The 115343-nt window shown below is 71.4% G+C and carries 97 protein-coding genes and 12 pseudogenes (2 of these 109 cut by a window edge); 68 read left to right on the top strand and 41 right to left on the bottom strand.

Annotated features, from left to right (window positions below):
- The 3 genes from glpK to LNW71_RS27405 all read right to left on the bottom strand — a co-directional run.
- Window positions 1-43: the 5' portion of a glycerol kinase GlpK gene (gene glpK, locus LNW71_RS27395; RefSeq protein WP_250970651.1), read on the bottom strand. It extends 1508 nt beyond the left edge of the window; 43 of the gene's 1551 nt are visible here — the first part of the coding sequence; its start codon is at window positions 41-43; the stop codon falls past the left edge of the window.
- 55 nt (window positions 44-98) lie between these two features.
- Window positions 99-890 (bottom strand): MIP/aquaporin family protein, encoded by a 792-nt coding sequence (locus LNW71_RS27400; protein ID WP_250970652.1) that lies wholly within the window; start codon window positions 888-890, stop codon window positions 99-101.
- A gap of 239 nt (window positions 891-1129) precedes the next feature.
- Window positions 1130-1894 (bottom strand): IclR family transcriptional regulator, encoded by a 765-nt coding sequence (locus LNW71_RS27405; protein WP_250970653.1) that lies wholly within the window; start codon window positions 1892-1894, stop codon window positions 1130-1132.
- A 239-nt stretch (window positions 1895-2133) separates the two neighbouring features.
- Here LNW71_RS27405 and metH point away from each other — a divergent pair, with 239 nt between their 5' ends.
- The 3 genes from metH (at window position 2134) to LNW71_RS27420 (ending at window position 8431) form a co-directional block, all read left to right on the top strand.
- Window positions 2134-5646 (top strand): methionine synthase, encoded by a 3513-nt coding sequence (metH, locus tag LNW71_RS27410; protein ID WP_250970654.1) that lies wholly within the window; start codon window positions 2134-2136, stop codon window positions 5644-5646.
- A 119-nt stretch (window positions 5647-5765) separates the two neighbouring features.
- On the top strand, window positions 5766-6467 hold the full coding sequence (locus tag LNW71_RS27415) for an HAD family phosphatase (protein ID WP_250970655.1): 702 nt from the start codon (window positions 5766-5768) through the stop codon (window positions 6465-6467).
- Between the two features lie 365 nt (window positions 6468-6832).
- Window positions 6833-8431, top strand: a complete 1599-nt coding sequence (locus LNW71_RS27420) for an ABC transporter substrate-binding protein (RefSeq protein WP_250970656.1) — start codon at window positions 6833-6835, stop codon at window positions 8429-8431.
- A gap of 38 nt (window positions 8432-8469) precedes the next feature.
- Here LNW71_RS27420 and LNW71_RS27425 read toward each other — a convergent pair whose 3' ends face one another.
- Together LNW71_RS27425 and LNW71_RS27430 are read right to left on the bottom strand one after the other, a co-directional pair.
- Window positions 8470-9141, bottom strand: coding sequence for a response regulator transcription factor (locus LNW71_RS27425; protein WP_250970657.1), 672 nt, complete (start codon window positions 9139-9141; stop codon window positions 8470-8472).
- A 9-nt stretch (window positions 9142-9150) separates the two neighbouring features.
- Window positions 9151-9995: pseudogene (locus LNW71_RS27430) on the bottom strand (RecB family exonuclease).
- A 171-nt stretch (window positions 9996-10166) separates the two neighbouring features.
- Between LNW71_RS27430 and LNW71_RS27435 the strand changes: the two are divergent.
- The 3 genes from LNW71_RS27435 (at window position 10167) to LNW71_RS27445 (ending at window position 13216) form a co-directional block, all read left to right on the top strand.
- Window positions 10167-11417, top strand: a complete 1251-nt coding sequence (locus LNW71_RS27435) for a site-2 protease family protein (protein ID WP_250972166.1) — start codon at window positions 10167-10169, stop codon at window positions 11415-11417.
- Window positions 11418-11478: 61 nt separating this feature from the next.
- Window positions 11479-12384, top strand: coding sequence for a tRNA (adenine-N1)-methyltransferase (locus LNW71_RS27440; RefSeq protein ID WP_250970658.1), 906 nt, complete (start codon window positions 11479-11481; stop codon window positions 12382-12384).
- Window positions 12385-12625: 241 nt separating this feature from the next.
- On the top strand, window positions 12626-13216 hold the full coding sequence (locus LNW71_RS27445) for a hypothetical protein (protein ID WP_250970659.1): 591 nt from the start codon (window positions 12626-12628) through the stop codon (window positions 13214-13216).
- A 51-nt stretch (window positions 13217-13267) separates the two neighbouring features.
- On the opposite strand, the gene LNW71_RS27450 is transcribed toward LNW71_RS27445, so the two are convergent.
- Window positions 13268-13579, bottom strand: coding sequence for a ferredoxin (locus LNW71_RS27450; RefSeq protein WP_250970660.1), 312 nt, complete (start codon window positions 13577-13579; stop codon window positions 13268-13270).
- Window positions 13580-13822: 243 nt separating this feature from the next.
- Between LNW71_RS27450 and arc the strand changes: the two genes are divergently transcribed.
- From arc to prcA, 6 genes and pseudogenes are all read left to right on the top strand, one after another.
- Window positions 13823-15589 (top strand): proteasome ATPase, encoded by a 1767-nt coding sequence (gene arc, locus LNW71_RS27455; RefSeq protein ID WP_250970661.1) that lies wholly within the window; start codon window positions 13823-13825, stop codon window positions 15587-15589.
- Window positions 15590-15827: 238 nt separating this feature from the next.
- The gene (gene dop, locus LNW71_RS27460; protein ID WP_250970662.1) at window positions 15828-17339 is read left to right on the top strand and encodes a depupylase/deamidase Dop; all 1512 of its coding nucleotides are present in this window, start codon (window positions 15828-15830) and stop codon (window positions 17337-17339) included.
- A gap of 120 nt (window positions 17340-17459) precedes the next feature.
- A complete protein-coding gene (locus LNW71_RS27465; RefSeq protein WP_250970663.1) occupies window positions 17460-17678 on the top strand; it encodes a ubiquitin-like protein Pup in 219 nt (72 codons plus the stop codon).
- A gap of 92 nt (window positions 17679-17770) precedes the next feature.
- A pseudogene (locus LNW71_RS27470) lies at window positions 17771-17963 on the top strand (endonuclease domain-containing protein); the annotation flags it as partial.
- The gene (prcB, locus tag LNW71_RS27475) at window positions 17915-18760 is read left to right on the top strand and encodes a proteasome subunit beta (protein ID WP_250970664.1); all 846 of its coding nucleotides are present in this window, start codon (window positions 17915-17917) and stop codon (window positions 18758-18760) included. The pseudogene LNW71_RS27470 and the gene prcB, both read left to right, overlap by 49 nt.
- A gap of 59 nt (window positions 18761-18819) precedes the next feature.
- Window positions 18820-19683, top strand: a complete 864-nt coding sequence (gene prcA / locus LNW71_RS27480; protein ID WP_250970665.1) for a proteasome subunit alpha — start codon at window positions 18820-18822, stop codon at window positions 19681-19683.
- A 53-nt stretch (window positions 19684-19736) separates the two neighbouring features.
- On the opposite strand, the gene LNW71_RS27485 is transcribed toward prcA, so the two are convergent.
- Window positions 19737-20774 (bottom strand): LacI family DNA-binding transcriptional regulator, encoded by a 1038-nt coding sequence (locus LNW71_RS27485; protein ID WP_250970666.1) that lies wholly within the window; start codon window positions 20772-20774, stop codon window positions 19737-19739.
- Window positions 20775-20907: 133 nt separating this feature from the next.
- Here LNW71_RS27485 and LNW71_RS27490 point away from each other — a divergent pair, with 133 nt between their 5' ends.
- The 12 genes and pseudogenes from LNW71_RS27490 to LNW71_RS27545 all read left to right on the top strand — a co-directional run bounded on the left by LNW71_RS27490 (window position 20908) and on the right by LNW71_RS27545 (window position 33069).
- Window positions 20908-22167, top strand: a complete 1260-nt coding sequence (locus tag LNW71_RS27490) for an MFS transporter (RefSeq protein WP_250970667.1) — start codon at window positions 20908-20910, stop codon at window positions 22165-22167.
- 9 nt (window positions 22168-22176) lie between these two features.
- Complete coding sequence (pafA, locus tag LNW71_RS27495) at window positions 22177-23538, top strand: Pup--protein ligase (RefSeq protein ID WP_123468669.1); 1362 nt, start codon at window positions 22177-22179, stop codon at window positions 23536-23538.
- A gap of 258 nt (window positions 23539-23796) precedes the next feature.
- Window positions 23797-24753 (top strand): FKBP-type peptidyl-prolyl cis-trans isomerase, encoded by a 957-nt coding sequence (locus LNW71_RS27500; protein ID WP_250970668.1) that lies wholly within the window; start codon window positions 23797-23799, stop codon window positions 24751-24753.
- A 43-nt stretch (window positions 24754-24796) separates the two neighbouring features.
- The gene (locus LNW71_RS27505) at window positions 24797-25171 is read left to right on the top strand and encodes an FKBP-type peptidyl-prolyl cis-trans isomerase (protein ID WP_250970669.1); all 375 of its coding nucleotides are present in this window, start codon (window positions 24797-24799) and stop codon (window positions 25169-25171) included.
- A 114-nt stretch (window positions 25172-25285) separates the two neighbouring features.
- Window positions 25286-26238, top strand: a pseudogene (locus tag LNW71_RS27510) (helix-turn-helix transcriptional regulator).
- Between the two features lie 13 nt (window positions 26239-26251).
- On the top strand, window positions 26252-27208 hold the full coding sequence (locus tag LNW71_RS27515; protein ID WP_250970670.1) for a WYL domain-containing protein: 957 nt from the start codon (window positions 26252-26254) through the stop codon (window positions 27206-27208).
- An 18-nt stretch (window positions 27209-27226) separates the two neighbouring features.
- Window positions 27227-27526, top strand: a complete 300-nt coding sequence (locus LNW71_RS27520) for a hypothetical protein (RefSeq protein WP_250970671.1) — start codon at window positions 27227-27229, stop codon at window positions 27524-27526.
- Window positions 27527-27545: 19 nt separating this feature from the next.
- Entirely contained in the window at window positions 27546-27743 is a 198-nt protein-coding gene (locus tag LNW71_RS27525; RefSeq protein WP_250970672.1) for a hypothetical protein, read from the top strand.
- A 226-nt stretch (window positions 27744-27969) separates the two neighbouring features.
- Window positions 27970-28251: a Sec-independent protein translocase subunit TatA gene (tatA, locus tag LNW71_RS27530; RefSeq protein ID WP_250972167.1), complete on the top strand. Its 282-nt coding sequence runs from the start codon at window positions 27970-27972 to the stop codon at window positions 28249-28251.
- Between the two features lie 49 nt (window positions 28252-28300).
- Window positions 28301-29266, top strand: coding sequence for a twin-arginine translocase subunit TatC (gene tatC / locus LNW71_RS27535; RefSeq protein ID WP_250970673.1), 966 nt, complete (start codon window positions 28301-28303; stop codon window positions 29264-29266).
- Between the two features lie 18 nt (window positions 29267-29284).
- A complete protein-coding gene (locus LNW71_RS27540) occupies window positions 29285-30190 on the top strand; it encodes a diacylglycerol kinase (RefSeq protein ID WP_250970674.1) in 906 nt (301 codons plus the stop codon).
- Window positions 30191-30234: 44 nt separating this feature from the next.
- A complete protein-coding gene (locus LNW71_RS27545; RefSeq protein WP_250972168.1) occupies window positions 30235-33069 on the top strand; it encodes an RNA helicase in 2835 nt (944 codons plus the stop codon).
- Window positions 33070-33217: 148 nt separating this feature from the next.
- Here LNW71_RS27545 and atzF read toward each other — a convergent pair whose 3' ends face one another.
- From atzF to LNW71_RS27565, 4 genes are read right to left on the bottom strand one after another with little or no spacing between them, the layout of a single operon-like run.
- Window positions 33218-34891, bottom strand: coding sequence for an allophanate hydrolase (gene atzF, locus LNW71_RS27550; protein ID WP_250970675.1), 1674 nt, complete (start codon window positions 34889-34891; stop codon window positions 33218-33220).
- Window positions 34888-38433 (bottom strand): 5-oxoprolinase/urea amidolyase family protein, encoded by a 3546-nt coding sequence (locus tag LNW71_RS27555; protein ID WP_250970676.1) that lies wholly within the window; start codon window positions 38431-38433, stop codon window positions 34888-34890. The genes atzF and LNW71_RS27555 overlap by 4 nt, the downstream gene beginning before the upstream one ends.
- Entirely contained in the window at window positions 38430-39053 is a 624-nt protein-coding gene (locus tag LNW71_RS27560) for an urea amidolyase associated protein UAAP2 (RefSeq protein ID WP_250970677.1), read from the bottom strand. Before LNW71_RS27560 ends, LNW71_RS27555 begins: the two co-directional genes overlap by 4 nt.
- Window positions 39050-39868, bottom strand: a complete 819-nt coding sequence (locus tag LNW71_RS27565) for an urea amidolyase associated protein UAAP1 (RefSeq protein ID WP_250970678.1) — start codon at window positions 39866-39868, stop codon at window positions 39050-39052. The genes LNW71_RS27560 and LNW71_RS27565 overlap by 4 nt, the downstream gene beginning before the upstream one ends.
- Before the next feature lie 156 nt (window positions 39869-40024).
- Here LNW71_RS27565 and LNW71_RS27570 point away from each other — a divergent pair, with 156 nt between their 5' ends.
- Window positions 40025-40684, top strand: coding sequence for a TetR/AcrR family transcriptional regulator (locus LNW71_RS27570; RefSeq protein ID WP_250970679.1), 660 nt, complete (start codon window positions 40025-40027; stop codon window positions 40682-40684).
- Between the two features lie 84 nt (window positions 40685-40768).
- Here the strand turns inward: LNW71_RS27570 and LNW71_RS27575 are convergent, their stop codons facing one another.
- From LNW71_RS27575 to LNW71_RS27610, 8 genes and pseudogenes are all read right to left on the bottom strand, one after another.
- On the bottom strand, window positions 40769-41908 hold the full coding sequence (locus LNW71_RS27575; protein WP_250970680.1) for a serine hydrolase domain-containing protein: 1140 nt from the start codon (window positions 41906-41908) through the stop codon (window positions 40769-40771).
- A 238-nt stretch (window positions 41909-42146) separates the two neighbouring features.
- Window positions 42147-43580 (bottom strand): FG-GAP-like repeat-containing protein, encoded by a 1434-nt coding sequence (locus LNW71_RS27580; RefSeq protein ID WP_250970681.1) that lies wholly within the window; start codon window positions 43578-43580, stop codon window positions 42147-42149.
- A gap of 210 nt (window positions 43581-43790) precedes the next feature.
- Window positions 43791-44234: an SPW repeat protein gene (locus LNW71_RS27585; protein WP_250970682.1), complete on the bottom strand. Its 444-nt coding sequence runs from the start codon at window positions 44232-44234 to the stop codon at window positions 43791-43793.
- 96 nt (window positions 44235-44330) lie between these two features.
- Window positions 44331-44681, bottom strand: a pseudogene (locus LNW71_RS27590) (ADP-ribosylglycohydrolase family protein); the annotation flags it as partial.
- 162 nt (window positions 44682-44843) lie between these two features.
- Window positions 44844-45491 (bottom strand): annotated as a pseudogene (locus LNW71_RS27595) (ADP-ribosylglycohydrolase family protein); the annotation flags it as partial.
- A 4-nt stretch (window positions 45492-45495) separates the two neighbouring features.
- On the bottom strand, window positions 45496-47031 hold the full coding sequence (locus LNW71_RS27600; protein ID WP_250970683.1) for an amino acid permease: 1536 nt from the start codon (window positions 47029-47031) through the stop codon (window positions 45496-45498).
- 148 nt (window positions 47032-47179) lie between these two features.
- Window positions 47180-47833, bottom strand: a complete 654-nt coding sequence (locus LNW71_RS27605; protein ID WP_250970684.1) for a fasciclin domain-containing protein — start codon at window positions 47831-47833, stop codon at window positions 47180-47182.
- A gap of 121 nt (window positions 47834-47954) precedes the next feature.
- Window positions 47955-49592 (bottom strand): sulfite oxidase, encoded by a 1638-nt coding sequence (locus tag LNW71_RS27610; protein WP_250970685.1) that lies wholly within the window; start codon window positions 49590-49592, stop codon window positions 47955-47957.
- Window positions 49593-49755: 163 nt separating this feature from the next.
- On the opposite strand from LNW71_RS27610, the gene LNW71_RS27615 reads away from it, so the two are divergent.
- The 5 genes and pseudogenes from LNW71_RS27615 to LNW71_RS27635 all read left to right on the top strand — a co-directional run bounded on the left by LNW71_RS27615 (window position 49756) and on the right by LNW71_RS27635 (window position 55186).
- The gene (locus tag LNW71_RS27615) at window positions 49756-51030 is read left to right on the top strand and encodes an FAD-dependent oxidoreductase (RefSeq protein ID WP_250970686.1); all 1275 of its coding nucleotides are present in this window, start codon (window positions 49756-49758) and stop codon (window positions 51028-51030) included.
- Window positions 51024-51748: pseudogene (locus LNW71_RS27620) on the top strand (DUF1365 domain-containing protein). Before LNW71_RS27615 ends, LNW71_RS27620 begins: the two are co-directional and overlap by 7 nt.
- 44 nt (window positions 51749-51792) lie before the next feature.
- Window positions 51793-53028: a class I SAM-dependent methyltransferase gene (locus tag LNW71_RS27625; protein ID WP_250972169.1), complete on the top strand. Its 1236-nt coding sequence runs from the start codon at window positions 51793-51795 to the stop codon at window positions 53026-53028.
- Entirely contained in the window at window positions 53028-54386 is a 1359-nt protein-coding gene (locus tag LNW71_RS27630) for a cyclopropane-fatty-acyl-phospholipid synthase family protein (protein ID WP_250970687.1), read from the top strand. Before LNW71_RS27625 ends, LNW71_RS27630 begins: the two co-directional genes overlap by 1 nt.
- Window positions 54383-55186, top strand: coding sequence for a DUF1295 domain-containing protein (locus LNW71_RS27635; protein WP_250970688.1), 804 nt, complete (start codon window positions 54383-54385; stop codon window positions 55184-55186). Before LNW71_RS27630 ends, LNW71_RS27635 begins: the two co-directional genes overlap by 4 nt.
- A 233-nt stretch (window positions 55187-55419) precedes the next feature.
- On the opposite strand, the gene LNW71_RS27640 is transcribed toward LNW71_RS27635, so the two are convergent.
- On the bottom strand, window positions 55420-56199 hold the full coding sequence (locus LNW71_RS27640) for an anti-sigma factor (RefSeq protein WP_250970689.1): 780 nt from the start codon (window positions 56197-56199) through the stop codon (window positions 55420-55422).
- Entirely contained in the window at window positions 56196-56780 is a 585-nt protein-coding gene (locus LNW71_RS27645) for a sigma-70 family RNA polymerase sigma factor (protein ID WP_250970690.1), read from the bottom strand. The genes LNW71_RS27640 and LNW71_RS27645 overlap by 4 nt, the downstream gene beginning before the upstream one ends.
- 191 nt (window positions 56781-56971) lie before the next feature.
- Between LNW71_RS27645 and LNW71_RS27650 the strand changes: the two genes are divergently transcribed.
- The 3 genes from LNW71_RS27650 (at window position 56972) to LNW71_RS27660 (ending at window position 59640) form a co-directional block, all read left to right on the top strand.
- On the top strand, window positions 56972-57634 hold the full coding sequence (locus LNW71_RS27650; protein WP_250972170.1) for a PadR family transcriptional regulator: 663 nt from the start codon (window positions 56972-56974) through the stop codon (window positions 57632-57634).
- Window positions 57635-57850: 216 nt separating this feature from the next.
- Window positions 57851-58864 (top strand): ATP-binding cassette domain-containing protein, encoded by a 1014-nt coding sequence (locus LNW71_RS27655; RefSeq protein WP_250970691.1) that lies wholly within the window; start codon window positions 57851-57853, stop codon window positions 58862-58864.
- Window positions 58861-59640, top strand: coding sequence for an ABC transporter permease (locus LNW71_RS27660; RefSeq protein WP_250970692.1), 780 nt, complete (start codon window positions 58861-58863; stop codon window positions 59638-59640). Before LNW71_RS27655 ends, LNW71_RS27660 begins: the two co-directional genes overlap by 4 nt.
- A 147-nt stretch (window positions 59641-59787) precedes the next feature.
- Here the strand turns inward: LNW71_RS27660 and LNW71_RS27665 are convergent.
- Together LNW71_RS27665 and LNW71_RS27670 are read right to left on the bottom strand one after the other, a co-directional pair.
- A pseudogene (locus tag LNW71_RS27665) lies at window positions 59788-60629 on the bottom strand (siderophore-interacting protein).
- A gap of 66 nt (window positions 60630-60695) precedes the next feature.
- Window positions 60696-61604 carry a 5'-3' exonuclease gene (locus LNW71_RS27670; protein ID WP_250972171.1) on the bottom strand — a complete coding sequence of 303 codons (909 nt, stop codon included), beginning with the start codon at window positions 61602-61604 and terminating at the stop codon, window positions 60696-60698.
- A 319-nt stretch (window positions 61605-61923) separates the two neighbouring features.
- Between LNW71_RS27670 and LNW71_RS27675 the strand changes: the two genes are divergently transcribed.
- From LNW71_RS27675 to LNW71_RS27690, 4 genes are all read left to right on the top strand, one after another.
- Complete coding sequence (locus tag LNW71_RS27675; RefSeq protein ID WP_250970693.1) at window positions 61924-62988, top strand: glycine betaine/L-proline ABC transporter ATP-binding protein; 1065 nt, start codon at window positions 61924-61926, stop codon at window positions 62986-62988.
- The gene (locus LNW71_RS27680) at window positions 62981-65614 is read left to right on the top strand and encodes an ABC transporter permease/substrate binding protein (protein WP_250970694.1); all 2634 of its coding nucleotides are present in this window, start codon (window positions 62981-62983) and stop codon (window positions 65612-65614) included. The genes LNW71_RS27675 and LNW71_RS27680 overlap by 8 nt, the downstream gene beginning before the upstream one ends.
- 170 nt (window positions 65615-65784) lie before the next feature.
- The gene (locus LNW71_RS27685; protein ID WP_250970695.1) at window positions 65785-66330 is read left to right on the top strand and encodes a helix-turn-helix transcriptional regulator; all 546 of its coding nucleotides are present in this window, start codon (window positions 65785-65787) and stop codon (window positions 66328-66330) included.
- A gap of 88 nt (window positions 66331-66418) precedes the next feature.
- Complete coding sequence (locus LNW71_RS27690) at window positions 66419-67126, top strand: helical backbone metal receptor (protein ID WP_250970696.1); 708 nt, start codon at window positions 66419-66421, stop codon at window positions 67124-67126.
- On the opposite strand, the gene LNW71_RS27695 is transcribed toward LNW71_RS27690, so the two are convergent.
- Window positions 67065-68213: a TDT family transporter gene (locus LNW71_RS27695; RefSeq protein ID WP_250970697.1), complete on the bottom strand. Its 1149-nt coding sequence runs from the start codon at window positions 68211-68213 to the stop codon at window positions 67065-67067. The genes LNW71_RS27690 and LNW71_RS27695 overlap by 62 nt on opposite strands.
- A 70-nt stretch (window positions 68214-68283) precedes the next feature.
- On the opposite strand from LNW71_RS27695, the pseudogene LNW71_RS27700 reads away from it, so the two are divergent.
- Both LNW71_RS27700 and LNW71_RS27705 read left to right on the top strand, forming a co-directional pair.
- Window positions 68284-69215 (top strand): annotated as a pseudogene (locus LNW71_RS27700) (LysR family transcriptional regulator).
- A 70-nt stretch (window positions 69216-69285) separates the two neighbouring features.
- Window positions 69286-70242 (top strand): aminoglycoside phosphotransferase family protein, encoded by a 957-nt coding sequence (locus tag LNW71_RS27705; RefSeq protein ID WP_250970698.1) that lies wholly within the window; start codon window positions 69286-69288, stop codon window positions 70240-70242.
- Here the strand turns inward: LNW71_RS27705 and LNW71_RS27710 are convergent.
- Window positions 70210-70929 (bottom strand): gamma-glutamyl-gamma-aminobutyrate hydrolase family protein, encoded by a 720-nt coding sequence (locus tag LNW71_RS27710; RefSeq protein WP_250970699.1) that lies wholly within the window; start codon window positions 70927-70929, stop codon window positions 70210-70212. The genes LNW71_RS27705 and LNW71_RS27710 overlap by 33 nt on opposite strands.
- Window positions 70930-71038: 109 nt before the next feature.
- Here LNW71_RS27710 and LNW71_RS27715 point away from each other — a divergent pair, with 109 nt between their 5' ends.
- The 4 genes and pseudogenes from LNW71_RS27715 to LNW71_RS27730 all read left to right on the top strand — a co-directional run bounded on the left by LNW71_RS27715 (window position 71039) and on the right by LNW71_RS27730 (window position 75552).
- Entirely contained in the window at window positions 71039-72406 is a 1368-nt protein-coding gene (locus LNW71_RS27715; protein WP_250970700.1) for a glutamine synthetase family protein, read from the top strand.
- A gap of 8 nt (window positions 72407-72414) precedes the next feature.
- Complete coding sequence (locus LNW71_RS27720; protein ID WP_250970701.1) at window positions 72415-73779, top strand: aldehyde dehydrogenase family protein; 1365 nt, start codon at window positions 72415-72417, stop codon at window positions 73777-73779.
- Between the two features lie 6 nt (window positions 73780-73785).
- Window positions 73786-74573, top strand: a pseudogene (locus LNW71_RS27725) (3-oxoacyl-ACP reductase).
- A 34-nt stretch (window positions 74574-74607) separates the two neighbouring features.
- Window positions 74608-75552 (top strand): DUF2510 domain-containing protein, encoded by a 945-nt coding sequence (locus LNW71_RS27730; protein ID WP_250970702.1) that lies wholly within the window; start codon window positions 74608-74610, stop codon window positions 75550-75552.
- Window positions 75553-75563: 11 nt separating this feature from the next.
- Here the strand turns inward: LNW71_RS27730 and LNW71_RS27735 are convergent.
- A pseudogene (locus LNW71_RS27735) lies at window positions 75564-76765 on the bottom strand (amino acid deaminase/aldolase).
- Window positions 76766-77325: 560 nt separating this feature from the next.
- Here LNW71_RS27735 and LNW71_RS27740 point away from each other — a divergent pair.
- The 3 genes from LNW71_RS27740 (at window position 77326) to LNW71_RS27750 (ending at window position 80238) form a co-directional block, all read left to right on the top strand.
- Window positions 77326-78210: a hypothetical protein gene (locus tag LNW71_RS27740; protein ID WP_250970703.1), complete on the top strand. Its 885-nt coding sequence runs from the start codon at window positions 77326-77328 to the stop codon at window positions 78208-78210.
- Entirely contained in the window at window positions 78207-79400 is a 1194-nt protein-coding gene (gene mycP, locus LNW71_RS27745) for a type VII secretion-associated serine protease mycosin (RefSeq protein ID WP_250970704.1), read from the top strand. Before LNW71_RS27740 ends, mycP begins: the two co-directional genes overlap by 4 nt.
- Window positions 79401-79509: 109 nt before the next feature.
- Complete coding sequence (locus LNW71_RS27750) at window positions 79510-80238, top strand: SseB family protein (protein ID WP_250970705.1); 729 nt, start codon at window positions 79510-79512, stop codon at window positions 80236-80238.
- Window positions 80239-80372: 134 nt separating this feature from the next.
- Here LNW71_RS27750 and LNW71_RS27755 read toward each other — a convergent pair whose 3' ends face one another.
- Complete coding sequence (locus LNW71_RS27755; protein WP_250970706.1) at window positions 80373-80735, bottom strand: DUF1844 domain-containing protein; 363 nt, start codon at window positions 80733-80735, stop codon at window positions 80373-80375.
- A gap of 341 nt (window positions 80736-81076) precedes the next feature.
- Between LNW71_RS27755 and infC the strand changes: the two genes are divergently transcribed.
- From infC to LNW71_RS27800, 9 genes are all read left to right on the top strand, one after another.
- Window positions 81077-81793, top strand: coding sequence for a translation initiation factor IF-3 (infC, locus tag LNW71_RS27760; RefSeq protein WP_250970707.1), 717 nt, complete (start codon window positions 81077-81079; stop codon window positions 81791-81793).
- Between the two features lie 121 nt (window positions 81794-81914).
- Complete coding sequence (gene rpmI / locus LNW71_RS27765) at window positions 81915-82109, top strand: 50S ribosomal protein L35 (protein WP_003970213.1); 195 nt, start codon at window positions 81915-81917, stop codon at window positions 82107-82109.
- A 107-nt stretch (window positions 82110-82216) separates the two neighbouring features.
- On the top strand, window positions 82217-82600 hold the full coding sequence (gene rplT / locus LNW71_RS27770; protein ID WP_024494113.1) for a 50S ribosomal protein L20: 384 nt from the start codon (window positions 82217-82219) through the stop codon (window positions 82598-82600).
- Window positions 82601-82739: 139 nt separating this feature from the next.
- Window positions 82740-83582, top strand: coding sequence for an RNA methyltransferase (locus LNW71_RS27775; protein WP_250970708.1), 843 nt, complete (start codon window positions 82740-82742; stop codon window positions 83580-83582).
- Between the two features lie 121 nt (window positions 83583-83703).
- Window positions 83704-84858 (top strand): ATP-binding protein, encoded by a 1155-nt coding sequence (locus LNW71_RS27780; RefSeq protein WP_250970709.1) that lies wholly within the window; start codon window positions 83704-83706, stop codon window positions 84856-84858.
- 147 nt (window positions 84859-85005) lie between these two features.
- Complete coding sequence (gene pheS / locus LNW71_RS27785; protein WP_250970710.1) at window positions 85006-86133, top strand: phenylalanine--tRNA ligase subunit alpha; 1128 nt, start codon at window positions 85006-85008, stop codon at window positions 86131-86133.
- Complete coding sequence (gene pheT / locus LNW71_RS27790; protein WP_250970711.1) at window positions 86133-88643, top strand: phenylalanine--tRNA ligase subunit beta; 2511 nt, start codon at window positions 86133-86135, stop codon at window positions 88641-88643. The genes pheS and pheT overlap by 1 nt, the downstream gene beginning before the upstream one ends.
- 425 nt (window positions 88644-89068) lie before the next feature.
- Window positions 89069-90409 carry a transcriptional regulator gene (locus tag LNW71_RS27795; protein ID WP_250970712.1) on the top strand — a complete coding sequence of 447 codons (1341 nt, stop codon included), beginning with the start codon at window positions 89069-89071 and terminating at the stop codon, window positions 90407-90409.
- 51 nt (window positions 90410-90460) lie between these two features.
- The gene (locus LNW71_RS27800) at window positions 90461-90991 is read left to right on the top strand and encodes an NUDIX hydrolase (protein WP_250970713.1); all 531 of its coding nucleotides are present in this window, start codon (window positions 90461-90463) and stop codon (window positions 90989-90991) included.
- 130 nt (window positions 90992-91121) lie between these two features.
- Here the strand turns inward: LNW71_RS27800 and LNW71_RS27805 are convergent, their stop codons facing one another.
- The gene (locus LNW71_RS27805; protein ID WP_250970714.1) at window positions 91122-91982 is read right to left on the bottom strand and encodes a 3-hydroxybutyryl-CoA dehydrogenase; all 861 of its coding nucleotides are present in this window, start codon (window positions 91980-91982) and stop codon (window positions 91122-91124) included.
- Between the two features lie 189 nt (window positions 91983-92171).
- On the opposite strand from LNW71_RS27805, the gene LNW71_RS27810 reads away from it, so the two are divergent.
- The gene (locus LNW71_RS27810; RefSeq protein ID WP_250970715.1) at window positions 92172-93452 is read left to right on the top strand and encodes a family 10 glycosylhydrolase; all 1281 of its coding nucleotides are present in this window, start codon (window positions 92172-92174) and stop codon (window positions 93450-93452) included.
- Between the two features lie 64 nt (window positions 93453-93516).
- Here LNW71_RS27810 and LNW71_RS27815 read toward each other — a convergent pair whose 3' ends face one another.
- A complete protein-coding gene (locus LNW71_RS27815; RefSeq protein ID WP_250970716.1) occupies window positions 93517-93726 on the bottom strand; it encodes a DUF1918 domain-containing protein in 210 nt (69 codons plus the stop codon).
- Window positions 93727-93832: 106 nt separating this feature from the next.
- A complete protein-coding gene (locus tag LNW71_RS27820; protein WP_250970717.1) occupies window positions 93833-94828 on the bottom strand; it encodes a DMT family transporter in 996 nt (331 codons plus the stop codon).
- On the opposite strand from LNW71_RS27820, the gene LNW71_RS27825 reads away from it, so the two are divergent.
- The 4 genes from LNW71_RS27825 to LNW71_RS27840 all read left to right on the top strand — a co-directional run bounded on the left by LNW71_RS27825 (window position 94827) and on the right by LNW71_RS27840 (window position 98635).
- Entirely contained in the window at window positions 94827-96296 is a 1470-nt protein-coding gene (locus LNW71_RS27825; protein ID WP_250970718.1) for a PLP-dependent aminotransferase family protein, read from the top strand. The genes LNW71_RS27820 and LNW71_RS27825 overlap by 2 nt on opposite strands.
- Window positions 96293-96724, top strand: coding sequence for a GNAT family N-acetyltransferase (locus tag LNW71_RS27830; protein ID WP_250970719.1), 432 nt, complete (start codon window positions 96293-96295; stop codon window positions 96722-96724). The genes LNW71_RS27825 and LNW71_RS27830 overlap by 4 nt, the downstream gene beginning before the upstream one ends.
- A gap of 61 nt (window positions 96725-96785) precedes the next feature.
- Window positions 96786-97361, top strand: a complete 576-nt coding sequence (locus LNW71_RS27835) for a histidine phosphatase family protein (protein WP_250970720.1) — start codon at window positions 96786-96788, stop codon at window positions 97359-97361.
- A 98-nt stretch (window positions 97362-97459) separates the two neighbouring features.
- On the top strand, window positions 97460-98635 hold the full coding sequence (locus tag LNW71_RS27840) for a serine hydrolase domain-containing protein (protein WP_250970721.1): 1176 nt from the start codon (window positions 97460-97462) through the stop codon (window positions 98633-98635).
- Between the two features lie 15 nt (window positions 98636-98650).
- Here the strand turns inward: LNW71_RS27840 and LNW71_RS27845 are convergent.
- The 6 genes and pseudogenes from LNW71_RS27845 to LNW71_RS27870 form a co-directional block, all read right to left on the bottom strand.
- Window positions 98651-100832: pseudogene (locus LNW71_RS27845) on the bottom strand (MMPL family transporter).
- A 196-nt stretch (window positions 100833-101028) separates the two neighbouring features.
- Window positions 101029-101814, bottom strand: coding sequence for a Clp protease N-terminal domain-containing protein (locus tag LNW71_RS27850; RefSeq protein ID WP_250970722.1), 786 nt, complete (start codon window positions 101812-101814; stop codon window positions 101029-101031).
- 55 nt (window positions 101815-101869) lie between these two features.
- Window positions 101870-102379 (bottom strand): hypothetical protein, encoded by a 510-nt coding sequence (locus tag LNW71_RS27855; protein WP_250970723.1) that lies wholly within the window; start codon window positions 102377-102379, stop codon window positions 101870-101872.
- 130 nt (window positions 102380-102509) lie between these two features.
- Window positions 102510-103007: a peptidylprolyl isomerase gene (locus tag LNW71_RS27860; protein WP_250970724.1), complete on the bottom strand. Its 498-nt coding sequence runs from the start codon at window positions 103005-103007 to the stop codon at window positions 102510-102512.
- A gap of 118 nt (window positions 103008-103125) precedes the next feature.
- Complete coding sequence (locus LNW71_RS27865; RefSeq protein ID WP_374119457.1) at window positions 103126-103284, bottom strand: DUF664 domain-containing protein; 159 nt, start codon at window positions 103282-103284, stop codon at window positions 103126-103128.
- 40 nt (window positions 103285-103324) lie between these two features.
- On the bottom strand, window positions 103325-104158 hold the full coding sequence (locus LNW71_RS27870) for a LysR family substrate-binding domain-containing protein (protein ID WP_250970725.1): 834 nt from the start codon (window positions 104156-104158) through the stop codon (window positions 103325-103327).
- Window positions 104159-104216: 58 nt separating this feature from the next.
- Here LNW71_RS27870 and LNW71_RS27875 point away from each other — a divergent pair, with 58 nt between their 5' ends.
- Together LNW71_RS27875 and LNW71_RS27880 are read left to right on the top strand one after the other, a co-directional pair.
- Window positions 104217-104621 (top strand): DUF5997 family protein, encoded by a 405-nt coding sequence (locus LNW71_RS27875; RefSeq protein WP_250970726.1) that lies wholly within the window; start codon window positions 104217-104219, stop codon window positions 104619-104621.
- A 108-nt stretch (window positions 104622-104729) separates the two neighbouring features.
- Window positions 104730-105152 (top strand): VOC family protein, encoded by a 423-nt coding sequence (locus LNW71_RS27880; RefSeq protein ID WP_250970727.1) that lies wholly within the window; start codon window positions 104730-104732, stop codon window positions 105150-105152.
- Between the two features lie 54 nt (window positions 105153-105206).
- Here LNW71_RS27880 and LNW71_RS27885 read toward each other — a convergent pair whose 3' ends face one another.
- Together LNW71_RS27885 and LNW71_RS27890 are read right to left on the bottom strand one after the other, a co-directional pair.
- The gene (locus LNW71_RS27885) at window positions 105207-105572 is read right to left on the bottom strand and encodes a DoxX family protein (RefSeq protein ID WP_250970728.1); all 366 of its coding nucleotides are present in this window, start codon (window positions 105570-105572) and stop codon (window positions 105207-105209) included.
- Complete coding sequence (locus LNW71_RS27890; RefSeq protein ID WP_250970729.1) at window positions 105569-106186, bottom strand: TetR/AcrR family transcriptional regulator; 618 nt, start codon at window positions 106184-106186, stop codon at window positions 105569-105571. The genes LNW71_RS27885 and LNW71_RS27890 overlap by 4 nt, the downstream gene beginning before the upstream one ends.
- A 369-nt stretch (window positions 106187-106555) precedes the next feature.
- Between LNW71_RS27890 and argC the strand changes: the two genes are divergently transcribed.
- From argC to LNW71_RS27915, 5 genes and pseudogenes are all read left to right on the top strand, one after another.
- On the top strand, window positions 106556-107584 hold the full coding sequence (argC, locus tag LNW71_RS27895) for an N-acetyl-gamma-glutamyl-phosphate reductase (RefSeq protein ID WP_250970730.1): 1029 nt from the start codon (window positions 106556-106558) through the stop codon (window positions 107582-107584).
- The gene (gene argJ / locus LNW71_RS27900) at window positions 107581-108735 is read left to right on the top strand and encodes a bifunctional glutamate N-acetyltransferase/amino-acid acetyltransferase ArgJ (protein ID WP_250970731.1); all 1155 of its coding nucleotides are present in this window, start codon (window positions 107581-107583) and stop codon (window positions 108733-108735) included. Before argC ends, argJ begins: the two co-directional genes overlap by 4 nt.
- Entirely contained in the window at window positions 108732-109634 is a 903-nt protein-coding gene (argB, locus tag LNW71_RS27905) for an acetylglutamate kinase (protein WP_250970732.1), read from the top strand. Before argJ ends, argB begins: the two co-directional genes overlap by 4 nt.
- Window positions 109631-110820 (top strand): annotated as a pseudogene (locus tag LNW71_RS27910) (acetylornithine transaminase). The gene argB and the pseudogene LNW71_RS27910 overlap by 4 nt, the downstream one beginning before the upstream one ends.
- A 25-nt stretch (window positions 110821-110845) precedes the next feature.
- On the top strand, window positions 110846-111382 hold the full coding sequence (locus LNW71_RS27915) for an arginine repressor (protein ID WP_250970733.1): 537 nt from the start codon (window positions 110846-110848) through the stop codon (window positions 111380-111382).
- Window positions 111383-111385: 3 nt separating this feature from the next.
- On the opposite strand, the gene LNW71_RS27920 is transcribed toward LNW71_RS27915, so the two are convergent.
- The 3 genes from LNW71_RS27920 to LNW71_RS27930 form a co-directional block, all read right to left on the bottom strand.
- The gene (locus LNW71_RS27920) at window positions 111386-112087 is read right to left on the bottom strand and encodes a L,D-transpeptidase family protein (protein WP_250970734.1); all 702 of its coding nucleotides are present in this window, start codon (window positions 112085-112087) and stop codon (window positions 111386-111388) included.
- Between the two features lie 64 nt (window positions 112088-112151).
- Window positions 112152-112745, bottom strand: coding sequence for a pyridoxamine 5'-phosphate oxidase family protein (locus LNW71_RS27925; protein WP_250970735.1), 594 nt, complete (start codon window positions 112743-112745; stop codon window positions 112152-112154).
- 43 nt (window positions 112746-112788) lie between these two features.
- Window positions 112789-114030: a hypothetical protein gene (locus LNW71_RS27930; protein ID WP_250970736.1), complete on the bottom strand. Its 1242-nt coding sequence runs from the start codon at window positions 114028-114030 to the stop codon at window positions 112789-112791.
- A 162-nt stretch (window positions 114031-114192) separates the two neighbouring features.
- On the opposite strand from LNW71_RS27930, the gene LNW71_RS27935 reads away from it, so the two are divergent.
- A protein-coding gene (locus LNW71_RS27935; RefSeq protein ID WP_250970737.1) for an argininosuccinate synthase crosses the window boundary here: on the top strand, window positions 114193-115343 show its 5' portion. Its footprint extends 43 nt past the window's final position; the window shows 1151 of its 1194 coding nt (coding positions 1-1151); its start codon is at window positions 114193-114195; its stop codon lies beyond the right edge, outside the window.

The raw sequence follows: 115343 nt of genomic DNA on the forward strand, positions 1-115343 counted from the left end.
ACGGCCCGGTGCCGTGGGTGCCGGTGGTGTGTGCTTCGGTCACGGTGTGCTCCCGGAGGTCTGTGTGGTCATGGGGTTACGGCTCGGGGCTCTGCGGCTCACGCGAAGGCGAGGTTGTAGAGCCCGCCCGCGATGGCGCCGCCGACGAGGGGGCCGACGACCGGGATCCACGCGTAGCCCCAGTCGGAACCGCCCTTGTTCGGCAGCGGAAGCAGCGCGTGCACGATACGCGGACCGAGGTCGCGAACCGGGTTGATCGCGTAGCCCGTCGGGCCGCCGAGCGAGAGACCGATGGAGACGACCACCAGTGCGGTGATCAGCGCGCCGAGCGTGCCGAGGCCGTTGCCGTCGGCGTTGAGGCCCTGGGTCAGGATCGCCAGGACCAGCACGACCGTGGCGATGATCTCGGTGACGACGTTCTGTACGGCGTTGCGGATCTCGGGGCCGGTGGAGAAGACACCGAGCACCGGCCCGGCCTCGGGGGCCGCGGCCTTGTCGACCATGCCCTCGTCACCCGTATGGGCCCGCAGGATCTCCGGATCCGTCAGATGGGCCCGGAACTGTCCGTAGTAGGTGAGCCAGACCAGCACCGCGCCGATCATCGCGCCCAGGAGCTGGGAGGCGAGGTAGAGCGGTACGTCGCTCCACTTGGTGCCGCCCTCGATCGCCAGACCGAGGGTGACGGCCGGGTTGAGCTGCGCGCCGGAAACGCCGCCGGCCAGATACGCGCCGGTCAGTACGGCGAAGCCCCACCCGAAGGTGACGGCGAGCCATCCGGCGTTCTGCGCCTTCGAGTGCTTGAGCGTGACGGCGGCACAGACACCGCCGCCGAGCAGGATGAGTACGGCGGTACCTATGGTCTCGCCGATGAAGATGTCGGAGCTGGACACCCGCGACTCCTTTGTCCTTCGTCCAGGAAGCCGAACCCCGGGTCCCTCCGGTGGTCCGCGCCCTCGTGTGAGGGCGTCACCGGCCCTTGGCACTGTCACACCCTAACGCTTATTTCCGTTAGGCGTTCGACAATGCCGACCGGTGCACGGCAGTGTTTCCCTCAGGTGAATGGGGCGTCAAGGGGTGTGTGGCCTATAACTCGATCGGGGCCGAAGTTGCCGGCGCTCCCGCACGGTGCTCAGAAGCGTCTGGCGCCGAGGTCCCGGGAGACCGCGCGGGCGCAGTCGCGCACCGCCGCGATCAGCTCGGGCCGCAGCTCGCCGTCCGCGCAGACCCGCTCCACGGCGCCGGTCACGGCCACGGCGCCGACCGGCATCCGGCGCCGGTCGTGGATCGGGGCGGCCACCGCGGCCACCCCCTCCCAGGTCTCCTCCACGTCGGCCGCCCAGCCGCGCGCCCGGATCAGGTCGAGCATCGACTCGAACTCCAGCGGATCGGTGACGGTGCGGGGCGTGAAGGACTGCCGCTCGGCCTCCATGGCCTCCGTGTGCGCCACCGGGTCGTAGGCCGCCAGCACCTTGCCCAGGGCGGTGGAGTGCAGCGGCTGCATCGCACCGACCTCCAGGACCTGCCGGCTGTCGTCGGGACGGAAGACGTGATGGACGATGAGGACGCCCTGCTGGTGCAGGACGCCCAGGTGGGTGCTCTCGCCGCTGGAGCGGGCCAGATCGTCCGTCCAGACCAGGGCGCGGGCCCGCAGCTCGTGGACGTCCAGGTAGCTGTTGCCCAGGCGGAGCAGCTCGGCGCCGAGCTGGTAGCGCCCGGACGCGTCGTCCTGCTCGACGAAGCCCTCGTGCTGGAGCGTGCGCAGGATGCCGTGCGCGGTGCCCTTGGCCAGGCCCAGCGAGGAGGCGATGTCGGACAGGCCCAGCCGCCGTTCGCCGCCCGCCAGCAGCCGCAGCATCGCGGCCGCCCGCTCAAGCGACTGGATGTTCTTGGCCATCGCGCCGTACTCCTCCACTGTGGTTCGACAATGCTGAACACTATCGGTCGATGCCGACCCGTGCTTGACCGCAGGAGAAGTCTGCGACACCGCGACGCTCCGGGCAGCCCTCTGAGCAGCACGCAGTCCGGTTCGTGGGACAGAGTGACGGCCAGGGACGCCGCCCGGCTACCCTGGCCGGGTGCGCCTTCCGCCGAAGACGCAAAGCCGACAGCCGTCGCATCCCAGGGAGTACATCCATGGCCTCGTCGCCGACCCCTTCCGCCGACAGCCGGACCCGAGCCGCAGCCCTCCGCGAGGCGCTCGCCACCCGTGTGGTGGTGGCCGATGGCGCCATGGGCACCATGCTCCAGGCACAGGACCCCACGCTCGAGGACTTCGAGAACCTCGAGGGCTGCAACGAGATCCTGAATCTCACGCGCCCCGACATCGTGCGGTCGGTGCACGAGGAGTACTTCGCGGTCGGTGTGGACTGCGTGGAGACGAACACCTTCGGCGCCAACACCGCCGCACTGGGCGAGTACGACATCGCGGAGCGTGTCTTCGAGCTGTCCGAGTCCGGTGCGCGCATCGCCCGCGAGGTCGCCGACGAGTTCACCGCCTCCACCGGACAGCAGCGCTGGGTGCTCGGCTCCATGGGGCCGGGGACGAAGCTGCCGACACTCGGCCACGCCCCCTACGTCACCCTGCGCGACGGGTTCCAGCAGAACGCCGAGGGCCTCATCGCAGGTGGCGCCGACGCGCTGATCGTCGAGACGACCCAGGACCTCCTGCAGACCAAGGCCGGCATCCTGGGCGCGCGGCGCGCCCTGGAGGCACTGGGCAGCGATCTGCCGCTGCTGGTCTCGCTGGCCTTCGAAACCACCGGGACCATGCTCCTCGGCTCCGAGATCGGCGCCGCGCTGACGGCCCTCGAGCCCCTCGGCGTCGACATGATCGGCCTGAACTGCTCGACCGGCCCGGCCGAGATGAGCGAGCACCTGCGCTACCTCACGCGCCACTCCCGCATCCCGCTGCTCTGCATGCCCAACGCCGGACTGCCCGTCCTCACGAAGGACGGCGCGCACTTCCCCCTCGACCCCGAGGGACTCGCCGACGCCCAGGAGACATTCGTCCAGGAGTACGGGCTGTCGCTGGTCGGCGGCTGCTGCGGTACGACTCCGGAGCACCTGCGCCAGCTCGTCGACCGGGTCCGCGGCAGCGACCTCACCACCCGCGACCCCAGCCCCGAGCCCGGTGCCGCCTCGCTGTACCAGACCGTCCCGTTCCGGCAGGACACCTCGTACCTGGCCATCGGGGAGCGGACCAACGCCAACGGCTCCAAGAAGTTCCGCGAGGCCATGCTGGAGGCCCGCTGGGACGACTGCGTGGAGATGGCCAGGGACCAGATCCGCGAAGGCGCGCACATGCTCGACCTCTGCGTCGACTATGTGGGCCGTGACGGGGTGGCGGACATGGAGGAGCTGGCCGGACGGTTCGCCACCGCCTCCACCCTCCCGCTCGTCCTCGACTCCACCGAACTGCCCGTGCTGCGGGCCGGCCTGGAGAAGATCGGCGGCCGCGCGGTCCTGAACTCGGTCAACTACGAGGACGGCGACGGCCCCGAGTCGCGCTTCGTCCAGGTCACGCGGCTGGCCGCCGAGCACGGTGCCGCACTGATCGCGCTGACCATCGACGAGGAGGGCCAGGCCCGCACCGTCGAGCACAAGGTCGCCATCGCGGAGCGGCTGATCGCGGACCTGACGGGCAACTGGGGCATCCACGAGTCCGACATCCTCATCGACACCCTGACCTTCACCATCTGCACCGGTCAGGAGGAGTCGCGCGGCGACGGCATCGCCACCATCGGCGCCATCCGGGAGCTGAAGAAGCGCCACCCCGAGGTGCAGACCACACTCGGCCTCTCGAACATCTCATTCGGTCTGAACCCGGCCGCCCGCGTCGTGCTCAACTCCGTCTTCCTCGACGAGTGCGTGAAGGCGGGGCTGGACTCGGCGATCGTGCACGCCTCGAAGATCCTGCCCATCGCGCGGCTGGAGGAGGAGCAGGTGAAGGTCGCCCTCGACCTCATCTACGACCGCCGCGCCGAGGGCTACGACCCTCTGCAGCGGCTCATGGAGCTGTTCGAGGGCGTCAACATGAAGTCGATGAAGCAGGGCAAGGCCGAGGAACTCCTCGCGCTGCCGCTCGACGAGCGCCTCAAGCGCCGCATCATCGACGGCGAGAAGAACGGCCTGGAGGCCGACCTCACCGAGGCCCTGGAGACCCGCCCGGCCCTGGACATCGTCAACGACACCCTGCTGGACGGCATGAAGGTCGTCGGCGAACTCTTCGGCTCCGGCCAGATGCAGCTGCCGTTCGTCCTCCAGTCCGCCGAGGTGATGAAGTCCGCGGTCGCCCACCTGGAACCGCACATGGAGAAGTCGGACGCCGAGGGCAAGGGCACCATCGTGCTGGCCACCGTCCGCGGTGACGTCCACGACATCGGCAAGAACCTCGTCGACATCATCCTGTCCAACAACGGGTTCAACGTCGTCAACATCGGCATCAAGCAGCCCGTCTCCGCGATCCTGGACGCGGCCGAGGAGCACAAGGCCGACGTCATCGGCATGTCCGGTCTCCTGGTGAAGTCCACCGTGATCATGAAGGAGAACCTCCAGGAGCTCAACCAGCGCAAGCTGGCCGCCGACTACCCCGTCATCCTGGGCGGCGCCGCCCTGACCCGCGCCTACGTCGAGCAGGACCTGCACGAGATCTACGAGGGCGAGGTCCGCTACGCCCGCGACGCCTTCGAGGGGCTGCGGCTGATGGACGCCCTGATCGCGGTCAAGCGCGGTGTTCCCGGCGCCACCCTCCCCGAGCTCAAGCAGCGCCGCGTGCCCAAGCGCGACGCGGCCGCGCTGGAGGTCGAGGAGCCGCAGGAGGGCGGCCGTTCCGACGTGTCGGTCACCAACCCGGTCCCGACCCCGCCGTTCTGGGGGACCAGGGTCGTCAAGGGCATCCAGCTCAAGGAGTACGCCTCCTGGCTCGACGAGGGCGCGCTCTTCAAGGGCCAGTGGGGCCTCAAGCAGGCCCGCGCCGGCGACGGACCCACCTACGAGGAGCTCGTCGAGACGGAGGGCCGCCCCCACCTGCGCGGCTGGCTCGACAAGCTGCACACCGAGAACCTCCTGGAGGCGGCCGTCGTCCACGGCTACTTCCCCTGCGTCTCCAAGGGCGACGACCTGATCCTGCTCCACGAGGACGGTTCCGAGCGGACCCGCTTCACCTTCCCGCGCCAGCGCCGCGGCCGCCGCCTGTGCCTCGCGGACTACTTCCGCCCCGAGGAGTCCGGCGAGACCGATGTCGTCGGCCTCCAGGTCGTCACCGTCGGCTCGAAGATCGGCGGCGAGACCGCCAAGCTCTTCGAGGCCAACGCCTACCGCGACTACCTGGAGCTGCACGGACTGTCCGTGCAGCTCGCCGAGGCCCTCGCCGAGTACTGGCACGCCCGCGTCCGCTCCGAGCTTGGCTACTCCGGCGAGGACCCCGACCAGGTCGAGGACATGTTCGCGCTGAAGTACCGCGGCGCCCGCTTCTCCCTCGGCTACGGGGCCTGCCCCGACCTGGAGGACCGCGCCAAGATCGCCGAGCTGCTCCAGCCCGAGCGCATCGGTGTCCACCTCTCCGAGGAGTTCCAGCTCCACCCCGAACAGTCCACCGACGCGATCGTCATCCACCACCCGGAGGCGAAGTACTTCAACGCGCGGTAAGACGCCGTTCGCGCGTGGTAGCGGGACGAGACGTACACTGGTCGGTCCAGTGCAGGCCGGTCGCCCTCCCTCCGGGGAAAGGTGGCCGGCCTTCTCGTCCCTCATGGAAGGTGTGCCGGATGACCAGTACGATCCCCGCGTCCCTGACCCGTACGGCCGAGGGCGCCGCCTTGCAAGCAGTCTTTCTCGACATGGACGGCACCCTGGTCGACACCGAGGGTTTCTGGTGGGACGTCGAGGTCGAGGTGTTCGCCGACCTCGGCCACCGGCTGGACGAGGCGTGGCGGGACGTGGTCGTCGGCGGTCCGATGACCCGCAGCGCCGGGTACCTGATCGACTCGACCGGTGCGGACATCACGCTCGCCGAGCTCACCGTGCTGCTCAACGACCGCTTCGAGAAGCGCATCGGCCTCGGTGTGCCACTGATGCCGGGTGCCGCCCGGCTGCTCGCCGAACTGGCTGCCCACGAGGTGCCGACCGCGCTCGTCTCCGCCTCGCACCGGCGGATCATCGACCGGGTGCTCGACTCCGTGGGCCACCACCACTTCGCGCTGACCGTGGCCGGCGACGAGGTCTCCCGCACGAAGCCGCATCCGGAGCCCTATCTCGCCGCCGCGGCCGGCTTCGGCGCCGACCCGCGCCTGTGCGCGGTCATCGAGGACACCGCGACCGGGGTGGCCGCGGCGGAGGCCGCCGGGTGCCTGGTGGTCGCCGTGCCGTCCGTGTCGCCGATCGCACCCGCTGCCCGCCGGGTCGTCGTGAACTCGCTCGAAGAAGTCGATCTCGCATTTCTCAGAGGCCTGGTCACAGGAATGCGTTGATACGCGCACCGAGAGTATTTCTGTGAACGAACGGAAAATGTCTCGGCGCCGGAACGTGCTTTTTCTGTTGTGTCGGCGTGCAAATAAGGCCGGTACATGTCAACGGGCTGAAAGTGGCCATGGAGTGACCTTCATCACCCTTTCAGCCGGCAATGCGGTCGCGAGATCTGCCCTGCTGCCCGTTTTCGTGCACCCAAGTGTCCTGATTCGTGGATCGGTGTACGAATAATTCCGGGATCCGGAAATCGGTACGCCATTCATTCCCGTCACCGTCCGATTACGCATCGGGAAGTGCCGGTCCGGCATTGCCCATGGCGCCTACTAATGTCGTTTTCTCCATGACCGCATGAGGGAGAACGTCCAAGATGAACCGCAAGACGCTGGTGCTGCCGGCCGTCCTCGGCCTGCTCACGCCCGTACTCGCCGCCTGTGGCGCGTCGGAGAGCGGGAGCGAGGGCAAGGGCGCCATCGTTGTCGGCACCACCGACCAGTTCGTCGCCACGAAGGACGTCCCCGCACCGCTGGACCCCGCCATCGGCTACGAGGCAGGCGTCTGGAACGTACTGCGGCAGACCGTGCAGACCCTGACGCACATTCCGCGCGGCGGCGGTGAGCCGGTGCCCGAGGCCGCCGAGAGCTGTGCGTTCACGGACACGGCGAACGAGAGCTACCGCTGCAAACTGCGCAGCGGCCTGAAATTCGCCGACGGCAGCCCGGTCACCGCCCAGGACGTGAAGTACTCCATCGACCGCGTCATCCGGATCAAGTCCACCAATGGACCGGTCTCGCTGCTCAACAACATCGACACCGTCGAGACCAAGGGCGACCGCGAGGTCGTGTTCCACCTCCGGGCCCCGGACGCGACGTTCCCGTACAAGCTCGCCACCCCGCCCGCCGGAATAGTCCAGCCGGACAAATATCCGGCGACCTCCGCGCGCAACGGATTCCAGGTGGACGGCTCCGGCCCTTACACCATGAAGCCGGAAGTGAAGAACGACCAGGTCGTGAAAGTCGTCTTCACCAGGAACCCCCACTACAAGGGGGATCTCAAGGTGCTGAACGACGAGGTCGAACTGGACCTCTTCCCCGACGCCGCGGCCATGGGCAAGGCGCTCGACGACAAGAAGATCGACATGATGACGCGCACCATGTCGCCGAAGCAGTCCCAGCAGATGCTGGAGAGCCCCAAGGACGGCATCAAGCTGACCGAGATGCCGGGGCTCGCCATCAGTTACCTCGGATTCGACACCGACGACCCCGCCGTCCGGAACAAGGCGGTCCGCCAGGCCATGGCGCAGGTCATCGACCGCGGGCAGATCGCGAGCGAGGTGTACGGCGCCACGGCCGAACCGCTGTACTCGCTGATCCCGTCCAGCATCGCCGGGCACACCAACTCGTTCTTCAACAAGTACGGCGAGCCCAGCAAGGCCAAGGCCGCCGCGATCCTGAAGGACGCCGGGATCGACACCCCGGTGAAGTTCACCCTGCACTACACGAGCGACCACTACGGCGACGCGACCGCCACCGAGTTCAAGACCCTGCAGAAGCAGCTGAACGCCACCGGGCTGTTCGACATCACCGTCGAGGGCGCCCCCTGGTCGAAGTACCGGCCCGCCGAACTGCGGGGCGAGTACGCCGCCTACGGCATGGGCTGGTTCCCCGACTTCCCGGACCCGGACAACTACACGGCGCCGTTCCTCGACAAGGACAACTTCCTCAACTCGCCCTACCGGTCGGCCGTCGCCCAGAAGACGCTCATCCCGCAGTCCCGCCGCGAGGCCGACCGCAGCGTCGCCGCCACGACCTTCAAGCGCATCCAGGACATCGTCGCCGAGGACGTCCCGGTCCTCCCGGTCTGGCAGGGCAAGCAGTACGTCGCCTCGCGCGACGGCCTCACCGGCGTCGAGTGGGCGGTCAACTCCTCCGCCGACCTCCAGCTCTGGGAGCTCGGCCGCTCCGACTGACCCCGGACGCCGCCCCGGCCCCGGACCCGCCAGGGTCACTACTGGGCGCCGGGGCGCACCAGTCCGCTCTCATAGGCGTAGACGGCAGCCTGTACGCGGTCGCGCAGGCTCAGCTTCGTCAGGACGTGGCCCACATGCGTCTTGACCGTCGTCTCGCTGACGAAGAGGTCCGCGGCGATCTCCGCGTTCGACAGGCCGCGCGCCACCAGCTTCAGAACCTCCACCTCACGGTCCGTCAGCGTGTTCAGGGTGTCCGGCACCGCCTCCTCGCCGGACGGCAGATGGTCGGCGTACTTGTCCAGCAGCCGGCGCGTGATGCTCGGGGCGAGCATCGCCTCGCCGCCCGCGACCACCCGGATCGCCTGCACCAGCTCGTTGGCCGGGGCGTCCTTGAGCAGGAAGCCGCTGGCGCCGGCCCGCAGTGCCTCGACGACGTACTCGTCGAGATCGAACGTGGTGAGCACCAGCACCTTCGCCGGGCCGTCCCGGCCGGGGCCGGTGATCTGACGCGTCGCCTCGACACCGTCCATCCGCGGCATCCGGATGTCCATCAGCACCACATCGGGCTGCAGCGCCCGAACCTGGTCGAGAGCCTGGAGACCGTCACCGGCCTCGCCCACCACCGCGAGATCGCCCTCCGCCTCCAGAATCATCCGGAAGCCGGTGCGCAGCAGCGGCTGGTCGTCGACCAGTAGGACGCGGATTGCCACGGAGTCTCCTTAAGGTCCTTCAAGGGCCGCAGGCCGGCCGGCCTCAGCACGGACCGGTTCCATTCTGCCCTGGACATCCTGCGCCGACTCCGCCGGGCGCACCGACAGCGGATAGACCGGGGGAGTCCCACCGAATTCGGGGCAGAGCGCCTGGTGGTCGCACCAGCCGCACAGCTTCGTGGGCCGCGGCCGCCACTCGCCGGTCTCCGTGGCCAGCGAGATCGCCTCCCACAGCGTCAGCAGCTTGCGCTCCACCCGCTCCAGGTCCGCCACCACCGGGTCGTACGTCATCACGTCCCCGCTGCCGAGGTAGACCAGCTGGAGCCGGCGCGGCACCACGTTCTTCAGCCGCCAGATGACCAGCGCGTAGAACTTCATCTGGAAAAGGGCGCCCTCCGCATACTCCGGACGCGGCGCCTTCCCCGTCTTGTAGTCGACGATCCGGACGTCGCCGGACGGCGTCACGTCGATCCGGTCGATCACCCCGCGCAGCCGCAGCCCCGACTCCAGCTCCGTCTCGACGAACATCTCCCGCTCGGCCGGCTCCAGCCGCGTCGGGTCCTCCAGCGAGAACCAGCGCTCCACCAGCCGCTCCGCCTCCGACAGCCAGCGCGACAGCCGCTCGCCCTGCGGATCCTCGGCGAACAGCTCCGACAGCTCGGGCTTCGACTCCAGCAGCCGGTCCCACTGCGCCGGGATCAGCGCGGTGGCCCGGACGGGCGTCCGCTCGGTCGCGGGGTTGTCGAAGAGCCGCTCCAGCACCGCATGGACCAGTGTCCCCGGGTAGCCGCCTCACTGGGCTTCTGCGGCAGTCTGTCGATGACCCGGAAGCGGTACAGCAGGGGGCACTGCATGAAGTCGCTCGCCCGCGACGGCGAAAGGGACGAGGGCGGCTGAGGCGGCCGCGGCACTGAGGTCATGACGAAGACCCTACGACCCGCCACTGACAACAACCGGCATACCATCGACCACAGACCCCGGAACACTGCATGATCGTGCCGGACGGCACCGACCGAAGGGACCTCGTGGACGAGAGCGGCGACAGCGGGCGGCCGCAGCCCGGCGCAGGGGGAAAGGACCCCGGTGCCGGCCCCGACAAGCCCACCAAGGGGCGCCGGGAAGAGCCGGGCGGCGGCATCCTGATGGGCCGCCCCTTCGGAGTGCCGGTCTACGTCGCACCGAGCTGGTTCCTCGTCGCAGCGCTGATCACCTGGGTCTTCGGTGGTCAGCTCGACCGGGTCCTGCCCGGCCTCGGCGCGGCCCGCTACCTCGTCGCACTCTTCTTCGCCATCGCCTTCTACGCCTCCGTGCTCGTCCACGAACTCGCCCACACGGTCGCCGCACTGCGCTACAAGCTCCCGGTACGCCGCATCCAGCTCCAGTTCTTCGGCGGTGTCTCCGAGATCGAGAAGGAATCCGAGACGCCCGGCCGCGAGTTCGTCCTCGCCTTCGTCGGCCCGCTGCTCTCCCTCGTCCTGGCCGGCGTCTTCTACATCCCGCTGAACTTCGTCGAGCGCGGCACCGTCCCCGGGGTGCTGCTCGGCGGGCTGATGATCTCCAACCTGATCGTCGCGGTCTTCAACCTCCTGCCCGGCCTCCCGCTCGACGGCGGCCGCATGCTCCGCGCCGTCGTCTGGAAGATCACCGGACGCCCGATGAGCGGCACCGTCGCCGCCGCCTGGGTCGGCCGCGCCCTTGCCGTCGTCACCCTCATCGGCCTTCCCCTCCTCACCCACACCGGGTCCCTCGGGAACGACACCGACGACCTCGGCGGCATGGACACCGTCATCGACGCCCTGCTCGCCGCCGTACTGGCCGCCATCATCTGGACCGGAGCGGGCAACAGCCTGCGCATGGCCCGGCTGCGCGAGCACCTCCCCGACCTGCGCGCCCGCACCCTCACCAGGCGCGCCGTACCGGTCGAGGCGGCCACCCCGCTCTCCGAGGCCCTGCGCAGGGCCAACGAGGCCGGAGCGCGCGCCCTCGTCGTCGTCGACGCGAACGGCGAGCCCAAGGCGCTCGTCCGCGAGGCCGCCATCGTCTCCGTCCCCGAACACCGCCGCCCCTGGGTCGCCGTAAGCGGCCTCGCCCAGGACCTCACCGACGGCATGAAGGTCTCCGCCGAGCTCGCCGGCGAAGCCCTCCTGGACCGCCTCAAGGCCAGCCCCGCCACCGAGTACCTCGTCGTCGAGGACACCGGCGAGATCTACGGGGTGCTGTCCACGGCCGACGTGGAACGGGCGTTCGTGGCGGCGATGGCCCGGCCCGCCGCCTGAGCCCCGCGCACTCGCCAGGACGCGCGGTCGGAGGCCCCGGAAACACCGGTACGCTGGTCACATGTCTGAACCGACCGGTGCCGCCCGCCGACGTGGGCCCTTCAAGGTCGGGGACCAGGTCCAGCTCACCGATCCCAAGGGACGCCACTACACCTTCACGCTCGAAGCCGGAAAGAGTTTCCACACCCACAAGGGCTCTTTCCAGCACGACGAGCTGATCGGTGCTCCCGAGGGCAGCGTTGTCCGTACCACGGGAAACGTCGTCTACCTGGCGCTGCGCCCCCTGCTCCCCGACTACGTCCTGTCCATGCCCCGCGGCGCCGCCGTGGTCTACCCCAAGGACGCGGGGCAGATCCTGGCCTTCGGCGACATCTTCCCCGGCGCCCGCGTCGTGGAGGCCGGCGTGGGATCCGGCGCCCTGTCCACCTTCCTGCTCCGCGCCATCGGCGAGCAGGGCATGCTGCACTCCTACGAGCGCCGCGAGGACTTCGCCGAGATCGCCCAGCAGAACGTCGAGCGCTACTTCGGGAACCCGCACCCCGCCTGGCAGCTCACTGTCGGCGACCTCCAGGACAACCTCACGGACACCGACGTCGACCGTGTCGTCCTGGACATGCTCGCGCCCTGGGAGTGCCTGGAGGCCGTCTCCAAGGCGCTCGTCCCGGGCGGCATCCTGTGCGCGTACGTGGCGACCACCACCCAGCTCTCCCGGACGGTCGAGTCCATCCGCGAGATCGGCTGCTTCGCGGAGCCCCAGCCCTGGGAGTCGATGATCCGCAACTGGCACGTCGAGGGTCTCGCCGTGCGCCCGGACCACCGCATGATCGGGCACACCGGCTTCCTGGTCACCGCCCGCCGGCTGGCCGACGGGGTGCAGGCACCCCCGCGCCGCCGCCGCCCCTCCAAGGGTGCCTACGGCGACGACTACGACGGGCCTGGCAGCAAGAGCGGCTCCGCCCGCGACTGATCCCGAGCAACGCACCGGCGCCGCCGCCGAGTTCCCGGACCGACCCGGGAACTCGGCGGCGGCGCCTTTTCGTTGCCGCGGCGACGGCGGACCGGGGGCCGCGATCCGCGGCGACCCCACCGTTCCGCTGCCGTGTGAGGTGTGGCACGATGCTGGCCACCCCCACCCCGCCGTCGACGTCCTGCCGACGGCACTGCCCCTCAGGCATTCCGCACCACAGGAACCACAGGAGACATCCCGCGTGCAGACCTCCGCGCTCCCGGACCTCGCGCACACCGACACCACGACGATGCACTGGCTCGCCACCGCGGCGGCCATGGCCGCCGTCGTCGCGGCAGCCGGCCTGCTCCAGCCCGACGCGACCGCCTCCGCCTCCACCACCGCCCACCGCACCACGGTGCAGCAGGGCACGGCATCCGCCGCCCCGCCGGATCCGGCGCGCGCGGTGTTTCCGCTGCAGTGCGGCGGCGTCGGCACCACCGTCGCCAAACAGGTCCCCGGCGACCTCGACGGCGACGGCCGTCCGGAAACCGTCGCGGTGGTCCACTGCGCGGCCGGATCCGGTACCCCGCCGAGCGGCGTCTACGTCCTCACACAGGCGGGCGGGGCCGCACCGAGGATCGTCGCGACCCTGGTGGACCCCACCCAGAAAATGAGCGTCGGCGACTTCACGGTGCGTGACCGCGTCGTCTCCGCCACGCTCCTCGGCTACTCCTCGGCCTCGGTCCCCAGCTGCTGCCCCGACCAGCAGGAAAAGGTCACCTGGCAGTGGCAGAACGGTGCCTTCGTACGGAGCAGCCAGTCCGACGGCGCCGCCGACGGCAGCGCCTGAGCGGTCCCCGCGCGCAGCCGCCGGCCCAGGGCCGCCGGTCGTGGCGGTGGCTCAGGCGGCCTCGGGACCGAAGACCTCGACCCTGTCCGAAACGCGTCGTACATGGATGCAGTCGCCCGGGCACTCCTTGGCCGAGTCGACGACGTCCTGGAAGAGCGGCAGCGGTACCGGGGTGGTCGCGCCCTTCTCCTGCAGGAGCTCGTCCTCGTCGCTCTTGACGTAGGCGAGCCCGTCGATGTCGAGCTCGAAGACCTCGGGCGCGTACTGCACGCAGATGCCGTCCCCCGTGCAGAGGTCCTGGTCGATCCAGACCTCCAGGTCCTGCGACTCGCTGCCGGTGGGAGCATCCTGCTGCACGGTCATTTCTCCTGCCGTTTCCTGCGTATCCGGACCGGAAAAAGCCAGCCCTGACGGGTGTTGAACACTTCGACGATACAACCGGCTGCTTTTCGATGTTGAAGGGTGGGTATTCCCCTGACACGAGGGAGAGGTCGCAAGGGTGAAGATCGGACACGCCCCACAGTCTTTGTGATCTAGGGGTTTCAATCATCACCCACCCAGGTAGGGTCAGGAAGCGTCCAGCTCCCCTTGGAGGAGGTGAGGACCGTGGCAGCCCACGACGACGACACCAACCGCGGCATCCGGCCCGGACGGGGGTCCGATGACCCAGCCGGCCAGGTCGCCTATCTTGAGCAGGAAATCGCCGTCCTGCGACGTAAGCTCGCCGACTCTCCGCGCCATACGAGGATTCTCGAAGAGCGGATCGTCGAGTTCCAGACCAACCTTGCGGGCGTGTCCGCTCAGAACGAGCGGCTCGCCAACACACTCCGCGAGGCCCGCGACCAGATCGTGGCCCTCAAGGAAGAGGTCGACCGGCTCGCACAGCCGCCGGCCGGCTTCGGTGTGTTCCTGCAGGCCAACGAGGACGGCACCTGCGACATCTTCACCGGGGGCCGCAAGCTCCGGGTGAACGTCAGCCCAAGCGTTGAGCTCGAAGACCTCCGGCGCGGCCAGGAAGTCATGCTCAACGAAGCGCTCAACGTGGTCGACGCCATGGAATTCGAGCGCGCCGGGGACATCGTCACCCTCAAGGAAATCCTTGAGGACGGCGAACGAGCCCTGGTGGTCGGGCACACCGACGAGGAACGGGTGGTGCGGCTCGCCGAGCCGTTGCTGGACATCACCATCCGCCCCGGCGACGCCCTGCTGCTCGAACCCAGGTCCGGCTACGTCTACGAAGTCGTCCCCAAGAGCGAGGTCGAAGAGCTCGTCCTCGAAGAAGTCCCGGACATCGACTACGACAAGATCGGCGGACTGGGCGACCAGATCGAGCTGATCCGCGACGCGGTCGAGCTCCCCTACCTTCACCCAGACCTCTTCAAGGAGCACGAGCTGCGGCCACCGAAGGGCATCCTGCTCTACGGCCCGCCCGGCTGCGGCAAGACACTCATTGCCAAAGCGGTCGCCAACTCCCTTGCGAAGAAGGTCGCCGAGGTAACCGGCCAGCCCACCGGCAAGAGCTACTTCCTCAACATCAAGGGCCCCGAGCTCCTCAACAAGTACGTCGGCGAGACCGAGCGGCATATCCGCCTGGTCTTCCAGCGTGCTCGCGAGAAGGCGAGTGAGGGCACCCCCGTCATCGTCTTCTTCGACGAGATGGAGTCCCTCTTCCGCACCCGGGGATCCGGCGTCAGCTCGGACGTGGAGAACACCATCGTCCCGCAGCTGCTCGCCGAGATCGACGGCGTGGAGGGCCTGGAGAACGTCATCGTCATCGGCGCCTCCAACCGCGAGGACATGATCGACCCCGCGATCCTGCGACCGGGCCGCCTCGATGTGAAGATCAAGATCGAGCGTCCCGACGCGGAGGCCGCGAAGGACATCTTCGCGAAGTACCTCACGCCTTCGCTGCCGCTGCACGCGGACGACCTCGCCGAGCACACCGGCTCCAGGGAAGCCGCTGCGCACGCCATGATCCAGTCGGTCGTCGAGCGGATGTACACCGAGTCCGAGGAGAACCGCTTCCTCGAGGTCACGTACGCCAACGGCGACAAGGAAGTCCTGTACTTCAAGGACTTCAACTCCGGCGCGATGATCCAGAACATCGTCGACCGGGCCAAGAAGATGGCCATCAAGGCCTTCCTCGATCAGGGCCAGAAGGGCCTTCGCGTCTCCCATCTCCTCCAGGCATGCGTGGACGAGTTCAAGGAGAACGAGGACCTGCCGAACACCACCAACCCGGACGACTGGGCCAGGATCTCCGGCAAGAAGGGTGAGCGGATCGTCTTCATCCGCACACTCGTCACCGGAAAGCAGGGCGCGGACTCCGGTCGCTCCATCGACACGGTGGCAAACACCGGGCAGTACCTGTAGAACGCAGACCGGCTGCGGATGCCCGGCCGGGCATCCGCAGCCGGTTGCTTTCCGGACAGCTCCGACGACACCGGAGTAATGACGTAATTGATCTCCCCAGCGGCACTGAGGCGCTCTAGGCTCCTGCGTACCGCCCGGTCGCGCAGTGCGGGTACGGGCAGACCGCGCACGCACCGGACAAGCAGCGGTACTTGAGCGCCGCTCCCGGAAGGGAGCGCCGCCGGGCAAGGAGGGCCGCATGACCGTACGGCGAGTAATGGGCATCGAGACGGAGTACGGGATCTCCGTGCCCGGCCACCCCAACGCCAATGCCATGCTCACCTCGTCCCAGATCGTCAACGCCTACGCGGCGGCGATGCACCGGGCGCGCCGCGCCCGCTGGGACTTCGAGGAGGAGAACCCGCTGCGAGACGCGCGAGGCTTCGACCTCGCCCGCGAGACCGCCGACTCCAGCCAGCTCACGGACGAGGACATCGGCCTGGCCAATGTCATCCTCACCAACGGGGCACGGCTCTACGTCGACCACGCACACCCCGAGTACAGCTCCCCGGAGATCACGAACCCCAGGGACGCGGTCCTCTGGGACAAGGCCGGCGAACGCATCATGGCCGAAGCCGCCGAACGGGCGGCCCAGCTGCCCGGTGCCCAGCCGATCCACCTGTACAAGAACAACACCGACAACAAGGGCGCCTCGTACGGGACGCACGAGAACTACCTGATGAAGCGGGAGACCCCGTTCTCCGACATCGTGCGCCACCTGACCCCGTTCTTCGTCTCGCGCCAGGTCGTCACGGGCGCGGGCCGGGTCGGGATCGGACAGGACGGCAACGAGCACGGCTTCCAGATCAGCCAGCGCGCCGACTACTTCGAGGTCGAGGTCGGCCTGGAGACCACGCTCAAGCGCCCGATCATCAACACCCGCGACGAGCCGCACTCGGACGCCGAGAAGTACCGCCGGCTCCATGTGATCATCGGCGACGCGAACCTCTCGGAGATCTCCACCTACCTGAAGCTGGGCACCACCTCCCTGGTCCTCTCCATGATCGAGGACGGCTTCATCAACGTCGACCTGGCCGTCGACCAGCCGGTGCGCACGCTGCACCAGGTCTCCCACGACCCGGACCTCCAGCAGCTGATCACTCTGCGCAGCGGGCGGACACTCACCGCGGTGCAGCTCCAGATGGAGTACTTCGAGCTCGGCCGCAAGTACGTCGAGGAGCGGTACGGCGCGGACGCCGACGAACAGACCAAGGACATCCTGATCCGCTGGGAGGACACGCTCAACCGGCTGGAGAACGATCCGATGAGCCTGTCCGGGGAGCTGGACTGGATCGCCAAGCGGGAGCTCATGGAGGGCTACCGCCGCCGCGACGACCTCGACTGGGACGCGGCCCGGCTGCACCTGGTGGACCTCCAGTACGCCGACGTGCGGCCCGACAAGGGCCTCTACAACCGTCTGGCGGCCCGCGGCCGGATGAAGCGCCTGCTGGACGAGAGCGAGGTCGAGCAGGCCCGTACGGCGCCTCCTGAGGACACCAGGGCGTATTTCCGCGGCCGCTGCCTGGAGCAGTACGCCGACGACGTCGCCGCGGCCTCCTGGGATTCGGTCATCTTCGATCTTCCGGGTCACGACTCGTTGCAGCGGGTACCCACCATGGAGCCGCTCCGGGGCACCCGTGAGCACGTCAAGGACCTACTGGACCGGTGTCGTACCGCGGAAGAGCTGGTCCGGGTGCTGTCGGGCGGCTGAAAGGGTCCCCGGCTGGGAATCATTCCCATGACCTCCGGACGTTGAGACAAGTACCGGGCCAATGTCGGACCCCGTAGGTAGGGTCTGATCAAGTGCTTCGAACCGAGCGGGGTGAGCTATATGGCGACCAAGGACACCGGCGGCGGACAGCAGAAGGCGACGCGCTCCACCGAGGAGGTCGAGGAGCAGGCGCAGGACGCGCAGGGCTCCGAGGACCTCAAGGAGCGACAGGAGAAGCTGAGCGACGACGTCGACGACGTTCTGGACGAGATCGACGACGTCTTGGAAGAGAATGCCGAGGATTTCGTTCGAAGCTTCGTGCAAAAAGGCGGCGAGTAACGGGCTCGGCGCCGGATCGGTGCCCCGGTGTGCGGTGCGGGCGGACGCCCGCACCGCACACCGCAGGCGCGGACCGTGCGATCGGTCCGAATGCCTCCGCCACACATGTGGATCACTGCCGCCGGACGGGTAGGGTCCGTGGCACACGGTGCTTCAACTGCAATCCGGCCGTAGGCAAGTTGGGGAGATGATCCTGACACCTTGCGCAGGGCCATCGCTTACCTGGAGGGAAACGCGTGGAAGCCAACACTCGTAGCACCGGGCGTCTACCAGCTGCCTTCCTGACGCCGGGGTCCTCTTCCTTCATGGACTTCCTGTCCGACCAGTCGCCGGGGATGCTTCCGGGCAACCGGCAGCTGCCGCCCCTGAAGGGGGCCATCGAGGCTCCGCACGGCACCACCATCGTCGCGGCGTCGTTCCCCGGCGGTGTGGTGCTGGCCGGTGACCGGCGGGCGACCATGGGCAACATGATCGCGCAGCGCGACATCGAGAAGGTCTTCCCGGCCGACGAGTACTCGGCGGTCGGTATTGCCGGCACGGCCGGACTGGCCGTGGAGATGGTCAAGCTCTTCCAGCTGGAGCTGGAGCACTTCGAGAAGGTCGAGGGCGCCCAGCTCTCCCTGGAGGGCAAGGCGAACCGGCTCTCCACGATGATCCGGAGCAATCTGGCGATGGCCATGCAGGGGCTCGCCGTGGTGCCGCTCTTCGCCGGGTACGACGTCGACCGCGAGCGCGGCCGGATCTTCTCCTACGACGTCACCGGCGGCCGTTCGGAGGAGACGGGATACGCGTCCACCGGCTCGGGGTCGATCTTCGCCCGCAGCGCCATGAAGAAGCTCTACCGCGAGGACCTGACGGAGGAGCAGACGCTCACTCTGGTCGTGCAGGCGCTGTACGACGCGGCGGACGACGACTCGGCGACCGGCGGACCGGACGTGGCCCGGCGCATCTATCCGATTGTCACCGTCATCACCGACGAGGGCTTCCGGAGGCTGACCGAGGCGGAATCCGCCGAGATCGCCCGCTCGATTCTGGAACGCCGGCTGGTGCAGCCCGACGGCCCGCGCGCCGAGCTGCTCTGACCGTTCGTTCCCAGGCTTCTTCGATGCTCTTGTCACTGACAGAAAGGGACGGATAGCCGGTGTCGACGCCGTTCTATGTCTCACCTCAGCAGGCCATGGCCGACCGGGCGGAATACGCCCGGAAGGGCATCGCCCGTGGTCGCAGCCTGGTTGTGCTGCAGTACACCGACGGCATTGTGTTCGTCGGCGAGAACCCGTCCCGTGCGCTGCACAAGTTCAGCGAGATCTATGACCGGATCGGTTTCGCCGCCGCCGGCAAGTACAACGAGTACGAGAATCTCCGCATCGGCGGCGTGCGCTATGCCGATCTGCGTGGATACACCTATGACCGCGACGATGTGACGGCCCGTGGACTGGCGAATGTCTACGCGCAGACACTCGGCACCATTTTCTCCAGTGCGGCCGAGAAGCCGTACGAGGTGGAGCTGGTGGTCGCGGAGGTCGGCGCCGCGGCGGACGGTGACCAGATCTACCGGCTGCCGCACGACGGTTCGATCGTGGACGAGCACGGCTCGGTCGCGGTCGGCGGCAACGCGGAGCAGATCAGCACCTTCCTGGACCAGCGGCACCGTGACGGGATGTCACTCGCCGAGGCCCTGAAGCTGGCGGTGCAGGCGCTGTCCCGCGATCCCAACGGCAGCGAGCGGGAGATCCCCGCGGAGCGGCTGGAGGTCGCGGTCCTGGACCGCACGAGGCCCCAGCAGCGCAAGTTCAAGCGGATCGTCGGCCGGCAGCTGGCGCGGCTGCTGGAGGCGGACGGCGCCGGTTCGACACCGACGGACGCCCCCTCCGACACGGAGGAAGGCGAGGGCGCCGGCACCACCGCGGCCGCGACGGACACCGGCAAGCCGAGCCGGAAGCCCGCCGCCACCGACTCCCCGAAGTCCACTGATTCCACGGATTCCGGTGGGGACGTGGAGTAGTACTCCCGCAGTGTCCGAGCCCCGGTCCGCCTCCTCGGCGGGCCGGGGCTCCGTCATGGGTCCCGGCGGGTGGGCGGGGGAGCGGACGAGCCGCGGACGACCAGGTGCACCGGCAGGCTGCCGGTCTCGGCCTGGCGGCCCTCCAGGACGGCCAGCAGGGCGCTCATGCCGCGCTCACCGACCTGCTCGGCCGGAAGCCGCACCGTGGTGAGTTCCGGTTCGACGGCCGTGGCCAGGGCCAGGTCGTCGAAGCCGGTGACGGAGAGATCGTCCGGTACCCGCAGCCCGAGCCTGCGGGCAGCCTTGCAGGCCCCCGCGGCCAGGATGTCGTCGTCACAGATGACGGCGGTGGGGCGGTGCCCCGGCAGTGCCAGCGCCCGCTCCATGGCCTCGCGGCCGGCCGTGACGTCCAGGGCCGCCGGGACAGTGCGCACGTCGGTGCCGGGCACACCGCGCAGGGCGTCGTGGACGGCGTCGGCGCGGACCGCGAACGTCCAGGTGTCGACGGCCGAGGCGAGATGGACGAAGCGGCGGTGGCCGAGGCCGAGCAGGTGTTCCGTCACCTGGCGCATCCCGTCCGCGACATCGAGGTTGACCCGGGCCGCCGGACCCGGGGCCGAGGGGTCGCTGTCGAGCATGACCAGCGGGAGACCGGCGCCGTGCAGGGCGCCGAGCGCGTCGGCGGCCATCGAGGAGGCGATCACCCCGTCCAGCGCGGCGCGGGCCGAGGCGAAGGGGTCCCTGGCCGGTCCGGTGCCGTCGGGCGAGGGGTAGAGGACGACACCGAAGCCGTGTTCGGCGGCGACCGCGGCGGCGCCGGTGTACACCCGGGCGAAGAACTCGTTGGTGAGCGCCGGGACGACGAGCAGGGCGGTCCTGGTGCTGCCGAGGCGCAGGTTCCGGGCGGCCAGGTTGGGCCGGTAGCCGAGGGCCTCGGCCGCGTCCCGCACGCGCTCCGTGGTGGCCCCGGAGACCCGGCCGCGCCACTTGTCGCCGAGGACCAGCGAGACGGTGGCCTGGGAGACGCCTGCGGCCCGAGCGACGTCACGGCTGGTCGGCCGGGGCGGGCCGGGCTGTGCTGGGCTGGTCACGCGGGCCTCCGGGCCGGTCGGGGCAGGCGCCGTGAGGTGGACCTGCGGACTGGGCTCATGGTACGTATGAAGCAGCAAGTTATACGTAAAACCTCGGGTGGCCGGAAGGGTGCCCCACGGAGAGGGGCGGGACATGGCCGCGGGATATCTGGACATCCTCCGGGCGCGGCATGCCGCCCGGCTGCTGACGGGAACCCTCGTGGGGCGGCTGCCGAACGCCACCGCTCCCATCGCGATCGTGCTGTTCACCCGCGCGGAGGGCGGCAGCTACGCCCTCGCGGGCGCGCTCGCCGCGGTGTACGGGCTGGGCACGGCGGTCGGACAGCCGCTGCTGGGCCGCGCGGTGGACCTGTACGGCCAGCCGCGCGTCCAGCTGCCCGCCGCCGTGCTGTCCGCCCTCGGGATGACCCTGCTCGCCGTGGCCGGGTTCGGGTCGCTGCCCCTGGCCTACGCGGCCGTGGCCGTCGCCGGGCTGGCCACCCCGCCCCTGGAGGGCGGCCTGCGGGCCCTGTGGCCGAGCGTCCTCGGCAGGGAGGACCGGGTGCACCGGGCGTACGCCATGGACGCGGTGGCGCAGGAGGTCATGTTCACGGTGGGCCCGCTGCTGGTGACCGTGCTGGTCTCCCTGCGGTCGCCCGCCGCCGCGCTCGTCGTCATCAACGCGCTCGGTGTCCTCGGGGCGCTCTCCGTCGTCCTGTCCGAGCCTTCCAGGACCTGGCGTTCGGCCCCGCGCGAGGCGCACTGGCTGGGCGCGCTGCGCTCGCCCGGCCTGCTGGCGCTGCTCGGCTCCTTCTTCTTCGTCGGCCTGGCGCTGGGCTCCATCACAGTGGCGGGGGTGGCGTACGCCGACGACCAGGGCCAGGAGTCCGTCTACGGCTGGCTGATGGCCGCCCTGGGGCTCGGCGCGCTGATCGGCGGCGTGTTCTACGGGGCGCGGCAGTGGGCGGGGCCGCCGGAGCGCCGGCTGCGGGTGATCGTGGCGCTCCTCGCGCTCGGCTACCTGCCGCTGGTGCTGACCCCGGGCGTGGTGGCGATGACCCTGCTGGCCGCCGTCGCAGGGGTGTTCCTGGCCCCCGCGATCGCCTGCTCGTTCCTCGTCGTCGACCGGCACGCCCCGCGGGGCACCGTGACGGAGGCGTTCTCCTGGCTCGTGACGACGTTCGGGGTGGGCGCGGCGGCGGGCACGGCGGTGGCGGGTCCGGCTGTGGAACTGGGCGGCACGGCGTGGAGTTTCGCCGTCGCGGGGGCCGGTGGAGTGGCCGCGCTGCTCGTTCTGCTGGCCACCGGAAAGGTCCTCGCAGCTCCCGGGCGTAGTGCTGTCGCGGTGCGAGGATCGGAAAATGATCGAAACGGTGCCGTCGAACCCGGTTTCAGCTCGGGCCATCAGGCGTAATGTTCAGTCATGGACCGCCGCATTTTCGGGCTGGAGAACGAGTACGGCGTCACGTGCACGTTCAGGGGACAGCGCCGACTGTCTCCTGATGAAGTGGCGCGCTACCTCTTCCGCCGTGTTGTGTCATGGGGCCGCAGCAGCAATGTCTTTCTGCGGAACGGCGCCCGCCTCTACCTCGACGTGGGATCGCATCCGGAATATGCAACCCCCGAATGCGACAACCTGACCGAGCTGGTCACCCACGACAAGGCCGGCGAGCGCATTCTCGAAGGCCTGCTTGTCGACGCCGAACGCCGCCTGCACGAGGAGGGAATCGCGGGCGACGTCTATCTCTTCAAGAACAACACCGACTCGGCAGGAAACTCCTACGGATGTCACGAGAACTACCTCGTGGCCCGGCACGGAGAATTCTCCCGGCTCGCGGACATCCTCATTCCCTTCCTCGTCACGAGGCAGCTGATCTGCGGTGCCGGCAAGGTGCTGCAGACCCCGCGGGGCGCCGTGTACTGCGTCAGCCAGCGTGCCGAGCACATCTGGGAGGGCGTCAGTTCCGCGACGACGCGCTCCCGTCCGATCATCAACACCCGGGACGAACCGCACGCGGACGCGGAGCGGTACCGCCGCCTCCACGTCATCGTGGGTGACTCCAACATGTCCGAGACGACCATGCTGCTCAAGGTCGGCGCGACCGACCTGGTGCTCCGCATGATCGAGGCGGGCACGGTGATGCGGGATCTGACGCTGGAGAACCCCATCCGGGCCATCCGCGAGGTCAGCCACGACATCACGGGTCAGCGCAAGGTCCGCCTCGCCAGCGGCCGCGAGGCGTCCGCCATCGAGGTGCAGCGCGAGTACTACGAGAAGGCCGTGGACTTCGTGGACCGCCGCGGCATCCGCACGGGCAACGTCGAGAAGGTCCTCGAACTGTGGGGCCGCACACTCGACGCGATCGAGGCCGAGGACCTCGACCGGATCGGTACCGAGATCGACTGGGTCATGAAGTACAAGCTCATCGAGCGGTACCGGGCCAAGCACAACATGACCATGTCGAATCCGCGGGTCGCCCAGATAGACCTCGCCTACCACGACATCCACCGCCGGCGCGGTCTGTACTACTTGCTGGAACGCAAGGGGCAGGCCGCTCGTATCTGCAACGACCTGAAGATCTTCGAGGGTAAATCGGTGCCCCCGCAGACCACCAGGGCGCGGCTGCGTGGCGACTTCATCCGGCGGGCCCAGGAGCAGCGGCGGGACTTCACCGTCGACTGGGTCCATCTCAAGCTCAACGACCAGGCGCAGCGCACGGTGTTGTGCAAGGACCCGTTCCGTTCCGTGGACGACCGGGTGGAGAAGCTGATCGCGGGCATGTGAGCCGACGCAGGAGGATGCCTCGGCTCCTGGGGCCTGTCGCAGGCCCTGGCGCGACTCGGGCCCCGTACGTTCCTCGTACGGGGCCCTGCCCACGCCCTAGAGTGTCGGGGACCCCCCTGGGCCGTGTGCGCGAAGTCTCGTCCGGCCTGCGATGTCCGGCACGCACGTGCGCAAGGCGCCGCAGGCCCCGCCCTCCGGGCGGACGACGACTTCGCGGACACGCCCCACCACATGTGCCGTCTGAGATCTGAGGAACCAGTGCGCCGACTTGCCGGCCTTCTAGTCGTCCCCCTGCTGCTGCTGTCAGCGGGCTGCGGTGGCGACGACAAGGGCTCCGACTCCGCTTCCGCCTCCGCGTCCGCCTCCTCCAAGGACGGATTCCCCGCGATCACCGCGGGCGCGAAGTTCGGCGAGAAGCCCACCCTGGCCAAGGGCACGGGAACGCCGCCCAAGGAGCTCAAGACCAACGTTGTCAGTGAGGGTGACGGCGCGAAGCTCAAGAACGGCGACGCGATCCAGGTCAACTACCTCGGACAGGCGTGGGACTCCACCAAGCCGTTCGACAACAGCTTCGACCGCAAGCAGCCGTTCGATCTGACGCTCGGCGCGGGCATGGTCATCCAGGGCTGGGACAAGGGCCTCGTCGGCCAGAAGGTCGGCAGCCGCGTCGAGCTGGTCATCCCGCCGGAGCTCGGTTACGGCACGCAGGGCCAGGGTGACATCAAGCCGAACGCCACCCTCGTCTTCGTCGTCGACATCCTGAAGGCGAAGCAGATCCCGGCGTCCGCCAAGGGCACCGTGGTCGCCCAGGACAACGTCGACCTGCCGAAGGTGGGCACGAAGACCGACGGCAAGGCGCCGTCGCTCACGGTCCCCAGCAAGTCCGCCCCGCCCAAGAAGCTGGTCTCCAACTACGTCCTGGAGTCCAAGGGCGAGGTCATCAAGGAGACCGACAGCGTCGTCGTGAACTACGTGGCCAAGCTGTGGAAGGACGGCAAGACGTTCGACAGCACCTACGCGACGGGCAAGACGCAGACCTTCCCGTTGGCCCAGGTCACCCTCAAGGGTCTGAAGAACGGCCTGATCGGGAAGAAGATCGGCAGCCGTGTGCTGCTCGTCGTCCCGCCGGACCAGGCCTTCGGCAACAAGGCGCAGCAGTCGATCCCCAAGAACTCGACTCTCGTCTTCGCCGTGGACATCCTGGCGAAGATGTAAGACTGTCCGGGTTGCCCAGTTCATCATTTAGAGGAGCAAGTCAGTGAGCATCGAGAAGCCCGAGATCGACTTCCCGGGTGGCGAGCCGCCGGCCGACCTGGAGATCAAGGAGATCTGGGAAGGCGACGGCCCGGTGGCCCAGGCCGGCCAGACGGTCTCCGTCCACTACGTGGGCGTGGCCTTCTCCACCGGTGAGGAGTTCGACGCCTCCTGGAACCGCGGCACCCCGCTCCAGTTCCAGCTCGGTGGCGGTCAGGTCATCAAGGGCTGGGACCAGGGCGTGCAGGGCATGAAGGTCGGCGGCCGTCGCCAGCTGACCATCCCCGCGCACCTCGCCTACGGTGACCGCGGCGCCGGCGGCGGCGCCATCGCCCCGGGTGAGACGCTGATCTTCGTCTGCGACCTGGTCGCTGTCTGATCCCGCGCCTGTGCGCTCCGAGGGCCCGTGCCGCAAGGCACGGGCCCTCGCTTTTGTCCGGACACCCCGGAGCGGTACGGTCGAGGGTCGTAGAGCAAAACAGAGAGGGCGTCGATGGCGATTGCCAAGGCCGAGCGGCTGATGAACCTGGCACTGTGTCTGCTGGGGACCCGGCGCCCGCTCAGCAAGCGCGAACTGCGCGGATCCATCGAGGCCTATCTGGAGGCGGGGTCCGACGACGCCTTCAACCGGATGTTCGAGCGCGACAAGGACGATCTGCGCGAGCTCGGTCTGGTCATCGAGACCGTGGAGAACCTGGACGGCGACACCGGCTATCTCGCCCGTCGCGACAGCAACCGGCTGCCCCCGATCACGCTGGACGCCGAGGAGGCCGCCGCGCTCGGACTGGCCGCCAAGGTGTGGCAGCAGGCCCGGCTGGCCGGCGCGGCCAGCGGCGCCCTGCAGAAGCTGCGGGCCGCGGGCATGCCGGAGGCCGAGGACGCCTACGAGGTGCACAGCGCACTCGAACCCCGCATCCCCGTCCATGAGGCCGCCTTCGAACCGCTGATGCTCGCCTGCCGTGACCGCCGGCCGGTGACCTTCGACTACCGCAAGGGCAACTCCGCCCGCCCCGAGCAGCGCCAGGTCGAGCCTTGGACGCTGGAGTGCTGGCGCGGCCACTGGTACCTGGCCGGCTGGGACCGGGGCGGGGCGCGGAGCGGGTGTTCCGGCTCTCCCGGATCGCCGGCAAGGTGCGCTCCAGGGCCGGCGCGTTCACCGCCGAGGTGCCCGACGTCGTCACTGTCCGCGAGACCGTCGAGAGCTGGGCCGGCGAGACGGCCACCCGCACCGCCCTGATCAGGCTGCGGGCCGACTCCGGCTACCCGCTGCGAGCCCGGGCGATATCGGTCCGGGAACTCGGCGACGGGTGGGAGGAGTTGGAGATTCCGTACGGACACGGCCTGGACGCCTGGCTCGTCGAGTTCGGCCCGGACGTCGTCGTGCAGGAACCTGCGGATCTGCGGGCCGACGTGGTGGACCGGCTGCGCGCCGTGGCCAAGGACTGAGGGGACCGTATTCATGGCCACGAACGCCATCGACCAGACCCGCCGGATGCTCTCGCTGGTGACGTACCTGCGCGAGCGCCCCGGCGCGCACGTCCAGGACGTCGCACGGGCCTTCGGGATCACCGAGGACGAGCTCATCTCGGACCTCGACGTCCTGCCCATGTGCGGGACCAGCTTCCGCGGCGGCGACCTGCTGGACATCGACACCGACGGCGACCGGATCTGGTGGCACAACCCGGACGACGTCGCCGAGCCGCTCCGGCTCGCCGCCGACGAGGCGACGGCCCTGCTGGTCGCCGCCCGCGCCGTCGCGACGCTGCCCGGACTGCGCGAGAGCGACCGGCAGGCCCTGCTGCGGGCCACCGCCAAGCTGGAGGCCGCCGCCGGTGAGGTCGGGGCGGCGAGCTCCCGGCTCTCGGTCACCTTCGAGTCCGAGGGCGGTGTCTTCGCCGACGTGGACCGGGCGATCTCCGAGCGGCGCCGGCTCTGGCTGCGCTACTACTCGCCCGCGCGCGACGAGCTCACCGAACGCGAGGTGGACCCCATCCGGCTCTTCGCCGTGGGACACACCTACATGGAGGCCTGGTGCCGGTCCTCCGAGGACCGACGTACGTTCCGCCTCGACCGGGTCGCCGAGATCCGGCTGCTCGACGAGCCGGCCGCGCCGCCGGAGCTGGAGCTGCGGGACCTGTCCGAGGGGCTCGTCCAGCCCGCCGCCGAGGACCCCGAGGTCGTGGTCGAGGTCGGTCCCGGCGGGCGCTGGGTCGCCGAGTACTACCCGCACGACAGCGCCCACGAGCTGCCCGACGGCGGTCTGCGGATCACACTGCGCACCCCCGACCCCGCCTCGCTGCGCAGGCTCGCGCTCCGGCTCGGCGGGGAGGGGCGCATCGTCTCGCCGCCGGAGCTGGCCCAGAGCGCCCAGCGGGCGGCCCGTGCGGCGCTCGCCGCCTACGACGGCCTGGTCTGAGGGGACACCTGAGGAGATATGAACCATATGTCTGTGGTCTCGGGTATTTCTTCCGTCCCGACCGTGGTCGTTCCCGATTCGGTGCGTTTCCGGGCCGCCTGCCCGGACTGCCGTGCGCGGTTCGAGCTGGCGGCTGGCGCCATCCGGCTCGCGATCGGCGGCTCCAGCAGGACGACGTTCTACTCCTTCACCTGCCCGGAGTGCGACGCCGCCGTCCGCAGGCCCGCGGGCGAGCGGATAGTCGAACTGCTCACCAGTGGCGGCGTGCGGACGCTGCGCCTGCACACCCGCCTTCAGGCGTCGGACACCGGACACTAGAAAAATCGAGGCTCTGCGCATGTTCTGGCCCATGCTCGCCATCGCCCTGGGGTTCCTCGGGATCGCCGTCCTCGGCGTGCTGGCCATCAAGGTCTTCATCGAGGCCCAGCGCCTCGGTCACCAGGTGACACGCACCACGGAGCGCATCAACCGCGCCGCCGAGGACCTGGAGACCGCGGCCGCGAACCTGGCGGCCACGGGCGAATCCCTGCGGTAGCGTGCCCGCCCGATCAGGGCGGGTGCGGCCTCCTGTTTCTCAGTTTCGAGGGGTACGCTGCTGGTGACGGCCCAGGCAGGGAGGTGCGGGCCGCTATCGAATGTATGCACGGGCATTGCCTCGCGTTTACTCCCGCGGGTTACGATCGCTGCCGGCGAATCGTCGGATGTGTGTCCGGCCCAGGGCAGCGAGCCCACCTCCAGCCGCCTCAGCGAGAAGGAAGCACATCATGGGCAATCTGAAGCCTCTCGAGATCGTTCTGATCATCGCTGTCATTCTGCTGTTGTTCGGTGCCAAGAAGCTTCCCGACATGGCCCGTTCGCTCGGCAAGTCGGCCCGCATCCTCAAGAGCGAGGCCAAGGCGATGCGTAAGGACGACGAGCCCGCGGCCACGACGGACGCGCCCGCCGACCAGCCGCCCGCCGCCGCGCGCACGATTCAGGCCGCCCCCGGCGATGTCACGAGCTCCCGCCCGGTGAACGAAGCAAAGCCCACCACCCAGAGCTGACAGCTGACGGGTTCCTCCGACAGCTGCCGCACGAGACGAGGGAAGTGGGTTGCTCAAGTCTGCCCGCAAGCAGGAGAAGGACGGCGAGGGGCGGATGCCTCTCGCTGATCACCTGCGTGAGTTGCGTAACCGACTGCTGATCGCGGTCCTGGCGGTCGTCGTCATCACGTCGATCACGGCCTTCTTCTACAAGGACCTGATCGACTTCCTGATCCGTCCGATCCTCGGGTCGGTCGGCTGCAGCGGTGGCGAGCACAAGCAGGTGAACGGCCGCCCCTGCGCCGAGATGACGGTGAACGGTCTGGTCGGTCCGTTCTCCATCGCGCTCAAGGTCTCCCTCATGGCCGGAGTGGTGTTCTCCACCCCGGTCTGGCTCTACCAGCTCTGGGCGTTCCTGGCCCCGGGTCTGCACAAGCACGAGAAGCGGTACGCGCTCAGCTTCGTCGGCGCGGGTGTGCCGCTCTTCCTCGTGGGTGCGGCTCTCGCGTACAAGCTGATGCCGCAGACCGCGGCGGTGCTGCTCGACTTCACACCGGACAACACGACGAACCTGCTGCCCGTCGACGACTACCTCGACATCGTCACGCGCATGGTGATCGTCTTCGGTCTCGCCTTCGAGCTGCCGCTCCTGCTCGTCCTGCTGAACTTCACCGGGGTGCTCACGGCCAAACGGCTCGCGTCCTGGTGGCGGGCCATGATCATGGGCATCACGGTCTTCGCCGCGGTGGCCACCCCGACGGGTGACCCGCTGACGATGATGACGCTGGCCGCGCCGATCGTGGTGCTCTACTTCCTCGCGCTCGGCATCTGCATCGTCAACGACCGGCGCAGGCGTCACAACAACCCCGACGCCGAGCTGGACGACGACGAGGCCTCGGATCTCGACCTCACCCCCGAGGACATCGGCGACATGGAGAACGTGTCGGCGTCGCGGACCTCGCTGCCCGAACAGGCCGACGGGGAACAGGACGGCGGACGATCCCCCCGGCCGAACGGTTACGACGACATCACCTGACCTTGTAAGGTCCCCCGGGTGACCAGCGAGATCACTCTTTTCGTCAATCCCACCGCAGGACGCGGCCGGGGCGCGCGCGCCGCGCAGCCGGCCGCTTCCGCGTTGCGGGACGCCGGATTCTCCGTCCGTACGGTCCTCGGCGAGGACGCCGACGACGCGTTGCGGCGGGCGCGCGAGGCCGTGGCCGAGGGGACCGGTGCGCTGATAGCCGTGGGCGGGGACGGAATGATGTCCCTCGCCCTGCAGGCTGTCGCCGGGACGCTGACGCCGCTGGGCGTCGTGGCCGTCGGCACCGGGAACGACTTCGCCCGCGCACTCGGGATGCCCGTACGGGACCCGGCCGCCGCCGGCCGGCTGGCCGCCGCGGCGCTCAAGTCGGGCGCGGTCCGTGACATCGACCTCGGCCGGGCCGGTGACCGGTGGTTCGGGTCGGTGCTCGCCTCCGGCTTCGACTCCCGGGTCAACGACCGGGGCAACCGGATGCGGTGGGGCGGCCGGTTCAAGTACGACCTGGCGATGCTCGCCGAACTCGCCGCGTTCCGGCCCGTCGCGTACCGCATGAGCCTCGACGGCGGCCCGGTCAGGGAGATCGAGGCCACGCTCGTCGCCGTCGGCAACGGATCGACCTACGGCGGCGGCATGCGGATCTGCGCGGACGCCGTCATGGATGACGGGCTCTTCGACGTGACGGTGGTCGGCGACTGCACCCGCACCACGCTGCTCAAGGTGTTCCCCAAGGTCTACCGGGGAACCCACCTGGGCCACCCGGTCGTCAGCGTGCACCGGGTCTCCTCGATCAGCCTCGAAGCCGTCGGTGTCACCGCGTACGCGGACGGTGAACCCCTCGGCGCGCTGCCGCTGACCGCCACCTGTGTACCGGGCGCGGTCAGGGTGCTCGGGACGGGTCCTGCCACCGGGAAATAAAGATCGCTTCACTGTCCGAGGCGGCGGGTAGGCTCGTGGACAAGATGACAGAGGACCTCTCACCAGCTGAGCGATACCAGGCTTCCCGGATCCGAGCCGCCGAGCAGGCGACCGCCCTCGGGCCGTTCCGCGAGATGTACGAGTTCGATCTGGATCCGTACCAGATCGAGGCCTGCGGGGCGCTGGAGGCAGGCAAGGGCGTGCTCGTCGCGGCCCCTACCGGCTCGGGCAAGACGATCGTCGGCGAGTTCGCCGTGCACCTGGCCCTGGAGCAGGGCCGCAAGTGCTTCTACACCACGCCGATCAAGGCCCTGTCCAACCAGAAGTTCGCCGACCTGGTCAAGCGCTACGGCGCGGACAAGGTGGGCCTGCTGACCGGGGACAACAGTGTCAACGCGGATGCCCCGGTGGTCGTCATGACCACCGAGGTGCTGCGGAACATGCTGTATGCGGGCTCCCAGGCGCTGACCGGACTCGGCTACGTGGTGATGGACGAGGTGCACTACCTCTCCGACCGCTTCCGGGGCGCGGTCTGGGAAGAGGTGATCATCCACCTGCCCGAGTCCGTGACCCTCGTATCGCTGTCGGCGACCGTGTCCAACGCCGAGGAGTTCGGCGACTGGCTGGACACCGTCCGCGGCGACACCGCCGTGATCGTCTCCGAGCACCGGCCGGTACCGCTCTGGCAGCACGTGCTGGCCGGCCGCCGGATGTACGACCTCTTCGAGGAGGAGAGCGACCACGGCGGCCGCGGCGTCGCACGCCGCGAGGTCAACCCCGACCTCGTCCGGCTCGCCCGCATGGAGAACCAGCGCGGATACAACCCGCGTGAGCGCCGGCGCGGAAAGATGGTCCGCGAGGCGGACCGCGAACGCGAGCGGCGGCAGCGCAGCCGGATCTGGACGCCGTCGAGGCCCGAGGTCATCGACCGGCTGGACGCCGAGGGACTGCTGCCCGCCATCACGTTCATCTTCAGCAGGGCAGGCTGCGAGGCCTCCGTGCAGCAGTGCCTGGCCGCCGGGCTGCGGCTCAACGACGAGGACAAGCGCCGGCTGGTGCGGGAGATCGTCGAGGCGCGTACGGCGTCGATCCCCGGCGAGGACCTCCATGTCCTCGGCTACTACGAATGGCTCGAAGGGCTGGAGCGGGGCATCGCCGCGCACCACGCCGGCATGCTGCCGACCTTCAAGGAGGTCGTCGAGGAGCTCTTCGTGCGCGGCCTCGTCAAGGCGGTCTTCGCGACGGAGACGCTGGCCCTCGGCATCAACATGCCCGCGCGTTCCGTGGTCCTGGAGAAGCTCGTCAAGTGGAACGGCGAGCAGCACGCGGACATCACCCCCGGCGAGTACACCCAGCTCACCGGCCGGGCCGGGCGCCGCGGCATCGACGTCGAGGGTCACGCGGTGGTGCTCTGGCAGCGGGGCATGGACCCGGGAGCGCTGGCCGGGCTCGCGGGCACGCGTACGTATCCGCTCCGCTCCAGTTTCCGGCCCTCGTACAACATGGCCGTGAATCTGGTGCAGCAGTTCGGACGGCACCGCTCGCGCGAGCTGCTGGAGACCTCGTTCGCACAGTTCCAGGCGGACCGGTCGGTGGTCGGGATCTCCCGGCAGGTCCAGAAGAACGAGGAGGGGCTGGAGGGATACCGCGAGGGAATGACCTGCCACCTCGGTGACTTCGAGGAGTACGCGCAGCTGCGCCGCGATCTCAAGGACCGCGAGACGGAGCTCGCCAAGCAGGGTGCCACGCAGCGGCGGGCCGCGGCGGCGGCGTCCCTGGAGAAGCTCAAGCCCGGTGACGTCATCCATGTGCCGACCGGGAAGTTCGCCGGACTGGCGCTCGTCCTCGACCCGGGCCTGCCCGCGGGGCGGACCAACGGGCACGGGCACCGCGGCCTCGAATACCACGACGGGCCGCGGCCGTTGGTGCTGACGTCCGAGCGTCAGGTCAAGCGACTGGCCTCGATCGACTTCCCGGTGCCGGTGGAGGCGCTGGAGCGGATGCGCGTGCCGAAGTCGTTCAACCCGCGTTCGCCGCAGTCGCGGCGCGATCTGGCGTCCGCGCTGCGGACCAAGGCCGGGCACATCGTGCCGGACCGGCACCGCCGGGAGCGGTCCGGCGCAGCCGACGACCGGGAGATCGCGCGCTACCGGGCCGAGTTGCGCGCCCACCCCTGCCACGGGTGCGACGAGCGCGAGGACCATGCGCGCTGGGCGGAGCGGTACCACCGGCTGCAGCGCGACACCCAGCAGCTGGAGCGCCGCATCGAGGGGCGCACCAACACGATCGCCCGCACCTTCGACCGGATCGTGGCGCTGCTCACCGAGCTCGACTATCTGCGGGGCAGCGAGGTCACCGAGCACGGACGGCGGCTGGCCCGGCTGTACGGCGAGCTCGACCTGCTGGCGAGCGAGTGCCTGCGGGCGGGTGTGTGGGAGGGGCTGAACCCTGCCGAACTCGCCGCGTGCGTGTCGGCGTTGGTGTACGAGGCGCGGCAGTCCGACGACGCGGTGGCGCCCAAGCTGCCGTCCGGACCGGCGAAGACCGCGATGGGCGAGATGGTCCGGATCTGGGGGCGGCTCGATGCCCTGGAGGAGGACTTCAAGATCAACCAGGCGGAGGGTGTCGGGCAGCGCGAACCCGACCTCGGATTCGCCTGGGCGGTCTACATGTGGGCCTCCGGCCGGACGCTGGACGAGGTGCTGCGCGAGGCGGAGATGCCGGCGGGGGACTTCGTGCGGTGGTGCAAGCAGGTGATCGACGTGCTGGGGCAGGTGGCGGCCGCCGCGCCGCGCGAGGGTAGTTCGGTGGGGCGGAATGCGCGCAAGGCGGTTGACGAGGTGTTGCGCGGGGTGGTGGCGTACAGCTCGGTGGGGTGAGGTGGGCGGGGCGGTGATTGGTGGGGTGCGGTGGGCGGTGCGGGTGGGGCGCTTGCGGCGGCCTGTTCCCCTACCCGCCCTTCCCGTGACCGGGGCTCCGCCCCGGGCCCCGCTCCTCAATCGCCGGAGGGGCTGAAAACGTGGCTCCTCACGGGCTGAGGCGGCGGGTGGAGCCGTGCCGGTACGTGCGCCAGCTGCCGTGTTCCGTGATGTCCTTCGATCCCTGCACGGCATACGGCTCGCACAGGAAGCCGGGGGCTGTGGTGCCGTCGGACAGGTCCAGCCGGCCCAGCGTCATCGGGTACGGCAGTGATGCCGCCAGGGCGCCGAGGCCCTCTGCGGGGAGTTCCCAGAGCTCCGTCTCGATGGCGGCGCCCCCCTCGTCCGTCCGTACCAGGCCCGGCTTGGGCGGGGTCGTGGCCAGGGCGTAGAGGCGGTAGACGGGTGCCGTGGTCGTCGTACGGATCAGCCGGGCGCCCAGGGACAGGAGTTGCGGGTTGAGCGGTTCGCCGGTCAGGTGGGCGCCGGCCACCGCGAGGCGGACGGGCGGGGTCAGCAGCGCGGCGATCCGGGCCAGGCGTTCGTCGGTGTGGGCCGGGCCGACCAGCATCACGCCGAACGGCAGGCCCGCCACCTCGCCCGCGGGGGCGGCCACCGCGCACAGGCCGAACAGGTTGGTGGAGTTGGTGAACCGGCCGAGGCGGGCGTTCGTCCCCAGCGGGTCGGCTGCCACCTCGGCGAGGGTGGGATGGCCGGCGGCCGTGGGGAGCAGCAGCGCGTCCGCGTCGCCGAGTGCCTCCATGGCCGTGGTACGAAGCCGGGCCAGCCGGTCCTGGTCCGCGAAGACGCGGTGTGCGGGAATGTCCCGGGCCGCGGTGACGATGCCCGCCACCGTGGGGTCCAGGTCCGGCGGACCGCTGTCGACGAACGGGCCCACCGCGGTGTAGCGCTCGGCGACGAACGCCCCCTCGTACAGCATCGCCGCCGCTTCAGTGAAGGGGGTGAGGTCCAGGGGACGCAGCTCGGCGCCGGCTGCGCGGAGGCGGGCGGCCGCTGCCTCGTAGGCCTGCGCCCAGCCCGGGTCGAGCTCGCCGAGCTGCCCGGTGGGCGGCACCGCGATCCGCCAAGGGCCCGGAGTACGGGCGGGCACGGGGTGCGGTGCGGCGACGGGGGACGCCATCAGGGCGAGCGCCTCCTGGGCCTCGGGGAGCGTACGGGCGAAGACGGTGACGCAGTCCAGGCTGGCGCAGGCAGGGACCACGCCCTCCGTCGGGACGAGGCCGCGCGTCGGCTTCAGGCCCACGATGCCGTTGAACGCCGCCGGGACCCGGCCGGAGCCCGCCGTGTCCGTGCCGAGCGCGAGGTCCGCGATGCCGAGCGCGACGGCGACCGCCGAACCGGAGCTGGAACCGCCGCTGACGCGGTCCGGCGCATGGGCGTTGCGCACCGCGCCGTACGGGGAGCGGGTGCCGACCAGTCCGGTGGCGAACTGGTCCAGGTTGGTGGTGCCGATCACCAGCGCGCCCGCCGCTCGCAGCCGGGCCACGACGGGGGCGTCCGCGGCGGGGTCGTACGCGTAGGAGGGGCACCCCGCCGTGGTGGGCAGGCCGCCCACGTCGATGTTGCCCTTGACCGCCAGCAGCCGGCCCGCCAGGGGGAGGAACTCGCCTGCTGCCAGGCGGGTTCCGAGGCCCCGGGCCTCGTCCTCCAGGTCGGACTGCGGGCGCAGGCCGATCCAGATCTCCGGGCGGTCCACCGCCTCGATACGGGCGTAGGCGGCGCGGACGCGGGCGAGAACGGGAGCAGGCGTCAGGGGGCTCATCGGTGGGCTCCTTCGCTCGTGCCGGAGAGGGGGGCCAGGGTCAGCAGGGCCGTGCCGGGTTCCACCTGGGCGCCGGGCCGGGTGAGGATCGCGGCGACCACGCCGTCCGCCGGGGCATGCACCCGGGACTCCATCTTCATCGCCTCCAGCGCGAGCAGCGGCTGACCCGCCGTCACCGTGTCACCCTCGGCCACATTCAGCTGCCAGACCGATGCGGCGAACTCGGCCTCCACCAGCCGCCCGCCCGGAGGCACCGTCACCTCGGCTGCCGGGGACGGCGGCGCGGACGCCGCGTCCGCCCGGTCGAACTCGCCGGCCGCCTCCCACGCGTCCCGCTCCGCCGAAAAGGCCGCGCCCTGCCGGGTGCGGAACGCGGCGATCGAGTCCGCGTTCGCCGCCAGGAACTCCTCGTACCGGGCCAGCGAGAACTCGCCCTCCTCGATCCGCGGTACGAAGCGGCCGGACGTGATGTCGGCGCGGAGCTCCAGGAGTTCGTCGGCCTCCACCGGATACCACTTGATGCGGTCGAAGAAGCGCAGCAGCCACGGTGCACCCTGCTCGAAGGCGCCGCGCTGCTGCCAGCCCGACCAGACCTGCGTGGTGCGGCCGACGAACTGGTAGCCGCCCGGCCCCTCCATGCCGTAGACGCAGAGGTAGGCGCCGCCGATGCCGACGGAGTTCTCCGCCGTCCAGGTGCGGGCCGGGTTGTACTTGGTGGTGACCAGGCGGTGGCGCGGGTCCAGCGGGGTGGCGACCGGCGCGCCGAGGTAGACGTCGCCGAGGCCCATCACCAGGTACTCGGCGTCGAACACCGTGCGGTACACGTCGTCCACCGTGTCCATGCCGTTGACCCGGCGGATGAACTCGATGTTCCACGGGCACCAGGGTGCGTCGTCCCGGACGCCCGCCATGTAGCGGGCGATGGCCTCGCGGGTCGCCGGATCGTCCCAGGAGAGCGGCAGGTGCACCGTGCGGGAGGGGACGGTCAGGGCGTCGGTGGGCGGCAGGGCGGCCTCGGTGCGGTGGAGCAGCTCCAGCAGCTCGCTCTGGGCGAGGACCGTGGGGTCGGTCTGGATCTGGAGCGAGCGGATGCCCGGGGTCAGGCCGGTGATCCCGGGGACGGCAGCGGCCGTCAACGCCTCCATGAGGGCGTGGACGCGCATGCGCAGCGCCAGGTCCAGTTGCATCGGCCCGTACTCGACCAGGACGTTGTCGTCGCCGCTGCGGCGGTAGGTGAGGACGTCGTCGCGGTACAGGATGCCGCCGTCGACGATCTCCGGGCGGGGCTCGCCGGTCACCGTCACGGGCCTGAAGCGGACCGTGTCGCCGGGCCGCAGCTGGCCCAGTTTCCAGCGTTCGCCCGTCACCACCGTCGCCGGGCAGACGAAGCCGCCGAGCGAGGGGCCGTCCGGGCCCAGCAGCACCGGCATGTCGCCGGTGTAGTCGACCGCGCCCACGGAGTACGGCGTGTCATGGATGTTGGACGGGTGCAGTCCCGCCTCGCCGCCGTCGGTGCGGGCCCAGCGCGGTTTCGGGCCGATCAGCCGGACGCCGGTACGGGCCGAGTTGAAGTGGACCTTCCAGTCGGCCGCGTAGAACTCGTGGATGTCCTCCTCGGTGAAGAACTCCGGCGCCGCGTGCGGGCCTTCGGCCGCGGCGATGTGCCAGCTGCCCGTGAGCCGCGGCCGGTCGGGAACCGGGACGGGGAGGGCCGCCGGTACGCGGCTGCCGCCGTGCAGGACGTCCCCGGTGCGCAGCGCCCGGCCACCGTGCCCGCCGAAGCCGCCGAGCGTGAAGGTGGCCGCGCTGCCGAGGAACTCCGGCACGTCCAGGCCACCGCCGCCGAACAGGACGTACGTGCGCAGGCCGGGCCCGTCCGGTGCGCCGACCGCGAGCGTCGCGCCCGCCGGGACGGTCAGCGGCTCCCACTGGGGGACCGGTGCGCCGTCGAGCGTCAGCGGGGCCGGTGCACCCGTGACGCAGACGGTCGTGGGGTGGGTGAAGCGCAGGGCCGGGCCCTGCAGGGTGCACTCCAGGCCGGGCGCGCCAGGAGTGTTGCCGAGCGCGGTGTTCCCGAGACGGAACGACAGGTCGTCCATCGGGCCCGACGGCGGCACACCGACCTGCCAGTAGCCGGTGCGGCCGGGGTGGTCCTGGACGGTGGTGAGGGTGCCGCCGGAGACCACCTCGATGCGGGGTGTCGGGTCGGCGATCGTGGCCAGCGTGGCGGTGGAGTGCGTCGCGGTACGGACCCGGTCGTCGGCCAGGGCGGCCCGGACCAGGCCCAGGTTGGTCTCGATGCCGTCGATGCGGGTGGCGGCGAGCGCCGCGTCCAGCCGGGCCAGGGCGTCGGCGCGGTCGGTGCCGTGCGCGATGACCTTGGCCAGCATCGGGTCGTACGAGGTCGTCACCTCCGTGCCCGTCTCGATCCACCCGTCCACCCGCAGCCCCTCGCCCCGGGGGAAGTCGACCCGGGTCAGCAGACCGGCGCCGGGGCGGTGGTCGCGGCTCGGGTCCTCGGCGTAGAGCCGGGCCTCCACCGCGTGGCCGAGGGGCGCGTCCGGTTGCCGCACGACCGCGGTGTCGCCCTGGGCCAGGCGCAGCATCCACTCGACCAGGTCGACGCCGTGGATCTCCTCGGTTACCGGGTGCTCGACCTGGAGCCGGGTGTTGACCTCCAGGAAGTACGCCTCGGCGCGGGCGGCGTCGTAGACGAACTCCACGGTCCCGGCGGAGCGGTAGCCGACCGAGGCGCACAGTTCCCGCGCGGAGTCGGTCAGTTGGGTGCGGATGTGCGCGGGGAGGTCAGGGGCCGGGGCCTCTTCGAGGACCTTCTGGTTGCGGCGCTGCAGCGAGCAGTCGCGGTCGCCGAACGTCACCACGCGGCCGTACCCGTCGCCGAAGACCTGCACCTCCACATGGCGGGCGTTCTCGACCAGGCGCTCCAGGAAGACCCCCGCCGAGGAGAAGGAGGCGGCGGCCACCCGCTGCACGCGCTCCCAGGCACCGGCGAGTTCCTCGGCCGACCGGCAGGCCGACATGCCGATACCGCCGCCGCCACCGGTCGCCTTGAGCATCACGGGATAGCCGATGACCTCCGCCGCGGCCAGGGCGGAGGTCAGACCGGGGAGGAGTCCGGTGCCGGGGGCGAGCGGTACACCCGCCGCCTCGGCCGCGGCCCGCGCGGTGTGCTTGGCGCCGAAGAGGTCCAGCTGGCCGGCGGTCGGGCCGACGAAGACGATGCCGGCGTCCTCGCACCGCCGGGCGAACTCCGCGTCCTCGGAGAGGAACCCGTACCCCGGATGGATCGCCCCGGCCCCGGTGTCCTTCGCGGCCTTCAGCACCAGGTCGGCGTCCAGGTAGGACTCCTTGGCGGGCGCCGGGCCCAGCCGGACGGCCTCGTCGGCGAGGCGGACGTGCGGGGCCGACCGGTCGGGGTCGGAGAAGACGGCGACCGTACGCAGGCCGAGGCGGCGGGCCGTGCGGATGATGCGCACCGCGATCTCGCCGCGGTTGGCGATGAGCAGGGTGTCGAAGGTCATCGGCTCGTCCCGGTGATGGTGGCTTCGACCGCGGTCGGGTCGAAACCGTTGCAGGGGTTGTTGATCTGGGGGCAGTTGGAGATCAGCACGAGTACGTCCGTCTCGGCGCGCAGCGTGAGAGCGAGGCCGGGGGCGGAGAGACCGTCGACGATGCCGAGCGTGCCGTCCTGCTCCACCGGCACGTTCATGTACCAGTTGATGTTGGACACCAGATCGCGTTTGCCGAGCCCGTGCCGGGCGCCCTCGGCCAGGAAGTTGTCCACACAGGCGTGCTGCGACCAGGTGTGATGGCCGTAGCGAAGGGTGTTGGACTCCTTGGAGCAGGCGCCGCCGACGGTGTCGTGGCGGCCGCAGGTGTCCGCGGTGACCGTCATCAGCGGGGTGTGCTCGTTGGACATCAGCACACTGCCGGTGCTGAGGAAGATCCCGCCCCCGGCCTGGATCGTGTCGGGCGCGCTGTAGCGGACGGCCGTGTCCCTGGCCTCGTACACCAGGAAGTCCACCGCCTGGTTGCCGTGCAGATCCGTGAGGGTGAGTTCCTCGCCCGCCCGGACGGTCGCGGACCAGGCCGCGCGGGCCGGGATGACGCTCCTCAGGAGGACCGTGCCGGTCGTGGTCATGCGAGCCCCCGTGCGGTGAGGAAGTCGAGTGTGTTGAGGAAGGCGCGGCGGCCCTCCGGCGTGGCGTCCCAGAGGGGATCTCCGGGGGCGGCCGGCCGGTCGCGCCAGGCCAGCACCTCCAGCGCGGTGCTGGTGTAGCGGGGGCGCGGGTCCAGCGGATGCGGGACGTTCGCGATCAGTACGGTCAGGTCCTGCTCCGCGCGCAGGGTCACCGCCGCGCCCGCGCCGGCCGAGCCGGTGAACTCCGCGGCGCCGTCCTCCCGGATCGCCACCCCCTGGAAGAAGGAGAGCGAGGGCGGCAGGTCGCGCGGGCCGAGGCCGTTCTTCGCGGCGGCCAGCTTGAGCAGTTCCAGTCCGGCCGGCGAGGGCGACTGCGGGGTGCCGTCGCCGTACCGTTCGGTGTTCCGGCGCAGGGTGGAGGTGCCGCACAGGGCGTCGTGGCGGCCCGAGGAGTCCGCCGTCACCGACGCCAGCACCCGTCCCTGGTCGGAGAGGAGCAGCCGGCCGGCGCCCAGATAGGCGTTCCACTGGACCTTCACCGTGTCCGCGGTGTTGAGCCGCTCCCACGGCCGCCCGTCGGCGTACAGCAGCAGATGGGCGCAGGCGTCGCCCGCGAGGTCCGTGAGCCGCAGCGCGGTGCCGCGCGCCAGCACGCGGTGCGTGTAGTTGCCGCCCGCGACCGTCTCGGCCCAGACCGGGGGGCCGGGGGTGACGTCCGGCCAGTCGCTCGCGGGTACCACGGGCATGGTCCCGGTGCGGGTGCCGTCCTGGGCCCGGGCGTGATCCCGGGCTCCGTGTGTCGTCGCTGTCGCCATGGCTGACCCTCCGGCTCGACGTGTCGCCGGCCTTGCTCTCCGCCGGTCTTGGTTTCTGTCGCGTGACAGAAATTAGGAGAGCGGGGATTCGGGGCCATTGCCCGTCCGTTGCGGGCGAGTTACCGAGTCCTCACCAAGATCGTGGCGAGTGGGGATGTGCGACGATCGGCCCATGTCCAGCCCCCAGGAACCGGCGGCGCGCGACGGGTCGGCCGGCCGCGCGCCACCCAGCGGCCCGATACCGGGCTGTCCGCGCGTGACGAACTGCTGGCAGCGGCGGCCGAGTTGTTCACCACGCGTGGATACGCGGCGACCACCACCCGGGCCGTCGCGGAGCGCGCGGGCATGCGTCAGGCGACGATGTACCACTACGTGGCGGGCAAGGAGGATCTCCTCGCGGCGCTGCTGGAGTCGACCGTCACCCCGTCGCTCGCGCTGGCCGAGGAACTGCTCGCGGACGGCACGCGGTCCGCCGAGGAGCGGCTGCGCGAGCTGTGCCGCGCGGACGTGGCACTGCTGTGCGGCGGACCGTACAACCTGGGTGCGCTGTACGTGCTGCCGGAGGTGCGGGCCGAGCGGTTCGCGGACTTCCACCGGGTGCGGGCGGAACTGCGCGGCGCCTACGGGCGGTTGCTGGTCGCCACCGAGGCGGGCGCGGCGCTCGCGAAGGACGAGGCGGAGCTCCGTACCGACCTGGTCTTCGGGCTCATCGAGGGCGTGATCCTGGTGCACCTCGCGGGCCCCGAGCGCGCGGCGGGCGCCTTCGCCGAGGCCACGGCGGACGCGGCACTGCGGATCGTCGGCGTCCAGGCCTGAGAGCGGGCCGCCCGGCCCCGGCAGGCGCGCCGGGGCCCCTGCCCTCCCGTCGTGCGCGGGAGAGGAGGGGCGTCCTTCCGGTGCCTAACGGCCGCAGAACTCCGCTTCGATCACGGCGTCGCTGTCCCCCGACCAGTCGCCGTTGAAGTTGAAGGAGAGGGCGTGGCGCCCGTCGGCCGTGGTGACCGACTCGGAGCTGGAGCCGTGGATGCCGCCGCTGTGGCCCCAGACGTGCACACCGCAGCTCAGCTTGCGGTCGGCGAGCCCCAACCCGTAGCGGGCGTGGGGGATCCCGACCGCCTTCACGGTTGTCTTCATCTCCTTGAGCTGCTCGGGCGGCAGGAGCTTCCCCTTGAGGAGGGCCCGGTAGAAGCGGTTGAGGTCCGAGGAGTCGGAGATCATCGCGCCGGACCCGCCGGCGAGGGAGGGGTTCAGCTCCGTGACGTCGTAGGTCGGACCGGTCGACGTCGTGGCGAGCTTCCCGTAGGCGCGGCTGCTCGGCTGCGGCACCTCGGGGGACGTGTCCGGCACGAGCGTGGAGCGCAGGTCCAGGCGCTTGACGATGCGGCGGTCGATCTCGGCCGCGTACGAGTGCCCCGTGACCTTCTGGATCACCATGGACGCCAGGACGTAGTTGGTGTTCGAGTAGTGCCAGGAGGCGCCCGGGGTGAAGTCCGGTTCGTGGGCCATGGCGATCGCGACCAGCTGCTCCGGGGCCGCCGTGTCGTAGCGGTGCTCCAGGAAGCCGTCCTTCAGGAAGTAGTCACGCTGGAAGTCCTCGTCCGCCAGGTAGTCGAAGATGCCGCTGGTGTGGTTCAGGAGCCGGCGGAGCGTGATGGCGCTCCCGTCGTTGCCGTGGCCCGCCACCACGCCGGGGAGCCACTTCGACACCTTGTCGTCCAGCGACAGCCGCCCTTCCGCCTCCAGTTGCAGCACCACGGTGGAGACGAACGTCTTGGTGAGGCTGGCGATCCGGTAGTGGTCGTCGGTGCTGCGGGGCCGGTTGGTCCTGAGGTCGCCCACGCCCGACGTCGCCGACCACGTGCCGTGTCCGTCCGTGGCCGTCGCGGTCACGCCGGGTACGCCGTCCTTCACCGCCGCGTCCATGGCCGTGCGGGTCGCGCCGTGGCTCTCCCGGTGGGGGACCGTCGCCGTCGCGGGCCCCGCCAGGGCCGCCACCAGCCCCACCGCGGTCGCCGCCACCAGTGCCTTGCGTACTGACATGTGCTTTCCCCGTTCGTCGATGTGCCCGGTCCCGGGGAGTGACCCGGCGGGCGGACGCGGGGTTGCGCGGACCCTGGCCGGTTGAGCCCGATCCGGCCATTGCCGGGCCCGGCCGGCGGGGGTGCGGCGCGGGCGTCGTCGGGCGCACCGGGCCCGGACACGACGCGGCCGCCCCGCCTGCCCGGTGAATGCCGGGCAGGCGGCGCGGCCGGGTCGGACACGGGTGCGCAGGGTGTCGTCAGGGGGTGGTGGCCCCGACGGCCGCGCCGAAGCGGGCCCTTGCCGCCGGGTGGTCCACGGAATCCGGGGTGAAGAGGAGCGATCCCAGCCCGGTCGGACCGGTGGCCGAACCCGGGATGACGCTCACCCCGCCCGTCTGCAGGTACTTGCCGGGCGCCCCGACCGCCAGGTCCGCACGGCCGTCCGCGTCGAAGTCGCCGGCGGCCACTGCCGTCCCGAACAGGTCGTTGCCCTCCATGACCCCCATCACGCCCGGCGAGTCCAGCGTCAGTTCCCGGGCGCGGGAGGCGTTCAGACCCGTCGGCGAGCCCGGGACGATGTTCAGCTTGCCCGCGTTCTGGATGCCGTCGGAGTCCTGCGCACCGGTGACCGAGGTGACCAGGTCGGCGTGCCCGTCACCGTCGGTGTCGGCGAGCACCCCCGCACTGCCCGGTTCCACCGCACCGCCGTAGGGGACACCCGCGCCCAGCCCGGCGGCGGTGCCCGGGAACATGCGCAGCAGGAACTCGTCGGGACCGTCGGAGGCGTTGGTGTCCACGACCACGTCGTCCCGGCCGTCACCCGTGATGTCACCCGTCACGACGCTGTAGCCGGAGAAGGGCAGCCCCGTCCGGCCGATCGGCTGCGCCCTCAGGCCCTGGGCCGAGCCGGGCAGCACGCCGAGGGTCCCCTCGTCGGCCCCGTCGTCGGAGTAGGCCTCGGTGACCAGGTCCGTGAACCCGTCGCCGTTGATGTCGCCCGAGGCGATCCGTCCCATGCCGGCGCCGCCGCCGGGTGGGGCGAACGAGGTCATGGCCGGTTCGTCGATGTCACGCAGATTGCTCGCACCGCGAACGACGTTCACCTTCGTGCCGGTGGAGACGGCGATGTCGTCCCGTCCGTCATGGTTGAAGTCGCCCACCGTCAGATTGTTGCCGAACCCCTCGCGCGCGGCCGGCTTCGGGTTGTGGAAGGCGATGGCCTCGGACCCGAGGCCGCCCTTGGCCCCGAAGACGATCGTCACCGCGCCCGCGCCCGCCACGGTCCCGATGGCCTCGCCGCCCGAGCCGATCACCAGGTCGGTGTACCCGTCGCCGTCCACGTCGCCCGTCGTCACCGACGACCCGAACCGGTCACCGGCCTCCGCCACGCCCGGTATGCCGGCCGTGTCCTGCGTGATCCCCTTGTGCCGGGTGACCCGCACGCCCTGGGCCGAGCCGTACACGAGCGAGACGTACCCGGCCTTCGCGTAGCCCTGGACGGCGTCCTCGGGTGCTCCCACGGCGAGGTCGCCGAAACCGTCGCCGTCCACGTCACCGGGCGCGGCCGCGGCCTTGCGCACCTGCTGCGCCCCGGGCGTCGTCCCGTGGTCCGATGCGGCGGCAGGTGCCACCAGGACCCCCGCGGTCACCGTTGCCACCAGAGCCGTACACGCCATCAAGTGCCGCGCCATGTGCCCACTCTCCCCGTCTGCGTTGCCTGAGTGCCGCAGCCGGCTGCCCAGGGGCGCCGGCCGCCGCCGTCAACCCACAAGACCCGTGAGCGGGATGAACAGTTGCGGTCGCCGTGCCCACCTCCTGAGGAATCCGCATGCGGACCGGCCGGCTCCGCGGGCACGCGGACGCCCGCACCGCGACCGGGTCACGGCGCGGGCCCTCGCGTTCTAGGACCGGGGCCGAGCGCTTCTCATCGACGCGCCTGCGCAGACCAGTCCCAGCAGGAGGGTCAGTGCGCCGATGATGACGTTGTTGAGCACGACGCCGATGTCCGGGCTGCTGCCCACCACCCAGGGCGAGATGATCATCCAGGCGCCCATGGCGCAGATGGCCCAGCTCAGGCCGTACATCCGTTGCGGCATCATGGTGAACCCGAGACCCAGCACCGCGATGGCGATGCCCATGATCAGGTTGTGGTTCACCAGGGCGGGCTGCCCGGCCGTGAAGTGCAGCACCCACGGCGAGACGGCGCAGTACAGACCGACCAGGAACACCGGTCCGTCCACGAGGGCCACATCGCGGCCACCCATCATCCGGTCGTGACGGTCACGCATTTCGGAGACGTCGGGGTGTCCGGCCATGTCCTGGCCGGCATGCGAGACGTTTGACATGGTTCGTCTCCTTCGTTCCAGCAGGCCTGACCTCTGACGTGCGCGATAAGCGGCCTGTCATGCCATTCTGCTCTTATTTGTCGCTTATGTGTAGGTTCAAGGCGCCTGAAAATCGGCAGGAGTCACATCGGCAGGAGCCGCATCGACCCGGTCCAGCCGCCCGGCCAGGTCGCACAGGTCCGGGGTACGCAGCACCCGCTCCCCGTACCCCGGCAGCGGGACGTGCAGCGGTCCGGTCCACCGCGGCGGGATGGCGCCGAAGCCGTACACCGCGCCGGCCAGCGCCCCGGTCACCGCCGCCACGGTGTCGGTGTCCCCGCCCACGTCGATCGCCGAGGCGAGGGCGTGCGGGTACGAGGACGTCGTGCGCAGCGCCCACAGCGCGGTGCCCAGGCAGGGCCACACCGCACCGTTGAACTCCGTCGCCTCGTCCGGATGCCAGCTAGGGCCTCTCGTTTGGATCATGCCGGGCTCGCGTGCCCTGGTGCCGCACCTCGCGGCGTTGTCGTCAGTCGCCGACGCTCCGCGTGGGCTCCTTCCTCCGCCTTGCGAGGCACAGCACCAGACCCCGCTCCCTTATCCGGCCTGATCCAAACGAAAGACCCTAGGCGCCAGGACAACCGCCCAGCGCGCCCGGTGGTCCGCGTGCACGGCGGCAAGCGCGTCCGGGACGGCGGTGAGCGGATCGGCGCCGTCCAGGGCGACGCGGATCAGCTCGTGCAGCACGGCGGTCCCCTCCCAGGCCGCCCGGTCGCCGTGGGTCAGGGCCGCGATCCGGCGGGCCGCGGCCATCGTGGCCGCCCGCGCCCCGTCCGCCGCCGGGCCGGTCCGGGCGAAGTACACGGCCGAGGTGGCGGCGCGCATGAGCGAACCGTTGCCCGCCGCACGGCCGTTGACCTGGAAGTGCAGCGCCGCCGCGGTGTCCCACGGGTCACCGCTCGTCAGTACGTCCTCCGTCTGCAGGCCGATGTCCTTCGGCCCGCCCGCCGCCCACCGGCGAAACCGGCCGAACAGGTCGGGCAGGTCGAGACCGCCGCGTTCCAGCAGCGACTCCCCGACCAGCACGGCCATCTGTGTGTCGTCCGTGGCCTCGCCCGGATCCCAGCCACCGCCGCCGCACATCGTCCCGGTGCCGTCGGGGAAGCGGGCCGAATACACCCCCGCCGGGCCGAACTCGAAGGGTGCCCCCAGTGCGTCACCCACCGCCGACCCGACCACCGCACCCGCCACCCGGTCCTGCCTGCTCAGGGAGTCCATCCGGTCAGCGTACGAAGGACGACCGGCGCGCGTACACGCGATATGCCGCGCCGAGCAGCACGGTGGCGGCCAGGAAGAGCACCGTGAACCACTGGAAGTACCAGTGCCCGCCCGCCGGGTCGTACACCGCGGCCCGGGGCCAGGCCAGGTTGACGGTCATGGCGGTCCCGTACACGAAGGCGAGCGCATTGACCGGCAGGCCCCAACGGCCCAGCGAGAAGAAGGGCTTGCCCGTCTCGTCGCACTGCGGTCCGGTGGCGGGGGAGAGGGGCAGGCCACGCAGTCTGCGCAGCAGCATCGGACCCGTGACCATGGAGTACGCCAGGTAGAGCATCGCGATGCAGGTGGTCCCGATGGCCAGGAAAGCCTCGGGGGAAGCCAGGTTGAGCAGTCCGAGCGCCGCCGCGGCCGCCCCGACGAACAGGGCGGGCGCTGCGGGCATTCCGGTGCGCGGGGAGACCTTGGCGAGGCGGGACGAGCGGGGCAGCACCCCGTCGCGTGCCATCGAGAACAGCATCCGGGAACCCGCCGTCTGGATGGCCAGCGTGGCCACGGCGACGGCGACCGCCACGTCGGCGAGCAGGACCCGGCCCACACCGTCCCCGAGGCTGCTGGTCAGTACGTACGACAGCCCTTCCGTGGCGAGCCGCCCGTCGGTCAGGCCGGGCGCGGCCAGAACCCCGGCCAGCACCAGCAGCCCGCCGAGCACCCCGGCCGAGGTCAGCGCGAGCAGGATGGTGCGGGGAGCGGTGCGACGCGGCGAGCGGGTCTCCTCGCTCATCTCGCCCGCGCTGTCGAAACCGATCAGGACGTAGGCCGCCGTGAACGAGCCGACCAGCAGCGCTCCGAGTGAGCCGCCCTGCCCTCCGGTGTGCAGGGTGACGCCCGGCCCCCGTTCGGTGTGGGTGAACAGCAGGACGAGGATCAGTACGGCACCGATGATCTCGGCCGTCACGCCGACCCGGTTGACGGCCGACATGATCCGGTTGTCGAGCAGATTCACGGTCGTGGTGAGCGCGAGGAGCACCACGGCGAGCAGTGCGGCGTTCGCCGCGCCGGTAGGAGTGGTGGGCGCGGGGTCGCCGCCCGCCAGCTGGAAGCCGGACCAGACGGCGGGCAGCACCACCTGGAGGGCGAGCGCCGCCGCGGCGACCACGACGACCTGGCCGACCACCATGATCCAGCCGGCGAACCAGCCGAAGGCGGGAGTGCTCAGCCGGGTCGCCCACTGGTAGATCGCCCCGGACAGCGGGTAGCGGGCGGCGAGTTCGGCGAAGCAGGCGGCGACCAGGAGCTGGCCGACGAGCACGGCGGGCCAGGTCCAGACGAAGGCGGCGCCGCCGAAGGAGAACCCGAAGGCGAAGAACTGGAAGACGGTCGTGAGGACCGAGATGAAGGAGAAGCCGGCGGCGAACGAGGCGTACCGCCCCATCGTCCGGTGCAGCTCCTGGCGATAGCCGAAACCGGCCAGGGAGGCGTGGTCGCCCTGGCCGGTTCCGGCGGGATCCTGTCGTACGTCCGCTGGTGCGGTGGCGGTCATGTCAGCCCCTGTCGCCGATTTCCTGTCGGGCGACAGAAATTAGGGACGAGCTGTTTCCGGGGCATGACACGACCGTGTCCGCGCGGGGCCGAAGTCCTCACGTCCTGCGGCGGGTTGCCGAAGGGTGCATATTGCCCCGCAATGACACCTACTTAGGGGGCATCAGGACCGTGTCGACGATGTAGACCGTCGCGTTGGCGGTCGGGACATTGCCGCAGACGACCTTGGAGGAGTCGTTCACGGTGTAGGACATGTCCGAACCGGACGTCGTGAGCTTGCCCTTCTCCAGTGTGGTGAAGGAGCCGTTCTCCAGCTGCTTCGGCGTCGCCTTCTCGCCCACCACGTGGTAGGTCAGCACCTTGGTCAGCGCGGCCTTGTCGGCGAGCAGCTTGTCCAGGTCGGCCTTCGGGATCTTGGCGAAGGCGTCGTTGGTCGGGGCGAACACCGTGATGTTCTGGGCGTTGTTGAGGGTGTCGACCAGACCGGCCTTCTTCACCGCGGTGACGAGGGTGGAGAGCGCCGGGTTGTGCGAGGCGGCCGTCGCGACCGGGTCCTTCGCCATGCCGTCGAAGGAGCCGGCACCGCTCTTCGGCACGGTCGCACAGCCCGGACCGAACGGCTTGTCCATGCTCATCGAGTCGTCCGCGGAGGCCGAGGCCGCCGGGTCGGACGCCTTGGCCGAACTCGCGGTCGGGCCGGACGCGCTGTCCTTGGAGTCGCTCGAGCATGCCGTCAGGGCCAGCGGCAGTACCACTGCCGCGGACAGGGCGAGGGCGGCGCGGCGGACGTGAAGGACCTTCATGTTGTTCTCCTGGTTCGTTTATGTGATGAATCAGTTGCAGTCAGTGACGAATGAGGGGTGGCGGCCGGCCCGGTACCGCGCGCCGTGCGGAACAGGGGGCGAGGAGCGGGCCGGTGTCCGGTCAGGACACGTCGACCACCACCGAGTGCCAGCCGGTCGCGCCATTGGGTACGGTGCCGACCCGCTTGTCGGTCTGAGTGACGCCCGTGCGGTCCGTCGCGCGGACCTCGAGGGTGTGGTTGCCGGAGGTGGCCGGCCACTCCCACACCCACTGGCGCCAGGTGTCCCGGCCGTCCTCGGCAGCCAGCTTCGCGGGATGCCACGGGCCGCCGTCCACCCGGACCTCGACCCGCGAGATGCCGCGGTGCTGGGCCCAGGCCACCCCGGCGACCGGGATCGTGCCGGGTTTCGGGGAGGCGAACGGGCGGGGGGTGTCGATGCGGGACTCGGTCTTGATGGGGGCCTGCTGGGACCAGGACCGCTTGACCCAGTACGCGTCGTAGTCGTCGAACGTGGTCAGTTCGATGTCCTTGATCCACTTACAGGCCGACACGTATCCGTACAGGCCGGGGACGACCATCCGGACCGGGAAGCCGTGCGCGAAGGGCAGCGGCTCACCGTTCATGCCGAGGGCGAGCATGGCGTCCCGTCCGTCCATGACCGCCTCGACCGGGGTACCGATCGTCATGCCGTCCACCGAACGCGCCACGATCTGGTCGGCGGGTCCACCGCGGGACGGCGGCTTCACCCCGGCCTCGCGCAGCAGCTCGGCCAGCCGCACGCCGATCCACCGGGCATTGCCGACATACGGTCCGCCCACCTCGTTGGACACACAGGTCAGAGTGATGTCGCGCTCGATGATCTCGCGGCGCAGCAGGTCCTGGAAGCTGAGGGTCACCGGGCGCCGTACGCCCTTGCCGTGAATCCTCAGCCGCCACTCGTCCGCGTCGATGCGCGGTACGACCAGCGCCGTGTCCACCCGGTAGAAGCTCTTGTTCGGGGTGACGAACGAGCCGAGACCGCGGATCTTCAGGTCGGCCCCCGCCGGTACGGCCGGGGCAGCCGAGTCGGGTACGGGCAGCACCAGGTCCTGCCGTGAGGCGGCGGCCCCGGCCTGCACGGCGGACGTGAGCCGCCGCCCCAGCAGGCCGGCGCCGGCCGAGGCCGCCGCCGCGACGGTTGCCGCGATGACGAAACCCCGCCGGTCGAAGGTGCCGTACGCCGGCTCCCCGCCCCTCTCCCCAGCCGCGGGAGAGGGACCGGAAGCCGGCGCCAGCCGTCCGACCAGGAAATAGAGCACTCCTGCGGCCACCACGGCACCCACCACGGACGGCAGCGCGTCGGAGGGCACGCCCTCCGGCCGGCCCACCGCCGCGACTGCCCCGACCAGACCGAAGACCAGCACGGCAGCCGAGCCGATCAGCCGGTGCCGCAGCGCCAGCACCCCGACCACCATGGCGAAGCCCGCCAGGAGGGCCAGGATGCCCAGCTGCAGGACCAGCTTGTCGTTGGTACCGAAATTCCGGACGGCGAAGTCCTTGAGCGCCGGGGGAGTGCGGTCGATGACCGCACCGCCCACCGCCGCCACCGGACCCGCCTCGGGGCGGACCACCGCCGCCACCAGCTCGGCGACGGCCAGGGCACTGAAACCGGCGATCAGACCGCTGAGCGCGGCCAAAGCGGCACGCGCCCAGCGGGACCGCCGGGACCCGGGGGCCGCGTTCTCCGCATCGTTCTGATCTTCGCTCACAACCGGCATTCGTCGCCGGACGCCCAGCGGATTGGTCTGTCACCCGAACGGATGAGAGCGGCTTGCGGCCAATCCTCGGCGCGACCTGTAACGAATCAACCGCGAGAGGCATCCGCCGCACCTCCGGAAGGAGAAGGAGGGGTGACCGGTGCCGGTGCTCGGAAGGAGCGGTATGACAGGGAAGCGGCGACGGACAGCCGTGGTCGGGAGCGGGGTGGCGGGACTCACCGCCGCCCACATCCTGCGGACGGCCCACGACGTGACGCTGTTCGAGGCGGACGACCGGGTGGGCGGACACGCGCACACCCACGAGCTCCCCGCCTCGGACGGCCGTGTCCACCGCGTGGACTCGGGGTTCATCGTGCACAACAGGCGTACCTACCCGCACCTGCTGCGGCTCTTCGCGGAGCTCGGCGTCCCGACGCAGGAGTCGGAGATGAGCATGTCCGTGCGGTGCGAGGGCTGCGGACTGGAGTACGCGGGCGCCCGCGGCCCGGCGGGCCTCCTCGCCCAGCCCGCGGCGGTCCGCAACCCCGCCTATCTGCGGATGCTGGCCGCGGTGCCCCGCTTCCACCGGGCGGCCAGGCGCCTGCTCGCGGACGGCGGTCCGGACGCGGACACGATGACGCTCGGCGAATTCGCCGCCCGCGGCCGCTTCTCCCCGTACTTCACCGCCCATTTCCTGACCCCGGTGGTCTCCGCGGTCTGGTCCTGCGACCCGGTGACCGCGATGCGCTACCCCGCCCGCTACCTCTTCCGCTTCCTCGACCACCACGGGATGCTCTCGGTCGGCGACTCCCCGGTGTGGCGGACGGTCACCGGCGGATCGGGCGCCTACGTCGAACGGGTCACCAAGCAGCTCGGCGCCGTCCGCACCGCGACCCCGGTCCGTGCCGTGCGCCGCCACCCGGACGGCGTGGAGATCGTGACCGCCGACGACACCACCGAGCAGTTCGACTCCGTCGTCATCGCCACCCACCCCGACCAGGCGCTGCGCCTTCTCACCGACCCCACGGGCGAGGAACGCCGCACCCTCGGCGCGTTCCGCTACTCCCGCAACCCCACACTGCTGCACACCGACACCCGGCTGCTGCCGCTGGCCCGCGGCGCCCGCGCGTCCTGGAACTACCTGATGCCGTCCTGCGCCGCGACCGCCGACCACGTCACCGTCAGCTACGACATGAGCCGGCTCCAGCGGCTGGACGCTCCCGAGACGTTCGTCGTCACGCTGAACGGCGCCGACCGCGTCGCCCCCGGTCTGGTCCGCGCCCGCATGGTGTACGAACACCCCGTCTACACCCCCGAGTCGGTCGCCGCGCAGGCCCGGCTGCCCGCCCTGTCCGGCCCGCTCACCGCATACGCCGGGGCGTACCACGGCTGGGGATTCCACGAGGACGGCTGCCGTTCGGGGGCGGACGCGGCCAGGGCCCTGGGGGTGGACTGGTGAACGCCCTCTACCCCTGCACGATCGCCCACGTACGGACCGCGCCCAGCAAGTACGCCTTCCGGCACCGCACCTACCTGTGGCTGATCGACCCGGACGGGCCGCCGCCGCTGCCCGCCGCCCTGCGCTTCCTCGCCGGCTTCGACCCGCGCGACCACTTCGGCGGCACGGCCCCCACCATCCGGGCCGGACTGAGCCGGTTCCTGTCCGCCAACGGCATCGACCTCGCCGACGGAACCGTACAGATGCTGACCCAGGCACGGGTGCTCGGGCACGTCTTCAACCCGCTCACCGTCTACTGGTGCCGCCGCGCCGACGGCACCCCGCTCTGCACGGTCGCCGAGGTGCACAACACCTACGGCGAACGCCACTGCTACCTGCTGCACCCGGACGCCTCGGGCCGGGCGTCCACCGGCAAGGAGTTCTACGTGTCGCCGTTCTTCGGCGTCGACGGCGACTACCGGATGCGGCTGCCCGAGCCAGGCCCCCGGCTCGACCTGGCGGTACATCTGGAACGGTCCGGCCTGCGCCCCTTCACCGCAACCGTCCGCGGCGTGCGACGCCCGGTGACCCCCGCGTGCTGCTCCGGCTGGCCCTGCTCCACCCCTGGTCCACCGCTGTCGTCTCGGCCGCCATCCGGCTGCACGGGGTCCGCCTGCTGCTGCGCGGACTGCCCGTACAGCCCCGTCCCCGCCACACCACTCAGGAAGGAATGCAGTGAGCGTGTCCACGTCCCACTCCCCGTCCCCCGCCACCTCGCCCCCCGTGCACGCCCCCGGCACCGGAGCTGAGCGCTGGCCGGACATCGTCCGGCCGCCGCGCGCGTCCCGGCTGCGGACCGCCGTCGCCGAACGGATCGTCCGCGGCGCACTGGCCGGGCTGCCGATCCGCGCCCGCCTGGCCGGACGGGAGGACACCGGCCTGGGCGGCCCCCTGATGGACATCCGGGACCCCGACACCTTCTTCCGCAGAATCGGTGTGAACGGTCTGATCGGGTTCGGCGAGTCGTACATGGCGGGCGAGTGGGACTCACCCGACCCGGTGGGCGTCCTGACCGTCCTCGCCGACCACGTCGCCACCCTGATCCCGCGGCCCCTCCAGCGGCTGCGCGGGCTCTGGGCGGGCCGCCACCCCGTGGAGCACCTCGGCACCCCCGAGGGCGCCCTCGACAACATCAGCCACCACTACGACCTGTCCAACGAACTCTTCGCGCTCTTCCTCGACGAGACCCTCAGCTACTCCTCGGCCGTCTTCCGGAGCTTCCCCGCCGAACCCGCGGCGCTGCCCGCCGCCCAGCACCGCAAGATCGACCGGCTGCTCGACCTGGCCGGCGTCGGCGTCGGCACCGAACTCCTGGAGATCGGCACCGGCTGGGGCGAACTGGCGATCCGCGCCGCCGCCCGCGGCGCGCGCGTCGTCTCCGTGACCCTCTCCCGCGAACAGCGGCACCTGGCACGCGCCAGGATCAGGGAGGCCGGCTACGAGGACCGCGTCGACGTCCGGCTCTGCGACTACCGGCAGGTCGACGGGGAGTTCGACGCGGTGGTCAGCGTCGAGATGATCGAGGCGGTCGGCGCGGAGTTCTGGCCGGTCTACTTCCGCACCCTGGAACAGCGGCTGGCCCCCGGCGGCCGTATCGCGCTCCAGGCCATCACCATGCCGGACGACCGGATGCGTGCCTCCCGCGCCACCTTCACCTGGATCCACAAGTACATCTTCCCCGGCGGACTCCTGCCGTCCGTCGAAGCCATCGAGCAGGTCACGACCGCCCACACCGCCCTGCGCGTCGACCGTTGCGACGACTTCGGCACGCACTACGCCGAGACGCTGCGGCTGTGGCGGGAACGGTTCGCCGAGCGGACCGCCGAGGTCGACGCACTCGGCTTTGACGAGACCTTCCGCCGCATGTGGACCTTCTACCTGGCCTACTCCGAGGCGGGATTCCGCTCCGGCTACCTCCACGTGCAGCAACTGCTGCTGACCCGACAGGAATCGGCGTGATGACACCCACCGTCAAACAGGCCACGACCGGCGCGGCACAGCGGCTGGAACCCCTGGTCGAGCAACTGCTCGGCGGCGCGCTCCCGGTCAGGGTACGGATGTGGGACGGCAGCGAGACCGGCGCCGCCGACGGCCCCCTGATCCACGTGCGCTCCCGCCGGGCGCTGCGCCGACTGCTCTGGGCCCCGGGCGAACTCGGCCTCGCCGAGGCGTACATCACCGGTGACGTCGACGTCGAGGGGGACCTGGCCGAGGGGCTGCGGGCCATGCGTCACGCGGTACGCGAGCGCGGTCTTCGCCCGCCGAGCCCTGGGATCGGCGACCGGCTGCGCGCCGTCGGCACGGCACTGCGCCTGGGCGCCGTGGGCACCCGGCCGCCGGTCCCCGCCGCCCGTGCCGGGCTGCACGGGGTGCTGCACAGCAAGGCCCGCGACCGGGCCGCGATCAGCCACCACTACGACCTCTCCAACGCCTTCTACGCCCTGCTCCTCGACGAGACGATGGCCTACTCCTGCGGCTACTGGACCAGCGACGATCCCGGTTACGGCCCCGTCGACTCCCAGCGCGACAAGCTGGAACTGATCTGCCGCAAACTGGATCTGCGCCCCGGGGCGCGGCTGCTCGACATCGGCTGCGGCTGGGGATCGCTGACCCTGTACGCGGCGCAGCGGCACGGGGTCCGCGTCACCGCCGTCACCCTCGCCCGGGAACAGGCCGCGCACGTACGGCGCCAGGTGGCCGAGCGGGACCTGGGCGATCTCGTCGAGGTCCGCTGCTGCGACTACCGGGACATCGAGAACACCCCGGGGCATGAGGGCGGTTACGACGCGGTGTCCACGGTCGAGATGGGCGAGCACGTCGGCGACGAGGAGTACCCGGCCTTCACCGCGACGCTGCACGCCATGGTGCGGCCGCGCGGCCGGGTGCTGGTCCAGCAGATGTCGCGGGGCCGCGACGCCCCGGGTGGCGGCGCGTTCATCGAGTCGTACATCGCGCCCGACATGCACATGCGCCCGCTCGGCGAGACGGTCGGCCTGTTGGAGGGCGCCGGACTCGAAGTACGCGACGTCGAGGGGCTGCGCGAGCACTACGTCCTGACCGTCGACGCCTGGCGCCGCACCCTGGAACAGCACCAGCAGGCGTTCGTGGACCTCGTGGGCGAGGAGACCGTGCGGGTGTGGCGGCTCTACCTGGCCGGTGGCGCCCTCGCCTTCGAGGAGCGGCGGATGGGCGTGGACCAGATCCTCTCCGTACGGCCGGAGGCGACCGGGGCGGCGGGGATGCCGGCCACCCGGCACGGCTGGTACCCGGATCAGGTGGCCCCCCGCCACGGCGCGACCGCCGGTGCCACCGGATGAGCGGCTTCGGATGGGCGGCGTTCGCACAGGGCCTCGCGCCCTGTGCGGGCGCCGCCCTCGCCGTCATGCTCGGCACGTTCGCGGTCGGGCTGTACAAGGGCGTGCACCGCGTCGTGGACACCGCGTGGGGCCTGGGGTTCGCGGTCGTGGCCCTTGTCTCGTACGCGATCTCGGCCGGCGGGGGAGACGGCACCCGGCGGCTCCTGGTCACCGTGCTGACAGTGGTGTGGGGGCTGCGTCTGGCCTGGCACATCGCCCGCCGGGGCAAGGGGCACGGCGAGGACCCGCGCTACGCGGCGATGCTCGCCAAGGCGCCGGGCAGCCCGGCCCTGTACGCCCTGCGGAAGGTGTACCTGCTCCAGGGGGCCCTGGTCTGGCTGATCTCGCTACCGGTGCAGGCGGCCGGCTACCTGACGGGACCGGTCGGCGCCCTGGCCTGGGCCGGTGCCGCGCTCTGGGCGGTCGGACTCTGCTTCGAGGCGGTCGGCGACCGGCAGCTCGCCCGGTTCAAGGCGGATCCGGCCAACCACGGGCGGATCATGGACCAGGGGCTGTGGTCCTGGACCCGGCATCCCAACTACTTCGGCGACTTCTGCGTGTGGTGGGGACTGTTCCTGATCGTCTGCGAGGCGCCGGCGGCGGCCGCGGCCACGGTCGTGGCGCCCGTGCTGATGAGTTTCCTGCTGATCGGCGGCAGCGGAAAGGCGCTGCTGGAACGGCACATGGCCGAGCGTCCAGGGTTCGCCGCGTACACCGCCAGGACCAGCGGCTTCTTCCCCCGGCCGCCGCGGCGGGGCTGACCCCGGCCGCCGACGGGGTCAGTGGGCCCCGTACTTCTGTTGCCTCCCCACGGCCGAGGTACGGGGCCGGCACCGCGAAGTGGCCGCGGCCCGCCGGGACGACGCGGCCCGCCGGGACGACGCGGCCCGCCGGGACGACCCGGCCCGGGACGAGCCCGGCGGCCACTGCGTCGTGGGCACGTGCACGGCGTGTGCCCGTCCGGGCGGCCCCCATGCGGCCCGGGGCGCTCGCCTCAGGCAGACGGCAGGTTCATCAGCGCGAGCGGGGCGGACGTCGGCTGCTCGGAGCCGCCCGCGGGCTCGACGGTGATGCCCATGCCCGTCGCACCGTCCACCGGCCCGTCGAGCAGGCTCGCGTAGGTCGTCGACGCGGGGCCGGACGCCTTCATCAGGCCCGCGGACCGCATCGTGCCGTCGTCGTCGAACCACAGCTGGTAGACCTTGCCGGACGGTGCCTCCTCCAGTCCGGAGGCGAGGAACACGGCCCGGTCCTGGCTCTTGGAGACCACCACGGTGCCCTTCACGCCGTCGCTCAGCGTGCTCGACCTGGACTTGGCGTCGGGTGCCGAGATGACCTGGGCCACCTGCTCGCTCTGGTGCTGGGTGGCGCGGGCGTCCTCCTTGGCGTCCTGCGCCTCCTGGTTCTGCCAGACCGCGATGCCGCCGAAGCCGGCCGCGGCGGCCAGGCTCGCGGCCAGCGCGAACTTCGGCCAACGGCCCGCCCGGCCGAGGGTGGCGCGGGTGGCCGTGCCGCCGGAGCGGCTGTGGCGGCTGCTGGACGGCAGCTCCTGGCGTACGGTGACGATCTCGGCCAGCACCCGTTCGCGCAGTTCACGCGGCGGGGCGGCGGACACCGCGAGCCCGAGCCTGGTCGCCGTCTCGGACAGCTCCCGCACCTCGACGGAGCAGGCGTCGCAGTCGCCCAGGTGGCGTTCGAACTCCCGGCGTTCGGTCTCCGGCAGTGCGTGCAGGGCGTATGCCCCGGTCAGTGTGTGCAGTCCGGCGTTACTCATGCGCTCACCCCGAGGCAGTCGCGCAGCCGGATCAGTCCGTCGCGCAGTCGAGTCTTGATCGTTCCGAGGGGTACGGAGAGCAGCTCCCCGACCTCGCGGTAGGTCAGTCCGCGGTAGTACGCCAAGGTGACGGACTCCCGTTGCAGCTCGGAGAGGGTCCGCATGCAGCGGCGGACCTGCTCCCGTTCCAGCCGGCTCTCCACCTGCTCGGTGACGTCGTCGAACGCGGGCGTCCGGTCGAGCAGCGCGGCCTTGTGCTCGCGGGCCGTCGTCGCCTCGACCGAGCGCACCCGGTCCACGGCCCGGTGATGGGCCAGCGTCAGCACCCAGTTCATGGCGCTGCCACGGGCGGCCTGGAAGCGCGGCGCCGTGCGCCACACCTCCACCAGCACCTCCTGCGTGACCTCCTCCGACTGGGCGGGGTCGCGCAGAACGCTGCGGACCAGGCCCAGCACCGGCCCGCACACTGCCTCGTAGACCTGGGCGAAGGCTTCCTGATCGCCCCGGGCGACCATCCCCAGGAGTTCCTGGAGATCAGGGCCGGCGGAGGGGACTCCGCTGATCTGCACAGCTTCTTTCACGCGGGCTTCCTCCCAGGACGCTCATCGGTCTCCAGAGTTGATTCGGAGCCGAGGGCAGCGCGGATTGGTACAGGGGCAAAATCCTTCCACGCCTTGCGATTTTCGCGATACATCGTGGTTGACGTGTCGCGGCGACTCGCGATATGTTCGGTCACGAGTATTCGACGACGAAGTGAAGGGTGGCGGAGGCGGTGGCCAAGCGGCGCAAGCTCGGCAATCCACTGGCGCTCACGGTGATGGTGCTCCTCTCGGAGCGGTCCATGCACCCGTACGAGATCGCCCAGACCCTCCGCCGGCGCGGCAAGCAGCACAGCGTCAAGATCAATTTCGGCTCGCTCTACACCGTGGTCCAGAACCTGGAGAAGCACGGCTACGTGGAGGTCGCCGGGGTGCAACGGCAGGGCAACCGCCCGGAGCGCACGCTCTACGGCGTCACCGAAGCCGGCCGCGCCGAGATGCTGGACTGGCTGTCCGACCTGATCGCTGTTCCGGCTGCCGAGTTCCCCGCCTTCGACACGGCCCTGTCGCTGATTCCGGTGCTGCCGCCGGACGAGGTGGCCGAGCTCCTGGAGGACCGGGAGCAGGCGCAGGCCGTACAGGCCGCGGCGCTGCGCGGGGTGCTCGGTCAGCTGGGTGACTCGCTGCCGCGGGTCTTCGTCGTGGAGACCGAGTACCAGGTCCACATGATCGAGGCGCAGTTGGAGTGGATCAGGAAATTCCGCAAGGAGCTCACCGACGCCACCATCAGCGGCATCGAGGAGTGGAAGTCCTTCCACGAGACCGGCGAGGTACCGCAGGACTGGCAGGACCTGGACAAGCAGGAGATCGTTCTCGACCCCGAACCGAAGAGGTGACGGGGAGAGCGGCAGCGTAGGAACAAGGACCCCGGCAGGAGCTGTTGGAGCAGCCCCCGCCAGGGTCTCGAACCCCGGACCGGACATGCCGTGAAGGCGGGCCAGGCGATCGAGGTGCGGCACACCCAGGATAGCCCGGCACTCTTCACGCGGAACGGCCCGGCATGCCGGCGCTCGGAGCCCCGAGCGCCCAGCCGACCACAGGAGAGCTCTGCCATGAGCACCCGCGCGCCCGCAGTACAGGCGCGACAACTGATCAAGACCTACCCCGGTGGTGTCACCGCGCTCAGCGGCATGGACCTCACCGTCTCGCCCGGCACGGTCTTCGGGCTCCTGGGGCCCAACGGCGCGGGGAAGTCCACCACCGTCAAGATCCTCACCACGCTCGCCCGCCCCGACTCCGGCACCGCGGCGGTCGCCGGTCACGACGTCCTGCGCCACCCCGACCGGGTCCGCCGGGCCATCGGCGTGGTCGCCCAGAAGTCCGGCGCCGACCCGGTCGCCACCGGCCGGGAGAACCTGGTGCTCCAGGGCCGGCTGTACGGGATGCGGGGTGCCGCCGTCCAGCACCGCGCCGATGAGCTGCTGGACCGCTTCGGCCTCGCGGACGCCGCGAAGCGCCAGGTCAAGGGGTACTCCGGCGGAATGCAGCGCCGCCTCGACGTGGCACTCGGCCTGGTCCACCGCCCCGAGGTGCTCTTCCTGGACGAGCCGACCACCGGACTCGACCCCGAGGCCCGCACGGCGATGTGGGAGGAGATCTCCCGGCTGGCCGGCGAGGAGGGCCTGACCATCGTGCTCACCACGCACTACCTGGAGGAGGCCGACCGGCTCGCCGAGCGCATCGCCATCGTCGACCGCGGCCGGGTCGTCGTCGAGGGCAGCCCCGACGAGCTGAAGGGCGAACTGCGCGGCGACGCGGTCCACCTGGAGCTGCGCGCCGACGGGGACCGCCCGGCCGTCACCGCCGCGCTCGCCGGACTGCCCGGTGTGTTCGAGGTGCTCGTGGAGGGCCGCCGGGTCAGTGTCCGCGCCGAGGACGGCGCCGCCGCCGTCCCGGTGCTGCTCGGCGCCCTGGAGCGGGCCGGGTGTGCCGTCGCCGCGGCCACCGTCGCCCGCCCCTCCCTCGACGACGTCTATCTCCGCTACGCGGGCCGCCGGTTCGCCGAGGCGGAGTCGGCGAGTTCGCACAGCGCTCCCGCACCGGTCGCCGCAGGAGGCCCCCGATGAGCAGTCAGACCCTGTCCCAGACCTGGTACATGACACAGCGCCAGCTGACGGCGATCCTCCGCCAGCCGGTCTTCCTGGCGATCTCCCTGGTCCAGCCGGTGATCTGGCTGTTCCTGTTCGGGAACCTCTTCAAGAAGGTCGTCGAACTGGGCGGTTTCGGCACCACGTCCTACCTCGACTACCTGATCCCAGGCATCGTGGTGATGAGCGCGCTGGGATCGAGCATGTGGGCCGGAATGGGCACCCTGGAGGAGATCGAGCGCGGCACGCTCAACCGCTTCCTGACGACGCCCGTCAGCCGCAGCGCCCTGATGAACGCCAACGTGGTGCAGAACGGCATCAGTACGGCCGTGCAGTCCGTGATCATCGTCCTGCTCGGCTGGGCCGCGGGCGCCACCTACCCGGGCGGAGCCGGCGGACTGCTGATCCTGGTCGTCGCCTCGATCCTGCTCGGCTCCGTCTTCGGCGCGTTCTCCAACGCCCTGGGCATGCTGGTCCGCCAGCGGGAGTCGATCATCGGTATCAACACCTTCCTGCTGCTGCCGCTGACCTTCCTGTCCTCGTCCTTCATGGCCCCGAGCCAGATGCCGTCGTGGATGCGCCACATCGCCGACTTCAACCCGGTCAACTGGGCGATGGTGGCCGGCCGTTCCGCGCTGACCGCCGATCCCGACTGGGGACTGGTGCTCAGCCGCGGGGGAGCGCTGCTGGTGCTCGCCGTGGCCGCCGTATGGCTGTCGACCCGGACCTTCCGCTCGTACCAGAAGTCCGTCTGACCGGCACCGTCCCACCGGCCCGGCACCGCGTCCTCGACCGGTGCGGACCGGTCGGGGCGACGAGGAAGCCGGCGGGGGCGTCCGCACTTGAGGACGCACATGCCTGTGCCCCGGTCCGCGGACCGGGGCACAGGCGGGTCGGGGGAGTTACGCGGCGCTCTCCTGCTCGCGCTCCACCTGCTCGTTCCACTCGCGCTTGACCGAGCGCCAGGCGTCGTCGTTCTGGCCCAGGCGCCAGTAGCCGGAGATCGACAGCTGCGGCAGCGGGACCCCGCGGTCCAGCCGCAGATGGCGGCGGATGTCCTTGACGAAGCCGGCCTCGCCGTGGACGAACGCCTGCACCTCGCCCGCCGGGAAGTCCAGCTCCTTGACCGCGGCGGTGAGTGCCTCGCCGACCGGACGCCCGCCCCGGTGCAGCCAGTTCACCTCGACGCCGTCCGGCGTGGTGATCTTCTGCTCCTCCGTGGCGTCCGAGACCTCGACGAACGCGTGTACCACCGCGCCCGCCGGCATCTGCTCCATCGTCGCGGCGATGGCGGGCAGCGCGCTCTCGTCGCCCACCAGCAGGTGCCAGTCGGCCGACGCGTCGGGGCCGTAGCCGCCGCCGGGCCCAGGAACGTCACCTGGTCACCGGGTACGGCGCGGGCCGCCCACGGGCCTGCGAGGCCCTCGTCGCCGTGCACCACGAAGTCGATGGCCAGCTCCCCGGCGGCCGGGTCCCAGGAACGCACCGTGTACGTGCGGGTGGTGGGCCACAGTTCGCGCGGGAACTCCTCGCGGATGCGGGCCATGTCGAAGGGGTGCGTGTACGTGGCCCCTTCGGGGGCGAAGCACAGCTTGACGTAGTGATCGGTGTGACCCGAGAGGGCGAAATCGGCGAGGCCGTCACCGCCGAGCACCACCCGGATCATGTGCGGGGTGAGCTGCTCGGTGCGCAGAACCTGCGCGCCCTGCGCCTTGGGTGCCTGCCGCGCCGGTCGTTCTGCCACGAGGTTCTCTCCCTGCTCCGCGTATCCGGACCATCCGTCGGTCTTAGGGTTACCTAACCTAACACCTCAGCTCCGGAGTGTGGAGAGCAGCCGCTGCAGGGCGCCGCCCAGTCCCCACTGGACCGCGAGCGCTTCGAGGGCCGCCGGGTCGCGCGGCTCCACAGGCAGTACGGGGTCGAACTCGGGCAGGGGCACGTCACCGGCGACCCGGACCACCGTGGGTGCGACGGCCACGTAGTCGCGGGCCTCGTCGAGCCGCTTGCGCTGCGAGGGCGTCAGCTTCGCGGCCGGATCGTCCACCGCGGCCATGATTCCGGCGATATCGCCGAAGGCGTCCAGCAGCTTGGCCGCCGTCTTCTCGCCGATGCCGGGGACGCCGGGCAGTCCGTCGCTCGGATCGCCGCGCAGCAGCGCCAGGTCGACGTAGCCGGGGCCGTCCACCCCGTACTTCTCGCGCAGCCAGGCCTCGTCGGTGAGCTGGAGCGAACCGACCCCCTTCAGCGGGTAGAGCACCCGCACCCCTCGGGCGTCGTCCACCAGCTGGTAGAGGTCCCGGTCGCCGGTGACGATGTCCACAGGGCCGGTCGCCCGGCCGGCCAGGGTGCCGATCACGTCGTCGGCCTCGTAGCCGTCGGCGCCGACCCGGGCGATGCCGAGCGCGGCCAGCACGTCCTCGATGACCGGCACCTGCGGCGAGAGGGTGTCGGGGGTGTCCTCCTCGTCGGGCAGCCCCTCGCCGGTCTCCACGGCCACGCGGTGCGCCTTGTACGTCGGGATCAGGTCGACGCGCCACTGCGGACGCCAGTCGTTGTCCCAGCAGGCGACCAGATCGTCCGGCCGGTGGTCCTGCACGAGCCGGCCGATGAAGTCGAGCAGGCCGCGCACGGCGTTGACCGGCGTCCCGTCCGGTGCGCGCACCGAATCGGGGACCCCGAAGTAGGCGCGGTAGTAGAGGGAGGCGGTGTCGAGGAGCATCAGGCGTCGCGTCACACCCCTGATGATGCCGCACCCCACCGACAGTGGCCGCAGAGGACGCGGTTCCCGAACCCTGGCCCGGATTCTGTGAGCTGGATCACTGTTGCGTTTGGTCCGTGTAAGCGGGGGCAGGCGCGGCACCGGAGCGGATCACGTCGCATTTTCAACCAGTGCACGTGCCATGCGGACCGAATCCGCGCGCTCCACGGTCTGCCGGAGGGGGTGGCAGACCGTTTTCGGTTCAACGCGTGAGGTGTATGTGTCAAGGCTGCAGGCCGAACACTTGTACAAAGTCTTCGGCAGACGACCCGATCAAGCCGTGCAGAAACTCGAGAGCGGTTCCGACCGCGACGAGCTGCGCGCCGAGGGAACGACCGCAGCGGTGATCGACGCATCGTTCACCGTGGAGCCGGGCCAGATCTTCGTCGTCATGGGTCTGTCCGGGTCCGGCAAGTCGACCTTGCTGCGGATGCTCAACGGACTGCTGGAGCCCACCGCCGGGCAGGTGCTGTTCGACGGCCAGGACCTGACTGCCCTGAGCCCCGCCGAACTCCGTCACGTCCGCTCCACGAAGATCAGCATGGTGTTCCAGCACTTCGCCCTCTTCCCGCACCGGAGCGTGCTGGAGAACGCCGGCTACGGCCTGGAGGTGCAGGGCGTGCCGCGCGACGAGCGCAACCGCCGTGCCGCCGAGGCACTGGAGATGACCGGTCTGGCCGGCTGGGAGAACTCCTGGCCCGACGAGCTCTCCGGCGGCATGCAGCAGCGCGTCGGCCTGGCCCGCGCGCTGGCCACCGACGCCGACCTGCTCCTGATGGACGAGTCCTTCAGCGCACTCGACCCGCTGATCCGCCGCGACATGCAGGACCAGCTCCTCGAACTGCAGAAGCGGCTGAAGAAGACCATCGTCTTCATCACCCACGACCTCAACGAGGCCATGCGCCTCGGCGACCGCATCGCTGTGATGCGCGACGGGCAGATAGTCCAGCTCGGCACCGCCGAGGACATCCTCGTCACCCCGGCCAACGACTACGTGGCCTCCTTCACCCAGGACGTGGACCGTTCCAGGGTGCTGACGGCGGGCGCCATCATGGCCGAGCCGCACACCGTCATGGGCACGATGACCGACGACGGCAGGGAACTGCGTACCCCCGCGGACGTCCTGCGGGAGGCGCCGGCCACCGTCGGCGAGTCCACGCCGATCATCGAGCTGTTCACGCCCTGCTCGCAGAGCGGGGTCGCGGTCGCCGTGACCGACGACAAGGGAAAGCTCGTCGGCGTCGTGCCGCGGGCCCGGCTGCTCGCCGTGCTCGGTGAGCCGATGACCCCCACCGAGGCTCCTGAGGACGCCGCGGCCTCGCTGAAGAAGGTGGCCAGTGTTTAGGCTCCCTCTCGGCGACTGGGTCGACTCCGCCGTCGACTGGCTCCAGACCCATCTGGCCTGGCTCTTCGACGCCATCAGCTCCGTGGTCACCGGCATGTTCGACGGCATCGCCGCCGTGCTGTCGGCCCCCGCACCCCTGCTCTTCGCGGGCATCGTCGCCGTCATCGCCTGGTGGCTGCGCGGCCTGCTCGCCGGTGTGCTCGCGTTCGTCGGCTTCGCCCTCATCGACTCCGTCGAGCTGTGGGACGAAGCGATGGACACCCTCACCCTGGTGCTCGTCGCGACCATCGTGACGCTCGTACTGGCCGTGCCGCTCGGTATCTGGGCGTCCCGTTCCAAGACCGTCAGCGCGGTGACCCGGCCGGTCCTCGACTTCATGCAGACCATGCCCGCCATGGTCTACCTGATCCCGGGCGTCATCTTCTTCGGCGTCGGCGTCGTCCCCGGCATCATCGCCACCATCATCTTCGCGCTGCCCCCGGGCGTCCGGATGACCGAGCTCGGCATCCGCCAGGTCGACGGTGAACTCGTCGAGGCGGCCGAGGCCTTCGGTACCACCTCGCGCAACACCCTGCTGCGGGTCCAGCTGCCGCTGGCGCTGCCCACGATCATGGCGGGCATCAACCAGGTGATCATGCTGGGCCTGTCCATGGTGGTCATCGCCGGCATGGTCGGCGGCGGCGGCCTCGGTGGCTCCGTCTACCGCGCCATCGGCAACGTCGACGTCGGCCTCGGCTTCGAGGCGGGCATCTCCATCGTCATCCTGGCCATGTACCTGGACCGGATGACCAGCGCCCTGGGCCGCGAGGTCTCCCCGCTCGCCCGCCGCGCGCTCGCCAAGGCGCAGGCGCTGACCGGCGGACTCAAGGTGTGGAACCACCGCCCGCAGCCCCTGGTCGCCGTGGTCGGCATCGTCGTCCTCGCGCTCGTCGCCGGCGGCATGGGCATGTTCGGCTCCTCGAAGTCGGACACCGCCGCCGCCGACGACCCGAAGAACGTCGGACACGGCAAGACGGTCAGCATGGGCTACATCCCGTGGGACGAGGGCATCGCCTCCACCTTCCTGTGGAAGGAACTGCTGGAGCAGCGCGGCTTCAAGGTCGACGTCAAGCAGTACGAGGCCGGCGCGCTCTACACCGGTATGGCCAACGGCCAGATCGACTTCGAGACCGACTCCTGGCTGCCGGTCACCCACGCCGCGTACTGGAAGAAGTACAAGGACCGCCTGGAGGACATGGGCTCCTGGTACGGACCCACCTCCCTGGAGCTGGCCGTCCCCTCGTACGTGAAGGGCGTCGACTCGCTCGACGACCTCAAGGGCAAGGCGTCCGACTTCAAGGGCCGCGTCGTCGGCATCGAGCCGAGCGCCGGTGAGACGGGCCTGCTCAAGGACAAGATCCTGCCGGGCTACGGCCTGGACAAGGAGTACAAGGTCGTCGACGGCTCCACGCCGTCGATGCTGGCCGAGCTGAAGCGGGCCTACGCCAAGAAGGACCCGATCGTCGTTCCGCTCTGGTCGCCGCACTGGGCCTACAACCAGTACAAGCTCACCAAGCTCAAGGACCCCAAGAACCTCTGGGGCAAGGGCGACGGCATCCACACGCTGACCCGCAAGGGCTTCTCCAGCGAGAACCCCCAGGTCGGCAAGTGGCTGAAGAACTTCAAGATGAGCGAGGACCAGCTCACCAGTCTTGAGGCGCAGATCCAGAAGAGCGGAGCCGGCAAGGAGCAGGACGCCGTCCGCACCTGGCTCAAGGCCAACCCGGGTGTCGCCGACAAGGCGGCCCCGGTCGCCAAGCCCACCACCTCCAAGGGCGCCGACGGCAAGGACGAGCGCGACCGCGCCGTCGAGATGGCCTGGTTCCCGTGGGAGGAGGACATCGCCGCCACGTACCTGTGGAAGGCCGTCCTGGAGGACCGCGGTTACAAGATCAACCTCAAGCAGTTCGAGGTCGGGCCGATGTACACCGCGATGTCCCGCGGTCAGATCGACGTCCAGTTCGACGGCTGGCTGCCGTTCACCCAGAAGAACTACTGGGACAAGTACGGCTCGAAGCTGACGGACATCGGCTCCTGGTACGGCCCCACCTCGATCGAGGTCGCGGTGCCCAGTTACGTCAAGGACGTCAAGTCCCTGGCCGACCTCAAGGGCAAGTCCTCGGAGTTCAAGGGCCGGGTCGTCGGCATCGAGCCGGGCACCGCCACGATGGAGAACCTCAAGAAGAACGTGCTGCCGAAGTACGGCCTCGACAAGGAGTACAAGGTCGTCGACTCCTCGACGCCCGGCATGCTCGCCGAGCTGAAGCGCGCGTACGCCAAGAAGGAGCCCATCGCCGTACTCCTGTGGACCCCGCACTGGGCCTACAACGAGTACAAGATGACCAAGCTCCAGGACCCCAAGAAGGCCTTCGGGAACGGCGACCGGCTGCACACCATCGGTTCCAAGGACTTCCCGAAGAACTACCCGCAGCTGACCAAGTGGTTCAAGAACTTCAAGCTGAGCGAGGACCAGCTCGCCGGCCTGGAGAACCAGATCCAGAAGTCCGGCACGGGGCATGAGGAAGAGGCCGTGAAGGCCTGGATGGACAAGAACCCGGGCATCGCGGACAAGATGGCTCCGCAGTAGCCCCGCCCGCGGCCCCACCAGGGGCGCGGCACGGAAAGGGGTGGGCACCGCCGATGGCGGTGCCCACCCCTTTCGGGCTGTCCGGACCCCCGTTTACCGGCCGTCCTCGCGTAACCGTGTGCGTAAGGTGCTGGCAGCCGGAAGGATGGCGAGTCGGGAGGGAGCCGGACATGGACGACAAGGAAACACTTCGGGTGGGCGCCGCGGTCCGCCGACAGCGCAGATCCCTGGGACTCACGCTGGCCGCGGTCGCGACACGCAGCGGCCTGTCCGTACCGTTCCTCAGCCAGATCGAGAACGAACGGGCCAGACCCAGCGCCCGTTCCCTGGACCGGGTCGCCGACGCCCTGGAGACCACCACCGCACGCCTGCGGGCCGCCGCCGACTCGGCGCGTGCGGTCGAGGTCGTGCGCGGCGGGCAGGAGGACGGGGTCCGCCGGGTGGTGCGCGGACGCCACCAGCTCAGCGCCCTGGAATTCACCGGCGAGCTCGACCTCGGGCGCGAGTTCCAGCACCGCAACGACGAGGTGATGTACGTGGCGGAGGGCGCCGCCGAGGTGGAGGCCGAGGGGCAGGCGTACCGGCTGGAGCGCGGGGACACGCTGTTCCTCTCGGGCGGGGTCCGGCACCGCTGGCGGGCCACGGTCCCCGGCACCCGGCTGCTGGTCGTCGCGGTCGCGGAACACGTCGACGCCACGTTCGACCCGCGACGCTGAGAATCCGGCCGCGGCACCCGTGCCGCGGCGACGGACTGCGGCCATCCGTGCGCACCCGTGCCACGGCACCGATCAGGAGGTGTTTCCCGTGCGCGTCGTCTCCCTCGTCCCCTCGCTCACCGAGGCGGTCGCCGAGACCGCTCCGGAGCTCCTCGTCGGCGTGACCGACTGGTGCACGCACCCGGCGGGGCTGCGTGCCGCCCGGATCGGCGGCACGAAGAACCCCGACGTGGCCGCCGTTCTCGCGCTGCGCCCCGACCTCGTCGTGGCCAACGAGGAGGAGAACCGGGAACCCGACCTCGCCGCACTGCGGGACGCCGGGACGGAGGTCCTGCTCACCCATGTCCGCACCCTCGACGACGCCTTCGCGGAGCTGGACCGGCTGCTGACCGGTGCCTGCGGCCTGCGCAGGCCCCGCTGGCTCGACGAGGCCGAGGCCGCCTGGGCGGCCCTCCCGCCGCCGCGCGCCCCGCGCCGCGCGATCGTTCCCGTCTGGCGCAAACCCTGGATGGTCCTGGGCCGCGACACCTTCGCCGGCGACCTGCTGGCCCGGCTCGGCGTGCGCAACGTCTACGCGGACCACGCCGAGCGCTACCCGCGCATTCCGCTCGACGAACTGAACGCGGCCGGCGCCGAACTGGTCGTGCTGCCCGACGAGCCGTACCGCTTCACCGCCGCCGACGGGCCCGAGGCCTTCGCGGCGCTGCCCGCCGCGCTCGTCGACGGGCGCTGCCTCACGTGGTACGGGCCGTCACTGGTGCGGGCCCCTGCGGCGCTGCGAGCAGCGCTCCGCTGAGCAGCCCGCGCACGGTGCGGACCCCGGCCACCGCCCAGGCCGCCACCAGCAGCACGTACAGCGCGACGGCCAGCCAGGTGAACGCCGCCAGACCGGTGTGCCGGGCCAGGCCCGCGGCGCCCGTGACGCACGTGCCGACGGGGAAGGTGAAGCCCCACCACGTCATGGCGAACGGCATCCCGCCCCGCACCGCCCGCACCACCAGGGCGACGGACAGGGCCAGCCACAGCAGCGCGAACCCCATCACCGGCACGCCGTACAGCACCGCGAACACGCCGAGCGCGGAGGCATAGGGCGCCTGGATCGCACCGGGCGCCACATCGGCGAGCGCGTTGACCGCGGTCGTCGACTGGCCCAGCGGGCCGAGGACCAGGAAGAGCGTGGGCGTCAGCACGAGCGGCAGCGGGCCCCGGTGGACCAGCCGCCCGAAGATCAGCGGCAGCATCACCAGCGTCGCCAGCAGACTCAGCCCGAACATCGCGTAGCAGGCCAGCAGCAGCGCCTCCCGCCACTGGCCCGCCGGCAGCTCCGGCACCAGCAGCGGACCGAGGGCCGCGGAGACCATGGGAGCCACCACCGGCAGCAGCCACACCGGGGACGCGCTGCCGGGCTCCGGGCGGTGGCGCACGACCATCAGGTACGGGATCGCCACCGCGGCGGCCAGCCCGGTCAGGGTGCCCGCCGTGTACAGCAGCACGTCCAGCGCGAGGGCCGCCTGATGCCCGATCACGTCCTTGCCCACCACCATCCCGGAACCGCCGACGGCCAGCAGCGCCATCGAGACGCAGCCGTAGAACGGGGCGACGGCCGGGTCGAGGAGATGGGCGCGGGCCTGGTCGCGGTGCGAGGCCCAGTGCCCTGCGCGGGCCGCGAGCACGGCGGCCAGCAGCAGCGCGGAGAGCACCCACACCAGCGTGCAGGCAGCCCACAGCCCGGGGATGTGGACCGGCAGCGCGGCGCCCGCACTCGCGACGATCGCGGTTCCCATGACGGTCGCGTACCAGTTGGGGCCGAAGTGCCGCAGTGCCGGTCTCCGGACGATGCCGGAGTAGGGAATGACGGTGCGGGTCTGCGGAAAGATGGCCATGCCACGATTCTCGGGTTCGGGGGCGTCCCCCACCAGGGAGTCCCTTCCTATGAGGTCATAAGGTGGATTTATGACCAGCGATGCACCTGCACTTCTCTCCCACCGGGTTCCCGACCTGGGCGCGCTGGAGCTGCTCCTCGCCGTCGCCCGGCACGGCAGCCTCGGACGGGCCGCCCGCGACGTCGGCATCTCCCAGCCCGCCGCCAGCAGCCGCATCCGGTCGATGGAGCGGCAGCTCGGCCTCGCCCTCCTCGACCGCTCGCCCCGCGGCTCCCGGCTCACCGACGCGGGCGCGCTGGTCACCGACTGGGCGCGCCGGGTCGTCGAGGCCGCCGAGGCGTTCGACGTGGGCGCGCAGGCGCTGCGGGACCGCCGGGACTCCCGGCTGCGCGTCGCCGCCTCCATGACCATCGCCGAATACCTGCTCCCGGGCTGGCTGATCGCCCTGCGCGCCGAGCGGCCGGACACCGCCGTCTCGCTGCTCGCCGGCAACTCCGCGGCGGTCGCCGAGCGGCTGCTGACCGGCGAGGCGGACCTGGGGTTCGTCGAGGGCCTGTCCGTGCCGGAGGGGCTCGACGGCACGGTCATCGCCCACGACCGCCTGGTCGTCGTGGTCGCCCCCTCGCACGCCTGGGCCCGCCGCCGCACCCCGCTGACCCCGGCGGAACTCGCCGGCACCCCGCTGATCCTGCGCGAGCACGGCTCCGGCACCCGCCAGGTCCTGGACGCCGCCCTCGCCGTCCACGGCGGACTGGCCCAGCCGCTCCTGGAACTCTCCTCGACGACCGCGCTGAAGGGGCGGCCGAGAGCGGTGCCGGACCGTGCGTGCTGAGCGAACTGGCCCTCGGCGAGGAGCTGTCCTCCCGGCGCCTGGTCAAGGTCCCCATCGCCGGGGTCCGGCTGCGGCGTCAGCTGCGCGCGGTCTGGCCGTCGGGCCACCGGCCCACGGGCCCGGCCCGCGACCTGCTCTCCCTGACACGGTCCGGCCCGTCCGGCGAGTGAGGCCGGCCCGCGGCACCCGCCCGCACAAAACCGCTGGCCCGCACCCCCGCCGAGCGCCAAGGATGGGCGCATGCGAATCACCGCACCACCCGCCGCCGGTGTCCGCCACCGCTGGGCCGACCTGCCCGCCACCGTGCGCACCGCCGTCGAGGACATCCTCGGCGCACCCGTGGTCGAGGCCCGCAGCCAGAGCGGCGGATTCTCGCCCGGCGTCGCCGCGCGGGTCCGGCTCGCGAACGGCGGCCGCGCCTTCGTCAAGGCCGTGAGCGCCGAGGTGAACCCCGGCAGCCCCGACCTGCACCGTGCCGAGGCCCGCCACACCGCCGCCCTTCCGCCGCACGCCCCCGTGCCCCGGCTGCTCGGCTCGTACGACGACGGCACCCTGGTCGCGCTCGTGCTGGAGGACATCGAGGGCCATCAGCCCCGCATCCCCTGGGACCGGGCGGAACTGGACCGCGTCCTGGCCGCCGTCGGCGGACTCACCCGGCTCCTCACCCCGGCCCCGATCGACGCGCCGCCCGTCGCCAGGCGCGAGGCCTCGATGTTCACCGGCTGGCGGACCCTGCACACCGCCGGGGACACCGCCGGCCTCGACCCGTGGGCGGCGCACCGTCTCGGCGCCCTCGCGGAACTGGAGTCCGGCTGGGCGGAGCACGCCACCGGCGACAGCCTCGTCCACGGCGATCTGCGCGCGGACAACATCCTGCTGACCGAGGACCGGGTCGTCTTCGTCGACTGGCCGCACGCCATGCGTGCCGCGCCCTGGTTCGAACTGCTGACGATGCTGCCGTGCGTCGCGGCCCAGGGCGGCCCCGACCCGGAGTCGCTCTTCACCGGCCACCCGCTCGCCAGGGACGCCGACCCCGCCGGCGTCACCGCCGTACTCACCGCACTGACCGGCTACTTCGTGGCGCACTCGCTGCGCCCTGCGCCGCCCGGCCTGCCGACACTCAGGGCGTTCCAGGCGGCCCAGGGCGCAGCCGCCCTGGACTGGCTACGGCGCCGGCTCGGCCACCGGCTCGCGTAGCCCGGCGGCCGCCACCAACGCCCGCATCACGCGCGCGTCGTCACCCATCTCCGGATGCCACTGCACCCCCAGCACCCACTCAGGCCCCGGTGCCTCGACCGCCTCCACGGTGCCGTCCGCCGCGTGCGCGCAGGCCACCAGGCCCGGTCCGATCCGGTCCACGGCCTGGTGGTGGTAGGTGGGCACGGAGCACTCCCCGGACACCGCCGAGGCGTAGCGGGTTCCCGCGACCGGCGTCACCGTATGCGTGCCGAACACCCCCGTCGCCCCGTCAGGACCCCTGTGCCCGTCCAGGTGCTGCGTCAGCGTGCCGCCGAACGCCACGTTCAGCAGCTGCATCCCGCGGCAGATGCCGAGCAACGGGGTGCCGGACTCCAGCGCCGCCCCGATCAGGGCCGCCTCCCAGCCGTCCCGCTCGGGAGCGGGCGGCCCGGTCCGCGCGTCGCGGTCCGCGCCGTACCGGGCCGGATCCACGTCAGGCCCGCCCGCCACCACGACCGCGTCGAGCCTGGCCACCACCGACGCGGCGAGGTCCGGGGAGTCCGGCGGGAGCATGACGGCGAGGCCGCCCGCCTCCCTGACCAGACGGGCGTAACCCGCGGGCAGCAGCGCCGCGGGCAGGTCCCAGCTGCCCCAGCGCACCGAGGCCTCCAGATACGTACTGATCCCGATCAGCGGACGGTTCATCGGATCTCCCTCTCGTACGGCGCGCGAAACGCATCGGCACCGTATCCAAATCCCTTGTGCTGCCCATAGATTTGGATCATCTGTCGGCCCACGAGGAGAGGATCCATCCGTGTCCGACCGAACAGCCCCGCTCGCCGTCGAGGAACTCCGTCTCCTCGTCGACAGCGGTGAGATCGACACCGTCGTCCTGGCCTTCCCCGACATGCAGGGACGGCTCCAGGGCAAACGCTTCGCCGCGGCCTTCTTCCTCGACGAGGTCGTGCCGCACGGCACGGAGGGCTGCAACTACCTCCTGGCCGTCGACACCGACATGAACACCGTCGACGGCTACGCCATGTCCTCCTGGGAGCGCGGCTACGGCGACTTCGCCATGCGTCCCGACCTCAGCACCCTGCGCCGGGTGCCGTGGAACGAGGGCACCGCGATGGTCACCGCCGACCTCGCCTGGAGCGACGGCTCACCCGTCGTCGCCGCGCCCCGCCAGATCCTGCGCCGCCAGCTGGAACGCCTCGCCGAGCACGGCTACACCGCCCACGTCGGCACCGAGCTCGAATTCATCGTCTTCAAGGACACCTACGAGCAGGCCTGGGACCGCGGCTACCGCGACCTGACCCCGGTCAACCAGTACAACGTCGACTACTCCGTCCTCGGCACCGGCCGCATCGAACCCCTGCTGCGCCGCATCCGCAACGAGATGGCGGCTGCGGGCCTCACCGTCGAGTCCGCCAAGGGCGAGTGCAACCCGGGCCAGCACGAGATCGTGTTCCGCTACGACGAGGCCCTGGTCACCTGCGACCAGCACGCCGTCTACAAGACGGGCTCCAAGGAGATCGCCGCGCAGGAAGGCGTCGCGCTCACCTTCATGGCCAAGTTCAACGAGCGCGAGGGTAACTCCTGCCACATCCACCTCTCGCTACGGCCCACCGACGAGCCCGGACGCAGCGCCATGGCGGACCGGGACGGCGCCATGTCTCCGGTGATGCGGCACTTCCTCGCCGGCCAGCTCGCGGCGCTGCGCGACTTCTCGCTCCTCTACGCGCCGAACATCAACTCCTACAAGCGCTTCCAGCCCGGCTCCTTCGCCCCGACCGCCGTCGCCTGGGGCGACGACAACCGCACCTGCGCGCTCCGCGTCGTCGGCCACGGCCAGTCCCTGCGCTTCGAGAACCGCCTGCCGGGCGGCGACGTCAACCCGTACCTCGCCGTCGCCGGACTCGTCGCCGCCGGCCTGTACGGCATCGAGCACGCACTCGAACTGCCCGAGCCCTGCGAGGGGAACGCCTACAGCGGTACGTACGACCACGTCCCCACCACCCTGCGCGAGGCCGCCGGGCTCTGGGAGAACAGCGAGATCGCCGAAGCGGCCTTCGGCGCCGAGGTGGTGGCGCACTACCGCAACATGGCGCGCGTCGAACTGGACGCCTTCGACGCAGCGGTGACCGACTGGGAGCTGCGACGCTCCTTCGAACGTCTGTGAGGACTTCCTTGATCCGTGAGCACCAGGTACTGAACCCGGCGACGGAGGAACTCCTCGCCACCGTGCCCGCCACCACCGCCCAGGAGGTGGACACCGCCGTCACCCGGGCCGCGGCCGCCCAGCTCACCTGGGCGGCGCTCGCCCCCGCCGACCGGGCCCGGCTGCTGCGACGGTTCGCCGTCGCCGTGGACGAGCGCAACGAGGAACTGGCCCGGCTCGAGGTCCGCGAGGCGGGACACACGATCGGCAACGCGCGCTGGGAGGCGGGCAACGTCCGCGATCTGCTGGACTTCGCCGCCGGGGGAGTGGAGCGGCTGAGCGGCCGGCAGATCCCGGTACCCGGCGGCATCGACATCACCCTGCTCGAACCCCTCGGCGTCATCGGCGTGATCGCCCCCTGGAACTTCCCCCTGCCGATCGCCGCCTGGGGCCTCGCCCCCGCCCTCGCCGCGGGCAACGCCGTCGTCCTCAAGCCCGCCGAGACCACCCCGCTGACCGCGCTGCGGCTCGCGGAACTGGCCCTGGAGGCAGGCCTGCCCGAACACCTCCTCCAGGTGCTGCCCGGCGCGGGCGACGAGGCGGGCAACGCCCTGGTGGAACACCCGGGCGTCGCCAAGATCGTCTTCACCGGCTCCACCCGGGTCGGCAAGCAGATCATGGCCAGGTGCGCCGAGCGCGTGAAGCGGGTCACCCTCGAACTCGGCGGCAAGAGCCCCAACATCGTCTTCGCCGACGCCGACATCGAAGCCGCAGCGGCCGCCGCCCCCATGTCCTTCCTGGACAACGCGGGCCAGGACTGCTGCGCCCGCACCCGGATCCTCGTCCAGCGCTCCGCGTACGACCGCTTCCTGGAGCTCCTCGCCCCGGCCGTCGCCGCCGTCGTGGTCGGCGACCCGTCCGACGAGAAGACGCAGATGGGCCCGCTCATCTCGCGCGCCCAGCGGGACCGGGTGCGCGGTTACGTCCCCGAGGGCGCGGCCGCGATCCGGGGCAGCGCGCCCGAGGGCCCCGGCTTCTGGTTCCCGCCGACCGTCCTCACCGACGCCCGGCCGGACTCACCCGTCGCCACCGAGGAGGTGTTCGGGCCGGTCGCGGTCGTGCTGCCCTTCGACGACGAGGCGGACGCGGTCCGGCTCGCCAACGCCACCGATTACGGGCTCGCCGGCTCCCTCTGGACCCGCGACGTGGGCCGCGCGCTGCGGGTCTCGCAGGCCGTCCGGGCGGGGAACCTCTCCGTCAACTCCCACTCCGCGGTCCGCTACTGGACCCCGTTCGGCGGCTTCAAGCAGTCCGGCCTCGGCCGGGAACTCGGCCCCGACGCCCTCACCGCCTTCACCGAAACCAAGAACGTCTTCCTCAGTACGGAGGCCTGAACCGGTATGACCACGGACACCGAGAACATCTGCCGCCGCCTCGTCGGCCGCACCGCCGTCATCACCGGCGCCGGCAGCGGCATCGGCCTCGCCACCGCCCACCGGCTCGCCTCCGAGGGGCCAGGGTGGTCTGCGGCGACATCGACGCGACCGCGGGCAAGGCGGCCGCGGAGGCGGTCGGCGGCACCTTCGTACAGGTCGACGTCACCGATCCCGGCCAGGTCGAGGCACTGTTCAGGACGGCGGACGACACCTACGGCTCCGTCGACATCGCCTTCAACAACGCCGGCATCTCGCCGCCCGACGACGACTCGATCCTCACCACCGGGCTCGAGGCCTGGAAGCGCGTCCAGGACGTCAACCTCACCTCCGTCTACCTCTGCTGCAAGGCGGCCCTGCCCTACATGCGGCGCCAGGGACGCGGCTCCATCATCAACACCGCCTCGTTCGTGGCCAGGATGGGTGCGGCGACCTCCCAGATCTCCTACACCGCCTCCAAGGGCGGGGTACTCGCGATGACCCGCGAACTGGGCGTCCAGTTCGCCCGCGAGGGCATCCGGGTCAACGCGCTGTGCCCGGGGCCGGTCAACACCCCCCTGCTCCAGGAGCTGTTCGCCAAGGACCCGGAGCGCGCGGCCCGCAGGCTGGTGCACATCCCGCTCGGCCGGTTCGCCGAGGCGACCGAGATCGCGGCCGCCGTCGCCTTCCTGGCGAGCGACGACTCCTCCTTCGTCAACGCCACCGACTTCCTGGTCGACGGCGGCATCTCCGGCGCTTACGTCACGCCCCTGTAGGGGCGGCACGCGGGCCGGAACCTACAGTGGGGCGATGAGCAACGCGACACCGCCCGGCTGGTACCCGGACACGGCCGCGCCGGGCAGTGAGCGGTGGTGGGACGGTTCGGCGTGGACCGCCCACACCCGCCCGTACCCTGCCGCGAAGCAGCAATCGGTTCCCGCGCGGCCTGTCCCGACCGCCGCACCCGGTCAGGGCAGCGGCGGCGGAGGCGGCAGGGTCGTCGCGCTCGTGGTGGCCGGCGCGCTGGTCGTCGGCGCGGCCGTGACCGGGGCCGTGCTGCTCGGCAGGGACGACGACGGGACGCGGCCGCAGGCCCGGCGCAGTTCCGCCCCCTCGCATGCGCGGACCGGCACCGGCGCCGCTCCCGGCGACAGCCCCTCGCCGGACGGCTCACCGGACGACAGCGACCCCACGGTGCTCGTGGACCAGCTCAACGGCATCACCCTGCCGATTCCCGACGGCTGGGAGAAGTCCGACAGCACCGTGGACGAGCTGCTCACGATGCGCACCGCCGACTCCTACAGCTGCCCCGGCAGCTCCTCCGCCTTCTGCTACCACGGCACGGTGACCACCCGCACGCCGAACGGCGCCGACGCCACCTCCGCGGAGAAGCTCGCCGAGCAGGACATCGAAGCCGCCGCGAAGAGGGCGTACGACGAGAACACCGTCGGCGAGCGGATCCACGGCGGCATCACGTCCCACACGCAGCTCGCCGCCGCCTCGGTGAGCGTGGCGGGACGCACCGGCTACCTGGTGCGCTGGCGGGTGGCGACCGGCAAGGGCCCCGGCGGCTACGTGCAGTCGCTCGTCTTCCCCTCGGCCGTCGGCAGCGAGTCGCTCGTCGTCGTGCGCTACGCCTTCGACGCCGGTCCCGACGGCCCCCCGCTCTCCCTCATGGACACCCTCACCAAGGGCATCCGGCCGATCGGCGACAGCGGAACGAGCGGCGGCGTCGGCAGCTCCGTCGCCCCCTGACGCCGTCCCGCTCAGAGGAAGGTGCGGCCCTCACCCCGGTACGTCGGCACGGTCGCCGTCACCCGGTCCCCCTCGATCAGCTGCAGTTCGTCGAACCGCTCGCACAGCTCACCGGCCTTCGCGTGCCGGAACCACACCTTGTCGCCGATCAGCAGATCGTCGGCCGGCGCGCCGATCAGCGGGGTCTGCACCTCGCCGGGGCCCTCCTGCGGGTCGTAACGCAGCCCCTCCGGCAGGTACGGGACCGGCAGCCGGTCCGGACCGGCCGCCCCGGACGCCGGGTAGCCGCCACCGAGCACCGTCACCACGCCCACCCCGGGCCGGCGCACCACGGGCTGTGCGAACAGCGCGGCCGGACGGGCCGTGAACGAGGTGTAGTTGTCGAACAGCCGCGGTACGTAGAGCCCCGAACCGGCCGCGATCTCGGTCACCGACTCCTCCGCCGCGGTGTGCTGGACACTGCCGGTGCCGCCCCCGTTCACGAACTCCAGGTCCGGCGCCACGGCCCGCACCGCCCGCACCACCTCGGCCCGGCGGGCCGCCAGTTCGCGGCGCCCCGCGGCCTGCATCAGCCGGATCGCCCGGGAGCGCAGCGGCCGCCCCGCCACCGAGTCACCGACCCCGGCGATGTGGCCCTCGTACGCCATCAGCCCCACCAGCCGGAAGCCGGGCCTGCGGGCCACCGACCGTGCCAGCTCGGCCAGCTGGGCGGGGAGCGCAGCGGCGAGCGCAGTGCCCCGATCCTGACCCGGCCGCCGAGCAGCTGCAGCGAGGTGTCCAGCTCCAGACAGACCCGGATCTCCTCCGTGCCCCCGGCCCGCGCCGCGTCGATCAGTTCCAGCTGCGCGTGGTCGTCCACCATCACCGTCACGGCGGCGGCCAGTTTCGGGTCGGCGGCCAGCTCCGCGAAGGCGGACCGGTCGGCCGACGGATAGGCCAGCAGCACGTCCTCGAATCCGGCGCGGGCCAGCCACAGCGACTCCGCCAGCGTGAACGACATGATCCCGGCGAACCCGGGCCGTGCGAGCACCCGCTCCAGCAGGGCGCGGCAGCGCACCGATTTGCTCGCCACCCGGACGGGCTTCCCGGCCGCACGGCGCACCAGGTCGTCGGCGTTGGCGTCGAACGCGTCCAGATCGACGACGGCGATCGGGGCATCGAGGTGGGCGGTGGCCCGGTTGTAACGGGTCCGGTCAGCGGCGCGGGCAGTCATGGCCGCAGCTTGCCAGACACCTGTACCGCTGGGTAGGGGACGATCTGCGCAGATCGTCCGGGGTGCGGCGACCCGCTCCCACCGGGGCGCGCCAACCCGTAGAGTGACGTCACGCGGCGAGCAACGAGCCTGCCTGTGGCGGCCATCCGCGTGCGGTACGGAACGGACCAGGGGGCGGATGAGTACCGAGGCGCAGCGCGCTCCTCTCCCGCCACGCCCGTCCAGCCCGCCGGACAGTCACGCAACCACCCCTCAAGGCCCCACCGGCCCCGCTGAAGCCACCGCGGGGGCCCGGCAGCTGCCGCGGGAGGGCCTGCCCCCGTAGTACCCCCGCCCCCGCCGCACCCCCGGCCCCCGTAGCCCCCGCCGCCGGACCCGCTGTGCCCCCCGTCCCCGACGAACCGCCTGCCGCGCCGACCCCCGCGGAGACGACCACCCGGCTCCGTCCCGTACCCCCGGCACCGGCACCGGACCGTCCGACAGGGGCCTTCGCAGCCCCGGCGTTCCCGCCGCGCCCCGCCGGGCCGCCCCCGGCCACCCGGCGCCGGCCGGTGGGCGCCGTGGAGCTCGGCGGACCGCCCCCACTGCCCGGCAGCCCCGTCGCTCCGCCCGGGTACCGCCCGCCGTACGTCCACCCCCCGGCCGAGACGCCCGCCGAGACCACCACCAGGCTGCGCCCGGTAAGGACCCGGCACCCGTTCAGGACCGCGGCCGCCGCGGTCTGTGTCGTACTCGGACTCGGGCTGATCGGCGGGGCCGCCACCGGCAGCTGGCTCATCAGCGACTCCTCGGCCGACCCGGCTGCCCACAGCGCCTACACCGTGGGCCGGACCGCATGGCACAGCATTCCCGTGGACACCCTCTTCCCGCGCACCCTCAAGGGGGACGGCGCGGGACCGGGCGGCGCCGACCGGATCTGGACCAGGCTCGCCGTCGCCCCGGACAGCGGCTGCACGCCCGCCCTGGACCCGCTGCTACTCAAGACGCTCCGTCCGGTCGGCTGCACGCGTCTGCTGCGCGCCACCTACACCGACGCGACGTCCAGCAGCGTCACCACGGTGGGAATGGTCTTCACCGAGGGCGACACGGCGGCCATGCGGGCGCTGGCCACCCGGTTCACCGACCAGCACCTCGACATACGCACCGACCTGATGCCCCGCGCCTACGCCGTCCCGAGCAGCCCCGCCGCCGGATTCGGCGACAAGCAGCGAGCCAGCTGGACCGTGCACGTCCTGACCGAGGTGCCCGTCGTCATGTTCGCGGTCTCCGGATTCGCCGACGGACGGACGGTCACCGACCCGCAGCCGGCCGCCAAGGCCATGGCGGTGACCGCCACGACCGCCGCCGCCCAGGCCGGACTCGGCCACGAGGCCAAGGGACTGGCCGACCGGGTCGAGCGCGGCCTGCGCGCGGACGTCACCGATCTCACGGAGAAGCCGGAGTGACCCCCCGAGCCCGCCGACGCCGCGTCCTCGGCGCGGTCTGCGCCGCCACGGCTTTCGTCCTGCTGCCCGCGTCGCCGGCCCGTGCGGACACGATCCGCGCCCAGCAGTGGGGCCTGGACGCGCTCCACACCGAGACCGCGTGGCAGACCACCCGGGGCAAGGGGATCACCGTCGCCGTCGTCGACACGGGCGTCGACGGCAGCCTGCCCGACCTGGCCGGCCAGGTGCTGCAAGGCAAGGACATGATCGGCTTCGGTGCCGGGCGTGGTGACCGGTCCTGGGCCCGGCACGGCACCGCGATGGCCGGGATCATCGCCGGCCGGGGCCACGGCACCGGACGCGAGGACGGGGTGCTCGGCATCGCACCGGAGGCGAAGATCCTCCCGGTCCGGGTCATTCTGGAGGCGACCGACCCGTCCCGCTCCAAGGCCCGCAAGTCCCGGGCCACCGCCCTCGCCGACGGAATCCGCTGGGCCGCCGACCACGGCGCGGACGTCATCAACCTCTCCCTGGGCGACGACAGCGAGTCGGCACACCCGGAGCCCGGCGAGGACGCCGCCGTGCAGTACGCCCTCAAGAAGGGTGCGGTCGTCGTCGCGTCGGCGGGCAACGGGGGCGAGAAGGGCGACCACGTCTCGTACCCCGCGGCCTATCCCGGTGTGATCGCGGCCGCCGCCGTCGACCGCTACGGCACCCACGCCTCTTTCTCCACCCGCCACTGGTACACCAGCGTGAGCGCCCCGGGGGACGGCATCGTCGTCCCCGCCCCCGACGGCCAGTACTACGTGGAATGGGGCACTTCCGCGGCCGCCGCGTTCGTCTCCGGGGCGGTCGCCCTGGTCCGTGCCGCCCACCCCGGCCTCCCGCCCGCCCAGATCAAGAAGCTCCTGACGGACACCGCGCGCAATTCCCCGTCGGCGGGCCGGGACGACGCCCGGGGCTACGGCCTGGTCGACCCGGCCGCGGCCATCAAGGCGGGCGGCAAGCTCCGCCCCGCCGGCCTGCGCGCGGACGCGGGCGCCGCCGGCTACCGCAAGCAGTACTTCGGCACCGGCCCCACCCCGCCCCGCAAGGACGACGGCCCCGCAGGCTGGCTCGCCCCGGCGGCGGGCGGCCTCGGCGCCGTCCTGCTGGCCCTCGCCGTGGTGCTGTGGCGCGGCCGCGGCCGGACGGCCGGCCCCCGCCGTTGAGGGGTCCGTGCGTACACGCGCGGACGCGGTCACGCTGAACCGGCCGATGGGAACGGGCTGAGCCCGCCCTGTGGGCCGGAGGGGAATTCCCAGGTACTACGCTCGCCCTGTGGCGCAGAAGAACATTCCGGACTCCGGGTACTCCGACGACGACGGCACGGCCGACCCCGCTCTGACCGCGGCGCTCGCCGCCTGGGCCGAGGACCGCAAGGCCGTCGGCCCGGTGCTCGAAGCGCTCAAGGGGGCCCGTCTGCTGGTTCCCGTGGTGGCCGTCCTCGGTGAGGTCGAGGAGGACGGGAACGGGCTGCGCCGCGAGAAGACGAGCGACATGGCCGTGCCCACCCTGCAGGCCGGTGGCCGCCGCGCGCTGCCCGCCTTCACCTCCACCGCCGCACTGGCCCGCTGGGACCCGCAGGCCCGCCCCGTCGCCGTACCCCTGCACCAGGCACTGCAGGCCGCCGCGCACGAGAAGGCGGACACGGTGGTGCTCGACCTCGCGGGGCCGGTGGCCTTCGAACTGACCGGTTCCGCCCTGCTGGCCCTCGCCGAGGGCCGCACCAGCGCAGACCCGCTGGACGACCCCGCCGTCACCTCGGCGGTACGGGACGCCGTCGCCGCCGAACCCGCGGTGCTCCGCGCCCACCTCGGGCCGGGCCGCGCCGACGGCACCCTCGCCCTGGTGCTGGCGGCGGACGCCGACCCCGCGGCGGCGGCCCGCCGGGTCGCGCAGTCGCTGGCGGCCGACGACGTGCTGCGGGCCCGGCTGGTCCGCGGCCTGGACCTGGCGCTGCTCCCGGCCGACGCGACCACGCCTGCGGACGCGCTCTTCACACGCTGATCGCCCGACGGACCCCACGGGCGCGACGCCTCGAACCTCGGCAGACCCGGCGCGGAGCCCCGCACGCCGTGAGCCCCCGCCCGGCAAGGCGGGGGCTCACGTAGGTAAGAGGGGCGGGGAAGGGATGCCGGCGCTCAGCCGAAGACGGGGCCGGTGTACTTCTCGCCCGGGCCCTGGCCCGGCTCGTCCGGCACGAGCGAGGCCTCGCGGAACGCGAGCTGCAGCGACTTCAGACCGTCACGCAGCGGAGCCGCGTGGAAGGAGCTGATCTCGGTGGTGCTCGCGTCCAGCAGGCCGGCCAGTGCGTGCACCAGCTTGCGCGCCTCGTCGAGGTCCTTGTGCGCGTCGCCGTCCTCGGTCAGCCCGAGTTTCACGGCGGCGGCGCTCATCAGATTGACCGCGACCGTCACGATCACCTCGACCGCTGGCACCTCCGCGATGTCGCGGGCCATGTCGTCGAAGCCGGGGGAACTGCTGCTGGGGGTCGCGTCACTCATGCGCCATACGATAGGCCCACGCCCGCACCGTCCCGCCTGCGGGAGTGGCCGCGGCCGCCGGTTAGCGCCCGCCCGGCCGAGCTGCTAACCTTGTGTAACGACCGGCTGGGCATCTATGTGCCCGGCCCGCAAGTGGAGGCTCCGATCTCCCACCTGGCCGTCCCCCGGACGGCGGGTCACCGGTCAGGCAGCGCCCATCGTTCCGTACGGACGATGGAGCTGTCCGATGCGCCCCGCGGTTGACCGCGGCGGTGTTCCGGTTGTTCAGGAGCCCCGCCTGTGTCCCGTCCGGGGCATTTTTTTATGACTCGGTGCGGTTGGTCTGTCGAAACAGACGTTACGTGGCTGTCCGCCAGGCGGCCGCGTGGTGCTACCGAGGAGGATCCATCAGCGCCGAGCCCCGCATCAACGACCGGATTCGCGTACCCGAGGTGCGACTTGTCGGTCCCAGCGGCGAGCAGGTCGGGATTGTCCCGCTTGCCAAGGCCCTGGAACTTGCACAGGAGTACGACCTCGACCTGGTCGAGGTGGCGGCTACCGCCCGTCCGCCCGTGTGCAAGCTCATGGACTACGGGAAGTTCAAGTACGAGTCGGCCATGAAGGCCCGTGAGGCGCGCAAGAACCAGGCGCACACGGTCATCAAGGAGATGAAGCTCCGGCCGAAGATCGACCCGCACGACTATGACACCAAGAAGGGTCACGTCGTCCGGTTCCTCAAGCAGGGCGACAAGGTCAAGATCACGATCATGTTCCGTGGTCGTGAGCAGTCCCGCCCGGAACTGGGCTTCCGACTGCTTCAGCGTCTCGCTTCGGACGTGGAGGAACTCGGCTTCATCGAGTCCAGCCCGAAGCAGGACGGCCGGAACATGATCATGGTTCTGGGCCCGCACAAGAAGAAGACCGAAGCCATGGCCGAGGCCCGCGAGGCCCAGGCCGCCCGCAAGGCGGAGCGTCAGGGCTACACCCCCGACGACGACGCCGACACCGCGGACGAGGTTGCCGAGGCTCCCGCCGAAGCGACCTCCGAGGCTCCGGCCGAGACACCCTCCGAGGCGTGACCGTCGGGGGCCGCCATCCAGGCGCCCCCGGGGTCCCCCCGGAATCCCACCAAGATCTGACGCCCCTGCAGTCCGGTGCCCGCACCGAGAGGGGCGCCACTGACGAGGAGAGAACGGCGCTATGCCGAAGAACAAGACGCACAGCGGTGCCAGCAAGCGCTTCAAGATCACCGGCTCCGGCAAGGTGCTTCGGGAGAGGGCCGGCAAGCGCCACCTGCTCGAGCACAAGTCGTCCAAGAAGACCCGCTCGCTGACCGGCACGGTCGTCGTGGCTCCGGCCGACGCCAAGAAGATCAAGAAGCTTCTCGGCAAGTGAGGCCGTCGCCCCAGGTGAACCCCGGGGCGCGCCCTCGATCCGACCGGGACCAATTCGTTTCCGGGCCGTGTGAGTACGACCACGGCCCCGCTACAAGGAGTTAACAAGTGGCACGCGTCAAGCGGGCAGTCAACGCCCACAAGAAGCGCCGGGCAATTCTCGAGGCCGCCAGCGGTTACCGCGGCCAGCGCTCGCGCCTGTACCGCAAGGCCAAGGAGCAGGTCACCCACTCCCTGGTCTACAACTACAACGACCGCAAGAAGCGCAAGGGCGACTTCCGTCGGCTGTGGATCCAGCGCATCAACGCCGCTGCCCGCCAGAACGGCATGACGTACAACCGCCTCATCCAGGGTCTGAACGCCGCCAACATCGAGGTGGACCGCAAGATCCTGGCCGAGCTCGCGGTCAACGACGCCAACGCGTTCGCCGCCCTCGTCGAGGTTGCCCAGAAGGCCCTCCCGAGCGACGTCAACGCCCCGAAGGCTGCCTGATCCAGGCCGCACTTCCTGGTTTTGAGCCGGACCCGCAGGCGCTCGCCGTCTGCGGGTCCGGTGCGTTGCACGACGTGCGCCCTCGTCCGGTGCACGGCACGACCCGGACCTTCGTACGCAGAGAGGCTCGCCGCCGACCATGGGCACCCCCGAACTGATCTCCCCGCGATCGCCACGGGTCGCCGCCGCCCGGCGGCTGGCCAGGCGCAACTTCCGCGGCAAGGAGCGCAGGTTCATCGCCGAGGGACCGCAGGCCGTGCGCGAGGCCGCGGGCCACCGCGGCAGCGACGGCGAAGCGACCCTCATCGAGCTGTTCGCCACCGTCGAGGCCGCCGAGCGCTACGAGTCCATCATCGACGCCGCCCTGGACGCGGGCGCCCGGGTACACCTCGCCGACGGCGAGGTGCTCGCCGATGTGTCGCAGACCGTCACCCCGCAGGGACTGATCGGCGTCTGCCGCTTCCTCGACTCGCCGTTCGAGTCGATCCTCGCCGCGCGGCCGAAGCTGGTCGCCGTCCTGGCGAACGTCCGCGACCCCGGGAACGCCGGTACGGTGCTGCGCTGCGCCGACGCCGCGGGCGCCGACGCGGTCGTCCTCACCGACGCCTCGGTGGACCTCTACAACCCCAAGTCCGTACGTGCGTCCGTCGGTTCGCTCTTCCACCTGCCGGTCGCCGTCGGCGTGCCGGTCGAGCAGGCCGTGCAGGGGCTGCGGGACGCGGGTGTACGGATCCTCGCGGCGGACGGTGCGGGCGAGGACGACCTCGACGACGAACTCGACGCCGGCACCATGGGCGGCCCCACCGCCTGGGTCTTCGGCAACGAGGCCTGGGGCCTGCCGGAGGAGACCCGGGCCCTGGCCGACGCCGTCGTGCGGGTGCCGATCCACGGCAAGGCGGAGAGCCTCAACCTGGCCACCGCCGCTGCCGTCTGCCTGTACGCCTCCGCGCGCGCCCAGCGCCCGCGCCGCGACGCCGGCTGACCCGCCCGGCCCGCCGCGCCCCGGCGGGCCGGACCCCGCAGGGTGTCGCACCGTCACCGACGACTAGTAGGGTGACGAACTCGGGGGCCCACTGCACCGGTTCGAGAGGTGGGGTACGGGAATGGCTGTCGGCATGAGCGGACCGCAGGCGACACACGCGGCCGTCGTGCGCGCCGCCACGGACCCGGACGTGTCCGTGCCGGGCATCGGGCCCGGCCAGGGCGGCCAGGCGCTGGATCCCGAGGACCTCCCCGACGGGCTCGTCGTCGCGGACGAGACCGGCCGGGTCATCTGCTTCAACTCCGCCGCCGCACGGATCACCGCCGTGCCCAGGGCCGCAGCCCTCGGCCGCCCGCTGGAGCAGGCGCTGCCGCTGGAGGACCTCAAGGGCCGCCGCTGGTGGGAGCTGACCGATCCCTACGGCGGCCTCGCCACCCGGGTCGGCCAGCCCGAACGCAATCTGCTGCTGCCCGGCGGCCGTGAGGTCCTCGTCTCCGCCCGCTACGTACGCGAGAGCCCCACCGGTCCCGTCCGCCGGCTGGTGATCAGCCTGCGCGGCACCGAGGCCCGCCGCCGTACCGAGCGCAGCCACGCCGAGCTGATCGCCACCGTCGCCCATGAGCTGCGCTCGCCGCTGACCTCCGTCAAGGGCTTCACGGCGACACTGCTGGCCAAGTGGGAGCGGTTCACGGACGACCAGAAGCGGCTGATGCTGGAGACGGTCTACGCCGACGCCAACCGCGTCACCCGGCTCATCACGGAGCTGCTCGACATCTCCCGGATCGACTCGGGACGCCTGGAGCTCCGCCGCCAGCCCGTCGACCTCTCGGCGGCGGTGGAGCGCCACATCCAGGCACTCACCGCCAACGGCCAGGAGCCGGACCGTTTCCTCGTCCGGACCTGCCAGCCGCTGCCCGCCGTGTGGGCCGACCCGGACAAGGTCGACCAGGTGCTCGGCAACCTCCTGGAAAACGCGGTGCGCCACGGCGAAGGAACCGTCACCATCGAGGTGGCACCCGCACCGGCGAAGAGCGACGAGAAGGGAACGGCCGTCACCGTGAGCGACGAAGGTCCCGGCATTCCCGAGGAGTCGATGGGCCGTGTCTTCACCCGCTTCTGGCGGGGGAGCAAGCGCGGCGGCACGGGCCTGGGCCTCTACATCGTCAAGGGCATCGTCGAGGCGCACGGCGGCACGATCACGGTCGGCCGCGGCCCCGGCGGCGGTGCCGAGTTCCGATTTATTCTGCCCGTGAGCGCGCCGGCCTACCTGGCCTGAGCCGCCCACGGGCGCCCCACCCGTCCTGTGACCCTTAGACTCGACCATTGGCACCTTTGTGTCCTCCAGGCGTCGAGCGGGGCCCACGGAGGCCCGGGGGTATCCCCCGGTAAGCGCAGTACCAGCCAATCGGAAGTACGGGAAGAGATGTCGGCACCGAACAAGTCGTACGACCCAGTCGAGGTCGAGGCACTGAAACCGGAAGAGATCGAGCGCATGCGGGACGAGGCGTTCGCCGCCTTCGCCGCCGCGGGCGACCTCGACGCGCTCGCCCAGGCGAAGACCGCGCACACGGGAGGTACCTCGCCCCTGTCACTCGCCAACCGCGAGATCGGCGCGCTGCCGCCGCAGGCCAAGGCCGAGGCGGGCAAGCGCGTGGGCCAGACCCGCGCCGCCGTGGGCAAGGCGCTGGCCGCCCGCCAGGCGGAGCTGGAGAACGAGCGCGACGCCCGGGTCCTGGTCGAGGAGGCGGTGGACGTCACGCTGCCGTACGACCGCACCCCGGCCGGCGCACGTCACCCGCTGACGACGATCATGGAGCGCGTCGCCGACGTCTTCGTGGCCATGGGCTACGAGGTCGCCGAGGGCCCCGAGGCCGAGGCCGAGTGGTTCAACTTCGACGCCCTGAACTTCGTGCCCGACCACCCGGCGCGCCAGATGCAGGACACCTTCTTCGTCCAGGGCGCCGACGGCGCCAGGACCGACGAGTCCGGTGTCGTGCTGCGCACCCACACCTCGCCGGTCCAGGCCCGCACGCTGCTCGACCGCGAGCCCCCCGTCTACGTGGTCTGCCCCGGCCGGGTCTACCGCACCGACGAGCTCGACGCCACGCACACCCCGGTCTTCCACCAGATCGAGCTGCTCGCCGTCGACGAGGGCCTCACCATGGCCGACCTGAAGGGCACCCTCGACCACATGGTCCAGGCGCTCTTCGGCCCGGACATGAAGACCCGGCTGCGGCCGAACTTCTTCCCGTTCACCGAGCCGTCCGCCGAGATGGACATGGTCTGCTACGTCTGCCGCGGCGAGTCCGTCGGCAACCCGGACCGCCCCTGCCGCACCTGCGGCAGCGAGGGCTGGATCGAGCTCGGCGGCTGCGGCATGGTCAACCCCAAGGTGCTCATCGCCTGCGGCGTCGACCCCCAGAAGTACAGCGGATTCGCCTTCGGGTTCGGCATCGAGCGGATGCTGATGTTCCGCCACAACGTAGAAGACATGCGAGACATGGTCGAGGGTGACGTCCGGTTCACCCGGCCCTTCGGGATGGAGATCTGATGCGCGTCCCGCTTTCCTGGCTGCGGGAGTACGTCGACCTGCCGCCCACCGAGACCGGCCGTGACGTACAGGCCAAGCTCGTCGCCGTCGGCCTCGAGGTCGAGACGGTCGAGCAGATCGGCGCCGGCCTCAAGGGCCCGCTGGTCGTCGGAAAGGTGCTCACCATCGAGGAGCTGGAGGGCTTCAAGAAGCCCATCCGGTTCTGCACGGTGGACGTCGGCTCGGCCAACGGCACCGGTGAGCCGCAGGAGATCGTCTGCGGAGCCCGTAACTTCGCCGTCGGCGACAAGGTCGTCGTGGTGCTGCCCGGCGCCGTGCTGCCCGGCGACTTCGCGATCGCCGCGCGCAAGACGTACGGCAAGACCTCGCACGGCATGATCTGCTCCACCGACGAGCTCGGCATGGGCGACGACGGCACCCACGGCATCATCGTGCTGCCGCCGGAGCACGAGGTCGGCACCGACGCGATCGAGCTGCTCCAGCTCGTCGACGAGGTCCTCGACATCGCGGTCACGCCCGACCGCGGCTACTGCCTCTCGATGCGCGGCGTCGCCCGCGAGACCGCCATCGCCTACGGCCTGCCGCTGCGCGACCCGGCGCTCCTGGACGTGCCCGCGCCGAACGCGTACGGATACCCGGTCGAGGTCACCGACCCGGCCGGCTGCTCCCGCTTCACCGCGCGCACCGTGGTGGGCCTGCAGCCCGAGACCCGCTCCCCGATCTGGCTGCAGCGCCGGCTGCAGAAGGCCGGGATGCGCCCGATCTCGCTCGCGGTCGACGTCACCAACTACGTGATGCTCGAACTGGGCCAGCCGCTGCACGCCTACGACCGGACCCGGATCGACGGGCCGATCGGGGTACGCCGCGCCGAGCAGGGCGAGAAGCTCACCACGCTCGACGGCATCGTCCGGGTGCTGGACGCCGCCGACCTCGTCATCACCGACAACCGCGGGCCGATCGGCCTGGCGGGCGTCATGGGCGGGGCCAACACGGAGATCGCGGACGCCGCCGAGGGCACGCACACCACCGAGGTCGTCATCGAGGCCGCGCACTTCGACGCGATCTCGATCGCCCGCACCGCGCGCCGCCACAAGCTGGCGTCCGAGGGGTCCAAGCGCTTCGAGCGCGGCGTCGACCCGCAGGCCGCGGCCGCTGCCGCGCAGCGCACCGTCGACCTGCTGGTGCTCCTCGCCGGCGGCACCGCCGAGGCCGGTGTCACCGAGGTCACCGCCCCCTCCGGGCCGCGCACCATCACGATGCCGGCCGACCACCCCGACAGGGTGGCCGGTGTCGCCTACGGTCGCGAGACCGTCGTACGCCGCCTCCAGGAGGTCGGCTGCGACGTCTACGGACAGGACGAGCTGCTCGTCACGGCGCCGTCCTGGCGGCCCGACCTCAACGAGCCGAACGACCTGGCCGAGGAGGTCATCCGGCTGGAGGGTTACGAGAACCTCCCGTCCACCCTCCCGACGCCGCCGTCCGGCCGCGGGCTCACCGACCGCCAGCGGCTGCACCGCCGGGTCGGCCGGGCACTGGCGGGCGCCGGCTACGTCGAGGCGCTGAACTACCCGTTCACGGGTGAGGCGGTCCTGGACCAGCTGGGTCTGGACGCGGACGACGCCCGCCGTCGTACGGTCCGGCTCGTCAACCCGCTCTCCGAGGAGGAGCCGTCGCTGCGCACCACGCTGCTGCCGGGCCTGCTCGGCGCACTGCGGCGCAACGACGGCCGCGGCAGCCACGACCTCGCGCTCTTCGAGACCGGTCTGGTCTTCAGGCCGACCGGCCAGGAGACCAAGCCCGTCCGGCTGCCCGTCGACCGGCGCCCCTCCGACGAGGAGATCGCCGGACTCGACGCCGCGCTGCCGCGTCAGCCGCGCCACGCCGCCGTCGTCCTCGCGGGCGCCCGCGAGCAGGCCGGCTGGTGGGGCAAGGGCCGTCCGGCCGACTGGGCGGACTCCGTCGAGGCCGCCCGTACCATCGCGGCCGAGGCCGGTGTCGCACTCGTCGTCCGCGCCGACCAGCACGCGCCGTGGCACCCGGGCCGCTGCGCGGCGCTGTACGTCACAGTCGACGGCGCCGAGACGCTCTTCGGGCACGCCGGAGAGCTGCACCCGCGCGTCACCAAGGAGCTCCACCTGCCCGAGCGCACCTGCGCCATGGAGGTCGACCTCGACGTGCTGGAACAGGCCGTCGACGGTGCCCTGCAGGCGCCGCGGATCTCCACCTTCCCGGTGGCGACCCAGGACGTCGCGCTGGTCGTCGGCCAGGACGTGCCCGCCGCCGACGTGGAGCAGGCGCTCCGGGCCGGCGCGGGTGAACTCCTGGAGTCACTGCGGCTGTTCGACGTCTTCACCGGTGAGCAGATCGGCGGGGGCCGCAAGTCCCTGGCGTACGCGCTGCGGTTCCGTGCCGCGGACCGGACGCTGACCGTCGACGAGGCGACCGCCGCCCGGGACGCCGCGGTGGCGCTGGCCGCCGAGCGCACCGGCGCGGTGCTGCGCGGCGCGTAACGGCCCACGCACAGCGAGGAGGGGCGTATCCGGCCACCGGATACGCCCCTCCTTTGTGCTCGCCCAGGGGCTCAGGACCGCACGCGGGTACGGGCCGTGCCCGGGAGACCCGGTTGCCGGCCGACCCCGCAGCCACCCTCCGATCCGTGGGCAGTGGGTCGTGCGATCCGGCGCCGTCCGCCCTGCCGCGGAGTGTCGGGCAGGTCGGCAGAGCGGACGGCGCGGGTGCGGGTCGTCGTACTGTACGAGGGGGAGCAGACGACCCGGCCGCCTCTTGCGAGGGACTCAGTCAAGCGACTCGCGGACCGGCGCAACAGAGTGCGCAGCGGGACGGTTCGGGCATTCCGTTCACACCCCGTGTGAATCGTGCTCCACTGGGGCGACACGTCTCGGCGTGCCGACCCACCGGAGGGGCAATGGGGGCAATGGAGCCCAACACCTTGCTAGAGGCTCTGATCGACGAGGCGGGCGTCTCCCGGGCCGGGCTCGCCGCGCACATCAACCAGGCCGGCCGCGCCAGGGGGCTCGGCCTGCGGTACGAACACACCGCCGTCGCCCGCTGGCTGAAGGGGCAGCGGCCGCGCGGCCAGGTGCCCGACCTGATCTGCGAAGTGCTGGGCAACCGCCTGCGCCGGGCCGTCTCGCTCGGCGACATCGGCATGGCGGCCCTCGGCGGCCACGTGCCCGCGCAGGGCTCCTCGCTCACCGGATTCGTCGAGCGGGCCACGGCGTTGTGGCGCTCCGACGAGCAGCAGCGCCCGCACGTCGTCGCCGCCCCGGCGGTCACCGGAACCACCGCGGTGATGCCCGTCTGGGAGTGGGAGAACCCGCCGGAGGACGCCGATGTGTCCCGGGCCGGCCCGACCCGCGTCAGCATGGCCGACATAGCGACGCTGCGCGCCGCCCGCGCCCACTACGAACTGATGTACCGCAAGGCGGGCGGCATCGCGACGCGTTCGCGCATCGTCGGTTTCCTCAACGCCGAGACCGCCCCGCTGCTGCGCGGCGGCTACAGCGACGCGATGGGGCGCCAACTGCACCGCGCGACGGGCGGCCTGGTGGCCGTCGCGGGCATCTGCGCCTACGACTCCGATGCGCACGGGCTCGCCCAGCGCTACTTCCACCAGGCACTGCGCCTGGCGAAGGCGAGCGGGGACCGGGGGCTCGGCGGCTACGTGATCGCGCTGCTGGTCAACCAGTCGCTGTTCCTGGCCGACTACCGGCAGGCCGTGGCCTTCGCCGAGGCGGCGCTGCGGGCCGCCGGACGCGACATCACCCCCGCGCTGGCCGCCGATCTGCACGCGATGCAGGCCAAGGCGTACGCCCACCTCGGCGACGGGGCCGGCGCCCTGGAGTGCATCCGGCGCGCCGAGTCCGAGGCCGGGCGCATCCGGCCCGGCCAGGAACCGGACGAGACGGGGTACGTCCAGCCGGGTCTGGTCAACGTCCAGGTGGCCGAGGCACTGCTCGGCCTCGGGGACCTGACGGCGGCCCGGGAGCACGCCGCGGCAGCGGTGCGGACCCCCGCGCACGACCGGGGCCGGGTCCACCGGCTGGCCATGCTCACCACGATCGAGCTGCGGCGGGGCGAGGCCGACCGGGCGGCGGTCACGGCCGTCGAGATGGCGGAACGGGCCAGGGGCATGGAGTCGCAGCGGCTGCGCGACCGGCTGCGGTCGGTGCGCGAGCACCTGGTCGCCAGCGGCAGCACCGACGCGGAACAGGCCGCCGAAATCGTCGACGGGGCGCTGCGCGTACCGCTGTGAGCCCCGGTCTGCTGCGATATGGCCACCTACTAGTCAGAAGGTGGCAGAACTGTGCAGTGGACGAACCTGAACGAACAGACTGTGTACGAGAATCGCTGGTTCCGGGTCAATCTGGCAGATGTCGTACTGCCCGACGGTGACCACCTCGACCACTACGTCATCCGGCTGCGCCCCGTCGCGGCGGCCACCGTCGTCAACGAGGCGAACGAGGTCCTGCTGCTCTGGCGGCACCGCTTCATCACCGACAGCTGGGGCTGGGAGATCGCCGCGGGCGTGGTCGAGGACGGCGAGAGCCCGGCCGACGCGGCCGCCCGGGAAATGGAGGAGGAGACCGGCTGGCGCCCCGGACCGCTGCGCCCGTTGCTGACCGTGGAACCGTCGAACGGGCTCACCGACGCGCGGCACCACTTCTACTGGGGCGAACAGGCCGACTGGACCGGTCACCCCTGCGACGCCTTCGAGTCCTCGCGCCGGGAGTGGATACCGCTCAAGCTGGTTCCCGACATGATCGCGCGCGGTGAGGTGCCGGCCGCGGGCATGGCCGCCGGGCTCATGATGCTCCATCACTTACGGCTGGGCTGAGGCGACCGGGCCGGCTCACGTCCCAGGCCGTGCGCGCGTCCAGCCGGGCGCCACGTGCGGACGCGGAAACGGCCGAGGGGCCGGCCGGAGGATTCCGGCCGGCCCCTCACGGGCACGTGGTGAGCAGGTGTCAGGCGTACGGGTAGAACCCCGAACCCGTCTTGCGGCCGAGCCGGCCCGCGTCGACCATCCGCTGGAGCAGCGGGGGAGCGGCGTACAGCGGCTCCTTGTACTCGGCGTACATCGAGTCCGCGACCGAGGCCACGGTGTCCAGGCCGATCAGATCGGCGAGCTTGAGCGGGCCCATCGGGTGCGCGCAGCCCATCTCCATGCCGTTGTCGATGTCCTCGCGGCTGGCGATGCCCGACTCGAACATCCGGATCGCGGAGAGCAGGTACGGGATCAGCAGCGCGTTGACGACGAAGCCGGACCGGTCCTGGGCGCGGATCGGGTGCTTGCCGAGTATGTCCTGCACCACGGCCTCGGCCCGCTTGACCGTCTCGTCCGACGTGGTCAGCGCGGGGATCAGCTCGACGAGCTTCTGCACCGGTGCCGGGTTGAAGAAGTGGATGCCGATGACCTGGTCGGGGCGCGAGGTCGCGACGGCCAGCTTCACCAGCGGGATCGAGGAGGTGTTGGAGGCGAGGATCGCGTCCTGGCGGGTCACCACCTGGTCGAGCACCTGGAAGATCTCGGTCTTGACCTGCTCGTTCTCCACGACGGCCTCGATGACGAGGTCGCGGTCGGCGAACTCACCGAGGTCCGTGGTGAAGCTGAGGCGGCCGAGGGTCTCGTCGCGCTCCTCCTCGGTGATCTTGCCGCGCTCAGCGGCCTTCGAGAGGGAGTTGTAGAGCCGGGTGCGGCCGATCTCCAGCGCCTCGCCGGTGGTCTCGGCCACCTTGACGTCGAGGCCGCTGCGGGCGCACACCTCCGCGATGCCTGCGCCCATCTGGCCACAGCCCACCACTCCGACGCGTGCAATGTCGGCCATAGAGTCCGTCACCTCGTGCCTTTCGCTGTTCTCCGTTCGGCGGCTTCCGTCTGATTCCGGGCTCCACCAGGACCCCACGACGTTACTCCGCGCCTTACCAGGGATCGGGGGCCGGGGCGGGCATGCTCGGCTTTACGCCCGGATTGCGGGGGTTGTGGACGAGTGCAGAGAGACGGCAGGTGCAAAGAAATGCGACAAATCGCCCGAAGGGACTTTGTGGTGGGGGCGGCCGGGACGGTTGCGGCGGTGGTGGCCCCGCTCGCGTCGGCCGGTGCCGCGTCGGCGGCCGGGGCGGCACGGGGGCATGCGGTCGGTGCGGGCGGCGGATCCCGTGACGTGCAACGGCTCGAGCTCCGGGGCATGTGGGTGGCGACCGTCGCCAACGTCGACTGGCCCTCGAAACCCGGTCTGTCCGCCTCCGCGCAGCAGGCCCAGCTGATCGCGTACCTCGACGAGGCCGTCGACCGGAAGCTGAACGCGGTGGTCCTCCAGGTCCGCCCGTCCGCCGACGCGCTGTGGCCCTCGCCGTACGAGCCGTGGGCCCAGTGCCTCACCGGCGTCCAGGGCAAGGACCCCGGCTGGGACCCGCTGGGCACGGCCGTGAAGGAGGCGCACAGCCGCGGTCTGGAACTGCACGCCTGGTTCAACCCGTACCGGGTGGCCAACCACACCGACCCCTCCCGGCTGGCGGCGAGCCACCCCGCCAGGGTGCACCCCGACTGGGTGCTGCCCTACGGCGGGAAGCTCTACTACAACCCCGGTCTGCCCGAGGTCCGCGGCTTCGTGCAGGACGCGATGCTCGACGCGGTCCGCCGCTACGACATCGACGCCGTCCACTGGGACGACTACTTCTATCCGTACCCGGTGGCCGGACAGGCCTTCGCGGACGGCCCCGCGTACGCGAAGTACGGTGCGGGCTTCCCCGACAAGGCCGCCTGGCGGCGGGCCAACACGGACAAACTGGTACGCGAGATGGGTGAGCGGATCAAGGCGGTCAAGCCGGATGTCCGTTTCGGCATCAGCCCGTTCGGCGTGTGGCGCAATGCCTCGACCGACCCGCTCGGTTCGCCGACCGCGTCGGGTGTGCAGACCTACGACGATCTGTACGCCGACACCCGCGGCTGGATCAAGAAGGGCTGGATCGACTACATCTGCCCGCAGATCTACTGGAACATCGGGTTCGCCGCCGCCGACTACGCCAAGCTGGTGCCCTGGTGGAACGACGTGGTGCGGGGGACGGGCGTCGATCTCTTCGTCGGCGAGGCGCTTTACAAGGCCGGCGACCCCGCCCAGGGCGCGGCCTGGCAGGACCCGGCCGAACTCTCCCGCCACATCGACTTCGCCGCCGGGTACGACCAGGTCCGCGGCCACGTCTACTTCTCCGGCAAGGGCGTGGTCGCGGACCGGATCGGCGCCATGTCACAGGTGGTGGCCGACCACTACCGGACGCGGGTGCGCCCGCCCCGCTGACCGGCCTGCCGTGCGCCGTGCGCCACCGGGGCGGGCGAGCCCGACGTGATCCGAGCGGGGGGCCTCAGGCCCCCGCGCCCCGGTCCCGGGCAGGGTCGTGCTCCACGACGCTGTCCGGGCCGGGGGCCAGGAGATGTTCGTGCCCGTCGTCGAAGCGGACGCGGTACGGCGGAGTGCCCCCGTCCCCGAGCACCTCGACGATCTCTGCGACCCGGTCGTGCTGCCCCACGGTCCTGCCGTGCGTCACCAGCCGGTCGCCCGTGTGTGCCTCCATCGGGAGTGACCTCCTCACGGGTGGCGGTCCATGTCGACAAGTCTATGACCGCCGGACGGCTTCGCCCGGTGGGAGGGGAGCTTCCCGCCGGTGTGTCCGGCAGCCGTCACCGGCGCCGCCGGGCACCGCCCGCACGCTGGGTGGCCGCGATGCAGAAGAGAACCGCGACCGCCGCCACCGGCGCGGCAGGCGAGACCTCCTCGCCGAGCAGCAGGAACGACCAGACCAGGGTCAGCAGCGGCTGCGCGAGCTGGAGCTGGCTGGCCCGCGCCACCCCGATCTCGGCCATGCCGCGGTACCAGACGTACAGGCCGAAGAAGGTGGAGACCGCCGCCACCCAGACCAGACCGATCGCACCGTGCGCGGTCAGCCGCACCGGCTCGTACGGCAACGCGACCGCGGCGCCCGCCACCGCGAGCGGCATGGTGAGGATCAGGGCCCAGCCGATCACCTGCCAGCCCGGCATGACCCTCGCCAGCCTGCCGCCCTCGGTGTACCCCGCCGCGCACACCAGCAGGGCGCCGAACAGGTAGATGTCCCCGGTGGAGAGCGCCCCGCCGCTCTGCAGCACGGTGAAGGCGATCACCACGCCCGCCCCGGTGAGCGCCGCGATCCAGAACGCGCGGGGCGGGCGCGACCCGGTGCGTACGGAGGCGAACACCGCCGTGGTGAGCGGCAGCAGTCCCACCACCACGGCCGCGTGCGAGGTCGTCGAGGTCTGCAGGGCGAGCGTGGTCAGCAGCGGAAATCCCACCACCACACCGCCCGCCACGACTGCCAGCCCCGCCCAGTGCCGGCGCTCGGGCACCCGCACCCGGGCCGCGAGGAGCACGCTGCCCGCGATCACGGCCGCCAGCAGGCTGCGCAGCGCCACCAGGGACCAGGGGCCGAAGCTCTCCAGGCCCCACGCGGTGGAGGGGAAGGTCAGCGAGAAGGCGACGACTCCGAGTCCGGCGAGCAGTGTCCCGCTGCGTCCCGTCGGACGGGCCCCGGGGCCGCCGGGTGCCGCGGCCGGCTCAGGGGAGCCGGTGCGGTGCTGGCCGTCCGCAGCCGGGTCAACCGCTATCGTGCTGCCGTGGGTAGCGCTATCCTCTGCTGTCATGCATGAGCGTAGCAGCGTGGCCGAGCTGGCGAAATGCCTCCGAGACGATCTGAACCGCTACTCACCCGGTGAGAAGCTGCCGTCCAGTCGTGTCCTCGTCGAACGCTTCCGGGCCAGCCCCGTGACCGTCTCGCGGGCCATCGCGCAGCTCGCCGCAGAAGGGCTCGTCGTCACCCGGCCCGGCTCCGGCGCTTTCCGGGCGCAGCCCCGTACCGGCGCGGTGCCGCCCGGCGACACCTCCTGGCAGGAGGTGTCGCTCAGCGGTGACGGCGGCCCCGAGGTGATGCCCCGCACGGTCGACGCGTCAGGGGTGCTGGCCACCCTGGCCGCCCCGGCCACGGGCGTCGTCGAGTTCAACGGCGGCTACCTCCACAGCTCGCTCCAGCCCGAGCGTGCCCTCGCCGCGGCGCTGGCCAGGGCCGGGCGCCGCCCCGGCGCCTGGGGCCGCCCGCCGACCGAGGGACTGACCGAACTGCGGGCGTGGTTCGCCCGCGAGATCGGGCCCGCGCTCACCGCCGCCGACGTGCTGATCACCGCCGGCGGACAGAGCGCCCTCGCCACCGCGCTGCGGGCGCTCGCCCAGCCCGGCGCTCCGGTGCTCGTCGAGTCGCCGACCTACCCGGGCATGCTCGCGGTCGCGCGGGCCGCCGGGCTGCGGCCCGTGCCGGTCCCGGTGGACACCGACGGAGTGCGGCCGGAGCTGCTCGCCGCGGCCTTCCGGGCCACCGGCGCCCGGGTCTTCGTGTGCCAGCCGCTGTTCCAGAATCCGACCGGGGCGGTCCTCGCCGCGGACCGGCGCCCGGAGGTCGTCCGGATCGCCCGGGAGGCCGGGGCGTTCGTCGTCGAGGACGACTTCGCCCGCCGGCTCGTCCACGACGACGCCGGGCCGCTGCCGCGGCCACTGGCTGCCGAGGACCCCGACGGAGTGGTCGTGCATGTCTGTTCGCTCACCAAGGCGACCTCGCCCAGCCTCAGGGTGGGCGCCCTCGCCGCCCGTGGACCGGTACTCGAACGGCTGCGTGCCATCCAGGTCGTCGACAGCTTCTTCGTACCCCGGCCGCTCCAAGAGGCCGCGCTCGAACTCGTCGGCAGCCCGGCCTGGAGCCGTCATCTGCGCTCGCTGTCAGCCGAGTTGGGGTCCCGCCGCACCGCGATGACCGGGGCGCTGCGCCGGGAGCTGCCCGCTCTCGCGCTCCCGCACATCCCGGCGGGCGGCGGCAGCCTCTGGGCCGGCCTGCCCGACACCGAAGCCGGTACGGACGAGTCCGCCATGGTTTCCGCGGCTCTGCGCGCAGGCGTCGCCATCGCGCCGGGCCGGCCCTACTTCTGTGCCGAACCCCCGTCGTCCCACGTCCGGTTGAGCTACGCAGCCGTCGCCGGGCCGGCCGAGATCGCCGAGGGCGTGCGGCGGCTGCGTACGGCCTGGGCGGACGTCCTCGGCGGCCCGGTCGATAGTCTCCCGGCATGACCGAAACTCCCCAGCAGCGTTACGAGATCTCCTGCGACCCGTCCCGGCTGGACGCGGTCAGGATCCACAACTGGCTCTCCACGGACGCCTACTGGGCGCTGGGCCGCACCCTGGAGCGCCAGGATCTGGCCATCGCGGGCTCGCTCAACTTCGGTACCTACGACCTCGCTTCGGGCGAACAGGTCGCCTACGCCCGTGTGGTGACCGACCACGCCACCTTCGGCTGGCTCTGCGATGTGTACGTCGACCGCGCTGCCCGCGGCCACGGTCTCGGCGCGGGGATCGTCGCCGCGGCGCGCGACCACCTCGCGTCCCTGGGCGTCCGCCGGCTCGTGCTCGCGACGGAGGACGCCCACGGGGTCTACGAGAAGGTCGGTTTCAAGCCGCTGGACAGCCCCGGCAAATGGATGTCCCTCAACCTGGGCTGAGCCGGAAGCGCTTGCGGCCGCCCTCTTGACCTGCCAGGCGAACGGCTCCACGCTCACGCCCATGAGTGTTCGAGTCTCGCTCGTCGCCGCGGCACGCAACTCCTCCCTGCTCGGTGAGCGCTTCGACGACGACCGGCCGCTCGACGAGGCCGGCTGGCACGAGGTGCAGTACGCCGCCCCGGCCCTGGTGCCCCTCGGCGCGGCCGAACTGCGCTACTGCTCGCCGACCCCCCGCAGCCGCGCCACCGGCCAGGCGCTCGGTTTCGCCCCGCTGGTCCAGCCCGCCCTGCGCGACTGCGACATGGGGCGGTGGCGCGGCTGCACCCTCTCCGACGTCACCGCGCGCGAACCGGCGGCCGTGGACGCCTGGCTCGCCGACCCGCGCTCCGCGCCGCACGGCGGTGAATCGCTGCTGGAGTTCATCTCCCGGATAGGGGGCTGGCTGGACACGCGGCCCGCCTGCGACGGGGCGATCGTCGCCGTCGCCGAACCGGCCGTGGTCCGGGCCGCCCTCGTCTACGCACTGAGGGCCTCGCCGTCCACGTACTGGAACGTCGACGTCCGCCCGCTCTCCACCGTCACGCTGACGGGGCTGCCCCGCCGCTGGAGCCTCCGCCTCGAAACCGGAGCCCGCTGACCGGCGCCGCGAGAGCGCGGCGAAGGATCGTGGCGCCCCCATGTCTTCCCGCCGGTCCGACCAGTCGGTACGTTGTCCGGGACCGAGTCCCACCAGGCATGTCCCAGGCGAGGGAGGCCACCGTGCCGCAGATCCACGGGCACTGCGACGAGCGGTTCTCCGCGGTGCGCGGCGCGTTCGAGGCGAATTTCCGCGACCGTGACGAACTGGGCGCGGCCGTCACCGTCCTGGTCGGCGGACAGCCCGTGGCCGATCTCTGGGGAGGCTGGGCCGACGCCGCCCGCACCCGCCCCTGGGAGCAGGACACGCTGGTCAACGTCTGGTCCACCAGCAAGGGGCCGACTGCGCTCTGCGCCCACGTCCTCGCCGACCGCGGCCTGCTGGACCTGGACGCCCCGGTCGCCACCTACTGGCCGGAGTTCGCCGCGGCGGGCAAGGAGGCCGTTGCGGTGCGGCACCTGCTCTCCCACCGTGCGGGCCTGGCGGGACTCCGCGAGCCGCACACCCTTGCCGAGCTCTACGACTGGGAGCTGACCACCGCCCGGCTGGCGGCGACCGAGCCGTGGTGGGAGCCCGGCACCCGCTCCGGCTATCACGCGATCACGTACGGCTTCCTGGTCGGCGAGGTGGTCCGGCGGATCACCGGCATGCTGCCGGGGGAGTTCCTGCGGCAGGAGGTGACCGGCCCGCTCGGCATCGACTTCACCATCGGCCTGCCCGAGAAGGAGGCGGGGCGCGTCGCCGAACTCGTCGTCCCGAAGGCCGACCGGGCCCAGCAGGCCGCACTCTTCGCGCGGATGGAGCCGGTCGCCGTCGCCTCGCTGCTCAATCCGCCCACCGGCGCGGCCGCCGCCAACACCCCCGAGTGGCGGGCGGCCGAGATCCCCGCGGCCAACGGCCACGGCACGGCCCGGGCGGTTGCCGCGCTGTACGGGATCTTCGCCGGACGCGGCAGCTTCGGCGGCCGGCGGATCCTCTCCGAGGAGGCCGTCGAACGGGTCCGGGAAGGCCAGGGGCGCTGCCGCGACCTGGTGCTCGGCGAGGGCCTCGGCCGCGACAGCGAGATCGGGCTCGGCCTGTGGCTGAGCGGTCCCGACGGCGGCTACGGCCCCAATCCGCGTGCCTACGGCCACGACGGCGCGGGCGGCTCCTGCGGTCTGGCCGACCCGGAGGCCGGGATCTCCCTCGGGTACGTCATGAACCGGATGGGCCCCCACATCGCCGACGACCCCCGTAAGTCGGCGCTGATCGAGGCGGTGTACGCGTCACTGTGACCGGCGCGCGGCCCGTCACGGCGCGGCCGCCGGCGGGACGGACTCGCCCTCGGTGTCGATGTGGGGGAGCACCCGGTCCAGCCACCGCGGCATCCACCACGCGCTGAGGCCCAGCAGCGTCATCACCGCGGGCACCAGCAGCAGCCGCACGATCGTGGCATCGACGAGCACACTGACCGCAAGCCCGAGCCCCAGCATCTTGACCACGATGGTGTCACTGAGGATGAAGGCGGCGAACACGCTCACCATGATCAGCGCGGCGCAGGTGATGACCCGGGCGGTGATCTCCAGCCCGTGCGCCACGGCGCCCTTGCTGTCCCGGGTGCGCAGCCACGCCTCGTGCACGCGCGCGATCAGGAACACCTCGTAGTCCATGCTCAGACCGAAGACGATCGCGAACATCATCATCGGCACGTAGCTCTCGATGGGCACCGTCCCGGAGACGCCGAGCGACGGGCCGCCCCAGCCCCACTGGAAGACCGCCACCACCACCCCGTACGACGCGGCGATCGACAGGAGGTTGAGGACGGCGGCCTTCAACGCGACCAGGACGCCGCGGAAGACGATCAGGATGATGACGAAGGCCAGGCCGACCACGACGGCGATGATGAGGGGGAGGCGGCTGACGATGATGTCGAGGAAGTCCTCCTGGGCCGCGGTCGTGCCGGTCACGTAGGCGGACGCCTTCGTACCGGACACCCCCTGCGGCAGCACGTCGTCCTTGAGGTGGTTGAAGAGCGAGGTCGTGCCCGCGTCCTGCGGGGCCTCGGTGGAGACGGCGTTGCCGATGAGCAGGGCCCGTCGTCCGTCGGCTGGAGCGGACTCACGCTGGCCGCTCCGGGACATCGGTGAGCGCCTTCTGGAGGCTGCTCGCCAGCGCCGAGCGGTCCGCGCTCGGAACCGCCCGCTGATCGACGACGAGGGTGAACGGGCCGTTGGCACCCGGCCCGAACCCGGTGGAGATGAGATCGAAGGCGCGCCGGTCGGTGAAGCTCGTCGGGTCCGCCCCGTCGTCGATGTGGCCGAGGCGGATCGAGAACAGCGGGATGGCGAGAACACCCACCACGACGAGTCCGGCGAGCAGGAACCACCAGGGCCGCCGCTCCACCCGCTGCGCGTACCGGTGCCAGCCGCCCTGCGAGGCCGTGCCCGGCACGGCCCCGCCCTCGGCGACCGGCGGCCGGACCCGGTAGCGGTCGATCCGCCTGCCGATGAGGCCGAGCAGGGCGGGTACCAGGGTGATCGCGCCGATGACCGCGGTGATCACGGTGACCGCGGCGGCGGCCCCCAGCTTGCCGATGAAGCTCACCCGGGAGACGTACAGCCCGGCCAGGGCGACGATGACGGTGCAGCCGGAGACCAGTACGGCACGCCCGCTGGTGGCCACCGCCCGGCCGGCGGCCACGACCGGATCGGCGCCGTCCATGACCTGCTGACGGTGCCGGGTGATCAGGAACAGCGCGTAGTCGATCCCCACGCCCAGCCCGATCATGGTGGCGAGGGTGGGCGAGACGCTCGCGAACGTGGTGAGCGCGGCCACCAGCGACAGCAGGCTGAGCCCGACGATCACGCTGATGAGCGCGGTGAGCAGCGGGACGCCGGCCGCGATGATGCTGCCGAATCCGATCAGCAGCACGATCACCGCGACGCCGAATCCGATGGCCTCACTGGTCAGGTCCGTGGTCTCGGGCCTGGCGAGTTCGCCCAGCGGTCCGCCGTACTCGACCTCCGCACCGGCGGTGCGCAGCGGCTTCACCGCCGTGTCGACCTGGGCGAGGTAGGCCTGGTCCAGCGAGGTCGGGTTCACGTCGAACCGCACGGTGATGTACCCGGTGGCGCCGTCCTTGGACAGTGAGCTGGACGTCGACGAGGACGAGGAGGGCAGCGGGTTCTGGGCGGAGAGCACGTGCGGCAGCTTCTGCAGGTTCCCCACCACCTGGTCGACCTGGCTCTGCAGGTCGGTCAGGGGCTTCTGCGCATCGTGCAGGACCACCTGCGCGCCGGTGCCGCCCGCGGCGGGATCGTGCGCCTTCAGCAGCTCGGCCCCCGTGTTCGACTGGGTGCCGGGCAGGTTGAAGTCGTCGGAGTACGTACCTCCGAACGCACTCTGGAGGGCGTGCAGCCCGCCGAGGGCGACCAGCCAGGCGATGATGACCACGACGAAATGGCGGGCACACCATTGGCCCAGCCGCAGCAGCCACCCCCACCGGACTTCTTCGGTGCTGCGTACGTGCTGCTGCTGGGCGGGACCATGCGTTCTCCCGGAGGAAGGGACAGGCCGTTCAGCCGGGGCGCGCCGCGTCCCTTGTGTCCACTTCGAGAACGTAGATGCCGGTGCGGCGCCCCGGGCCCGCGACACGTCCGGCGTCAGTGCGGTTCCGCCGCACGGCCGGTCACTCCTCGTGCGCGGGAGGCTCCTGGGCGGCGGACCCCGGAGTGCCGGACTCCTGGGAGGCGACGAGGAGTGAGAGCGCCTCGGTGATGCCCCTCTCGGCGGTCGCCTTGTCGACCCCGAGGCCGGTCAGCAGACCCGCCCCGTCCTCGTACTCCAGCAGGGCGAGCAGGATGTGTTCCGTACCGATGTAGTTGTGTCCCATCCGCAGGGCCTCGCGGAAGGTGAGCTCCAGGGCCTTGCGCGCGTCCGCGTTGTACGGGATGAGCTCGGGCAGTTCGCCCTCGGTCGCCCCCGGCAGGGCTTCGGTGGCGGCCTGCCGAACGGTGTCCAGGGGCACGCCCTGTGCCCTGATGAACGCCGCCGCGAGCGCGTCCGGCTCGCTGAGCAGGCCGAGCACGAGGTGTGCGGTGCCGATGTCGGTGTTGGCCGCGGCACGCGCCTCGTTGTGCGCGGCCATCACGACGTTCTTCGCCCGCGGGGTGAAGCGGCCGAAGCCCTGGCTGGGGTCGAGGTCGGAGCCCTCCGCGGGGTCCTTGGCGACGAAGCGCTTCTGGGCCGCCTGCCGGGTCACCCCCATGCTCTTGCCGATATCGGTCCAGGACGCGCCGGAACGGCGTGCCTGGTCCACGAAGTGGCCGATCAGGTGGTCGGCCACGTCGCCGAGGTGGTCGGCGGCGATGACGGCGTCCTGGAGCTGGTCCAGGGCGTCGGGGTGGACCTTCTTGATGGCTGCGATGAGGTCGTCGAGACGGACCGGGTTCGTCATGCCTGCGGGATTCGTCATGTGTCAACCCTAGGTTGACACTCGCTGCACTGTCAACCATCGGTTGACAGTGCAGTCATTCCGCCGGGTGCGCACTCGCCTCCCCACCGCAGAACACGCACCCCGTCCCGGACCCCTGCGAGAACAGGACCCGATGGCGTACGCAGCAGACGTCAGCGGCCTCGTCGGGCCCGGGGAAGGAGTGGCCGGGAGCGGTGCCCACGGGCTCGAAGGCCTCGACGATCGCCCGGTACTCCCGCAGCTGGTCCGCGGCGAACGGCGGCTCGTAGCCCAGCTCGTCCCACCGGTGCCGGCGCAGTGCCAGATCGAGCACCCGCAGAACGAAGCCCTTCGCCGCGGCCCGCTCCTGCGGGGACGGCCCCCAGTCGATCTCCGCCAGATCGAAGCCGACGGCGCCGCGCCCCACGGCGTTCTGGTCGTGCCACGTCAGCAGGGCGGCGAACCGGTGTTCCCAGGGGCGCTCGGCGAGTTCGGAGACCGCCAGGAGGAGCACGTCGAGGAAGACCTCCGTCCCTCCGTTGGAGAGGTGCAGTCGCCGTCCGCCGCCGCCGAACACGTTCGCCATCCGGGCAAGGTACCGCTCGGACTCCGCGGCCACGCCATGGTGCGAAGGCACCCCGGTACGACGGAACGCGCCGGCCGACGGTGTTCGTCGGCCGGCGCGTTCCGTCAGCTGTTCCCTGAGCGGACCGGGATCAGAGGGTTCCGGAGTCCGCGATGGTGACCTTCGCGCTGGTCCGGCCGCTCTGCGAGCCGAGACCCTCGATCTTCTTGACCAGGTCCAGGCTCTGCTGGTCCGCGACCTCGCCGAACACCACGTGCTTGCCGTCCAGCCACGACGTCACGATGGTCGTGATGAAGAACTGCGAACCGTTGGAGTTCGGGCCGCTGTTCGCCATGGAGAGCAGGCCGGGCTTGGTGTGCGCGAGCTTGAAGTTCTCGTCGTCGAACTTCGCCCCGTAGATGCTCTTGCCGCCGGTGCCGTCACCGCGGGTGAAGTCACCGCCCTGCAGCATGAACTCGGGGATGACCCGGTGGAAGGACGAACCCTTGTAACCGAAGCCGTGCTCACCGGTCGCCAGCTGGCGGAAGTTCTCCGCGGTCTTGGGAACGACGTCGTCGTACAGGTTGAAGACGATCCGCCCGGCGGGCTCGTCGTTGATGGTGATGTCGAAGTAAACCTTGCTCGTCATGGAGCCATCCTGACATCCGGCCCGCCCGCCCCGACGGGCGGGCGCGACGAAACACCGCACAAGGGTGACGGGACACGGGCATGTGGTGGCCGTGACAGCGGCCCGCGGCTGCGCACCTTCACGCCCCGGTGCTGCCGTCGGTCCCCTCGCGGAGCAGGTCGGCGTGGCCGCTGTGGCGGGCGTACGCACCGATCAGGTGCGGGTGGATCCACCGCGGGGTCACCTCGGCGCCTCCGAACGGGACGGGCGGCGGCATCGGGCGTTCGGTGTGCGTCATGGTCACCGATGGTGCCGGCCGGGTCGGACAGCCCGAGCCGTCACGGCCGGCGGCGGGGCTTGCCGCGCTTGGCCCCCGACGCGCCCTTGGAACCTCCGGCGCCCTTGGAACCTGAGGCGCCCTTGGAGCCCCGGGCGCCCTTGGTGCCCTTCGCGCCTCCGGATCCCTGCCGTGCACCCTTCCCCGCCGCCGCACCGGCCGCGGGCTTGCGCCGGGCGCCGGGGGAGTCGGATGCCTTGCTCTTGGGCTGGGCGGCGGGCGCGCTGCGGCCCCGGGTGCTGTTCACGGTCCGGCCCCGGACGATCCCGATGAAGTCCTCCACCAGATCCGTGGTCCTGTCCTCGGGCCACGACAACGCGATGCGGGACTCCGGGGCTTCTGACAGCGGCCGGTACGTGAGGTCCTTGCGGTGGTGCAGGCGGGCGAGGGACTGCGGGACGGCGAGGACGCCCACCCCGGCCGCGACCAGCTCGATGGCGTCCGCCGTCGTGGCAGGGCGCTCGATCGCCGGCCGGCCCGGCAGGCGCTCCCACCCGAGGGTGTCGTCCAGCGGGTGCAGCACGATCTCGTCGGCCAGGTCCTCCACGGACACCTCGTCGACCGCCGCCACCACGTGGTCCTTGGGGATCACGACCACGGTCGCCTCGGTGTAGAGGGGAATCGCGCTGAGATCCGTCCGGTCCACCGGCAGCCGTACGAAACCCGCGTCGGCGCCACCGTCGTGCAGCAGGGCCGACGCCTCGGCGGCGGGCACGGCGACGAGGGAGAGGGGGACGTCGGGCAGGCGCTCGTTCCAGATCCGCACCCACTTGGTGGGCGTCACCCCCGGGACGTACGCGAGCCGGAACGAAGGGGTTGCTTCCGAGCCTGTCACCCCGCCAGGTTACCGGTCGTGGTCAGAGGCGGCGCACACGCTCGATACTCTTGACCTCATGACGTCGCACCAGACCACCCAGACAATGAAGCCCGCGACCGCGGCGAAGAAACTGGGTGTGTACCTCGAGGCCACCCCCACCGAGTTCCAGGAGGGTGTCGTCTCGCGCACCGAGCTGGCGGCACTCCAGAGCGATCCGCCCGAGTGGCTGCAGGAGCTGCGGCGCAACGGCCCGCACCCCCGGCCCGTGGTCGCGGCCAAGCTCGGCGTCTCCATCTCCGGTCTCGCACGCGGCGGCGTCACGGACGCCCTCACCACGGAGCAGATCGACGCGCTGAAGCAGGAAGACCCCGAGTGGCTGCAGAAGGAACGCGCCACCCAGGCCGAGGTCCGCAAGGAGACGGTACGCATCAAGGAGCGGAACGCGGAGCGCAGCGGCCAGTCGCAGGAGCCCCGTTCCTGACACCTGCCCCGGCGCTCGGCCCCTCCCGCTGACCCTCTTCGAGCGTTACGCCCAGGGGCCGGGCGCCGCCTCCTCGCGGGCGGCCATCGCTCCCGGCACAGTGGAGCAATGAACGCACACGAGTTGAATCTCGGCCGCTCCCGTGTGGCGACCAGGCTGCCGGCGCAGGACCTCGACCGGGCGAGGCGCTTCTACTCCGAGACGCTCGGCCTGGATCCCGTCGACGAACGGCCCGGTGGACTGCTGTACCGGTGCGGGGGCGTGGACTTCGTGGTCTTCCGGTCGACGGGGGCCTCGCCCGGGGCCTTCACCCAGATGGCGTGGGAGGTCGACGACATCGAGGCGGCTGTGGCGGAGCTCAAGCGACGCGGGGTGGTGTTCGAGGAGGTCGACGCCCCCGGTTTCCGTACGAGGGACGGGATCGCCGAGATCGAAGGCAACTACCCGAGCAAGGGTGCACGGGGAGAGCGCGGCGCCTGGTTCCATGACAGCGAGGGCAACCTGCTGGGCATCGGTGAGCTCGTCGTGTGAGCCGTTCAGCGGATCGCCCCGAAAGGGCTGGACCGCGCGGCTGGGAAGCCGCAGTCAGATCGTCGCGGCGTGCGACAGGAACAGGACGGCCGTCGACAACGCCAGCATGCCCAGGCAGTTCAGCCAGAACTCCTGCTTGAGGTACCGCGCCCGGTAGTGGGCGCAGGCGGCGCACACGAAGTAGGCGATCACCGCGACGTTCGTCGTCACGCCGACCCCCGTATACCGGAGTCCGGCGACGAGCCCCGCCGCCGCCAGGAGCTTGATGACCACGAGCGTCCACCACCACTCGCGCGGGAAGTGCACTCCGTCCAGGCACTGCTGGATGAACATCGGGGGCCGCACCGACAGGATCGCGTCGGAGAACAGGATCACGGCGAGCAGTGCGGTGGGCCACCAGGGGTCCGGAGTGCTGATCATGGCTGAGTTCCTTCGTGGTGGACGACGAAACGGATGACGTCTCGGAACTGCGCGATCGCGGCCTGCTGGTCCAGGGCGCCGTTGCTGAGGGTCATGAGGATGCCCAGGTAGGTGAAGTAGAGGGTGCGCGAGCCGGCGCCCGCCTTCGTAGCGGTGAGCGGCGTGCGGGCCAGCAGGGTCTCCAGTTCGGTGAGCAAGGCCTGGGCCAGGGCCTGGAAGACCACTGATTCATGGGTGCCGCGGACGATGACCGCGGCGTACTCCCGGGACAGTTCGAGGTCGAGGGCGAAGTAGGTGAGGAAGGGCTCGACGAGGTTCAGGACCTCCTGGGCCGCCGCGGCGGGGGTCAGCGGCGCCACGTCGCCCTGCGCGAGCCTGCCCTCCCGCCCTTCGTGCACGGCGGCGATCCAGGTGTCGAAGATGGCGACGAGCAGGGCGTCCTTGTCGCCCACCGACATGACGGTGCCCGTGCTCACTTCCGCGTCGCCGGCGATCTGACGGATCGTGCTGGCGCCGAATCCCTGCTCACGGAACAGCCGTTCCGCAGATGACAACACCTTGCGCCGCGTCGCCTCCCGCTGGGCCGCCCTTGACTGAACCCGTTCAGTGAACATGTTCAGGAGGATAGGGCGCGAGGCCCGCACGCACAAGGGAAAGGGTGGGCCCGGCGGTGTTCGGCAAGGGTCGAGTCCGCGGGCGGCTTCCGGAGCGTGCGGCATCGGCTCCCCGCGCCGGGGATGGCCGGATCGTGCGCCCGGGCGTCGCGGGAATCGGGGACAATCGGTGACTGGCGGGTAAGGGGTATCCGGCGCCGTCCGAACCGCTCGCCGACGCCGACCCGGCCGACGTCGGGTGCAGACCGCCTGCGCGGGCTCGTCGTCCCGAGGCCGAGCTGATCCATTTGCTGCGGGTCGGGCGAATCCATTCCTTTGCATAAAAGTGCGACGCTGCGTATAGTCATGCCATCGACGAGGAGGATTTCGATGGTGGTACGTGCAGCGGTGGCAGGGGCGAGCGGATACGCCGGCGGTGAGCTGCTCCGTCTTCTGCTGGTCCACCCCGAGGTCGAGATCGGGGCCCTGACCGCGAACTCCAACGCGGGGCAGCCGCTGGGGGCGCTGCAGCCGCACCTGCGGCCGCTCGCGGGACGGGTCCTTCAGCCGACCACGCCCGAGGTGCTCGCCGGGCACGACGTCGTCTTCCTGGCGCTGCCGCACGGCCAGTCCGCCGCCGTGGCGGAGCAGCTCGGTGACGAGGTGCTCGTGGTGGACATGGGTGCCGACTTCCGGCTCAAGGACGCCGCCGACTGGGAGAAGTTCTACGCTTCGCCGCACGCCGGGACCTGGCCGTACGGGCTGCCCGAGCTGCCCGGCGGGCGGGCCGCGCTGGCGGGGAGCAAGCGCATCGCGGTGCCCGGCTGCTACCCGACCGCCGTGTCGCTCGCCCTCTTCCCGGCGTACGCGGCGCAGCTCGCCGAGCCCGAGGCCGTGATCGTCGCCGCGTCCGGGACCTCCGGCGCGGGCAAGGCGGCCAAGCCGCATCTGCTCGGCTCCGAAGTGATGGGCAACATGTCGCCGTACGGCGTCGGCGGCGTCCACCGCCACACGCCCGAGATGATCCAGAACCTCAGCGCCGCGGCCGGCGAGCCGGTCACCGTGTCCTTCACGCCGACGCTCGCACCGATGCCGCGCGGCATCCTCGCCACGTGCAGCGCGAAGGCGAAGCCGGGCGTGAGCGCCGAGTCCGTCCGTACCGCGTACGAGAAGGCTTTCGCGGACGAGCCGTTCGTCGATCTGCTGCCCGAGGGGCAGTGGCCGGCGACCGCAGCCGTGTACGGCTCCAACGCCGTCCAGATCCAGGTCGCGTACGACGAGGCGGCGGGCCGGATCGTCGTCATCAGCGCCATCGACAACCTCGCCAAGGGCACCGCGGGCGGGGCCCTGCAGAGCATGAACATCGCCCTCGGACTTCCCGAGGACACAGGTCTTTCCACGATCGGAGTCGCACCGTGAGCGTCACGGCAGCACAGGGGTTCTCGGCGGCGGGCATCGCCGCCGGAATCAAGGACAGCGGTAACCCGGACCTGGCCCTCGTGGTCAACAACGGTCCGCGTCGCGCCGCCGCGGGCGTCTTCACCTCCAACCGTGTCAAGGCCGCCCCCGTCCTGTGGTCGGAGCAGGTCCTCAAGGGCGGCGCGGTGACCGCCGTCGTCCTCAACTCCGGTGGTGCCAACGCCTGTACGGGGCCGAAGGGCTTCCAGGACACGCACGCCACCGCCGAGAAGGCGGCCGAGGTCCTCGAAGGCCACAGCGCCGGTGAGATCGCCGTCGCCTCGACCGGACTCATCGGCCTGCTGCTCCCCATGGACAAGCTGCTGCCGGGCATCGAGAAGGCCGCGGCGGTCCTGAGCGAGCACGGCGGCGAGAAGGCCGCCATCGCCATCAAGACCACCGACACCGTGCACAAGACGGCCGTCGCCGGCGGTGCGGGCTGGACCGTCGGCGGGATGGCCAAGGGCGCGGGCATGCTGGCACCCGGCCTCGCCACCATGCTCGTCGTCCTCACCACCGACGCCGACGTGGAGAGCGCCGGGCTCGACGCCGCGCTCCGCGACGCCACCCGCACCACCTTCGACCGGGTCGACTCCGACGGCTGCATGTCCACCAACGACACGGTGCTGCTGCTGGCCTCGGGGGCCAGCGGAATCACCCCGGAACAGGGGGAGTTCGCCGAGGCCGTACGGGCCGTCTGCGACGATCTGGCCCGGCAGCTGATCGGTGACGCGGAAGGCGCGTCCAAGGACATCCGGATCGAGGTCGTCAACGCCGCCACCGAGGACGACGCCGTCGAGGTGGGCCGCTCCATCGCCCGCAACAACCTCCTGAAGTGCGCCATCCACGGCGAGGACCCCAACTGGGGCCGGGTGCTGTCCGCCATCGGCACGACGAAGGCCGCCTTCGAGCCGGACGAGCTGAACGTCGCCATCAACGGCGTCTGGGTCTGCAAAAAGGGCGGCGTCGGGGAGGACCGCGACCTCATCGACATGCGCTACCGGGAGGTCAGGATCACCGCGGACCTCGCCGCGGGCACCGAGTCGGCCGTCATCTGGGCCAACGACCTCACCGCGGACTACGTCCACGAGAACAGTGCGTACAGCTCATGAGTGCCGCGCGGAAGCACACCGCACTCCCGAAGGCGCAGATCCTCATCGAGGCGCTGCCCTGGCTGACCCGGCACAACGGCAAGACCGTCGTCATCAAGTTCGGCGGCAACGCCATGATCGACGAAGAGCTCAAGGCGGCCTTCGCCCAGGACGTCGTCTTTCTGCGGCACGCCGGCCTCAAGCCCGTCGTCGTGCACGGCGGCGGCCCGCAGATCAGCGCCCAGCTCGACAAGCAGGGCCTGGTCAGCGAGTTCAAGGCCGGACTGCGCGTCACCACGCCCGAGGCGATGGACGTCGTACGGATGGTGCTCGCCGGGCAGGTCCAGCGTGAGCTCGTCGGCCTGCTGAACCAGCACGGCCCGCTCGCCGTCGGCATGACCGGTGAGGACGCCCACACGATCACCGCGACGCAGCACCGGCCCACCATCGACGGCGAACTCGTCGACATCGGCCGGGTCGGAGAGATCACCGCGATCGACACCGGAGCCATCCAGGCACTGCTGGACGACGGCCGCATCCCGGTCATCTCCTCCATCGCCCGCTCCGCCGAGGACAACCACGTCTACAACGTCAACGCGGACACCGCGGCCGCCGCACTCGCCGCCGCGCTCAACGCCGAGACGCTGATGGTCCTCACCGACGTGGAGGGGCTCTACGAGGACTGGCCGAACAGCGACGACGTGATCAGCCGGCTCACCGCCACCCAGCTGGAGAAGCTCCTGCCGGAACTCTCCAGCGGCATGGTGCCCAAGATGCAGGGCTGCCTGCACGCCGTGCGCAACGGCGTGGAGACCGCGCGTGTCATCGACGGCCGGGTCCAGCACTCGATCCTGCTGGAGATCTTCACCGACGAGGGAATCGGCACGATGGTCGTGCCCGACGCACAGGGGGAAGCATGACCAACGCCGAACTCGCACAGCGCTGGAAGGCCGCGCTGATGGACAACTACGGCACCCCCAAGCTGTCCCTCGTCCGCGGATCGGGCGCCTACGTCCAGGACGCCGACGGCACCCAGTACCTCGACTTCGTCGGCGGCATCGCGGTGAACGCGCTGGGCCACGCCCACCCCGCGATCATCGAGGCGGTCGCCACCCAGGTCGCCGCCCTCGGCCATGTCTCCAATCTCTTCGTCGCCGAGCCGCCCGTCGCGCTCGCCGAACGGCTGCTCCAGCTCTTCGGCCGCCCCGGCAAGGTCTTCTTCTCCAACTCGGGCGCCGAGGCCAACGAGGCCGCGTTCAAGATCGGCCGGCTGACCGGGCGCGGCCACATGGTCGCCACCGACGGCGGATTCCACGGCCGCACCATGGGCGCCCTCGCACTCACCGGTCAGCCCGGCAAGCGTGAGCCCTTCGTCCCGCTGCCCGGTGACGTCACGCACGTGCCGTACGGCGACGTCGAGGCGCTGCGGGCCGCGGTGACCACCGACACCGCGCTGCTGATCATCGAGCCGATCCAGGGCGAGAACGGTGTGGTCGTCCCGCCCAAGGGCTACCTGGAGGCGGCCCGGGAGATCACCCGGGCCACCGGCACCCTGCTCGTCCTGGACGAGGTGCAGACCGGGATCGGCCGGTGCGGCACCTGGTTCGAGCACCAGGCCCACCAGGGCGTGGAGCCCGACCTGGTCACCCTCGCCAAGGGGCTCGGCGGCGGACTGCCGATCGGCGCCACGGTGGCGTTCGGCGCGGCTGCCGACCTGCTCGTCCCCGGCCAGCACGGCACGACGTTCGGCGGCAACCCGATCGCCTGCGCCGCCGGCCTCGCGGTCCTGGACACCCTCTCCGCGGACGGGGCACTGGACACGGTGAAGCGGCTCGGTGAGCGGATCCGTGAGGGCGTGGAGGGCCTGGGACACCCCCTGGTCTCCCATGTCCGGGGCTCCGGCCTGCTGCTGGGTATCGTGCTCACCGAGCCCTCGCCCCCCAGGTGCAGCAGGCGGCTCAGGGAGCCGGACTCCTGGTGAACGCACCCGCACCCGATGTCGTACGGCTGATGCCGCCGCTGATCATCGGTGACGCTGAGGTGGACACGTTCCTCCGGGCGCTGCCCGGCGTGCTCGACGCGGCATACGGACGATCCGGGGAATGACGCTCCGGAGAATGAGGCGACGACGATGACCGAGGCGCAGGAATCCGAGCACGGCGGGCCGTCCGTGCCGCAGACCCGCACCGCACGCCACCGCCGGATCGTGGACATCCTGAACCGGCAGCCGGTGCGCTCGCAGAGCCAGTTGGCCAAGCTCCTCGCGGACGACGGGCTGAGCGTCACCCAGGCGACGCTCTCCCGGGATCTCGACGAACTGGGTGCGGTGAAGATCCGCAACACCGGAGGCGAGCTGATCTACGCGGTGCCGAGCGAGGGCGGTTTCCGTACCCCGCACGCACCGCTCGGCGGCTCCGCGAAGGAGGAGCGGATGCGGCGCCTCTCGGCCGAACTGCTCATCTCGGCGGAGGCGTCGGCCAACCTCGTGGTGCTGCGTACGCCCCCGGGCGCCGCCCAGTTCCTCGCCTCGTCCATCGACCAGGCCGAACTGCACGACATCCTCGGCACCATCGCAGGGGACGACACACTGATGCTGATCAGCCGCGACCCGGCGGGCGGGCAGGCGCTCGCCGACCACCTGCTGCGGCTCGCCCAGAACGACCGCTGACGGTCAGTAACGCGTGATCGCGGTCGGGCCCGAACGGGTCCCGATCGCGAGATGCGGACGTCGGTGCGGATCGGCCCAGGCGAGGATCCGGTCCATCGCGGCCGCCGGTACGGACACACAACCGGCGGTCGCCCCACGCCCGTTGACGTGCAGGAAGATCCCGGCACCCCGGCCGCGTACCGGCCGGTGGTAGTTGAACCCGACGACGAGGGCACGGGCGTACTGCGCCGGGTACGTGATCAGCTGCTCGGCCTCGGCCGCCCGGCAGTCGGCGGGCCGCGGCTCCACCCAGCGGTTGTACGCGCGTGCCGCGTTGTCCTGGCACCACCACGACCCGTCGTGGACCCGACGGTAGGGGTAGCGGGTGCCGGGCCGGGCCGCCGCCACCCCGAAGGCGTACGGCAGGTCGTACAGGCCGGTGGGTGTGGTGTCGGTGCCCTGCTTGCGCGTCGCCCCCTCGGTCAGCCCGTTCGCCCCGAAGCGGGCGGCCGCCGACCCGGCGGCGACCCACCTGCCCGACCGCAGGCTCCACCAGGTGACCGTGCCCGTCGTGGCCTCGGTGGAGGACGCCTCCGCCGTGATCAGCTGGGTGCCGCCACCCGTGTCCGCCAGCCGCTGGGGCAGTGGCGGGGCCGCCATGGGCCTCGCCCCGACGAGGCCGGCGAGGGCGAGCAGTACCGAACCGGTCACCAGACATCTGCGCATGCCCCGGACCGTAGACCGGCCGGCCCGCAGTCACCTGCGCACCTGCTCCGTACGGCCCAACCGGTCACTGCGCGGGCGGCATGGCCGGCAGCGGGAGAGGCAGCCCCGGCAGCCCGTCGAGGCTGGTGGCGATGTGGTCCTTCTTCTCGAAGTACGCACTGAGGGAGGCGTCGTCGTCGCGCGCGAAGCGGCTGGCGTGCAGCGGCCGGTCCTCGTCGTACGTCATGAAGGGGACCGCGTACCCGCAGGAGTCCCGGATCAGCTCGGCCGTCACCACGATGATCGCCCGCAGTCCGTGCCGGGTGTGGTCGATCTCGCCGAACCGGCCGAGGAGTCCGGCGAAGCGAGGATCGTCCCGGAAGACCGGCTCCCCGGTGCCGTGCACGCGCACGATGTTCGGCGGCCCCTGGAAAGCGCACCACATCAGTGTGATGCGGCCGTTCTCACGGAGGTGCGCGACGGTCTCCGCGGTGCTCCCCGCGAAGTCCAGATACGCCACCCGCAGTTCGTCGAGCACCACGAAGGAGCCACTGAGGCCCTTGGGGGAGAGGTTGACCGTGCCCTCGCCGTCCAGGGGAGCGGTCGCGGTGAAGAACATGGGCTGCGCCTCGATGAAGGTCCGCAGCCGCCCGTCGATGCGTTCGTACGTTTTTCCCATGCGTTCGATTATCGACTCAGGCCCCCGGGGACGCCGGGGGATTTCAACCGGTGATACGGGTGTGACCGGCCGCGCGCAGCAGGCGCTGCGCCGCCACCCGCACCGCGCGCGGCCGCTCCGCAGCTGCCCGGTCGCGGAGCCACTGCGGGGAGAACGCGGCCGCGTCCGGCAGCAGCGCCTTGGTGGCCGCCCGGACGACGGCGGATGACGGGTCGTCGAGCAGCGGCGTCAGCCGCTCGCGGGTGACGGCGTCAAGGGCCCGCAGACCGGTGACCGCGTGGCCGCGGACGGCGGGCAGCGGGTGGGCCACCAGCGGCCACAGCGTCTCGGCGTCCGCCCGCCCACCGCATTCGCCCAGCCCGGCTACGGCCCCGGGGTGGGCGGCCGGAGTGGCGCACATCGACCGGTACAGGGGCAGCGGGTCGATCCCGCCCTGCCGGAGCACATAGCGGGCGCAGGCCCGTACGACACCCGAACGGTCCGCGAGGAAGGGCCGCGCCTCCCCGTGCCGCCCGGTGCGCCGCAGTGCGGTGACGCCGGCGGACCGTACGCGCGGGGCGCGGGCGGCCAGGAGGACGGCGAGCACCTCGTCGCGGTCCTCCTCGCCCATCGAGGCGATCGCCGCTTCCGCGCACAGGTTCTGCAGGACGCCGTCGTCGGAGCCAGCGGCGGTGCGGGCCAGCCGGCCGGCCCGCAGGAGGCCCCGGTCGAGTGCGATGCGGTGGGCGAGCCGGCGGGTGGCGCGGTCCCCGCTCGTGAGCAGCCCCTCCACCCGCGCGACAGGGCCCTCGCGGAGCGTCCGTTCGAGCAGGTCCAGGGCGTACCCACCCTGCACGCGCCGGGCGAGCAGCAGCACCAGCTCGGCCCACGGGGCGAGGTCGGGTGCGGGCGCCCGGGCCAGCAGGACCCGGGCCCGCTCGCGCACCGGCCCGGCCCAGTCCGCGCACCGGACGATCAGGAGGGGCAGCAGGGCCGGTACCCCGGCCGCCCGGCCGAGGGCCGCCTCCCTGATCCGGCCGTCCGGATGGCACAGGGCCAAGGCCAGCTCGCCCTCGGTCGGCGAGGTGCGCCACAGCCGGACCGACGGCAGCGGCGAGTCCCAGTCCCACCGCAGCCGCCGCCCGGTCGCCCATTCATGCGCCGGCAGCAGGTGCGGCGACTCCCACGCCAGGACGCGCACGCCGAGGTCGAGTGCCGCCCAGGCGCCGGCCGACGAGCAGTCCACGGCTTCCCCGAGGGGAAGCCCGCGGGCCAGCCGCTCCGCCGCCGCGCAGTCCCTGTCCATGATTGCCCCCGTGTCTGCCGAAAGCCGATGCTAGACGCGGCAGCGGCCGGCCGTCTATGGATTATCAGGGTCGGCAGACCCCCTCTCACCTGCGACTTTGACAAAGCATACGGACCACTGCATAGTTATGCCTGTCAGTGATTGCACCGTAAGGAGAAACCCGTGACCGAGCGCGTCGTACTCGCCTACTCGGGCGGTCTGGACACCTCCGTCGCCATCGGCTGGATCGCCGAGGAGACCGGCGCAGAGGTCATCGCCGTCGCGGTGGACGTCGGTCAGGGCGGCGAGGACCTGGACGTCATCCGCAAGCGCGCGCTCGCCTGCGGTGCCGTCGAGGCCGAGGTCGCGGACGCGGAGGACGAGTTCGCCGAGGAGTACTGCCTCCCGGCGATCAAGGCCAACGCCCTCTACATGGACCGCTATCCGCTGGTCTCGGCCCTCTCCAGGCCGGCCATCGTCAAGCACCTGGTGGCCGCCGCCCACAAGCACGGCGCCGGGGTCGTCGCCCACGGCTGCACGGGCAAGGGCAACGACCAGGTCCGCTTCGAGGCCGGCATCTCCGCGCTCGGACCCGACCTGAAGTGCATCGCCCCGGTCCGTGACTACGCGATGACCCGGGACAAGGCGATCGCCTTCTGCGAGGAGAAGAACCTCCCGATCGCGACCACCAAGAAGTCCCCGTACTCCATCGACCAGAACGTCTTCGGACGCGCCGTCGAGACGGGCTTCCTGGAGGACATCTGGAACGCGCCGATCGAGGACATCTACGAGTACACCGCGAACCCGGCCACCCCGCGTGAGGCCGACGAGGTCGTCATCTCCTTCAAGGAGGGCGTGCCGGTCGCCATCGACGGCAGGCCCGTCACCGTGCTCCAGGCCATCCAGCAGCTCAACGAGCGGGCCGGCGGCCAGGGCATCGGCCGGATCGACATGGTCGAGGACCGGCTCGTGGGCATCAAGTCCCGTGAGGTGTACGAGGCGCCGGGCGCGATCGCGCTGATCACCGCCCACCAGGAGCTGGAGAACGTCACCGTCGAGCGCGAACTGGCCCGCTACAAGCGGCAGGTCGAGCAGCGCTGGGGCGAGATGGTCTACGACGGCCTGTGGTTCTCGCCGCTCAAGCGCGCCCTGGACGGCTTCATCAACGAGGCCAACCAGCACGTCACCGGCGACATCCGGATGACCCTGCACGCCGGCCGCGCGGTCGTCACCGGCCGGAAGTCCACCGAGTCGCTGTACGACTTCAACCTCGCCACCTACGACTCCGGCGACACGTTCGACCAGTCCAAGGCGCAGGGCTTCATCGAGATCTT

The sequence above is a fragment of the Streptomyces sp. RKAG290 genome, from assembly GCF_023701695.1.
Taxonomy (GTDB): domain Bacteria; phylum Actinomycetota; class Actinomycetes; order Streptomycetales; family Streptomycetaceae; genus Streptomyces.

Bases quoted from the DNA above. Each gene is read 5' to 3' on its own strand.
- LNW71_RS27825 (WP_250970718.1), top strand. From the start codon at position 94,827: ATGCATGAGCGTAGCAGCGTGGCCGAGCTGGCGAAATGCCTCCGAGAC.
- LNW71_RS27830 (WP_250970719.1), top strand. From the start codon at position 96,293: ATGACCGAAACTCCCCAGCAGCGTTACGAGATCTCCTGCGACCCGTCC.
- argC (WP_250970730.1), top strand. From the start codon at position 106,556: ATGGTGGTACGTGCAGCGGTGGCAGGGGCGAGCGGATACGCCGGCGGT.
- LNW71_RS27490 (WP_250970667.1), top strand. From the start codon at position 20,908: ATGGCCGCGGGATATCTGGACATCCTCCGGGCGCGGCATGCCGCCCGG.
- LNW71_RS27775 (WP_250970708.1), top strand. From the start codon at position 82,740: ATGGGCACCCCCGAACTGATCTCCCCGCGATCGCCACGGGTCGCCGCC.
- LNW71_RS27405 (WP_250970653.1), bottom strand. From the start codon at position 1,894: ATGGCCAAGAACATCCAGTCGCTTGAGCGGGCGGCCGCGATGCTGCGG.
- LNW71_RS27875 (WP_250970726.1), top strand. From the start codon at position 104,217: ATGACGTCGCACCAGACCACCCAGACAATGAAGCCCGCGACCGCGGCG.
- LNW71_RS27655 (WP_250970691.1), top strand. From the start codon at position 57,851: ATGAGCACCCGCGCGCCCGCAGTACAGGCGCGACAACTGATCAAGACC.
- LNW71_RS27705 (WP_250970698.1), top strand. From the start codon at position 69,286: ATGCGAATCACCGCACCACCCGCCGCCGGTGTCCGCCACCGCTGGGCC.
- LNW71_RS27575 (WP_250970680.1), bottom strand. From the start codon at position 41,908: ATGTCAGTACGCAAGGCACTGGTGGCGGCGACCGCGGTGGGGCTGGTG.
- LNW71_RS27660 (WP_250970692.1), top strand. From the start codon at position 58,861: ATGAGCAGTCAGACCCTGTCCCAGACCTGGTACATGACACAGCGCCAG.
- LNW71_RS27525 (WP_250970672.1), top strand. From the start codon at position 27,546: ATGTTCTGGCCCATGCTCGCCATCGCCCTGGGGTTCCTCGGGATCGCC.
- LNW71_RS27580 (WP_250970681.1), bottom strand. From the start codon at position 43,580: ATGGCGCGGCACTTGATGGCGTGTACGGCTCTGGTGGCAACGGTGACC.
- LNW71_RS27450 (WP_250970660.1), bottom strand. From the start codon at position 13,579: ATGACCGTGCAGCAGGATGCTCCCACCGGCAGCGAGTCGCAGGACCTG.
- LNW71_RS27605 (WP_250970684.1), bottom strand. From the start codon at position 47,833: ATGAAGGTCCTTCACGTCCGCCGCGCCGCCCTCGCCCTGTCCGCGGCA.
- LNW71_RS27695 (WP_250970697.1), bottom strand. From the start codon at position 68,213: ATGGCCATCTTTCCGCAGACCCGCACCGTCATTCCCTACTCCGGCATC.
- LNW71_RS27925 (WP_250970735.1), bottom strand. From the start codon at position 112,745: ATGGGAAAAACGTACGAACGCATCGACGGGCGGCTGCGGACCTTCATC.
- LNW71_RS27560 (WP_250970677.1), bottom strand. From the start codon at position 39,053: ATGACCACGACCGGCACGGTCCTCCTGAGGAGCGTCATCCCGGCCCGC.
- LNW71_RS27840 (WP_250970721.1), top strand. From the start codon at position 97,460: ATGTCCCAGGCGAGGGAGGCCACCGTGCCGCAGATCCACGGGCACTGC.
- LNW71_RS27865 (WP_374119457.1), bottom strand. From the start codon at position 103,284: ATGACGCACACCGAACGCCCGATGCCGCCGCCCGTCCCGTTCGGAGGC.
- LNW71_RS27755 (WP_250970706.1), bottom strand. From the start codon at position 80,735: ATGAGTGACGCGACCCCCAGCAGCAGTTCCCCCGGCTTCGACGACATG.
- LNW71_RS27890 (WP_250970729.1), bottom strand. From the start codon at position 106,186: ATGTTCACTGAACGGGTTCAGTCAAGGGCGGCCCAGCGGGAGGCGACG.
- LNW71_RS27585 (WP_250970682.1), bottom strand. From the start codon at position 44,234: ATGTCAAACGTCTCGCATGCCGGCCAGGACATGGCCGGACACCCCGAC.
- LNW71_RS27780 (WP_250970709.1), top strand. From the start codon at position 83,704: ATGGCTGTCGGCATGAGCGGACCGCAGGCGACACACGCGGCCGTCGTG.
- rpmI (WP_003970213.1), top strand. From the start codon at position 81,915: ATGCCGAAGAACAAGACGCACAGCGGTGCCAGCAAGCGCTTCAAGATC.
- pafA (WP_123468669.1), top strand. From the start codon at position 22,177: ATGGACCGCCGCATTTTCGGGCTGGAGAACGAGTACGGCGTCACGTGC.
- LNW71_RS27630 (WP_250970687.1), top strand. From the start codon at position 53,028: ATGACACCCACCGTCAAACAGGCCACGACCGGCGCGGCACAGCGGCTG.
- LNW71_RS27885 (WP_250970728.1), bottom strand. From the start codon at position 105,572: ATGATCAGCACTCCGGACCCCTGGTGGCCCACCGCACTGCTCGCCGTG.
- LNW71_RS27820 (WP_250970717.1), bottom strand. From the start codon at position 94,828: ATGACAGCAGAGGATAGCGCTACCCACGGCAGCACGATAGCGGTTGAC.
- argB (WP_250970732.1), top strand. From the start codon at position 108,732: ATGAGTGCCGCGCGGAAGCACACCGCACTCCCGAAGGCGCAGATCCTC.
- LNW71_RS27465 (WP_250970663.1), top strand. From the start codon at position 17,460: ATGGCGACCAAGGACACCGGCGGCGGACAGCAGAAGGCGACGCGCTCC.
- LNW71_RS27710 (WP_250970699.1), bottom strand. From the start codon at position 70,929: ATGAACCGTCCGCTGATCGGGATCAGTACGTATCTGGAGGCCTCGGTG.
- LNW71_RS27545 (WP_250972168.1), top strand. From the start codon at position 30,235: ATGACAGAGGACCTCTCACCAGCTGAGCGATACCAGGCTTCCCGGATC.
- LNW71_RS27880 (WP_250970727.1), top strand. From the start codon at position 104,730: ATGAACGCACACGAGTTGAATCTCGGCCGCTCCCGTGTGGCGACCAGG.
- LNW71_RS27860 (WP_250970724.1), bottom strand. From the start codon at position 103,007: ATGACGAGCAAGGTTTACTTCGACATCACCATCAACGACGAGCCCGCC.
- LNW71_RS27670 (WP_250972171.1), bottom strand. From the start codon at position 61,604: ATGCTCCTCGACACCGCCTCCCTCTACTACCGCGCCTACTTCGGGGTC.
- dop (WP_250970662.1), top strand. From the start codon at position 15,828: ATGACCGTACGGCGAGTAATGGGCATCGAGACGGAGTACGGGATCTCC.
- LNW71_RS27835 (WP_250970720.1), top strand. From the start codon at position 96,786: ATGAGTGTTCGAGTCTCGCTCGTCGCCGCGGCACGCAACTCCTCCCTG.
- LNW71_RS27815 (WP_250970716.1), bottom strand. From the start codon at position 93,726: ATGGAGGCACACACGGGCGACCGGCTGGTGACGCACGGCAGGACCGTG.
- LNW71_RS27415 (WP_250970655.1), top strand. From the start codon at position 5,766: ATGACCAGTACGATCCCCGCGTCCCTGACCCGTACGGCCGAGGGCGCC.
- LNW71_RS27810 (WP_250970715.1), top strand. From the start codon at position 92,172: ATGCGACAAATCGCCCGAAGGGACTTTGTGGTGGGGGCGGCCGGGACG.
- LNW71_RS27685 (WP_250970695.1), top strand. From the start codon at position 65,785: ATGGACGACAAGGAAACACTTCGGGTGGGCGCCGCGGTCCGCCGACAG.
- LNW71_RS27420 (WP_250970656.1), top strand. From the start codon at position 6,833: ATGAACCGCAAGACGCTGGTGCTGCCGGCCGTCCTCGGCCTGCTCACG.
- LNW71_RS27920 (WP_250970734.1), bottom strand. From the start codon at position 112,087: ATGCGCAGATGTCTGGTGACCGGTTCGGTACTGCTCGCCCTCGCCGGC.
- LNW71_RS27610 (WP_250970685.1), bottom strand. From the start codon at position 49,592: ATGCCGGTTGTGAGCGAAGATCAGAACGATGCGGAGAACGCGGCCCCC.
- LNW71_RS27730 (WP_250970702.1), top strand. From the start codon at position 74,608: ATGAGCAACGCGACACCGCCCGGCTGGTACCCGGACACGGCCGCGCCG.
- LNW71_RS27635 (WP_250970688.1), top strand. From the start codon at position 54,383: ATGAGCGGCTTCGGATGGGCGGCGTTCGCACAGGGCCTCGCGCCCTGT.
- metH (WP_250970654.1), top strand. From the start codon at position 2,134: ATGGCCTCGTCGCCGACCCCTTCCGCCGACAGCCGGACCCGAGCCGCA.
- LNW71_RS27515 (WP_250970670.1), top strand. From the start codon at position 26,252: ATGGCCACGAACGCCATCGACCAGACCCGCCGGATGCTCTCGCTGGTG.
- LNW71_RS27850 (WP_250970722.1), bottom strand. From the start codon at position 101,814: ATGACGAATCCCGCAGGCATGACGAACCCGGTCCGTCTCGACGACCTC.
- atzF (WP_250970675.1), bottom strand. From the start codon at position 34,891: ATGAGCCCCCTGACGCCTGCTCCCGTTCTCGCCCGCGTCCGCGCCGCC.
- LNW71_RS27915 (WP_250970733.1), top strand. From the start codon at position 110,846: ATGACCGAGGCGCAGGAATCCGAGCACGGCGGGCCGTCCGTGCCGCAG.
- LNW71_RS27805 (WP_250970714.1), bottom strand. From the start codon at position 91,982: ATGGCCGACATTGCACGCGTCGGAGTGGTGGGCTGTGGCCAGATGGGC.
- LNW71_RS27640 (WP_250970689.1), bottom strand. From the start codon at position 56,199: ATGAGTAACGCCGGACTGCACACACTGACCGGGGCATACGCCCTGCAC.
- LNW71_RS27600 (WP_250970683.1), bottom strand. From the start codon at position 47,031: ATGACCGCCACCGCACCAGCGGACGTACGACAGGATCCCGCCGGAACC.
- LNW71_RS27440 (WP_250970658.1), top strand. From the start codon at position 11,479: ATGTCTGAACCGACCGGTGCCGCCCGCCGACGTGGGCCCTTCAAGGTC.
- LNW71_RS27795 (WP_250970712.1), top strand. From the start codon at position 89,069: ATGGAGCCCAACACCTTGCTAGAGGCTCTGATCGACGAGGCGGGCGTC.
- LNW71_RS27615 (WP_250970686.1), top strand. From the start codon at position 49,756: ATGACAGGGAAGCGGCGACGGACAGCCGTGGTCGGGAGCGGGGTGGCG.
- LNW71_RS27565 (WP_250970678.1), bottom strand. From the start codon at position 39,868: ATGGCGACAGCGACGACACACGGAGCCCGGGATCACGCCCGGGCCCAG.
- LNW71_RS27520 (WP_250970671.1), top strand. From the start codon at position 27,227: ATGAACCATATGTCTGTGGTCTCGGGTATTTCTTCCGTCCCGACCGTG.
- LNW71_RS27855 (WP_250970723.1), bottom strand. From the start codon at position 102,379: ATGGCGAACGTGTTCGGCGGCGGCGGACGGCGACTGCACCTCTCCAAC.
- LNW71_RS27930 (WP_250970736.1), bottom strand. From the start codon at position 114,030: ATGGACAGGGACTGCGCGGCGGCGGAGCGGCTGGCCCGCGGGCTTCCC.
- pheS (WP_250970710.1), top strand. From the start codon at position 85,006: ATGTCGGCACCGAACAAGTCGTACGACCCAGTCGAGGTCGAGGCACTG.
- LNW71_RS27555 (WP_250970676.1), bottom strand. From the start codon at position 38,433: ATGACCTTCGACACCCTGCTCATCGCCAACCGCGGCGAGATCGCGGTG.
- pheT (WP_250970711.1), top strand. From the start codon at position 86,133: ATGCGCGTCCCGCTTTCCTGGCTGCGGGAGTACGTCGACCTGCCGCCC.